This window comes from Streptomyces sp. NBC_01454 (assembly GCF_036227565.1).
Taxonomy (GTDB): Bacteria; Actinomycetota; Actinomycetes; order Streptomycetales; family Streptomycetaceae; genus Streptomyces.
In genome coordinates this window covers 3,364,374-3,476,958 of sequence record NZ_CP109460.1, presented here as the reverse complement: position 1 = coordinate 3,476,958, position 112,585 = coordinate 3,364,374, and the positions used below count along the sequence as shown (strand labels likewise).

Annotated in this window: 105 protein-coding genes, 3 rRNA genes and 2 pseudogenes (1 of these 110 running past the window's edge); 58 read left to right on the top strand and 52 right to left on the bottom strand. The window is 70.8% G+C overall.

The window, feature by feature from the left end; genetic code table 11:
• Both OIU81_RS15180 and sigJ read left to right on the top strand, forming a co-directional pair.
• Positions 1–33, top strand: the 3' end of a protein-coding gene (locus OIU81_RS15180; protein ID WP_329147994.1) for a class I SAM-dependent methyltransferase. Its footprint begins 828 nt before the window's first position; the window shows 33 of its 861 coding nt (coding positions 829–861); its start codon lies off the left edge, out of view; it ends in the stop codon at positions 31–33.
• Positions 34–203: 170 nt separating this feature from the next.
• Positions 204–1,163, top strand: coding sequence for an RNA polymerase sigma factor SigJ (gene sigJ / locus OIU81_RS15175; protein WP_329147992.1), 960 nt, complete (start codon positions 204–206; stop codon positions 1,161–1,163).
• Between the two features lie 100 nt (positions 1,164–1,263).
• Here the strand turns inward: sigJ and OIU81_RS15170 are convergent, their stop codons facing one another.
• The 4 genes from OIU81_RS15170 to OIU81_RS15155 all read right to left on the bottom strand — a co-directional run bounded on the left by OIU81_RS15170 (position 1,264) and on the right by OIU81_RS15155 (position 6,021).
• Positions 1,264–2,130 carry an AraC family transcriptional regulator gene (locus OIU81_RS15170; protein ID WP_329147990.1) on the bottom strand — a complete coding sequence of 289 codons (867 nt, stop codon included), beginning with the start codon at positions 2,128–2,130 and terminating at the stop codon, positions 1,264–1,266.
• Between the two features lie 83 nt (positions 2,131–2,213).
• Positions 2,214–3,647 (bottom strand): M1 family metallopeptidase, encoded by a 1,434-nt coding sequence (locus tag OIU81_RS15165; RefSeq protein WP_329147988.1) that lies wholly within the window; start codon positions 3,645–3,647, stop codon positions 2,214–2,216.
• 51 nt (positions 3,648–3,698) lie between these two features.
• Positions 3,699–5,390 (bottom strand): SulP family inorganic anion transporter, encoded by a 1,692-nt coding sequence (locus tag OIU81_RS15160; RefSeq protein WP_329147986.1) that lies wholly within the window; start codon positions 5,388–5,390, stop codon positions 3,699–3,701.
• A 235-nt stretch (positions 5,391–5,625) separates the two neighbouring features.
• Complete coding sequence (locus OIU81_RS15155; protein ID WP_329147984.1) at positions 5,626–6,021, bottom strand: hypothetical protein; 396 nt, start codon at positions 6,019–6,021, stop codon at positions 5,626–5,628.
• Positions 6,022–6,401: 380 nt separating this feature from the next.
• Here OIU81_RS15155 and OIU81_RS15150 point away from each other — a divergent pair, with 380 nt between their 5' ends.
• The 3 genes from OIU81_RS15150 (at position 6,402) to proC (ending at position 8,930) form a co-directional block, all read left to right on the top strand.
• Positions 6,402–7,205 (top strand): ABC transporter ATP-binding protein, encoded by an 804-nt coding sequence (locus tag OIU81_RS15150; RefSeq protein ID WP_329147982.1) that lies wholly within the window; start codon positions 6,402–6,404, stop codon positions 7,203–7,205.
• On the top strand, positions 7,202–7,990 hold the full coding sequence (locus tag OIU81_RS15145) for an ABC transporter permease (RefSeq protein WP_329147979.1): 789 nt from the start codon (positions 7,202–7,204) through the stop codon (positions 7,988–7,990). The genes OIU81_RS15150 and OIU81_RS15145 overlap by 4 nt, the downstream gene beginning before the upstream one ends.
• A 130-nt stretch (positions 7,991–8,120) precedes the next feature.
• Positions 8,121–8,930, top strand: a complete 810-nt coding sequence (gene proC / locus OIU81_RS15140) for a pyrroline-5-carboxylate reductase (RefSeq protein WP_329147976.1) — start codon at positions 8,121–8,123, stop codon at positions 8,928–8,930.
• 77 nt (positions 8,931–9,007) lie between these two features.
• On the opposite strand, the gene trpS is transcribed toward proC, so the two are convergent.
• Positions 9,008–10,015: a tryptophan--tRNA ligase gene (gene trpS / locus OIU81_RS15135; RefSeq protein ID WP_329147974.1), complete on the bottom strand. Its 1,008-nt coding sequence runs from the start codon at positions 10,013–10,015 to the stop codon at positions 9,008–9,010.
• A 938-nt stretch (positions 10,016–10,953) separates the two neighbouring features.
• Between trpS and OIU81_RS15130 the strand changes: the two genes are divergently transcribed.
• The 4 genes from OIU81_RS15130 (at position 10,954) to OIU81_RS15115 (ending at position 16,740) form a co-directional block, all read left to right on the top strand.
• Positions 10,954–12,482, top strand: a 16S ribosomal RNA gene (locus tag OIU81_RS15130).
• Between the two features lie 303 nt (positions 12,483–12,785).
• Positions 12,786–15,904 (top strand): 23S ribosomal RNA (locus OIU81_RS15125).
• Between the two features lie 74 nt (positions 15,905–15,978).
• Positions 15,979–16,095, top strand: a 5S ribosomal RNA gene (gene rrf / locus OIU81_RS15120).
• The 16S, 23S and 5S rRNA genes sit together here, the layout of an rRNA operon.
• A gap of 120 nt (positions 16,096–16,215) precedes the next feature.
• Entirely contained in the window at positions 16,216–16,740 is a 525-nt protein-coding gene (locus tag OIU81_RS15115; protein ID WP_329147973.1) for a GNAT family N-acetyltransferase, read from the top strand.
• A gap of 31 nt (positions 16,741–16,771) precedes the next feature.
• On the opposite strand, the gene OIU81_RS15110 is transcribed toward OIU81_RS15115, so the two are convergent.
• The 6 genes from OIU81_RS15110 to OIU81_RS15085 form a co-directional block, all read right to left on the bottom strand.
• Positions 16,772–18,388 (bottom strand): type VI secretion protein, encoded by a 1,617-nt coding sequence (locus OIU81_RS15110; protein WP_329147971.1) that lies wholly within the window; start codon positions 18,386–18,388, stop codon positions 16,772–16,774.
• The gene (locus OIU81_RS15105; RefSeq protein ID WP_329155166.1) at positions 18,385–19,809 is read right to left on the bottom strand and encodes an ATP-binding protein; all 1,425 of its coding nucleotides are present in this window, start codon (positions 19,807–19,809) and stop codon (positions 18,385–18,387) included. Before OIU81_RS15105 ends, OIU81_RS15110 begins: the two co-directional genes overlap by 4 nt.
• Before the next feature lie 29 nt (positions 19,810–19,838).
• Positions 19,839–21,401 (bottom strand): SCO6880 family protein, encoded by a 1,563-nt coding sequence (locus tag OIU81_RS15100; RefSeq protein ID WP_329147969.1) that lies wholly within the window; start codon positions 21,399–21,401, stop codon positions 19,839–19,841.
• Entirely contained in the window at positions 21,398–22,726 is a 1,329-nt protein-coding gene (locus OIU81_RS15095; RefSeq protein WP_329147968.1) for a hypothetical protein, read from the bottom strand. Before OIU81_RS15095 ends, OIU81_RS15100 begins: the two co-directional genes overlap by 4 nt.
• Positions 22,716–23,570, bottom strand: a complete 855-nt coding sequence (locus OIU81_RS15090; RefSeq protein ID WP_329147967.1) for a hypothetical protein — start codon at positions 23,568–23,570, stop codon at positions 22,716–22,718. Before OIU81_RS15090 ends, OIU81_RS15095 begins: the two co-directional genes overlap by 11 nt.
• A 478-nt stretch (positions 23,571–24,048) precedes the next feature.
• Positions 24,049–24,357, bottom strand: coding sequence for a hypothetical protein (locus OIU81_RS15085; RefSeq protein WP_189104173.1), 309 nt, complete (start codon positions 24,355–24,357; stop codon positions 24,049–24,051).
• Positions 24,358–24,905: 548 nt separating this feature from the next.
• On the opposite strand from OIU81_RS15085, the gene OIU81_RS15080 reads away from it, so the two are divergent.
• Both OIU81_RS15080 and OIU81_RS15075 read left to right on the top strand, forming a co-directional pair.
• Positions 24,906–25,910 (top strand): C40 family peptidase, encoded by a 1,005-nt coding sequence (locus OIU81_RS15080; RefSeq protein ID WP_329147965.1) that lies wholly within the window; start codon positions 24,906–24,908, stop codon positions 25,908–25,910.
• A gap of 205 nt (positions 25,911–26,115) precedes the next feature.
• Positions 26,116–26,841, top strand: a complete 726-nt coding sequence (locus tag OIU81_RS15075) for a phosphatase PAP2 family protein (protein WP_329147963.1) — start codon at positions 26,116–26,118, stop codon at positions 26,839–26,841.
• Positions 26,842–26,959: 118 nt separating this feature from the next.
• On the opposite strand, the gene OIU81_RS15070 is transcribed toward OIU81_RS15075, so the two are convergent.
• Together OIU81_RS15070 and OIU81_RS15065 are read right to left on the bottom strand one after the other, a co-directional pair.
• Positions 26,960–28,564, bottom strand: coding sequence for an FAD-binding oxidoreductase (locus OIU81_RS15070; RefSeq protein WP_329147961.1), 1,605 nt, complete (start codon positions 28,562–28,564; stop codon positions 26,960–26,962).
• Positions 28,565–28,812: 248 nt separating this feature from the next.
• Positions 28,813–28,992 carry a hypothetical protein gene (locus OIU81_RS15065; RefSeq protein ID WP_329147959.1) on the bottom strand — a complete coding sequence of 60 codons (180 nt, stop codon included), beginning with the start codon at positions 28,990–28,992 and terminating at the stop codon, positions 28,813–28,815.
• 171 nt (positions 28,993–29,163) lie between these two features.
• Between OIU81_RS15065 and OIU81_RS15060 the strand changes: the two genes are divergently transcribed.
• Together OIU81_RS15060 and OIU81_RS15055 are read left to right on the top strand one after the other, a co-directional pair.
• On the top strand, positions 29,164–30,030 hold the full coding sequence (locus OIU81_RS15060; protein ID WP_329147957.1) for a hypothetical protein: 867 nt from the start codon (positions 29,164–29,166) through the stop codon (positions 30,028–30,030).
• A 140-nt stretch (positions 30,031–30,170) separates the two neighbouring features.
• Positions 30,171–30,392: a hypothetical protein gene (locus tag OIU81_RS15055; RefSeq protein WP_329155164.1), complete on the top strand. Its 222-nt coding sequence runs from the start codon at positions 30,171–30,173 to the stop codon at positions 30,390–30,392.
• 66 nt (positions 30,393–30,458) lie between these two features.
• Here the strand turns inward: OIU81_RS15055 and OIU81_RS15050 are convergent, their stop codons facing one another.
• Positions 30,459–30,875 (bottom strand): metal-sensitive transcriptional regulator, encoded by a 417-nt coding sequence (locus tag OIU81_RS15050; RefSeq protein ID WP_329147955.1) that lies wholly within the window; start codon positions 30,873–30,875, stop codon positions 30,459–30,461.
• A gap of 193 nt (positions 30,876–31,068) precedes the next feature.
• On the opposite strand from OIU81_RS15050, the gene OIU81_RS15045 reads away from it, so the two are divergent.
• Both OIU81_RS15045 and OIU81_RS15040 read left to right on the top strand, forming a co-directional pair.
• Positions 31,069–31,689: a DUF47 domain-containing protein gene (locus tag OIU81_RS15045; RefSeq protein ID WP_006603963.1), complete on the top strand. Its 621-nt coding sequence runs from the start codon at positions 31,069–31,071 to the stop codon at positions 31,687–31,689.
• 9 nt (positions 31,690–31,698) lie between these two features.
• The gene (locus OIU81_RS15040; RefSeq protein ID WP_329147953.1) at positions 31,699–32,697 is read left to right on the top strand and encodes an inorganic phosphate transporter; all 999 of its coding nucleotides are present in this window, start codon (positions 31,699–31,701) and stop codon (positions 32,695–32,697) included.
• Positions 32,698–32,836: 139 nt separating this feature from the next.
• Here OIU81_RS15040 and pstB read toward each other — a convergent pair whose 3' ends face one another.
• From pstB to pstS, 4 genes are all read right to left on the bottom strand, one after another.
• The gene (gene pstB, locus OIU81_RS15035; RefSeq protein ID WP_329147951.1) at positions 32,837–33,613 is read right to left on the bottom strand and encodes a phosphate ABC transporter ATP-binding protein PstB; all 777 of its coding nucleotides are present in this window, start codon (positions 33,611–33,613) and stop codon (positions 32,837–32,839) included.
• Positions 33,614–33,749: 136 nt separating this feature from the next.
• Complete coding sequence (pstA, locus tag OIU81_RS15030) at positions 33,750–34,829, bottom strand: phosphate ABC transporter permease PstA (RefSeq protein WP_443073994.1); 1,080 nt, start codon at positions 34,827–34,829, stop codon at positions 33,750–33,752.
• The gene (gene pstC, locus OIU81_RS15025) at positions 34,826–35,824 is read right to left on the bottom strand and encodes a phosphate ABC transporter permease subunit PstC (RefSeq protein WP_329147949.1); all 999 of its coding nucleotides are present in this window, start codon (positions 35,822–35,824) and stop codon (positions 34,826–34,828) included. The genes pstA and pstC overlap by 4 nt, the downstream gene beginning before the upstream one ends.
• Positions 35,825–35,956: 132 nt before the next feature.
• Positions 35,957–37,075: a phosphate ABC transporter substrate-binding protein PstS gene (gene pstS, locus OIU81_RS15020; RefSeq protein ID WP_329147947.1), complete on the bottom strand. Its 1,119-nt coding sequence runs from the start codon at positions 37,073–37,075 to the stop codon at positions 35,957–35,959.
• A 408-nt stretch (positions 37,076–37,483) separates the two neighbouring features.
• On the opposite strand from pstS, the gene OIU81_RS15015 reads away from it, so the two are divergent.
• Positions 37,484–38,575, top strand: coding sequence for a C40 family peptidase (locus OIU81_RS15015; RefSeq protein WP_329147945.1), 1,092 nt, complete (start codon positions 37,484–37,486; stop codon positions 38,573–38,575).
• 298 nt (positions 38,576–38,873) lie between these two features.
• Positions 38,874–40,307 (top strand): PP2C family protein-serine/threonine phosphatase, encoded by a 1,434-nt coding sequence (locus tag OIU81_RS15010; protein ID WP_329147943.1) that lies wholly within the window; start codon positions 38,874–38,876, stop codon positions 40,305–40,307.
• A gap of 75 nt (positions 40,308–40,382) precedes the next feature.
• Here the strand turns inward: OIU81_RS15010 and OIU81_RS15005 are convergent, their stop codons facing one another.
• The 3 genes from OIU81_RS15005 to OIU81_RS14995 all read right to left on the bottom strand — a co-directional run bounded on the left by OIU81_RS15005 (position 40,383) and on the right by OIU81_RS14995 (position 41,994).
• Positions 40,383–40,727 (bottom strand): DUF2516 family protein, encoded by a 345-nt coding sequence (locus tag OIU81_RS15005; RefSeq protein ID WP_329155162.1) that lies wholly within the window; start codon positions 40,725–40,727, stop codon positions 40,383–40,385.
• Between the two features lie 166 nt (positions 40,728–40,893).
• A complete protein-coding gene (locus OIU81_RS15000; RefSeq protein ID WP_329147941.1) occupies positions 40,894–41,514 on the bottom strand; it encodes a hypothetical protein in 621 nt (206 codons plus the stop codon).
• 33 nt (positions 41,515–41,547) lie between these two features.
• Positions 41,548–41,994, bottom strand: coding sequence for a helix-turn-helix domain-containing protein (locus tag OIU81_RS14995; protein ID WP_329147939.1), 447 nt, complete (start codon positions 41,992–41,994; stop codon positions 41,548–41,550).
• A 213-nt stretch (positions 41,995–42,207) separates the two neighbouring features.
• On the opposite strand from OIU81_RS14995, the gene OIU81_RS14990 reads away from it, so the two are divergent.
• Positions 42,208–42,936: an SDR family oxidoreductase gene (locus OIU81_RS14990; RefSeq protein WP_329147935.1), complete on the top strand. Its 729-nt coding sequence runs from the start codon at positions 42,208–42,210 to the stop codon at positions 42,934–42,936.
• Between the two features lie 84 nt (positions 42,937–43,020).
• Here OIU81_RS14990 and OIU81_RS14985 read toward each other — a convergent pair whose 3' ends face one another.
• Together OIU81_RS14985 and OIU81_RS14980 are read right to left on the bottom strand one after the other, a co-directional pair.
• Positions 43,021–43,578, bottom strand: coding sequence for a pyridoxamine 5'-phosphate oxidase family protein (locus OIU81_RS14985; RefSeq protein WP_329147933.1), 558 nt, complete (start codon positions 43,576–43,578; stop codon positions 43,021–43,023).
• Positions 43,579–43,679: 101 nt separating this feature from the next.
• The gene (locus OIU81_RS14980) at positions 43,680–44,564 is read right to left on the bottom strand and encodes a putative protein N(5)-glutamine methyltransferase (protein WP_443073993.1); all 885 of its coding nucleotides are present in this window, start codon (positions 44,562–44,564) and stop codon (positions 43,680–43,682) included.
• A gap of 591 nt (positions 44,565–45,155) precedes the next feature.
• Here OIU81_RS14980 and OIU81_RS14975 point away from each other — a divergent pair.
• The 3 genes from OIU81_RS14975 to OIU81_RS14965 all read left to right on the top strand — a co-directional run bounded on the left by OIU81_RS14975 (position 45,156) and on the right by OIU81_RS14965 (position 47,099).
• Entirely contained in the window at positions 45,156–45,575 is a 420-nt protein-coding gene (locus OIU81_RS14975) for a hypothetical protein (protein WP_329147931.1), read from the top strand.
• Entirely contained in the window at positions 45,572–45,895 is a 324-nt protein-coding gene (locus OIU81_RS14970) for a winged helix-turn-helix domain-containing protein (protein ID WP_329147929.1), read from the top strand. Before OIU81_RS14975 ends, OIU81_RS14970 begins: the two co-directional genes overlap by 4 nt.
• A gap of 211 nt (positions 45,896–46,106) precedes the next feature.
• A complete protein-coding gene (locus OIU81_RS14965; protein WP_329147927.1) occupies positions 46,107–47,099 on the top strand; it encodes an aldo/keto reductase in 993 nt (330 codons plus the stop codon).
• Positions 47,100–47,134: 35 nt separating this feature from the next.
• Here the strand turns inward: OIU81_RS14965 and OIU81_RS14960 are convergent.
• Positions 47,135–47,411, bottom strand: a pseudogene (locus OIU81_RS14960) (TetR family transcriptional regulator); the annotation flags it as partial.
• A gap of 197 nt (positions 47,412–47,608) precedes the next feature.
• Here OIU81_RS14960 and OIU81_RS14955 point away from each other — a divergent pair.
• Both OIU81_RS14955 and OIU81_RS14950 read left to right on the top strand, forming a co-directional pair.
• On the top strand, positions 47,609–48,019 hold the full coding sequence (locus OIU81_RS14955; RefSeq protein ID WP_329147925.1) for a VOC family protein: 411 nt from the start codon (positions 47,609–47,611) through the stop codon (positions 48,017–48,019).
• 79 nt (positions 48,020–48,098) lie between these two features.
• A complete protein-coding gene (locus OIU81_RS14950) occupies positions 48,099–48,920 on the top strand; it encodes a class I SAM-dependent methyltransferase (protein ID WP_329147923.1) in 822 nt (273 codons plus the stop codon).
• A 152-nt stretch (positions 48,921–49,072) separates the two neighbouring features.
• On the opposite strand, the gene OIU81_RS14945 is transcribed toward OIU81_RS14950, so the two are convergent.
• The 4 genes from OIU81_RS14945 to OIU81_RS14930 all read right to left on the bottom strand — a co-directional run bounded on the left by OIU81_RS14945 (position 49,073) and on the right by OIU81_RS14930 (position 52,313).
• A complete protein-coding gene (locus OIU81_RS14945) occupies positions 49,073–49,639 on the bottom strand; it encodes an NADPH-dependent FMN reductase (RefSeq protein ID WP_329147921.1) in 567 nt (188 codons plus the stop codon).
• A gap of 189 nt (positions 49,640–49,828) precedes the next feature.
• On the bottom strand, positions 49,829–50,260 hold the full coding sequence (locus OIU81_RS14940) for an ankyrin repeat domain-containing protein (protein ID WP_189104125.1): 432 nt from the start codon (positions 50,258–50,260) through the stop codon (positions 49,829–49,831).
• Between the two features lie 245 nt (positions 50,261–50,505).
• Positions 50,506–51,525: an asparaginase gene (locus OIU81_RS14935; protein ID WP_329147917.1), complete on the bottom strand. Its 1,020-nt coding sequence runs from the start codon at positions 51,523–51,525 to the stop codon at positions 50,506–50,508.
• A gap of 47 nt (positions 51,526–51,572) precedes the next feature.
• The gene (locus OIU81_RS14930; RefSeq protein ID WP_443073992.1) at positions 51,573–52,313 is read right to left on the bottom strand and encodes an RsiG family protein; all 741 of its coding nucleotides are present in this window, start codon (positions 52,311–52,313) and stop codon (positions 51,573–51,575) included.
• Between the two features lie 175 nt (positions 52,314–52,488).
• Here OIU81_RS14930 and dtd point away from each other — a divergent pair, with 175 nt between their 5' ends.
• A complete protein-coding gene (gene dtd, locus OIU81_RS14925; protein ID WP_329147915.1) occupies positions 52,489–52,914 on the top strand; it encodes a D-aminoacyl-tRNA deacylase in 426 nt (141 codons plus the stop codon).
• Positions 52,915–52,954: 40 nt separating this feature from the next.
• Here the strand turns inward: dtd and ygfZ are convergent, their stop codons facing one another.
• The 3 genes from ygfZ to OIU81_RS14910 are packed head-to-tail and all read right to left on the bottom strand — an operon-like array spanning position 52,955 to position 55,046.
• Positions 52,955–53,935, bottom strand: coding sequence for a CAF17-like 4Fe-4S cluster assembly/insertion protein YgfZ (ygfZ, locus tag OIU81_RS14920; protein ID WP_329147913.1), 981 nt, complete (start codon positions 53,933–53,935; stop codon positions 52,955–52,957).
• Between the two features lie 31 nt (positions 53,936–53,966).
• Entirely contained in the window at positions 53,967–54,404 is a 438-nt protein-coding gene (locus OIU81_RS14915; protein ID WP_329147911.1) for a Fur family transcriptional regulator, read from the bottom strand.
• Between the two features lie 54 nt (positions 54,405–54,458).
• Entirely contained in the window at positions 54,459–55,046 is a 588-nt protein-coding gene (locus OIU81_RS14910) for an FABP family protein (RefSeq protein ID WP_329147909.1), read from the bottom strand.
• Positions 55,047–55,337: 291 nt separating this feature from the next.
• Between OIU81_RS14910 and OIU81_RS14905 the strand changes: the two genes are divergently transcribed.
• Positions 55,338–55,703, top strand: coding sequence for a DsrE family protein (locus OIU81_RS14905; RefSeq protein WP_329147907.1), 366 nt, complete (start codon positions 55,338–55,340; stop codon positions 55,701–55,703).
• A 21-nt stretch (positions 55,704–55,724) separates the two neighbouring features.
• Here the strand turns inward: OIU81_RS14905 and OIU81_RS14900 are convergent, their stop codons facing one another.
• The 7 genes from OIU81_RS14900 to OIU81_RS14875 form a co-directional block, all read right to left on the bottom strand.
• On the bottom strand, positions 55,725–56,012 hold the full coding sequence (locus tag OIU81_RS14900; RefSeq protein WP_249638077.1) for a DUF3099 domain-containing protein: 288 nt from the start codon (positions 56,010–56,012) through the stop codon (positions 55,725–55,727).
• Positions 56,013–56,192: 180 nt separating this feature from the next.
• Positions 56,193–56,480 carry a DUF1416 domain-containing protein gene (locus OIU81_RS14895; RefSeq protein WP_189101324.1) on the bottom strand — a complete coding sequence of 96 codons (288 nt, stop codon included), beginning with the start codon at positions 56,478–56,480 and terminating at the stop codon, positions 56,193–56,195.
• 40 nt (positions 56,481–56,520) lie between these two features.
• Positions 56,521–57,366, bottom strand: a complete 846-nt coding sequence (locus tag OIU81_RS14890) for a sulfurtransferase (protein ID WP_329147904.1) — start codon at positions 57,364–57,366, stop codon at positions 56,521–56,523.
• Between the two features lie 166 nt (positions 57,367–57,532).
• Entirely contained in the window at positions 57,533–57,640 is a 108-nt protein-coding gene (locus tag OIU81_RS42345) for a putative leader peptide (RefSeq protein WP_350252853.1), read from the bottom strand.
• Positions 57,641–57,926: 286 nt separating this feature from the next.
• Complete coding sequence (locus OIU81_RS14885) at positions 57,927–58,628, bottom strand: LmeA family phospholipid-binding protein (protein WP_329147903.1); 702 nt, start codon at positions 58,626–58,628, stop codon at positions 57,927–57,929.
• A gap of 206 nt (positions 58,629–58,834) precedes the next feature.
• Positions 58,835–60,187, bottom strand: coding sequence for a hypothetical protein (locus OIU81_RS14880; RefSeq protein WP_329147901.1), 1,353 nt, complete (start codon positions 60,185–60,187; stop codon positions 58,835–58,837).
• Positions 60,188–60,197: 10 nt separating this feature from the next.
• Positions 60,198–60,443 (bottom strand): MoaD/ThiS family protein, encoded by a 246-nt coding sequence (locus OIU81_RS14875; RefSeq protein ID WP_443074142.1) that lies wholly within the window; start codon positions 60,441–60,443, stop codon positions 60,198–60,200.
• A 241-nt stretch (positions 60,444–60,684) separates the two neighbouring features.
• Between OIU81_RS14875 and OIU81_RS14870 the strand changes: the two genes are divergently transcribed.
• Together OIU81_RS14870 and OIU81_RS14865 are read left to right on the top strand one after the other, a co-directional pair.
• The gene (locus OIU81_RS14870) at positions 60,685–62,418 is read left to right on the top strand and encodes an ABC transporter ATP-binding protein (protein ID WP_329147899.1); all 1,734 of its coding nucleotides are present in this window, start codon (positions 60,685–60,687) and stop codon (positions 62,416–62,418) included.
• 107 nt (positions 62,419–62,525) lie between these two features.
• On the top strand, positions 62,526–64,427 hold the full coding sequence (locus tag OIU81_RS14865) for an ABC transporter ATP-binding protein (RefSeq protein WP_329155159.1): 1,902 nt from the start codon (positions 62,526–62,528) through the stop codon (positions 64,425–64,427).
• Between the two features lie 25 nt (positions 64,428–64,452).
• Here OIU81_RS14865 and OIU81_RS14860 read toward each other — a convergent pair whose 3' ends face one another.
• A complete protein-coding gene (locus OIU81_RS14860; protein WP_329147897.1) occupies positions 64,453–65,316 on the bottom strand; it encodes an alpha/beta hydrolase family protein in 864 nt (287 codons plus the stop codon).
• Positions 65,317–65,562: 246 nt separating this feature from the next.
• Here OIU81_RS14860 and OIU81_RS14855 point away from each other — a divergent pair, with 246 nt between their 5' ends.
• The 5 genes from OIU81_RS14855 to OIU81_RS14835 all read left to right on the top strand — a co-directional run bounded on the left by OIU81_RS14855 (position 65,563) and on the right by OIU81_RS14835 (position 71,024).
• Positions 65,563–66,408 carry a response regulator transcription factor gene (locus OIU81_RS14855; protein ID WP_329147895.1) on the top strand — a complete coding sequence of 282 codons (846 nt, stop codon included), beginning with the start codon at positions 65,563–65,565 and terminating at the stop codon, positions 66,406–66,408.
• A gap of 24 nt (positions 66,409–66,432) precedes the next feature.
• Positions 66,433–67,458 carry a LacI family DNA-binding transcriptional regulator gene (locus OIU81_RS14850; protein WP_329147893.1) on the top strand — a complete coding sequence of 342 codons (1,026 nt, stop codon included), beginning with the start codon at positions 66,433–66,435 and terminating at the stop codon, positions 67,456–67,458.
• A gap of 108 nt (positions 67,459–67,566) precedes the next feature.
• Positions 67,567–68,658 (top strand): S1C family serine protease, encoded by a 1,092-nt coding sequence (locus OIU81_RS14845; protein ID WP_329147891.1) that lies wholly within the window; start codon positions 67,567–67,569, stop codon positions 68,656–68,658.
• A gap of 138 nt (positions 68,659–68,796) precedes the next feature.
• Entirely contained in the window at positions 68,797–69,531 is a 735-nt protein-coding gene (locus OIU81_RS14840; protein WP_329147889.1) for a response regulator transcription factor, read from the top strand.
• The gene (locus OIU81_RS14835; RefSeq protein WP_329147887.1) at positions 69,528–71,024 is read left to right on the top strand and encodes a sensor histidine kinase; all 1,497 of its coding nucleotides are present in this window, start codon (positions 69,528–69,530) and stop codon (positions 71,022–71,024) included. The genes OIU81_RS14840 and OIU81_RS14835 overlap by 4 nt, the downstream gene beginning before the upstream one ends.
• Before the next feature lie 51 nt (positions 71,025–71,075).
• Here OIU81_RS14835 and OIU81_RS14830 read toward each other — a convergent pair whose 3' ends face one another.
• On the bottom strand, positions 71,076–72,467 hold the full coding sequence (locus tag OIU81_RS14830; RefSeq protein ID WP_329147885.1) for an LmeA family phospholipid-binding protein: 1,392 nt from the start codon (positions 72,465–72,467) through the stop codon (positions 71,076–71,078).
• 327 nt (positions 72,468–72,794) lie between these two features.
• On the opposite strand from OIU81_RS14830, the gene OIU81_RS14825 reads away from it, so the two are divergent.
• A complete protein-coding gene (locus OIU81_RS14825) occupies positions 72,795–73,676 on the top strand; it encodes an SDR family oxidoreductase (RefSeq protein WP_329147883.1) in 882 nt (293 codons plus the stop codon).
• 78 nt (positions 73,677–73,754) lie between these two features.
• On the opposite strand, the gene OIU81_RS14820 is transcribed toward OIU81_RS14825, so the two are convergent.
• The 4 genes from OIU81_RS14820 to OIU81_RS14805 all read right to left on the bottom strand — a co-directional run bounded on the left by OIU81_RS14820 (position 73,755) and on the right by OIU81_RS14805 (position 75,923).
• The gene (locus tag OIU81_RS14820; protein ID WP_329147881.1) at positions 73,755–74,549 is read right to left on the bottom strand and encodes a protein kinase domain-containing protein; all 795 of its coding nucleotides are present in this window, start codon (positions 74,547–74,549) and stop codon (positions 73,755–73,757) included.
• Positions 74,550–74,664: 115 nt separating this feature from the next.
• The gene (locus tag OIU81_RS14815; protein WP_329147879.1) at positions 74,665–74,787 is read right to left on the bottom strand and encodes a hypothetical protein; all 123 of its coding nucleotides are present in this window, start codon (positions 74,785–74,787) and stop codon (positions 74,665–74,667) included.
• Between the two features lie 156 nt (positions 74,788–74,943).
• Positions 74,944–75,438 (bottom strand): hypothetical protein, encoded by a 495-nt coding sequence (locus OIU81_RS14810; RefSeq protein ID WP_329147878.1) that lies wholly within the window; start codon positions 75,436–75,438, stop codon positions 74,944–74,946.
• Positions 75,439–75,542: 104 nt separating this feature from the next.
• Positions 75,543–75,923, bottom strand: coding sequence for a DUF6415 family natural product biosynthesis protein (locus OIU81_RS14805; protein WP_329147876.1), 381 nt, complete (start codon positions 75,921–75,923; stop codon positions 75,543–75,545).
• Between the two features lie 259 nt (positions 75,924–76,182).
• Between OIU81_RS14805 and OIU81_RS14800 the strand changes: the two genes are divergently transcribed.
• Positions 76,183–77,535, top strand: coding sequence for a helix-turn-helix domain-containing protein (locus OIU81_RS14800; RefSeq protein ID WP_329147874.1), 1,353 nt, complete (start codon positions 76,183–76,185; stop codon positions 77,533–77,535).
• Between the two features lies 1 nt (position 77,536).
• The gene (locus tag OIU81_RS14795; protein ID WP_329147872.1) at positions 77,537–78,355 is read left to right on the top strand and encodes a class I SAM-dependent methyltransferase; all 819 of its coding nucleotides are present in this window, start codon (positions 77,537–77,539) and stop codon (positions 78,353–78,355) included.
• Between the two features lie 74 nt (positions 78,356–78,429).
• Here the strand turns inward: OIU81_RS14795 and OIU81_RS14790 are convergent, their stop codons facing one another.
• Positions 78,430–80,241, bottom strand: a complete 1,812-nt coding sequence (locus OIU81_RS14790; RefSeq protein ID WP_329147870.1) for a bifunctional metallophosphatase/5'-nucleotidase — start codon at positions 80,239–80,241, stop codon at positions 78,430–78,432.
• Positions 80,242–80,395: 154 nt separating this feature from the next.
• Here OIU81_RS14790 and mshD point away from each other — a divergent pair, with 154 nt between their 5' ends.
• On the top strand, positions 80,396–81,340 hold the full coding sequence (gene mshD / locus OIU81_RS14785; protein WP_329147868.1) for a mycothiol synthase: 945 nt from the start codon (positions 80,396–80,398) through the stop codon (positions 81,338–81,340).
• 73 nt (positions 81,341–81,413) lie between these two features.
• On the opposite strand, the gene OIU81_RS14780 is transcribed toward mshD, so the two are convergent.
• Positions 81,414–82,028 (bottom strand): GNAT family N-acetyltransferase, encoded by a 615-nt coding sequence (locus tag OIU81_RS14780; RefSeq protein ID WP_329147866.1) that lies wholly within the window; start codon positions 82,026–82,028, stop codon positions 81,414–81,416.
• Between the two features lie 73 nt (positions 82,029–82,101).
• On the opposite strand from OIU81_RS14780, the pseudogene OIU81_RS42340 reads away from it, so the two are divergent.
• The 6 genes and pseudogenes from OIU81_RS42340 to OIU81_RS14750 all read left to right on the top strand — a co-directional run.
• Positions 82,102–82,651, top strand: a pseudogene (locus OIU81_RS42340) (ATP-binding cassette domain-containing protein); the annotation flags it as partial.
• A 568-nt stretch (positions 82,652–83,219) separates the two neighbouring features.
• Complete coding sequence (locus OIU81_RS14770; protein ID WP_329147862.1) at positions 83,220–84,266, top strand: ABC transporter permease; 1,047 nt, start codon at positions 83,220–83,222, stop codon at positions 84,264–84,266.
• Between the two features lie 920 nt (positions 84,267–85,186).
• A complete protein-coding gene (locus OIU81_RS14765; RefSeq protein ID WP_329147860.1) occupies positions 85,187–87,469 on the top strand; it encodes an RNA degradosome polyphosphate kinase in 2,283 nt (760 codons plus the stop codon).
• Complete coding sequence (locus tag OIU81_RS14760; RefSeq protein ID WP_329147858.1) at positions 87,432–88,751, top strand: CHAD domain-containing protein; 1,320 nt, start codon at positions 87,432–87,434, stop codon at positions 88,749–88,751. The genes OIU81_RS14765 and OIU81_RS14760 overlap by 38 nt, the downstream gene beginning before the upstream one ends.
• Before the next feature lie 55 nt (positions 88,752–88,806).
• Positions 88,807–89,226, top strand: a complete 420-nt coding sequence (locus tag OIU81_RS14755; protein ID WP_329147857.1) for an NUDIX hydrolase — start codon at positions 88,807–88,809, stop codon at positions 89,224–89,226.
• 148 nt (positions 89,227–89,374) lie between these two features.
• A complete protein-coding gene (locus tag OIU81_RS14750; protein ID WP_329147855.1) occupies positions 89,375–89,701 on the top strand; it encodes a histone-like nucleoid-structuring protein Lsr2 in 327 nt (108 codons plus the stop codon).
• A 300-nt stretch (positions 89,702–90,001) separates the two neighbouring features.
• Here the strand turns inward: OIU81_RS14750 and OIU81_RS14745 are convergent, their stop codons facing one another.
• Entirely contained in the window at positions 90,002–91,009 is a 1,008-nt protein-coding gene (locus tag OIU81_RS14745) for an aldo/keto reductase (RefSeq protein ID WP_329147853.1), read from the bottom strand.
• Between the two features lie 207 nt (positions 91,010–91,216).
• Between OIU81_RS14745 and OIU81_RS14740 the strand changes: the two genes are divergently transcribed.
• A complete protein-coding gene (locus tag OIU81_RS14740) occupies positions 91,217–92,113 on the top strand; it encodes a helix-turn-helix domain-containing protein (RefSeq protein WP_329147851.1) in 897 nt (298 codons plus the stop codon).
• Positions 92,114–92,137: 24 nt separating this feature from the next.
• Here OIU81_RS14740 and OIU81_RS14735 read toward each other — a convergent pair whose 3' ends face one another.
• Positions 92,138–92,971, bottom strand: coding sequence for a class I SAM-dependent methyltransferase (locus OIU81_RS14735; RefSeq protein WP_329147849.1), 834 nt, complete (start codon positions 92,969–92,971; stop codon positions 92,138–92,140).
• A gap of 211 nt (positions 92,972–93,182) precedes the next feature.
• Between OIU81_RS14735 and mshA the strand changes: the two genes are divergently transcribed.
• The 6 genes from mshA to OIU81_RS14705 all read left to right on the top strand — a co-directional run bounded on the left by mshA (position 93,183) and on the right by OIU81_RS14705 (position 98,625).
• Complete coding sequence (gene mshA, locus OIU81_RS14730; protein ID WP_329147847.1) at positions 93,183–94,553, top strand: D-inositol-3-phosphate glycosyltransferase; 1,371 nt, start codon at positions 93,183–93,185, stop codon at positions 94,551–94,553.
• Entirely contained in the window at positions 94,546–95,049 is a 504-nt protein-coding gene (locus tag OIU81_RS14725; protein ID WP_329147845.1) for a YbjN domain-containing protein, read from the top strand. Before mshA ends, OIU81_RS14725 begins: the two co-directional genes overlap by 8 nt.
• An 898-nt stretch (positions 95,050–95,947) precedes the next feature.
• Positions 95,948–96,235 carry a hypothetical protein gene (locus OIU81_RS14720; protein WP_329147843.1) on the top strand — a complete coding sequence of 96 codons (288 nt, stop codon included), beginning with the start codon at positions 95,948–95,950 and terminating at the stop codon, positions 96,233–96,235.
• Between the two features lie 284 nt (positions 96,236–96,519).
• Positions 96,520–97,281, top strand: a complete 762-nt coding sequence (locus OIU81_RS14715) for a phosphoglyceromutase (RefSeq protein WP_329147842.1) — start codon at positions 96,520–96,522, stop codon at positions 97,279–97,281.
• A 349-nt stretch (positions 97,282–97,630) separates the two neighbouring features.
• Complete coding sequence (locus tag OIU81_RS14710) at positions 97,631–97,852, top strand: hypothetical protein (RefSeq protein ID WP_329147839.1); 222 nt, start codon at positions 97,631–97,633, stop codon at positions 97,850–97,852.
• 524 nt (positions 97,853–98,376) lie between these two features.
• Positions 98,377–98,625: an SCO4226 family nickel-binding protein gene (locus tag OIU81_RS14705; RefSeq protein ID WP_329147838.1), complete on the top strand. Its 249-nt coding sequence runs from the start codon at positions 98,377–98,379 to the stop codon at positions 98,623–98,625.
• A 447-nt stretch (positions 98,626–99,072) separates the two neighbouring features.
• On the opposite strand, the gene phoU is transcribed toward OIU81_RS14705, so the two are convergent.
• A complete protein-coding gene (gene phoU / locus OIU81_RS14700; RefSeq protein WP_329147836.1) occupies positions 99,073–99,753 on the bottom strand; it encodes a phosphate signaling complex protein PhoU in 681 nt (226 codons plus the stop codon).
• Between the two features lie 528 nt (positions 99,754–100,281).
• On the opposite strand from phoU, the gene OIU81_RS14695 reads away from it, so the two are divergent.
• Positions 100,282–101,604, top strand: a complete 1,323-nt coding sequence (locus tag OIU81_RS14695; protein WP_329147833.1) for a sensor histidine kinase — start codon at positions 100,282–100,284, stop codon at positions 101,602–101,604.
• On the top strand, positions 101,601–102,281 hold the full coding sequence (locus OIU81_RS14690) for a response regulator transcription factor (RefSeq protein ID WP_006603892.1): 681 nt from the start codon (positions 101,601–101,603) through the stop codon (positions 102,279–102,281). The genes OIU81_RS14695 and OIU81_RS14690 overlap by 4 nt, the downstream gene beginning before the upstream one ends.
• A 114-nt stretch (positions 102,282–102,395) precedes the next feature.
• Here the strand turns inward: OIU81_RS14690 and OIU81_RS14685 are convergent, their stop codons facing one another.
• Positions 102,396–103,040: a DUF461 domain-containing protein gene (locus OIU81_RS14685; RefSeq protein WP_329147830.1), complete on the bottom strand. Its 645-nt coding sequence runs from the start codon at positions 103,038–103,040 to the stop codon at positions 102,396–102,398.
• An 830-nt stretch (positions 103,041–103,870) separates the two neighbouring features.
• Between OIU81_RS14685 and OIU81_RS14680 the strand changes: the two genes are divergently transcribed.
• The 7 genes from OIU81_RS14680 (at position 103,871) to OIU81_RS14650 (ending at position 110,969) form a co-directional block, all read left to right on the top strand.
• Positions 103,871–104,353, top strand: coding sequence for a CarD family transcriptional regulator (locus OIU81_RS14680; RefSeq protein ID WP_003953493.1), 483 nt, complete (start codon positions 103,871–103,873; stop codon positions 104,351–104,353).
• A 419-nt stretch (positions 104,354–104,772) separates the two neighbouring features.
• Positions 104,773–105,519 carry a 2-C-methyl-D-erythritol 4-phosphate cytidylyltransferase gene (ispD, locus tag OIU81_RS14675; protein WP_329147828.1) on the top strand — a complete coding sequence of 249 codons (747 nt, stop codon included), beginning with the start codon at positions 104,773–104,775 and terminating at the stop codon, positions 105,517–105,519.
• Positions 105,506–106,039: a 2-C-methyl-D-erythritol 2,4-cyclodiphosphate synthase gene (gene ispF / locus OIU81_RS14670; protein ID WP_329147826.1), complete on the top strand. Its 534-nt coding sequence runs from the start codon at positions 105,506–105,508 to the stop codon at positions 106,037–106,039. Before ispD ends, ispF begins: the two co-directional genes overlap by 14 nt.
• 137 nt (positions 106,040–106,176) lie before the next feature.
• Positions 106,177–106,581: a PPOX class F420-dependent oxidoreductase gene (locus tag OIU81_RS14665; protein WP_329147824.1), complete on the top strand. Its 405-nt coding sequence runs from the start codon at positions 106,177–106,179 to the stop codon at positions 106,579–106,581.
• Between the two features lie 124 nt (positions 106,582–106,705).
• The gene (gene cysS, locus OIU81_RS14660) at positions 106,706–108,100 is read left to right on the top strand and encodes a cysteine--tRNA ligase (protein ID WP_329147822.1); all 1,395 of its coding nucleotides are present in this window, start codon (positions 106,706–106,708) and stop codon (positions 108,098–108,100) included.
• Positions 108,101–108,228: 128 nt separating this feature from the next.
• Complete coding sequence (gene rlmB / locus OIU81_RS14655; RefSeq protein ID WP_329147821.1) at positions 108,229–109,185, top strand: 23S rRNA (guanosine(2251)-2'-O)-methyltransferase RlmB; 957 nt, start codon at positions 108,229–108,231, stop codon at positions 109,183–109,185.
• 158 nt (positions 109,186–109,343) lie between these two features.
• Complete coding sequence (locus OIU81_RS14650) at positions 109,344–110,969, top strand: DoxX family protein (RefSeq protein ID WP_329147819.1); 1,626 nt, start codon at positions 109,344–109,346, stop codon at positions 110,967–110,969.
• Between the two features lie 381 nt (positions 110,970–111,350).
• On the opposite strand, the gene OIU81_RS14645 is transcribed toward OIU81_RS14650, so the two are convergent.
• Together OIU81_RS14645 and OIU81_RS14640 are read right to left on the bottom strand one after the other, a co-directional pair.
• Positions 111,351–112,079 (bottom strand): nucleotidyltransferase family protein, encoded by a 729-nt coding sequence (locus tag OIU81_RS14645; protein WP_329147817.1) that lies wholly within the window; start codon positions 112,077–112,079, stop codon positions 111,351–111,353.
• A gap of 30 nt (positions 112,080–112,109) precedes the next feature.
• Complete coding sequence (locus tag OIU81_RS14640; protein ID WP_329147815.1) at positions 112,110–112,523, bottom strand: hypothetical protein; 414 nt, start codon at positions 112,521–112,523, stop codon at positions 112,110–112,112.
• Between the last annotated feature and the right edge of the window lie 62 nt (positions 112,524–112,585).

Sequence of the window (112,585 nt, the reverse complement as noted above, 5' to 3'; positions counted from 1 at the left end):
ACTGTCACACTCCGGCCGCCCGTCCCGTCCTGAAGGGCAGGCACCGCGGTAGGCGACCGCGTGCGGCAGCGGAGGAGCGGGTGCGGGTGAGGGCGCGGACGGAGACCGTGACAGCGGCCGACAGGGAGACAGGGACGGGAACGGAGACGGATACGGAGACGGAGACGACGAGGGAGACGGCGAGGGAGACGGCGAGGGAGACGGTGAGGGAGACGACCGAAGGTACCGGCGCGCCGGGCGGGGACCGGCTCGCGCAGTTCGAGGAGGAGCGCGGGCGGCTGTGGGCCATCGCCTACCGGATCATGGGCACGGTCTCCGACGCCGACGACGCCGTTCAGGAGGCCTGGCTGCGCTGGCAGGCCGTGCCCGCCGAGCCGCCCGTCGCCAGCCCGCGGGGCTACCTCACCACGGTCGTGAGCCGGATCTGTTACGACCTGCTGGGCTCGGCCCGCGCCCGCCGCGAGACCTATGTCGGGCCCTGGCTGCCGGAGCCGCTGCTCGACGGCGCCGGCGCTCCGCTGACCGTCGGGGTGGCGGGCGCCGGCCGGACCGAGGGTCCCGAGGACCGGGTCACCCTCGACGAATCGGTGGGGATGGCGCTGCTCACCGTCCTGGAACGGCTCACTCCGGCCGAGCGGACCGCCTTCATCCTCCACGACGTCTTCGCGGTCCCCTTCCCGGAGATCGCCCGGACGGTCGGCCGCACCCCCGATTCCGTACGGCAGTTGGCCTCCCGCGCCCGCAAGCGGGTACGGGCCGAGGCGCCGCGCCGCACCGTCGACCGCGCGGAGCACCGCCGTACCGTCGAGGCGTTCCTGTCCGCAGTGATGGGCGGCGATCTCGACGCACTGCTGACCGTGCTCGACCCCGAGGTCGTCTGGCGCTCGGACGGCGGCGGCAAGGTGAGCACCGCCCGCCGGCCGGTGCTCGGCCGGGACAAGGTCGCCCGCTATGTGCGGGGGGTCGTCACCCGCGGCGTCGAGCGCGGCGGGCTGCGGGTCGCGAGGGCGGACGTCAACGGTGCCGCCGGGCTGCTCTTCGCCGACCCGGCGAGCGGGCAGGCCGCGGTCCTCGCCTTCACCGTCCACGACGGGCGGATCACGGAGGTGGACGCCGTCGTCAACCCCGACAAGCTGGGTCACCTGGACTTCGACCGGCTGTGAACGGCCGCGGCCGGCCCCGGTCACCGCCGGACCGGGGCCGGCCGCCTCTTCCGCACGCCACGGCGGCCCGGGCAGGCGCCCGGGCCGCCGTATTGCCCGCTCAGGCGGCGGACCGCTCCACGGGAATCCACAGCTCCGCGTCCGCCTGCGCCCGGTCCTGCGACGGGCGGACGCGCAGGATCTCGGGACCCTGCCTGGTCTGGTACGGATTCGACGGGAACCACTGCGTGAACACGTCCCGCCACAGGTACTGCAACGCCTGTGGGTACGGGCCGGAGCTCTCGAAAACGGCCCACGTGCCCGCCGGAACGGGCAGGACGTCCATGTCCTCGGGCGCCTCGGCCCGGGTCACCACACCGTGGTAGTAGTCGAGTTCGGTCCCCTCCGCCCGGCTCGGATCGAGCTGGTCGCACACCGCGACGATCCCCTCCGGCCGCTGGTCGGACAGCTCCGTCATACGCCGTAGCGTCTCGGGGCCGATACCCCCGACGAACTCGGCGATGGCCGGGTTGACCCCCGCATGGACGAGCGGGACGCGGGCCATCCTGCCCACCACCCGGAACTCCTCCTTCTCCACTATCCGGTATCGCATACTGCTGCTCCCTTCGACGATGAGCCGGAAGGACATCCGTGGCTGGGAGCTCAGCGCCGCACCGGTCCGCCGGGCCTCGCCCGGACCCACGCCGTGCATCCCGCGGAACGCACGCGCGAAGGCTTCCCCCGAGCCGTAGCCGTAGCGCATCGCGACGTCCAGCAGCGTCCGTTCACCGGCCAGCACCTCCGCGCCCGCCACGGTCAGCCGCCTGCGCCGGATGTACTCCGACAGCGGGATGCCCGCCAGCGCGGAGAACAGCCGGCGGAAGTGGTACTCCGACGTCACGGCGATCTGCGCGAGCCGGGCCACCTCGACCGGCTCGTCGAGATGCGACTCGATGTGGTCCATGGCCTGGTTCAGCCGCTCCAGCACCCCGGTCTCCTTCCCCTTCGACCCCTCACGTTAGGAAGCGGCCGGCCTGCCGGACCCGACATCCTGTGCCCGGCGCGATCGGGTCAGTACAGCAGCTTCGGCTTGCCCTTCCCGTACAGCCAGGCCTGGAACAGCGGCTTCAGGTCCACGTCCGTGCGCTCCTGGCAGAAGGCGATGAAGTCCGCCGAATCGGCCGTGCCGTAGCGGTACTTGGCGGGCCACTCCCTGAGGATCCGGAAGAACGTCTTGTCGCCGACGGCGTTCCGCAGCTGCTGGAGCACCATCGCGCCCCGCTCGTAGACGGCCGGGCCGGTCACGTTCTTCGCCGCGCCCGGACGGCCCGGCGGGAAGTCCCAGCGCTCGTTGTGCGGGTCGTCCTTGTAGAGCGCGTCGAACTGCTGCTGCGGGGTCTTGCCGCCCTTGTGCTCCGCCCACAGCCACTCGGTGTAGGTCGCGAAGCCCTCGTTGAGCCAGGCGTCCGCCCAGGTCTTCGGCGTCACCGAGTCCCCGAACCACTGGTGGGCCATCTCGTGCACCACGGTCACGGTGTCCGGCGCCCCGGCGTAGACCGGCTTGGTCTGGGTCTCCAGCGCCATCCAGGTGATCCGGGCAGGGGTGTTGTCGACAATGGCGCCCGCCGAGGCGAAGGGGTACGGGCCGAACAGCCCGCTCTCCCACTTCAGGATCTCCGGCAGCTTCGCCAGCGGCCCCCGGCTCGCCTTGACCTCCGCCGGGTCCACCGCGACGTACAGCGGCAGTCCCTGGGGCGTGCGCGAGGTGCGGACGTCGAATCTGCCGATGGTGGCGGTGGCGAGATAGCTGGCCATCGGTCTGCCGCTGTGCCACTGGAAGGTCGTCCGGCCCCCGGCGGTCTTCTGCGACCGCAACTCCCCGTTGGCGACGGCGGTGTAGCCCTTGGGCACGGTGATCCTGAAGTCGTACGTCGCCTTGTCCTCGGGGTGGTTGTTGCCGGGGAACCACGTCATGGACCCGGCCGGCTCACCCGAGACGAACGCCCCGTCGGGGGTCTTGACCCACCCCTCCGTCGTACCGTCCGGATCCGTCAGCTCCTGCGGGCTCCCGGCGTACCTGACGGTCGTACGGAACGAGGCGCCCTTACGGAGCCCGTCGGGCGGCCGGACGATCAGCTTGTGCCCCTTGCGGGAGAACGCGGCGTCCTCGCCGTCGACCCGCACGCCGGACACCCGCAGCCCCTGGAGGTCGAGCTGGAAGGAACGCAGGTCCTTGGTGGCCTCGGCGCTGAGGTCGGCGGTCGCGTCCAGCCGCTTCTGCTGCACGTCGTAGTCGAGATCCAGCCCGTAATGGCGCACCTGGTAGCCGCCGTTGCCCAGTGCCGGGAAGAGCGGATCACCCACTCCGCCGCCGCCCGCCGCCCCCCGCGGGCCGCAGCCGGCGCACGAGGAGAGCAGCAGGGCGACGGAGAGGGCGGCGGTCGCACCACGGGAGCGAAGGGGCCGGCGGTTCACGGCACTCCAAGGGTCGGCGGTCATCAGCATGCCGACACTACGGTCATTTCCGCCCTGCCGTCGGTCCCTCATGCGCCCGTGTCACGGGGTGCTGGACGGTGCTTTCCGCCGGGTGGACCCGTCCGGTCCGCGCCGGTGCTCCGCCCAGCTGCCGAGGGCGGCCGCACAGGCACGGTCGAGGTGCCGCAGCCCGGACAGGTCCAGCTCGATCTCCCGGTCCTCGGGCAGCGCCGCCAGCTGGTCGAGCAGCTTCGGCAGCCGCAGGAAGGTGGCGTTGCCGACGGCCCGGACGAGGAGCGGACGCCGGGGGAGCGGGGTGGCCGTGGTGCCGCGGCCGGGTGCCCCAAGGGCGGGCGCGCCGGAGCCGGTTGGGCGGTGGCCCGCGGCGTCCCGGCCCGCGGCGTCCCGGCCTATGGCGTCCTGGCCCTTCGTTGCGCGGCCCGGCCCGCCGTCGCCCACCGCGGGCTCGCTCCGCTCCACGATCTCCAGGTGGACGTGCGAGGTCTCCCACGCCGACTTGGCCACCGCCATCAGCAGCCCCAGCAGCACCCCCTCGAACATGTTCGTGGCCACGATCGCCACCGCCGTCGCGGCCAGCACCACGGCCTCGCCCCGGTGCTCGCGCCACAGCGGATGCCACTGCTTCACCGGGATCAACTTGCCGCCCGCATGGACCAGTACGCCCGCCAGCGCCGCGATCGGCACCACGCCCAGCGCCGCCGGAAACGCCGCCGCGAAGACCAGCAGCCACACCCCGTGCAGCACCCGCGAGGCCTTCGTCCGCGCCCCGGCGTGCACATTCGCGGCGCTGCGGACGATCACCGCGGTCATCGGCAGCGCACCGAGCAGCCCGCACACCGTGTTGCCGGCGCCCTGCGCCATCAGCTCCTTGTCGTAATCGGTCCGCGGCCCGTCGTGCAGCCGGTCCACCGCGGCCGCGCTGAACAGCGACTCCGCCGACGCGATCAGGGCGAACGCCAGCACGGTGCCCAGCGCCCCGGCCAGCGCCCCCGCCTCCGCCAGCCGGGCGAAATCCGCACCGCCCGGCGGCTGGACGACATCCAGCAGGCCCGCCACCTCGACCCGGGCCACCGGCAGATCCAGCACGACCACCACGGCCGTCGCCAGCGCCACCGCCACCAGCGGCGCCGGCAGCACCCGCGCCGCCGGCCGCCACTTGGGCCACAGCACCAGCAGCACGACGGTGCCCGCGCCCACGGCCAGCGCCGTCAGCGCCGGACCGGAGGAGAGGGTGTCCTCCGCGAGATTCGGCAGCCCGCCCAGATTCGCCGGCCCGTTGCCCGGCGCCTTGGCATCCGCCAGGGCGTACAACTGCCCGGCGATCAGCACCAGTCCGATGCCCGCGAGCATCCCCTGGACCACCGCCACGGAAATGGCCCGGAACCAGCGGCCCAGCCGCAGCGCCCCCATGACCAGCTGCAACACCCCGGCGAGCAGCACCAGCGCGCCCAGCGCGCCGAGCCCGTACTCCCGCACGGCCTCGTAGACCAGCACGGTCAGCCCGGCGGCCGGGCCGCTGACCTGCAGACTGCTGCCGGGCAGCAGCCCGGTCAGCAGCCCGCCGACGATCCCGGTGACCAGCCCCAGTTCGGCGGGCACCCCGGACGCGACGGCCACCCCGACACACAGCGGGACGGCGACGAGAAAGACGACGAGCGAGGCGGTGACATCGGCGCGCCCGCGCGCCAGCGTCCGGCGCGACGGTATGGAGGGCAGGGACGGGCGGAGCCGGGCAACACGGAACCTACGCATGAGCATGCCTCCAGTGAGTGCGGGATACGGCGGCGCGCGCGGGCACCGGGTACGCACGAGAACGCACCGGGACACACGAGCGGAACGCGACGCGGCAGCGGGCCGGCGACCACCGGCCCGAAGGCCGCGGTCACTCGCCGCAACGCCGTGTCATGCGGCGCACGCCAGGAAAGGGATGACGGCTGGATCCGTCGGGTGCGCGGGCCGGGGGAGGCCCTGGGGCGGCTCTCGGCTCTCAGCAGCGGAAGACGAGGTGCCGGACCGGCAGTTCGCCCGATCTCGAGACGGGAACGGCCCGCCGGCCGGTGAGCGGGACGGTCCGGCTCAGCCCGCCCTCGGCGTGTACCGGACCGGCACTCGACACGGTCGTGCGCGGGGGGACCGGCGCGGAGACGGTGGCCGTGGAGCGTCCGCCATGGCGCGTCCGGCAGCGGTCACCACCGGACTCCTGGTGCTCGGAGGTGTCCGACGCCCACTGCGCGTCATCCGGGGAATCACCGCGGGCGGCGCTCTTCGCGGTCACCGGCCCGCTCGCCCCGTACGCGCCACCGGCGACCGCCGGCAGGGCCAGCACAAGGGCGACGACGAGCAACAGGAGCCGGCCGAGACGGCCGGCCCGGGTCTTCGCCATGTCGCCCCTTTCGGCGCGGCGGGACAGGTCACCCCATTGTGTCCAAGCGAACACGCAGCGCCGCACCTCGGTATGTAACCACCCTGTGAACGCGGAGTTATCGGACAGGAATGGCTGGTTCCGTTCGCTCCGGCGCCCACACATGCCCACGCCGCCCCGCAATGCGCTGCCCCCGCGCTCCCATCCGCCCGCCCCGCGGCCCCGCACGGCCCAGCCGCCACCCGAGCCCCTTCCGGAGCCCCGTCGCGCCGCCCGGCCTCCCCCTCGCCCTCCCCCTCTCTCCGAGCATCTCCCCGGGTCTCTCCCCGGGTCTCTCCCCGGCCGCATTTCCCCTGCCCACCCGCTTGACGCCCCACCCCGCCGGGAGCACTATTCATCACATGATGAATTATGGCCGCGACCCCGCCGTCCACGCCCAGGACCTCACCGCCGTCCGAGGCGGCCGCACCGTCCTCGACGCCCTCCGCTTCGACGTGCCCCGCGGCCGCATCACCGGCCTCCTCGGCCCCTCCGGCTGCGGCAAATCCACCCTGATGCGCGCCATCGTCGGCACCCAGGCCAAGGTCACCGGCACCCTCGACGTCCTCGGCCGGCCCGCGGGCGACCCCCGGCTGCGCCCCCGCATCGGCTACGTCATCCAGGACCCGTCCGTCTACGACGACCTCACCGTCCGGCAGAACCTCGACTACTTCGCCGCCGTCCTCCACCCCGGCCGGGCCGCCCGCACCCTGCGCCGCGAGAGCGTCACGCGCGCCATCGAGGACGTCGATCTCACCCGCCACGCCGATGCCCTCGCCGGCAACCTCTCCGGCGGCCAGCGCAGCCGGGTCTCCCTCGCGGTCGCCCTGCTCGGCGCCCCCGAACTCCTGGTCCTCGACGAGCCCACCGTCGGGCTCGACCCCGTCCTCCGCCGCGACCTGTGGAACCTCTTCCACACCCTCGCCGCCGACCGCGGCACCACGCTCCTGGTCTCCTCCCATGTCATGGACGAGGCCGAGCGCTGCCACCGGCTGCTCCTGATGCGCGAGGGCCGCATCCTGGCCGAGGGCGCACCCGACGCCCTCCGGGAGCGCACCGGCTCCGCCACCGTCGAGGCCGCCTTCCTCCACCTGGTCGACGAGGCCGGAGCCACCGGCCGGCCCCCGGAAGCGGCCCGCACCACCCTCGAGGAGTCCGCGCGATGACCACCGCACCCTTCCCCGCCGGCGCACCGCACCCCGCCCCCGCGCCCTGGTCCCCGTCCCGCACCCTGGCCACCGCCGCCCGGGTCCTGCGCCAGCTGCGCCACGACCCGCGCACCATCGCGCTGATGCTGGTCGTCCCCTGCGTGATGATCGCCCTGCTGCGCTACGTCTTCGACGCCCGCCCGCAGACCTTCGACGGCATCGGCGCCTCGCTCCTCGGCATCTTCCCGATGATCACGATGTTCCTGGTGACCTCCATCGCCACCCTGCGCGAACGCACCTCCGGCACCCTGGAACGCCTGCTCGCCATGCCCCTCGGCAAGGCCGACCTGATCAGCGGCTACGCCCTCGCCTTCGGCCTGCTCGCCGTCCTGCAGTCCGCCCTCGCCACCGGCCTGTCCGTCTGGGTGCTGGGCCTGGACGTCATCGGCTCTCCCTGGCTGCTGCTCCTGGTGGCCGTCCTCGACGCCCTGCTCGGCACCGCCCTCGGCCTGTTCGTCTCCGCCTTCGCCGCCTCCGAATTCCAGGCCGTCCAGTTCATGCCCGCCGTCCTGATGCCCCAGCTGCTGCTCTGCGGCCTGTTCACCCCGCGCGACACCATGCAGCCCGCACTCAGAGCCCTCTCCGACGTCCTCCCGATGTCCTACGCCGTCGATGGGATGAACGAGGTCCTCCGGCACCCCGACATCACCGGCGACTTCGTCCGCGACGCCGTCATCGTCACCGGCTGCGCCCTCCTCGTCCTCGCCCTCGGCGCCGCCACCCTGCGCCGTCGCACGGCCTGACGCCGTCCCGGCCCTCGGAACGCGGCCGCGCCGCACACCCGCCAGGTGCGAGGATGACGACGTAACCGACCGCGCAACGGGCCGGCCCTCGGGCCACCGCCCGGGCACCACCGGCGAGGTGAACCGCAGCATGACCCAGAAGGTCGCCGTACTCGGCACCGGAAAAATCGGCGAAGCCCTGCTCAGCGGCATGATCCGGGGCGGCTGGGCGCCGTCCGACCTGCTGGTCACGGCCCGCCGCCCGGAGCGCGCCGAACAGCTGCGCGCCCGCTACGGCGTCGAAGCGGTCAGCAACCCCGAGGCCGCCAAGGCCGCCGACACCCTCATCCTCACCGTCAAGCCCCAGGACATGGGCACCCTCGTGGCGGAGCTGACCCCGCACCTCCCCGCCGACCGCCTGGTCATCAGCGGCGCCGCCGGCGTTCCCACCGCCTACTTCGAGGAACGCCTGGCCGCCGGCACCCCGGTCGTACGGGTCATGACGAACACCCCCGCTCTCGTCGACGAGGCGATGTCCGTCATCTCCGCCGGCACCCACGCCACCGGCGCCCACCTCACCCGCGCCGAGGAAATCTTCTCCGGCGTCGGCAAGACCCTGCGCGTCCCGGAGTCCCAGCAGGACGCCTGCACCGCGCTCTCCGGCTCCGGCCCGGCGTACTTCTACTTCCTCGTCGAGGCCATGACCGACGCGGGCATCCTCCTCGGCCTGCCCCGCGACAAGGCCCACGACCTCATCGTCCAGGCCGCCATCGGCGCCGCGGTGATGCTCCGCGACAGCGGCGAACACCCCGTCACCCTCCGCGAGAACGTCACCTCCCCGGCGGGCACCACCATCAACGCCATCCGCGAACTGGAGAACCACGGCGTCCGCGCCGCCCTCATCGCCGCTTTGGAAGCCGCCCGCGACCGCAGCCGCGAACTGGCCTCCGGCAACGGCTGACCCACGGCGGGAGCCGCGAATACGGCTCCCGCCCGGACGTTCTCTCCCACAGAGGGTTCTCTCCCCTCATACGGTCCCTAGGCCGACAGCCCGACCGCCCGGTAGGCCGCGTCCACCCGCGGCCGGGCCAGTCCCCGCGCCCGTTCCGCGCCGGCCCGCAACACCTCATCGACATACGCGGGGTCGGCGGCCAGCTCCGCATGCCGCTTGCGCACCGGCCGCAGCACCTCCACCACGGCCTCCGCCACATCCTTCTTCAACGCGCCGTACGAGGTGTACCCCTCGGCCAGCCGCGCCGGCTCCCCACCCCCGCACGCGGCCAGCACATCCAGCAGGTTCGCCACTCCCGGCCGCTCGTCCCGCGCGTAGACGACCTCGCTCGCCGTATCCGTCACGGCCCGCAGCACCTTCTTGCGCACCGCCTCCGGCTCGTCCAGCAGATAGACGGTCCCGGCCGTCCTGGCGTGCGACTTCCCCATCTTCGACGTCGGGTCCTGCAGATCCATCACCCGCGCCGCCACCGCCGGATACGTCGCCTTCGGCACCACGAACGTCGCCCCGTACCGCTGGTTGAACCGCACCGCCAGATCCCGCGTCAGCTCCAGATGCTGTGCCTGATCCGCGCCGACCGGCACCTCATGCGTCCCGTACGCCAGGATGTCCGCCGCCATCAGCGCCGGATACGTCAGCAGCGACAGCCGCACGCTCCCGCCCCGCGCCTCCTCCCGCGCCGCCTTCTCCTTGTACTGGACCATGCGCCGCATCTCACCGTCGGTGGCCGTGCACTCCATCAGATACGACAGCCGCACATGCTCGTGCACCTGGCTCTGCACGAACAGGGTGCACCGCGCCGGATCCAGCCCCGCCGCCAACAGCAGCGTCGCCGCCTGCCGGGTGAGCCGCCGCACCCGCGCCGGATCGTGCTCCACGGTCAGCGCGTGCAGATCCACCACACAGAAGAGGGCATCCGCCCGGTGCTGGTCCTCCTCGACCCACCGCCACATCGCCCCGAGGTAGTTCCCCAGCGTCAGATGCCCCGTCGGCTGCACTCCACTGAAGATCCGTGCTCGCTCCGCCATCGCCATCGCGTCCGTCCTTGTCTTTCGCACCCTTGCCGGGTGCTTCGGGACCGCCTGCCTCACCGGCCGGCTGCGAGAGGGAGAAACGCGAACGGCCGCCGAAGCGGCGGCCGTGGTCATGCATGCGCTGTGGTCCGGCCGCCGTCAGGCGAGCCACCACTGCTGTACGAGCGCATGCGGAGTCATGGGCCCAAAGTACCCCGCCAACCCGGCCCTGGCACGGGTTTGAAGCACCTGACCCCCTCGTGTAGTGTTCTCCGAGTTGCCACGGAGCCGACAGGTACCAGCAGCCATCCCGCCGCCTCGCGGCACACCACTACTGCACGGCCCCTCAACGGGACTTATTTCGGCATGCCGAAATTCGAACCGTGACGTGATTATGCGTCAGCGAGGAATTCCGCTAAAGTAGTGAACACGCCGAAAGGCGCGGCAGCTCAAATAGCCGCTCCACGGCAACCCTCCTCCGACGGGGAATCGGAAACGAATTCGGACCGGCAACGGAACGAAAACGGATCTGATAGAGTCGGAAAGGCCGAAAAGCGAAAGCCAAACGGCCGAGCCCGCTCCAACAGGGCGCCGGACACGGAAACGGATCTGGTAAGGTTGGAAACGCGAAGAAGCCGAAAGGCGGAAACGCACCGGCGAAAATCGGGCCCGCAAGGATCTGATAGAGTCGGAAACGCAAGACCGAAGGGAAGCGCCCGGAGAGCCTGGTGAAACAGGCACAAAGGAAGCGTCCGTTCCTTGAGAACTCAACAGCGTGCCAAAAGTCAACGCCAGATATGTTGATACCCCGTCCACCTCGGTGGATGAGGTTCCTTTGAAAGTCCATCGGCGCCCATGTGGTGCGGATGGCACACACAGCGAGGACGCTGTGAACGACCGGACCTATTCCGTCTAGTCGTTCCGCTCTCGTGTGTGTTTCACTCGATTACGAGTAAACATTCACGGAGAGTTTGATCCTGGCTCAGGACGAACGCTGGCGGCGTGCTTAACACATGCAAGTCGAACGATGAACCTCCTTCGGGAGGGGATTAGTGGCGAACGGGTGAGTAACACGTGGGCAATCTGCCCTTCACTCTGGGACAAGCCCTGGAAACGGGGTCTAATACCGGATATGACACACGACCGCATGGTCTGTGTGTGGAAAGCTCCGGCGGTGAAGGATGAGCCCGCGGCCTATCAGCTTGTTGGTGGGGTGATGGCCTACCAAGGCGACGACGGGTAGCCGGCCTGAGAGGGCGACCGGCCACACTGGGACTGAGACACGGCCCAGACTCCTACGGGAGGCAGCAGTGGGGAATATTGCACAATGGGCGAAAGCCTGATGCAGCGACGCCGCGTGAGGGATGACGGCCTTCGGGTTGTAAACCTCTTTCAGCAGGGAAGAAGCGAGAGTGACGGTACCTGCAGAAGAAGCGCCGGCTAACTACGTGCCAGCAGCCGCGGTAATACGTAGGGCGCAAGCGTTGTCCGGAATTATTGGGCGTAAAGAGCTCGTAGGCGGCTTGTCACGTCGGATGTGAAAGCCCGGGGCTTAACCCCGGGTCTGCATTCGATACGGGCAGGCTAGAGTTCGGTAGGGGAGATCGGAATTCCTGGTGTAGCGGTGAAATGCGCAGATATCAGGAGGAACACCGGTGGCGAAGGCGGATCTCTGGGCCGATACTGACGCTGAGGAGCGAAAGCGTGGGGAGCGAACAGGATTAGATACCCTGGTAGTCCACGCCGTAAACGTTGGGAACTAGGTGTGGGCGACATTCCACGTCGTCCGTGCCGCAGCTAACGCATTAAGTTCCCCGCCTGGGGAGTACGGCCGCAAGGCTAAAACTCAAAGGAATTGACGGGGGCCCGCACAAGCAGCGGAGCATGTGGCTTAATTCGACGCAACGCGAAGAACCTTACCAAGGCTTGACATACACCGGAAACGTCTGGAGACAGGCGCCCCCTTGTGGTCGGTGTACAGGTGGTGCATGGCTGTCGTCAGCTCGTGTCGTGAGATGTTGGGTTAAGTCCCGCAACGAGCGCAACCCTTGTTCTGTGTTGCCAGCATGCCCTTCGGGGTGATGGGGACTCACAGGAGACTGCCGGGGTCAACTCGGAGGAAGGTGGGGACGACGTCAAGTCATCATGCCCCTTATGTCTTGGGCTGCACACGTGCTACAATGGCCGGTACAATGAGCTGCGATACCGCGAGGTGGAGCGAATCTCAAAAAGCCGGTCTCAGTTCGGATTGGGGTCTGCAACTCGACCCCATGAAGTCGGAGTTGCTAGTAATCGCAGATCAGCATTGCTGCGGTGAATACGTTCCCGGGCCTTGTACACACCGCCCGTCACGTCACGAAAGTCGGTAACACCCGAAGCCGGTGGCCCAACCCCTTGTGGGAGGGAATCGTCGAAGGTGGGACTGGCGATTGGGACGAAGTCGTAACAAGGTAGCCGTACCGGAAGGTGCGGCTGGATCACCTCCTTTCTAAGGAGCACTTCTTACTCGGACTTGTCCGGGTCAGAGGCCAGTACATCAGCGAATGTCTGATGCTGGTTGCTCATGGGTGGAACGTTGACTATTCGGCACACTTGATGGGTTGTCACTAGTACTGCTTCGGCGTGGAACGTGGGGACTGATCGGGTGGGCCGGGCGCGCTGTTGGGTATCTGAGGGTACGGACTGTTGTCTGGACCTTCGCGATGCCGGCCCCAGTGAACTCAGCCTTCGGGTTGGGGTGGTGGGTGGCTGGTCGTTGCTTGAGAACTGCACAGTGGACGCGAGCATCTGTGGCCAAGTTTTTAAGGGCGCACGGTGGATGCCTTGGCACCAGGAACCGATGAAGGACGTGGGAGGCCACGATAGGCCCCGGGGAGCTGTCAACCAAGCTTTGATCCGGGGGTGTCCGAATGGGGAAACCCGGCAGTCGTCATGGGCTGTCACCCGCTGCTGAACACATAGGCAGTGTGGAGGGAACGCGGGGAAGTGAAACATCTCAGTACCCGCAGGAAGAGAAAACAACCGTGATTCCGGGAGTAGTGGCGAGCGAAACCGGATGAGGCCAAACCAGTCACGTGTGATACCCGGCAGGGGTTGCGTGGTTGGGGTTGTGGGAGTTCTCTTTTGCAGTCTGCCGGCTGTGAGACGAGTCAGAAACCGTTGATGTAGGCGAAGGACATGCGAAAGGTCCGGCGTAGAGGGTAAGACCCCCGTAGCTGAAACATTAACGGCTCGTTTGAGAACCACCCAAGTAGCACGGGGCCCGAGAAATCCCGTGTGAATCTGGCGGGACCACCCGTTAAGCCTAAATATTCCCTGGTGACCGATAGCGGATAGTACCGTGAGGGAATGGTGAAAAGTACCGCGGGAGCGGAGTGAAATAGTACCTGAAACCGTGTGCCTACAAGCCGTGGGAGCGTCGCACAGAGACTTGTCTCTGTGTCGTGACTGCGTGCCTTTTGAAGAATGAGCCTGCGAGTTTGCGGTATGTTGCGAGGTTAACCCGTGTGGGGAAGCCGTAGCGAAAGCGAGTCCGAATAGGGCGTTGAGTAGCGTGCCCAAGACCCGAAGCGGAGTGATCTAGCCATGGGCAGGTTGAAGCGGAGGTAAGACTTCGTGGAGGACCGAACCCACCAGGGTTGAAAACCTGGGGGATGACCTGTGGTTAGGGGTGAAAGGCCAATCAAACTCCGTGATAGCTGGTTCTCCCCGAAATGCATTTAGGTGCAGCGTCGTGTGTTTCTTGCCGGAGGTAGAGCACTGGATAGGCGATGGGCCCTACCGGGTTACTGACCTTAGCCAAACTCCGAATGCCGGTAAGTGAGAGCGCGGCAGTGAGACTGTGGGGGATAAGCTCCATGGTCGAGAGGGAAACAGCCCAGAGCATCGACTAAGGCCCCTAAGCGTGTGCTAAGTGGGAAAGGATGTGGAGTCGCAGAGACAACCAGGAGGTTGGCTTAGAAGCAGCCACCCTTGAAAGAGTGCGTAATAGCTCACTGGTCAAGTGATTCCGCGCCGACAATGTAGCGGGGCTCAAGCACACCGCCGAAGTCGTGTCATTGCAACATGTGGACCAACGTCCGTTGTGATGGGTAGGGGAGCGTCGTGTGCCGGGTGAAGCAGCCGTGGAAACGAGTTGTGGACGGTTCACGAGTGAGAATGCAGGCATGAGTAGCGATACACACGTGGGAAACGTGTGCGCCGATTGACTAAGGGTTCCTGGGTCAAGCTGATCTGCCCAGGGTAAGTCGGGACCTAAGGCGAGGCCGACAGGCGTAGTCGATGGACAACCGGTTGATATTCCGGTACCCGCTTTGAAACGCCCAGTATCGAATCCATTAATGCTAAGGCCGTGAAGCCGGCCTGGAGTCTTCGGACAAAGGGACGTGGTGGAGCCGCCGATCCAAGGTGGTAGTAGGTAAGCGATGGGGTGACGCAGGAAGGTAGTCCAGCCCGGGCGGTGGTTGTCCCGGGGTAAGGGTGTAGGGCGCTGTCTAGGCAAATCCGGACAGCATGTGCCTGAGACCTGATGCCGAGCCGATTGTGGTGAAGTGGATGATCCTATGCTGTCGAGAAAAGCCTCTAGCGAGTTTCATGGCGGCCCGTACCCTAAACCGACTCAGGTGGTCAGGTAGAGAATACCGAGGCGTTCGGGTGAACTATGGTTAAGGAACTCGGCAAAATGCCCCCGTAACTTCGGGAGAAGGGGGGCCATTGCTGGTGATCACTTTTGCAGTGTGAGCTGGTGGTGGCCGCAGAGACCAGCGAGAAGCGACTGTTTACTAAAAACACAGGTCCGTGCGAAGCCGTAAGGCGATGTATACGGACTGACGCCTGCCCGGTGCTGGAACGTTAAGGGGACCGGTTAGTCATGATTCGTCATGGCGAAGCTGAGAACTTAAGCGCCAGTAAACGGCGGTGGTAACTATAACCATCCTAAGGTAGCGAAATTCCTTGTCGGGTAAGTTCCGACCTGCACGAATGGCGTAACGACTTCTCGACTGTCTCAACCATAGGCCCGGTGAAATTGCATTACGAGTAAAGATGCTCGTTTCGCGCAGCAGGACGGAAAGACCCCGGGACCTTTACTATAGCTTGATATTGGTGTTCGGTTCGGCTTGTGTAGGATAGGTGGGAGACTTTGAAGCGGCCACGCCAGTGGTTGTGGAGTCATTGTTGAAATACCACTCTGGTCGTGCTGGATGTCTAACCTGGGTCCGTGATCCGGATCAGGGACAGTGTCTGGTGGGTAGTTTAACTGGGGCGGTTGCCTCCTAAAGAGTAACGGAGGCGCCCAAAGGTTCCCTCAGCCTGGTTGGTAATCAGGTGTTGAGTGTAAGTGCACAAGGGAGCTTGACTGTGAGACTGACGGGTCGAGCAGGTACGAAAGTAGGGACTAGTGATCCGGCGGTGGCTTGTGGAAGCGCCGTCGCTCAACGGATAAAAGGTACCCCGGGGATAACAGGCTGATCTTCCCCAAGAGTCCATATCGACGGGATGGTTTGGCACCTCGATGTCGGCTCGTCGCATCCTGGGGCTGGAGTCGGTCCCAAGGGTTGGGCTGTTCGCCCATTAAAGCGGTACGCGAGCTGGGTTTAGAACGTCGTGAGACAGTTCGGTCCCTATCCGCTGTGCGCGTAGGAGTCTTGAGAAGGGCTGTCCCTAGTACGAGAGGACCGGGACGGACGAACCTCTGGTGTGCCAGTTGTCCTGCCAAGGGCATGGCTGGTTGGCTACGTTCGGAAAGGATAACCGCTGAAAGCATCTAAGCGGGAAGCCTGCTTCGAGATGAGGGCTCCCACCCCCTTGAGGGGTTAAGGCTCCCAGTAGACGACTGGGTTGATAGGCCAGATATGGAAGCACCGTAAGGTGTGGAGTTGACTGGTACTAATAGGCCGAGGGCTTGTCCTCAGTTGCTCGCGTCCACTGTGTAGGTTCTGAAGTAATGACCTGTGTCCATGCCGGGTTGGTTAACTTCATAGTGTTTCGGTGGTCATAGCGTTAGGGAAACGCCCGGTTACATTTCGAACCCGGAAGCTAAGCCTTTCAGCGCCGATGGTACTGCAGGGGGGACCCTGTGGGAGAGTAGGACGCCGCCGAACAATCATTGTGGGAAAGCCCCGCACCTTATGGTGCGGGGCTTTTCTGCGTTCCGGGACACCCCTCCTTCCCGGGGCTGAATTCTCTGGCCTGGGGGGCGGGGTGCTGGGATCCTGTGCGTCATGGCGTATGTGATCAGGCCTGTGAAGGCGGCGGAGTGGCAGCGGCTCAGGGAACTGCGGCTGGCGGCCCTGGCGGATCCGGTGGCCCGGGTGGCGTTCAACGAGACTCTGGAGGAGGCCGCCGGCCGGCCCGACGAGCTCTGGCAACGCCGGGCGGCGTACAGCGAAAAGGGCGTCGCGCCGCTGACGTTCATCGGGGAAGCCGCGGACGGCCGGTGGGGCGGCATGGTGGTGGTCCTGGTCGAAACGGACCAGGAGGTGCCGCAGACGCATCTCGTGGGGGTGTATGTGCGGCCCGAGCACCGGGGGACCGGGCTGGCGCGGGAGTTGTTCCGGGCGGCGCTCGGATGGTCGTGGGAACTCACCGAGCCGGTGGTCGAACGGGTACGGCTGTGGGTGCACGAGGAGAACGGGCGGGCCGAGGCGTTCTACCGGGCGCTGGGGTTCGTGGAGACGGGGCGGACCGACGCCGATCCGAAGGATCCTGCCGCACGGGAGCGGGAGATGGTGCTGAAGAGGGAGTAGCGCGGTGCGGCCGTCACCGTGGCGGCGGGTGTCAGGCCGTCAGGGAGTGGTGGGGCCAGCGGGCGCGGGCCTGTTCCTGGGAGCGCATCGTCGCCAGCGTCAGCAGGCCGCTCTTGGGGCCCGTGGAGAGGAGACCGGGCAGCGCGGGCAACGGGGCGAGGGCCGCGATGTCGTCCAGGACGAGGGTGAGTGGTGGGTCGAGCCGACCGTCAGATGACCGTTCGGCCATGCGGCGGCCGTGCTCGACCACGCTCGAGAGGAGTGCGGTGAGCAGTGGCATCGCACCCGGGTCGGTACGCGGATCCTCGATGGGATCGCCTACCACGTAAAGCGTTCCCCCCTCGTCGATAAATGATTCGAGAAGCGCCGAATCTGCTCGAAGTGGATTGCAGGCGTCCCGGATGTGGATCGATGAGAGCGCGGTCAGGGCGCGGCCGGCCAACTGCTGGGCGGCTTCACGGCGTTCGGCGTATGCGGTGAGCACGGACTCCAGCTCGCCGGCCTGGCCGCCGGAGGCCTTCGGGCTGGTCCGCAGGATGCGTACGGGCTCCTGTGCGGCGCCGGCGGCATGGGCCCAGCGGTGCAGCTGGCGGAACGGGCGGCCATCGATCGCGGCGGCGTGCAGCCAGCAGCGCAGCAGGGTCTGGGCGGCGTCCGCGACGGCCGAGTCCGAGGCGGCGGAGGGACGTACGGGAGCCAGCAGGGCGGCGGCACGGGCGGTGGCGGTGGCGAGGTCCGTACAGCCGGAGGTCGGCGACCAGCGCAGCCGGGCCGGGGTGTCGAGGCGGTGCGTCGGATCGTAGGTCAGCAGGGGGCCGAGTTTGGCGCGGGCGTCCTTGGTCTCGGACCAGAGGGCGGGATCCGTGGTGGCGACGATCAGCGGGCCCGGGGCGGCGGTGGCGGCGGCGAGGGTGGTGGCGAGGGAGGCGCCGCGGGCGGCGGAGAACTGGAGGCGGGGGAGGGCGGGTTCGTCCGTGTCGCCGGGGTGCGGGGCCGCGGTGGCCGGGGCCGGGGGTGAGGTGCGCTGTTCCGGGAGCGGGCCGGTGGGCGTGGCCCCGGCGGGCGGGGGAGGCGGTGTGACCGGGACGGCCGGTGCGGGCCGCGGGTCCTCGCCGGGCGCCGTGGGGGCGGTGCGGGCCGTCTCCTGGAGGGCTTCCCGGGCCTGCCACGCCTCCCGTTCCGCCTGGTGGGCCGGCGGCCGCGGTGCGTACGCCGCGTGGTCCGGTGCCGTGAGCGGCCGGGGCGTCGCCCGGCGGGCCGTCCGTACGGCGCGATAGCGGGTGACCGTCCCCAGCGTGAAGATCGTCAGGACCAGCAGCACCATCAGCTCGCCGATGAGGATGCCCCAGAACAGGCCGTAGCCGGAGAGCTGGCCCTTCGGGGTGTCGGGCCAGGCGGCGGCCATGTCGTGCGGTGCGGAGACGAGATGACGCAGCGCCATCGGGGTGCCGGGGTAGGTGACGCCCGTGGGCCAGGCGCCGTGGGCGAACACGCCGGCCAGGCCCGTCGCGCTCCACACCAGCACGGTCAGACCCAGCAGGAACACGAGCAGCCCGACCAGCAGGGAGTCGGGGATGCCGCGCCCCCGGGGGCCGGGCGCGTCGCGGTAGCCGGCGGCGCCCCGTTCGTCGTCGTATCCGCGCCTCACGCCACCGTCTCGCTCGACTCGTCTCTCCACTGCCGCTCCATCGCCATGGCCTCGGCGCGTGCCTCGGCCTCGGCGTCCGCGGCCGCCTGGAGGGCGCGCGCCTCGTCCGTCGGCATCGCGGAGGACTCGGTCATCGCCCGGTCGGTGTAGACCAGCGGGCGTTCGGCCTCGGTGATGAGGTGTTTGACGACCTGGACGTTGCCGTTGACGTCCCAGACGGCGATGCCGGGGGTGAGGGTCGGGATGATCTCGACGGCCCAGCGCGGCAGGCCGAGCACCCGCCCCGTGGCCCGTGCCTCGTCGGCCTTCTGGGCGTAGATCGTGCGGGTGGAGGCCATCTTGAGGATCGCCGCGGCCTCGCGCGCGGCGGCGCCGTCGACCACATCGCTGAGGTGGTGGACGACGGCCACGAATGACAGGCCGAGCCGCCGGCCGAACTTCAGCAGCCGCTGGAAGAGCTGGGCCACGAACGGGGAGTTGATGATGTGCCAGGCCTCTTCCACGAGGAAGATGCGCTTCTTGCGGTCGGGGCGGATCCAGGTGTGCTCCAGCCAAACGCCGACGATCGCCATCAGGATCGGCATCGCGATGGAGTTGCGGTCGATGTGCGAGAGGTCGAAGACGATGAGGGGGGCGTCGAGGTCGATGCCTGCCGACGTCGGCCCGTCGAACATGCCGCGCAGGTCACCGTCGACAAGCCGGTCGAGGACCAGCGCGACGTCCAGACCCCAGGCCCGGACATCGTCTATGTCGACATTCATCGCCTCCGCCGACTCCGGTTCAGGATGCCGCAGTTGCTCGACGATGTCGGTCAGGACGGGCTGCCGGTCGGTGATGGTTTCGATCACGTAGGCGTGCGCGACCTTGAGGGCGAAGCCGGAGCGTTCGTCCAAGCCATGGCCCATCGCGACCTCGATGATCGTGCGCAGCAGGGCCAGCTGGCCGGTGGTGGTGATCGACGGGTCGAGGGGGTTGAGTCGGATGCCGCCGTTGAGGGCGGCGGTCGGGTCCAGGCGGATGGGGGTTATGCCCAGCTCCTGGGCGATGAGGTTCCACTCGCCGACGCCGTCTTCGCCCTGCGCGTCCAGCACGACGACCTGCCGGTCGCGGAACCGCAGCTGCCGCAGGACGTAGGTCTTCTCCAGCGCGGACTTGCCGTTGCCGGATTCGCCGAGGACCAGCCAGTGCGGGGCGGGCAGCTGCTGCCCGTACAGCTGGAAGGGGTCGTAGATGTATCCCTTGCCGCTGTAGACCTCACGGCCGATGATCACGCCGGAGTCACCGAGACCGGGGGCCGCGGTGGGCAGATAGACCGCCTGGGCCTGGCCGGTGGAGGTGCGTACGGGCAGCCGGGTCGTCTCCACCTTCCCGAACAGGAAACTGGTGAACGCGTCGGTGAGCGCTCCGAGCGGATCGAGCATGGCCATGACGTACGCGCCTCCCAGCGGCTTTAGCGGCGGATCCCGGTCGCGAACGGCAGGGTGTTGACGAACGCCCGGTGGTGCTCGCGGTCGCACCACTCCAGCTTGAGGTAGGACTTGCCGGCCGAGGCGCGGATGGTGCGCTTGTCGCGGGCGAGCGCCTCGGGTGAGCGGGAGGAGACCGTGATGTAGCCGACGAGGTTGACGCCGGCGGCGCCGGAGGCCAGGTCCTCGCCGCGCTGGTCCACGCGGCCGTGGTGGGCGACGTCCCGCGGGTCGACGACGCGGTTCATCTTGGCGGCGCGGCTGGCCTCGGCGTCGTCGTTGGTCTTCTCCGTCAGCATCCGCTCGATGGCGACCTCGGTGGGCTCCAGGTCCATGCAGACCGCGACCGTACGGATCACGTCCGGGGTGTGCACCAGGAGGGGCGCGAGGAAGTTGACGCCCACCGGGGTCAGCGGCCACTCCTTGACCCAGGCGGTGGCGTGGCACCACGGCGCGCGGGTCGTCGACTCCCGCGTCTTGGCCTGCAGATAGGTCGGTTCCATCGCGTCGAGCTCGGCCGGCCAGGTGTTGCGCTTGCTCATCGCCTGGATGTGGTCGATGGGGTGGTCCGGGTCGTACATGGAGTGCACGAGGGAGGCGAGCCGGGCCTGGCCCAGCGGCTGGCGCACCCGGATGTCGGCCTCGGCGAGCCGGGCGCAGATGTCGGTCAGCTCACGGGCCATCACGACCGCGAGGCCGGCGTCCCGGTCCAGCTTCTTGCGCAGCAGCCCGCCCTGGTGCATCCGGGCGGCGCGCGCCATGGTCTGCGCCTCGGCGGCCAGCTCACGGGTGTAGTGCATACAGGCGACGAGGTAGGCGCGGTGCTGCTCGGAGGAGGTGGAGACCATCGACTGGAGCTGGTCGTAGGACTCCTGCAGCCAGGCCGGGGAGGAGCGGTCGCCGCGCTGGGAGACGTCCTTGGCGTGTGCGTCCGGGTCGGCGGGCAGGGTGCGGGCGAGCATCTGCAGTCGGGTCACATACCCGTCGCCGTTGGCCACGTGCTTCAGCAGCGTCCCGAAGCGGTCGACCAGGGCCTCCTGGTCCTCGCTGTCCCGCAGGCCGACGCCCGGGCCCTCGATCTCGATGGCGGCGGTGACCGTACGGCGGTCGGCGTGCAGCAGGACGGCGATCTCGTCCGGCCCGAAGGGGGCGGACAGCCAGTTGATCCGGCCGATGCCGGGCGGCGGGCCGATCTCGATCTCCCGGCCGTCCAGCCGGATGCCGGCCTCGGCGACGCCGGAGCGGTACGTGGCGCCGCGGCGGACCGTACGGCGGAAGCTGCGCCGGATCTCGAACCACTTGTAGAACGTCCGGCCCTTGTACGGCACATAGACGAGGGCGAGCCCCAGCATCGGGAAGCCGGTGAGGGACACGATCCGCAGCGGCAGCACGGGCACCAGCAGACCGCACATCATGCCGAGGAACGCACCCACGATGATCAGCGCGATCTCACCGGTCTCGCGGTTCTTGCCGACGATCGCGTTGGGCCGGGCGCGGCCGATCAGATAGGTGCGACGTGGCGTGATCGGGTGGGACTGTGTGCTCAACGCCCCTCACCTCCTGCTGTCCTGCCGGTGCGGGAGCTGCTGCTCGGGCCGGAGTGCGGGTTCGTACGGGGCGCGGGGGTGGCGGGTGCGGAGCCGCGGCCGCCGCCGGTGCGGGAGCTGTGCGCGGCGACGCCGCCGGCCACCGCGTCGGCCGGACGGGACTGGCCGCCCTGCGCGCCCTGCGAGGCTCCGCCGCCCTCCCCGCCGGACCGGCGGGAGCTGTGGGTCTTGATGCCCTGGGAGACCAGCGCGGCCGGCGAGGAGATCATCGCGGCGGCCTGGCTGCCGTCGGTGGCCCGGCCCTTGTGCGTACGGGCCGAGATCATCTCGTCGCCGAAGCCGGGGACGAAGCGGTAGATCACGGCGCTGGCGAAGATGGCGAGGATGATGATCGCGAGGCCGGAGACGACGGCGGAGAAGGCGTTCGGGCCCTTGTCGTGGGAGAGCGCACCGGCGATACCGAGGACGATCACGATGACCGGCTTCACCATGATCACCGCGATCATGATGCCGGCCCAGCGGCGCACATGGCCCCACATGTTCTTGTCGACCAGGCCCGCGTAGACGACCGTGCCGAGCAGCGCCCCGACGTACAGCAGCGCGGCCCGGATCACCAGCTCCAGCCACAGCACACCGGCGGCGAGGACGGACACCAGCGACACCACGATCAGCATGATCGGTCCGCCGCCGATGTCGGTGCCCTTGGTGAGCGCCTGCGAGAACGCGCCGAAGAAGGTGTCGGTCTGTGCCCCTGTCCCCTTCGCGATGATCTCGGTGACGCCGTCGGTCGCCGACACGATCGTGTAGAGGATGAGCGGGGTGAAGGCGGAGGCGAGCACCGTGAGCCAGAGGAATCCGACGGCTTCACCGATCGCCTCGGTCAGCCGCACCCCGCGCACGGCGCGCTTGGCGACGGCCAGCAGCCACAGCACGAGGGTGAGGATGGTGGAGGCGGCGAAGACGACGGCGTACTGCCGCAGGAAGGCCGCATTGGTGAAGTCCACGTGGGAGGTGGACTGCACCGCGTCCGACAGCTTGCTGACGATCCATGAGGCGGCTTTGGCGAACCCCTTGGCGAGGGAGCTGAGGGGGTCGAGGGGGTTGTCGTCGGTGAGGCCGCCGGGCTGCTTGGGGGCACCGGAGCCGGCTTTGTCACCGGATTGGCAGTAGGCCTTGGCGGGGCCGCGGACGAGGTCACAGGGGTCGCTGCTCGGCGTCGGGTCCGGCGCTGCGAAAGCGCGGGAGGCCAGGAGCACAGCGTTCGTCTGGACGACCGTCACCAACGCGGCCAGGGAGAGGGCTCGGCGACGGCTGTTAGCGGGCATAGGTGAACCCTCCGAACCCTTGCACGGCCTTGGTCATATCCCCTGCCGACGCGGCAGCCTGGTCTCTGCCGACCGGAGCGGGACCGTCCTTCTGCGTGAAGTCGGTGACCTTCCAGTCCCCGCCCATCCACTTCAGGTCGAACGTGTTCGTGTACCAGCTCTCCGATACGGGGTTCTTGGACTGTGCGCCGGCCAGGCCGAAGAGGGCGGAATACCAGACCGAGACCTTGGCGGTGTCGCCCTTGAGTGATTCGGTCTTTGTGCCGACCGGGTTCGCGCGCGAAACGAACGTCATGCCGCTGGGGGCGGTGCCGTCCGGCTTGAGACCGATCCGGCCGAGGAAGGCGGGGTCGGAGTACACCTTGTCGAGGGCGCTCCTGCGTGCCGCTGCCACGGATGGCGCATAGACGGCGTCGGCGATCTCGCGCCTTCTGGCGGCCTTGTACATACCGTCGCTGGTGAGCGCCACCGCATAATTCGCCGCCGCCGACTCCGCCCCCTGCTCCGTCTTGGCGAAGCCCTTCGCGATGTCGCCGTTCTTGCCGGTGACCGGCTTGGTGCCGGTGGGGGCGGTGGGCTGGGCGGCGCCGGTGTCCTTGGGGGAGTCGGTCGAGGGGGATTCGCTGTTGCCGCTTCCGCCGCGGTTGGCGAAGGCGATGGCCGCGAGCAGCAGGACGACCACGCCGACGATCGTGATGAGGTTGCGGCTGGACAGGCCGGTGCGGGAGCGCCGTGCCGAGCCGTAGCCGTCACCGTCGTTGTCGGGAAGTCTGGTCCGTGTCTGGCCCGTCTCGGGACCGCGGTGGCTGTCGCCGCCGTAGCCGCCGTCGTCGCTGAGACTCATCGCGCCTGTGCCCCCTCTGCCGCCGTCGCCGTGCGTGCCGTGGTGTTGCCGCCCTCATATGACCGTAGCCGCGCGCGCGGCGACTCGGGTGCTGTGGTTCGAGTACATCTCACCGTGACGGGTCCTCAGATGCGGTACGGCGGAGGCGAATGGGGGACTCTGGGGCATTTGCGCCCCTTGCCCGCCCCACGGTCGCGACCGCCTTCTTGTGCCGTCCCGCTCCCGGATGCACCTGTCCCCGGGCAGCGGCCGGCCCCGTCGGTCCGCTGGTGGCAGGGGCGGCGGAGGGGCGGGGCGGTGGCGTCGGGCCGGCGTGAGTGGGCGTCAGCATGTGGCCTCGGCAGGGAAGGGGGATCCGGTGGGGGTGAGTGGGGGCACGGGGAGGCGGAGAGAGGACGGGCGGGGGCGCATGGGGGGCGGCGCGGGGACGGGCGCGTGTCAGGGTGTGCCGACGGGGGTTGCCCGGGCTTCGGCGTGCCTAGACCGCCATGCCGTAGACGATGGTGAACAGCGTCCCCAGGGAGCCGATGATGAAGACGCCGGTCAGGCCGGCCACGATCAGGCCCTTGCCCTGTTCGGCGCTGAAGGTGTCGCGCAGCGCGGTGGCGCCGATGCGCTGCTTGGCGGCGCCCCAGATCGCGATGCCGAGGCACAGCAGGATCGCTACCGCCATGACCACCTCGATCATCACGCGGGCCTCGTTGCCCAGGGTCCCGAACGGCCCCCAGTCCGGGGCGATTCCGCCGATGATGGTGGTGATGTCGCCTTTGTCGGCCGCAATGAACATGTGTGAACTCACCGCCCCTTGATGGGTAGTTGTGCGCCTGGCCGGCGCGGTACAGGTCAGCCTCTATCTTCGCCGACAAACGAGCCGTCAGCTGTCGACTTGGCGCCTTTCTTTGACGGATCCCGTGGGAGTGGCGTGTATGTGCGGGCGCACGCCATCCATTGAACCGACTAGTCTCACTGTGTGTATCACGGTGGATAACCCTGAGCAATGATCATCGGAAGCGTCGGTGGCCGGTCCGGCGCGCCGTGCGGGGCTGGTCCGTTCGTGTGGCGGCCGCGGACGGGGCAGGCCGTCTCGGGGCTCGGTCGCAGTGTCCCCCATCCGGCGGTGTTCCGGGTGCGTCAGCGCGCGCACTCGCCCTTCCGGCGGTGTGCCCCCGTGCCGCCCCGTGCCGCCCCGTGCCGCCCCCGTGTCGTCCCCGTGCCGCCCTTGTGCCGCCCCCTGCGCCGCGTCGTGCGCTGTCGTGCGGCACCTCACGGCGCGGGGCGCGCGGGTGCGGCCGGAAAAAGGCAGTGAACCGCGGCTGGATGAGGGAGGGTTGGGGGGTGCGGAAATTCTGGGTGGCCGGTGGGCTCGGGGCAGGGCTGATGCTCTGTCTGCTCGGGCTGCTCGTGATTGCCACGTTCACGGTGGCGGCCGGGCTCGGCGGGGCCGCCGGACGGGCCCTGGGGCTGGCGAAGGGCGCGGTGCCGGCCGCGTACCAGCCGCAGGTGCAGAGGTGGGGCACGCTCTGTTCGGCGATAACCCCCGCGCTGCTGGCGGCGCAGCTCTACCAGGAGAGCGGATGGAACCCCAAGGCGCAGAGCGCGGCCGCCGCGCAGGGGCTGGCGCAGTTCATCCCGGGGACGTGGCAGACGCACGGCGTCGACGGGAACGGCGACGGCCGCAAGGACGTGTGGGACCCGCAGGACGCGATCGCGTCGGCGGCCTCGTACGACTGCGAGCTGGCGCGCTATGTGAAGGATGCCTCGGGCGATCCCACGCACAACATGCTCGCGGCGTACAACGCCGGTGCCTACCGGGTGATCCAGTACAACGGGGTGCCGCCGTACCGCGAGACCCAGAACTATGTGAAGACGATCACGACCCTGGCGAAGAGCTTCGAGGCGCGGACCGGGCCGGTGGCGCCGTCGCGGCAGGCCGCCGGAGCCATCTACTTCGCCCAGGAGAAGCTCGGTACGCGCTATCTGTGGGGCGGTACGGGGACCGCGGCGCAGGGCGGCCGGTTCGACTGCTCCGGGCTGACCCAGGCCGCGTACCACTCGGTGGGCATCGAGCTGCCGCGGGTGGCGAACGACCAGTGGAACGCCGGGCCGCATCCGAAGCGGGACGAGCTGCTCCCGGGCGACCTGGTGTTCTTCGCCTACAACCTGAACGACCCGCGCTCGATCCACCATGTGGGGATGTACGTCGGCGGCGGCTACATGATCAACGCGCCGTACACGGGGGCCGTGATCCGGTTCGACAAGATCGACTCGCCGGACTACATCGGCGCGACCCGCGTCACCTCGGATGGCGCAAAAGCACTGCCAGGCACGAACCCTGCGTGAACATAAGGCCCTGAACTGCAGTGATGAATCAAGCTTCGATAACGTCCTGGTGATCTTCCGGTAGAGAAGGGAACGCCAGGGTCGGACATCGCGTTTCCTTGGCGTGGGGACGTAGCAGAAATCGCAGCAGCACCCGCTCGACGACCACGGGGGCAGGCAGCACACGAAGGCGCTCGCGCGCGCGAAAGATAAGGGGCCGCGGCAGATGGCTGGACTCGCACTCGAGGGGCCGAATCCCGACGTCGACGTGCTCGACGGCGTCAACGGCCTCGCGAAGGACGCCCCCCACTGGGTCAACAAGGCGATGGAGTACATCGGCGAGTACGGCCTCATCGCCGCGCTCGCGGTGCTGTGTCTGGTCGCCTGGTGGTCCGCGCGCCGCCGGCCCGGTGCGCCGTCCGCTGTCGCGGGGCTGGTCTGGGCGCCGCTGGCCGCGGGTATCGCGCTGCTGGCCAATATCCCGATCCGGGCGTTCGTCGAGCGGCCGCGGCCGTTCAAGGACCACCCCGGCCTGGAAGTGCTGATCCCCGGCAAGAGCGACTTCTCGTTCGTCAGCGACCACGCGACGCTCACCATGGCGGTCGGTGTCGGCCTGTTCGTCGCGCACCGCAAGTACGGCCTGATCGGGATCGGGCTGGCGCTCGCCGAGGGCTTCTGCCGCGTCTACATGGGCGTCCATTACCCGACCGATGTGATCGGCGGCTTCGCCCTGGGCACCGCCGTCGCGCTGCTGCTCGCGCCGCTCGCGCAGGCGCTCCTGGTGCCGCTGATGACGGCGATCGGCAGGTCGAAGCTGGCGTGGCTGGTGCGGGCGCCGGGCGTCGAGGGCGCGGACGGGGACGGCTCGCCCCCCGAGGGCAGCCGGGTGGTGGCCGCGGGCTCGGGGATGCAGCCCGGTCACAAGGAGCGGGACAAGGATCTGGCGGCCTGACGGTCGCGGCCGGCGGGCGCTGCCGCCTGACGGCCCGTCGGCAGGGACAACGACCTGGCGGATGCGGACGGCCCGGACCCCTCGCGGGGCCGGGCCGTCCGTGTGTCCGCCGGCGGTCTCAGAGCGCCTGCGGGAAGGTGCTGAACAGTCGCTGCGGGTCATAGGTGTGCTTGACCTGCGCGAGCCGGGTGGCGGCGGAGCCGTAGTAGGCGGACTTCCAGTCGGTCAGGCCCGGGTCGGTGTAGTTCTGGTAGGCGGCGCCCGAGGAGTAGCGGCGCATCGCGTCATGGAACGAATTCAGCCACGCTGTCTGCTTGGTGGACGAGCCACCGGCTCCCCAGGACGTCAAGTACTGGGCGAGGAAGCGCGAGCCGCGGTGGACGAACGCGGTGTCGGCGCTGCCGACGCGGTTGATGGCGCCGCCCAGCGCCGTCAGGGCCACATTGCCGCCGACGCCGTTGCGGCCGCCGCGCTCGATCTGGTCCATCAGGGTGCGGATGCCGGCCGTCGACAGCGAGCGGTCGAAGAAGTGCGAGCGGGCGGCATAGGTCTCCCGGCCCAGCTTGCCCGCGGCGGTGTGCCCGGGCAGCGAACCCGGCATGTGGCACTGCGCGGTGGACTTCGAGGAGCAGCCCGCGTACGACTCCATCGCGTCCAGGTAGCCGATCGGCGTGAGGTGGATGCCGGCGGCGGGGCCGGGACCGCCCGCCTGGTCGGCGAGCTTGTCGAGGGCGTTCTTCAGGTCGCCGTAGCTGCCGAGCGAGAAGGCCGCGACGGAGACGCCCGGGGTGGAGCCGGGGCGGGCGTCGAGATGGCAGGCGGACCATATCTCGTCGGCCTGCGTGGGGCCCCACTTCTGCCAGGACGCCACGACCTTCGCCGCCTTCGACCACGGCCAGGTCATGTAGGCCATCACCGAGCGGGGCGCCGGATGCGTACGGAAGCGGAGTTCGGTGACCACGCCGAAGTTGCCGTTGCCGGCGCCGCGCAGCGCCCAGAAGAGGTCGGCGTGCTGGTTCTTGTCGCAGTCGATGGTCTTGCCGTCGGCCGTCACGAGGGTGGCGCCGACGAGGCTGTCGCAGGTCAGGCCGTAGGCGCGGGAGGACACGCCATGGCCGCCGCCGAGCGTGAGCCCGGATATGCCGACGGTGGGGCATGAGCCCCCGGGTATGGTCACGCCGTGCGCGCCCAGGCCCTCGTAGACGTCGATGAGCTTGGCGCCGGCGCCGATGCGGGTGATGCCACCGGACGGTGCGCCGACCTTGGACAGGGCGGAGACGTCGATGATGAGCTTGTTGTTGCCGCTGGACCAGCCCGCGTAGGAGTGGCCGCCGCTGCGGATGACGACCGGGGTGTCGTGCCGCCGGGCGAAGGACAGGCACTCGGCGATGTCCGCCGGGTGCTTGACGTAGGCGATGGCCGACGGCTTCAGCGTGTCGTAGCGGGTGTTGTAGAGACGGCGGGCGGTCGCGTAGGCAGCGTCCGACGCCCGTATCAGCTTCCCGTCCAGGCTCTTGCCGAGCGCGGTCCAGGAGGACTGGGAGGCCCCGCCGCGGGCGACGGCCGCGGTGTTCTGCGCCGCGCCGGCGCTGTTGGCGGCCCCCGTGACGGAAGCGGAGGACTCCGCACCCGCCTTGCCGGTCTTGGTGTCGCAGCCGGTGGCCCAGGCGGCCGACGTGGCCGCCAGTCCGCCGCCGACCTGCAGGAGTGTGCGCCGCTTCACTGGGATGGATCCCCCTCGTTGTCGTCCGGTCTGCCCCGCCCGCCGAGGGACCGGCAGAGGATACGGGGCGTGCACGGAGGAGGCGGATGCGGGCGGATGCGGCGGCGCGCTGCCCCGCGTACCGCTGTGCCCGGTCCTGTCCTGCGCCGTCCGGTAGCAGACCTGAAGTCCGTTACCGGTGGCGGGCTTTGCCTCCCCCTACTAGGGGGATGCCGTACGGACGCGGGGGGTTCCCGGAACGGAGTTCCTCATTCCCTCCGGCGGTGCGGAGCGGCGCCCGCCCCGGCGTCCACCAGATGGCGCTCGGCGTCCGTACGCGCCTGCGAGCGGGCGCGGCGGGCCGGCCCCCGCCAGCCGCAGTCACAGCGGGCGCTGCAGAAGGACCCGCGCTCGGTGGTGGAGGTGGCATGGGGCGTTCGGTCGGGCACGCCGCCACGCTACGCCCCGTCCGCCGGTGCGTGACGAGCCCCCTTGACACTCGTTGAACGGATCGGTCGGCGGAACGCCAGATGCGGCGGTGGCGCAACGTCCGGCCCACCCGAGCGGACCGGCCGGCCCAGGCCGTTCCCGAAGACGGCGGCCGAGGGGGCTCGTACGCGATGGTGGTGCAGGACAGACGAGGCGGCGGCGCGGCCGCCGTGGCCATGGCGTGCGGGACGGGGCTGGCGGTCGGGCTGCTGACGACGGGCTGTTCCCCGGACGGTGCCGCGGCCGACGACCAGGAGCCGCCCGGCCGGGGCCCCGCCGCTGCCGCCATGGACGTCCGGGACAGCGCCGACGCCCTGCTGCGGGCCCGCTCCGCCCAGCTCCGTACGTCCATGGAGACCGTGAGCGGCGGCACCCGCGTGGCCATCCGTGGCACCGGCGGCTACGACTTCGCCACCAGCACCGGGCGGCTGCGCGTCGTCCTGCCCGATCCGGCGGGCCGGGCCGGCAGCGGCCATCAGCCGGTCACCGAGATCCTCGCGCCCGGTGCGCTGTTCATGAAGAACCGCGGCGCCGGGGTGCCCGCCGACAAATGGGTACGGGTCGCCACCGCCTCGCTCGCCGACGGGAACCTGGTCACCGGCGGTGCGACCGATCCGCTGGCCGCCGCCGAACTCCTGCGTGGCGCACGGAATGTGACATATCAGGGCGAAGAGCGGGTGGACGGGGTCATGGTGCGGCACTATCGGGGAGTGACGGACATCCAGACGGCCGCCCAGGTGGCGTCGCCGCGCACCCGGTCCGCGCTGGTCGCCGCGGAGGAAGGATTCACCACCGACGAGGTGCCGTTCGAGGTGTATCTGGACGGGGCCGGGCGGCTGCGCAAGGTGCGCCAGTGGTTCCGCTTCGCCAACGGCGCGCCGCAGGGCGCGGCGGTGGTCTCCACCACGGAGCTGTCCGGCTTCGGCACCCGGATCACGGTGCAGCTGCCGGATGAGCGCGACATCTATGCGGGAAAGGTCGCCTCGGCCACGCCGTAGAGCGGTCGCGGCGGCCGGTCACATGACGGGGGCGCGTGCGGGATGGCGGAAATGGTCCATCCGTGCCATGCGCGGAGTGTGCGCCGCTCTTTACGCTGACGGTAACCACCGGAGGCGTGGGAAGGCGCTCGAAGGAGGAGGTGTTGTACGTGGCCGGACAGCGCCCTACGACGGTCCAGGACCACGTCGCCCTCGTCGAGATCGACCTGACTGGTGAGTTGATGATCGCGGCCGCGGCCGCGAGTGAGGATCGGCTCAGCCCGGACCGTATCGACGAGGTGCTCGAAGTCGAGGGGGAGGACGGCGGGCGCGCGCAGCCCGTGCCCCCGCCGCCCGGGCCGGCGGGACGGCCGCCCGGCTAGCCGCGGCCCGTGCGAGGAAGCGAGGGAGCGCCGTCGGGCCCGGAGCGCCCCGGAAGGCCGGCCGGCTCAGGTGCGCAGCATCCGCTCGATCGCCTTGGTCGCTTCCTGGACCTTGGCGTCGATGGCCTCGGGGCCCTTGACGGCCGCGTCGGCGACGCAGTGCCGCAGATGCTCCTCCAGGAGCTGGAGGCCGAAGGACTGCAGGCCCTTGGTGCTCGCCGAGACCTGGGTGAGTATGTCGATGCAGTACACATCCTCTTCGAGCATCCGCTGCAGTCCGCGGATCTGTCCCTCGATCCTGCGCAGTCGCTTGATGTGTGCGTCTTTCTGCTGTGCGTAGCCGTGGGGGCCGACTGCGGGAGGAGTCTCTGCGTTATCGGTCACGGTTTGGGCGTCGCCTCGGTGGTCGGAGTCCGGCTGCGGGGTGGCGCGGGCGGCGGGTGCTGCGGTGCCGCCGTTGGTGTCGGCGTCCATGGTCGTCATGGCCGTCTCCCCTGGTATCTAGGCGTCCATATACCCCTGGTGGGTATATGGTACCGAACTTTACGGGCACCTGTGGTACCCCGTGCAGAGCATGCTGCCCGATGGGCGACACTGAAGGAATGCCGGTTAGCAGTGGCTGGATGATGCGCCTAGCATCAACCCGACCGAATCCGATGTACCCCGAGGATTTCACGTGCGCTTTCGTCTGACCCCCAGGGAGACGAGCTTCTACGACATGTTCGCCGCCTCCGCGGACAACATCGTCACCGGCTCGAAGCTCCTGATGGAACTGCTCGGGGCCGACGCCTCGGCCCGGGCAGAGATCGCTGAGCGGATGCGGGCGGCGGAGCACGCGGGGGACGACGCGACCCACGCGATCTTCCACCAGCTGAACTCCTCGTTCATCACGCCGTTCGACCGCGAGGACATCTACAACCTCGCCTCGTCGCTCGACGACATCATGGACTTCATGGAAGAGGCGGTCGACCTGGTCGTCCTCTACAAGGTCGAGGAGCTCCCCAAGGGCGTCGACCAGCAGATCGAGGTGCTGGCGCGGGCGGCCGAGCTGACCGCCGAGGCGATGCCGAATCTGCGCACCATGTCGAACCTCACCGAGTACTGGATCGAGGTCAACCGGCTGGAGAACCAGGCCGACCAGATCCACCGCAAGCTGCTGGCGCACCTCTTCAACGGCAAGTACGACGCCATCGAGGTCCTCAAGCTCAAGCAGATCGTGGACATCCTGGAAGAGGCGGCGGACGCGTTCGAGCATGTCGCCAACACGGTCGAGACCATCGCGGTCAAGGAGTCCTGAGCGCCTCCCATGGACACCTTCGCGCTCATCGTGACCATTGCGGTCGCGCTCGGATTCACGTACACCAACGGCTTCCATGACTCCGCCAACGCCATCGCGACCTCGGTCTCGACCCGGGCGCTGACCCCGCGGGCGGCGCTGGCGATGGCCGCCGTGATGAACCTCGCCGGTGCCTTCCTCGGCAGCGGGGTCGCCAAGACGGTCAGCGAGGGGCTGATCGCCACTCCCCACGGCAGCAAGGGGATGGGCATTCTGTTCGCCGCGCTGCTGGGCGCGGTGGTCTGGAACCTGGTCACCTGGTACTTCGGCCTGCCCTCGTCGTCCTCGCACGCGCTCTTCGGCGGCATGGTCGGCGCCGCGCTGGCCGGTGGCACCACCGTGATCTGGTCCGGGGTGGTCGAGAAGGTCGTCCTGCCGATGTTCATCTCGCCGGTGGTCGGCCTGGTGCTCGGCTATCTGGTGATGGTCCTGATCCTGTGGCTCTTCAGGAAGTCGAACCCGCACAAGGCCAAGCGCGGATTCCGCATAGCCCAGACGGTGTCCGCGGCCGGCATGGCGCTCGGCCACGGCCTGCAGGACGCCCAGAAGACCATGGGTGTGGTCGTGATGGCCCTGGTCATCGCCGACGCCGAGGAGCCCAACGCCGCGATCCCGATCTGGGTCAAGCTGGCGTGTGCGCTCACCCTCTCGCTCGGCACGTACGCCGGCGGCTGGCGCATCATGCGCACCCTGGGCCGCCGGATCATCGAGCTGGACCCCCCGCAGGGCTTCGCCGCGGAGACCACGGCCGCCTCGGTCATGTACACCGCGTCGTTCATGTTCCAGGCCCCGATCTCCACGACCCATGTCATCACCTCCGCGATCATGGGTGTGGGCTCGACCAAGCGCCCGCGCGCGGTGCGCTGGGGCGTCGCCAAGAACATCGTGATGGGCTGGTTCATCACCATGCCGGCCGCGGCGCTGGTCGCGGCGTTCGCGTACTGGATCGTCGAGCTGGCCTTCGGCTGACGGATCTCCCCGACACAGCAATGGGCCCGCCCCCGGGAAGAGGGGCGGGCCCTTCGTCGTGCGGTGGCACCGCCATGCAGCACCGCAGGACGTGGAGGGGGCGGCCCCGGCCGGTTGCCGGCCGGGGCGCGCTCGCGACTCAGCCGAAGCGACCGGAGATGTAGTCCTCCGTGGCCTGGACCGAGGGGTTGGAGAAGATCCGCTCGGTCTCGTCGATCTCGACCAGCTTGCCGGGCTGACCGACCGCGGCGAGGTTGAAGAACGCCGTACGGTCCGAGACGCGCGCGGCCTGCTGCATGTTGTGCGTCACGATGACGATCGTGAAGCGCTCCTTCAGCTCGCCGATCAGGTCCTCGATGGCGAGGGTGGAGATCGGGTCGAGGGCGGAGCACGGCTCGTCCATCAGCAGGACCTGCGGCTCGACCGCGATGGCGCGGGCGATGCACAGCCGCTGCTGCTGGCCGCCGGACAGCCCCGAACCGGGCTTGTTCAGCCGGTCCTTGACCTCGTTCCACAGGTTGGCGCCCTTGAGGGACCGCTCGACGACGTCCTTGAGCTCGCTCTTCTTGTACGAGCCGTTCAGCCGCAGACCGGCCGCGACATTGTCGAAGATCGACATCGTGGGGAACGGGTTGGGGCGCTGGAAGACCATGCCGACGGTGCGGCGGACGGCCACCGGGTCGACCCCGGAGCCGTAGAGGTTCTCGTCGTCGAGCATCACCTTGCCCTCGACGCGGCCGCCGAGGGTGACCTCGTGCATCCGGTTCAGGGTCCGCAGGAAGGTCGACTTGCCGCAGCCGGACGGGCCGATGAAGGCCGTCACGGAGCGCGGCTCGACCGTCATCGAGATGTCGTCGATGGCCTTGTGGCTGCCGTAGTACGCGCTGAGGCCGCTGACGTCGATTCGCTTGGCCATGGAAATCACTGCTTCTTTCTGTCGCCGGGCTGGGTCAGCGGCCGGGCTGCGTCAAAGGGTGGGACTGTTTCGCTCGTGCGCCGTCCGGGCGCCGCGCCCTCGTTCCCCCGATGCGGCTCCCGGCCTCCGACGCGGCTCAACTCCGTCCTCCGCGAGGGGCCTTCCAGCGGGCGATGCCGCGGGCCAGCAGGTTGAGGATCATGACGAGGGCGATGAGGACCAGAGCCGCGGCCCAGGCGCGGTCGTAGGAGGCCTCGGAACCCTGCTGCCACTGCTGGAAAACGTAGAGCGGAAGCGACTGCTGGGCATCCTGGAAGGGGTTGTTGTTGATCGTCTTCGCGCCCCACACCAGGAGCAGCACGGGCGCCGTCTCACCGGTGATACGGGCGATGGCGAGCATCACGCCGGTGGTGATGCCGCCGATCGACGTCGGCAGCACGACCTTGAGGATGGTGCGCCACTTCGGTACGCCCAGGGCCAGGGACGCCTCGCGCAGCTCGTTCGGGACGAGCTTGAGCATCTCCTCGGTGGAGCGGACGACGACCGGCATCATCAGGATCGCCAGCGCCATCGCACCGGCGAAGCCGGACGGGCCGAAGCCGAGGATCAGGATCCACACCGAGAGGATGAACAGGCCGGCCACGATCGAGGGGATGCCCGTCATGACGTCCACGAAGAAGGTCACGGCCCGGGCGAGCGCGCCGCGTCCGTATTCGACGAGGTAGATCGCGGTGAGCAGGCCGAGCGGCGCGGCGATCAGGGTGGCCAGGCCGACCTGCTCCAGGGTGCCGATGATCGCGTGGTAGATGCCGCCGCCGGGCAGGGCGTCCGGGGTGGTGCCCATCGAGTGGGAGAGGAAGTAGCCGTCCAGCACCTTGGTGCCGCGGGTGACGGTCTCCCACAGCAGGGAGGCCAGCGGGACGACGGCGACCAGGAAGGAGAGCCAGACCAGGCTGGTGGCCAGCCGGTCCTTGGCCTGCCGGACGCCCTCGACGCCCACGGCCAGCGCGAACGTTCCCAGGACGAAGAGCAGGCCGGCGATCAGGCCCCACTGGACCGTGCTGCCCAGGCCGGCGGCCAGACCGATGCCGCAGCCCGCGCCGGCCGCGGCCAGGGCGAGCACCGGCGGGGTCCAGCGCGGCAGCCGGGCCTGCTTGAGGGAGACGGGCAGCGGGCTGCCGTCGGAGACCGCGTGGCGGCCGGTCATGACGCTCATGCTGCGGCTCCCGAGTACTCCTTGCGGCGGGCGATGATCAGACGGGCCGCGCCGTTGACGAGCAGCGTGATCACGAAGAGGACGAGGCCGGAGGCGATCAGCGCGTCCTGGCCGAACTGGTCGGCCTCGCTGAACTTGCTGGCGATGTTCTGGGCGAAGGTGCCGCCGCCCGGGTCCAGCAGGCTGGTGTTGATGAGGAAGCTGGGCGAGAGGACCGTGGCGACGGCCATCGTCTCGCCGAGCGCGCGGCCCAGGCCGAGCATGGAGGCGCTGATGATCCCGGAGCGGCCGAAGGGGAGCACCGACATCCGGATGACTTCCCAGCGGGTGGCGCCGAGGGCCAGCGCGGCCTCCTCGTGCATCTTGGGGACCTGCAGGAAGACCTCACGGCTGACGCTGGTGACGATCGGCAGGATCATGATCGCGAGCAGGATGCCGACGGTGAACAGCGAGCGGGCCGCCCCGCCGCTGTAGCTGAAGATGCCGGTCCAGCCGAGGTAGTCGTCCAGCCAGCTGTAGAGGCCGCTCAGATGCGGGACGAGGAACAGCGCGCCCCACAGGCCGTAGATGATGCTGGGCACCGCGGCGAGCAGGTCGATGACGTAGCCGAGCAGGGAGGACACCTTGCGCGGCGCGTAGTGCGAGATGAACAGCGCGATGCCGACCGCGACCGGCACGGCTATCAGCATCGCGATCAGCGAGCTGACGACGGTGCCGAAGGCGAGGACCGCGATGCCGAACTTCGGATCGGTCCCGCTGGCGTTCCAGTCCAGCGTGGTGAAGAAGTTGGCCTTGTCGCCGGAGATGGCGAGCACCGAACGGTAGGTCAGGAAGACCGCGATGGCGGCCATGATCGCCAGCAGGGCGATCCCGGAGCCCCGGGAGAGCCCGAGGAAGATCCGGTCGCCGGGGCGGACCGCCTTGCCGGAGACGGCGGAGCCGTCGTGCTGCGGTGGCAGGGGCGGGGTATCGGTCGTGGAGGAGGGTGTCTTCATGGATTCTCCGGTCTGCGGAGCCGGTGAGGGCTCCTGGCGCGGCGGTGCACCGGAAGGGCGGCGGCCCGAAAGGGGCCCTTGTGAGGGGGCCCCTTCGGTCGTACGACGGCCTGTGGGCCGCCGCCCGGTGGGTCAGGAGAGCTTGGCGACGCTCGCGCGGACCTTGTCGGCGATCTCGGTGGGCAGCGGGGCGTAGCCGAGCGGCTTGAGGGCGCTCTGGCCGTCCTTGCTGGCGATGTAGGTCAGGAAGGACTTGGCGGCGGGCAGCGTCTCGGCCTTGTTGCCCTTGTCGCAGGCGATCTCGTACGTCACCAGGGTGATCGGGTAGGCGCCCTCGGCCTTGGTGGTGTAGTTGAGCTGCAGGGCCAGGTCATCGCCCTTGCCGACCTGCTTGGCCTCGGAGATGGCCTTCGAGGCGTTGTCGACGGTGGCGTCGACCGGCGTCTTGGCGCCGGTGTCCAGCTTGACCGTGGGGATCTTGCCGGCCGTCGCGTACGACAGCTCGAAGTAGGAGATCGCGCCGCTGGTCTGCTTGACCTGCGAGGAGACGCCGGCCGAGCCGGAGGCCGCCTGGCCGCCGGTGCCTTCCCACTTCTTCGCCGGCTCGTGCTTCCAGTCACCCGGGGCGGCGCCCTTGAGGTACTTGGTGAAGTTGTCGGTGGTGCCCGAGTCGTCGGAGCGGTGGAACGCCTGGATCTTGAGGTCCGGGAGCTTGGCGCTCGGGTTCAGCTTCTTGATCGCGGCGTCGTTCCACTTGGTGATCTTCGAGTCGAAGATCTTCGCCAGGGTCGGGGCGTCCAGCACGAGGTTGTCCGCGCCGGGGACGTTGTAGCCGACCGCGATCGGGCCGCCGACCATCGGCAGGTCGACGGCCTGGCCGCCCTTGCAGACCTGCTTGGACTTGGTGACCTCGTCGGGCTTGAGGGCCGAGTCGGAGCCCGCGAAGGCGGTCTGGCCCTGCAGGAAGGTCGTGACGCCGGCGCCGGAGCCCGTCGGCTGGTAGTTGATCTCGGTGCTCTTGCAGGCGCCCGAGTAGTTCTGCACCCAGACGTCCATGGCGTTCTTCTGCGCGGACGAGCCGGACGCGAGCAGCTTGCCCTTGCCGTCACACTTGATGTTCGACTTCTTGGCGGCGGCGGCGCCACCACCGGAGGTGTCGTCGGAGCCGCACGCCGTCAGGGCCAGGGCACCGGTGACGGCGAGAGCGCCAACGGCGAGGGCGCGAACCCGGTTCTTGCGCTGAAGCTTCACTGTCGAGAGTTCCTTCCTGGGGCGCGCCGCTTCGTCGGCGAGCATGTGGGTGTGTGATGACTACCGCGTTCACGGCGGAAGCCGGCCGTGCTGCGCTTGTGCCGTGGGGGACGCGCACTCGGTAAGGCTGAAATTAGGTAGATCAGGTGAAGCGGCCGATGGAGCGGAGTGAACGCAGGGTGAACCTCGGCCATCGGCTGGGTGCGGGCCGATAAGTGCCGTTCGAGGGGTGGGAAACGGCACGTCGCCCTGTTGAATTACCGGCCGGTATGGCAGCATCCGCGCCTGAGACGTCGCGAATGGGTGCGGAACGACCGGAGGTGGCTGGTGGGGAGCCAGGGGGCGCGGCAGGACGTTCGGGATGTTCCGGGATTTCCGGGCGGATGGGGCGGGCGGGGCGGCCGGCTGATGGCGTGCACCGCCGTCGTCCTGTGCGCGACGGGGCTGCTCGGCGGCACGGCGGCGGCCGCCCACGCCGAGGCCCGCAGAAGCCCGTCCGCGGACCCGGTGAAGCCCACGGGCGCCGATGCCCGCCACCTCGACGAGGTACGCAAGAAGATCGACGCCCTGTACCGCAAGGCCGAGCAGGCCACCGACGCCTATAACGCCGCCGAGGAACAGGTCGACGTCCAGCAGAAGGAAATCGTCCAGCTGGCGCGCACCATCAACACCACCCAGGACAAACTGTCCGCCCTCAAGCGGCAGGCGGGCGCGCTGGCCAGCGCCCAGTACCGCGGCGGCGGGCTGCCCGCCGAGGCGAAACTGATGCTCACCGCCGACCCGGCAGGCTTTCTCGACAACGCCACCCTGGCCCGTAAGGGACAGCTCGCCGCAAAGCGAGTGGTCAGCCAACTGGCGCATCTCAAAGGCGACTTGCAGCGGTATTCGGACTCCGCAACGGATCGCTGGGAGAAGCTGGAGGCGAACCGCAAGAAGAAGGAAAGCGCCCAGCGGGACATCAAGAAACAGATCGACGCGGCAAAGCAGCTGGAATCCCGGCTGGCCGCCAAGGAAAAGGACCGGCTGAAGAAGCTGGAGGACGCGCAGGCGTTCCAGCAGCAGCAGAAGTGGCTCGACTCCGGCATCCTCAAAGACATCAGCAACAAGGCCTCGGCCGACGGCAAGAAGGCGATTTCGTACGCCACCGCGCAGATCGGCAAGGACTATGTGTGGGGCGCGGAAGGACCGGACACCTTCGACTGCTCCGGGCTGACCCTGCGGTCCTGGCAGGCCGCCGGCCGGACGATTCCGCGGACCTCACAGGAACAGTGGCGGCAACTGCCCCGGGTCGCCCTGAAGGACATGCGGCCGGGCGATCTGATTATTTATTTCTCCGATGCCAGTCATGTCGGGATGTATCTCGGTGACGGCGCGATTGTGCATGCGCCGCGTCCCGGCCGGCAGGTGACGATCACCGGTGCCGGTTCGATGCCGATCCTCGGCGTCGTCCGCCCCGATGGTGATGCCGGAGGAGATGACGCGGCTCACACCCCGCGATAAATGACCTGTTTGTTTGCTCTCTGAGGGTTGCCGTCGCGTTGCTGAATGCACTCGAGCGGGGTGATGTTCGTCATTCCGCATTCCACCCTCTCCAGGTCAAATGGCTTATCGGTCTCGGCATATGACGATGGCCGATTGCCGCCGGGCATTCCATCCCACTCCGTACTGACGCTATGGTCGCCTGTCAGTGCTCGGCGCCACCCCGTTCCATTCGACCGATGGACGACGGGACCCGGGCACGGTGGTGCACCGTCGGTGCCCCACCGCACCCCTCGGGGGGAGGGAAGGAAGCAGACCGATGCCCGTACCCGTACCGCACCAGCGGACGGTCGTGCTGCCGCACCAGGCAGGACCGGTGGACGACGCCTGCGCGAAGACCGCGCGGGTCGCCGACGTGCCGGGCGCGCGGGACGCGACGGCCCAGGGCGTCCGCGCCCCGGCCCCCGCCGCGGGCCAGGAGGCCCAGCCGGCGGTGCAGGGCTTCCGTGAGCCCACCCTCCCGCAGTCGGCCGAACAGCGACTTTCGGCCGACCATGGAACGACCCACCAGGGCCTGACCCTGCTCCTCATCGGTGAGGACCCCAACAGCCATGTCCCCGAGATGTGGGACTGGGCGGGCCGCAAGGTGCGCCTGCGTACCGCCCGCAACCTCACCGAGGCCGCGCGGCTGCTCACCGACGATGTGCACTGCATCCTGCTCGACCTGTCCCCGCAGGCCCCCGAGGACCGCGCCGAGCGTGACGCCGCGCACGCCGCCGAGGGTGACGAACTGGGCGTCCTGCGCGACGTCCTGCGGCTCGCGCCGTCGCACGCCGTCCTCGTCCTGACCTACGAGACGGACGCCGAGCGCGCCGCCGATGCCGTACGCGTCGGCGCCCAGGACTACCTCTTCCGCGACGAACTGGACGGCGCGGTGCTCAGCCGCGCGGTCCGCTACGCCGTCGAACGCAAACGCGCCGACCTGGCCCAGCGCCAGCTCACCGAGTCGCGGATGCTCGCCCAGGAGAACGCCCGGCTGGAGCGGGGCCTGCTGCCCACGCCCCTGCTCGACGGCTCCGATCTGCGCTTCGCCGCCTGCTACCGCCCCGGCCGCAGCCGCGCGCTGCTCGGCGGCGACTTCTACGACACCGTCCGCACCCCGGACGGCACCGTCCACGCGATGATCGGCGATGTCTGCGGCCACGGCCCCGACGAGGCCGCCCTCGGCGTCGAGCTGCGGATCGCCTGGCGCGCGCTGACCTTCGCCGGCCTGTCCGGTGACGAACTGCTCGCCACCCTCCAGAAGGTGCTGGAGCACGAGCGCGCGGATGACGAGATCTTCGCGACGCTGTGCACCGTCGACATCTCCGCGGACGGCCGCCGCGCCGGGCTGTGCCTGGCCGGCCACCCCGCACCGCTGCTGGCCCGGGCCGGCGAGAGCCCGCAGCTGCTGCCCTACGAATTCGGCGGCCCGGCGCTCGGCCTGCTGCCGCACGCCCGCTGGCCGCGCCGGCAGATCGAACTGGGCGGCTCCTGGAGCCTGATGATGTACACCGACGGGCTGATCGAGGGCCGCATCGGGGTGGGCAACCAGCGCCTCGGCCAGGACGGCATGACCGAGCTGGTCAGCCGCAAGATGGCGGCCGGCCTCAGCGGCGAGGAGCTGCTGGATGCCTCGGTCAGGGAAGTACGCGATCTCAACGGCGGCGAGCTGACGGACGATGTGGCCGTGCTGCTGCTGGACCGGAGCTGACACCGCCGCGAGAGACCGGCGCCGACGCGGCTGCGGGGGAAGCGGCCGAGCCCTCCGGGGCCCGGCCGGGCGGGCTCAGCGCCCGCCGTTGAAGGGCCCGTACGGCCCGTCCGAGCTGGAGCCCCCGCGGCGCGGGCCGCTGCTGCCGCCGGAGACCTCCCGGAGCGCGGGCCGCACGTCAACGGTGTAGACGATCACCGCGATCACGCCGATGACCGGCAGGAACGACATGATCGGGAGAATGAACAGCAGCGCCGTGGCAAGGGCGAGAAAGATCAGCCACATGCCCTTGGTCTGCTTGCTCGCGGCGCGATAGGCATCCTCGCGGCGCACGGCGGCATCGATCAGCATCACGGCGGCATAGACGCCCAGGGCGAGCTGCACCCAGCTCAGAATGCTCTGGAACCCGTAAATCAGCACGCCGTCCACCGCCCGTTCGCCAGTCGTGTTCGTCCCGGTTCGCCACGGCCGTCTGCCGCCCGTGCGGCCCCACCGTACCCGGACAACGGGCCGGGCACCTGAAGTGTGCCCGGCCCGGCCTCGGAAACGACGTCCTCAGCGAAGGGTGAGTGACGTCACATCATGCTCACTTCGCGGACGGCGGAGTGCTCTTCTTCGTCGGTGCCGGCGCCGGCTTGCGCTGCGCGACCGGCTTCTTCGGTGCGGCGGGCTTGGGCTGGGTCGCCGGGGTGGCCTTGGTCTGCGCCTTGGCCCCGTTGGCGGTCTGCGGCTTCGCGGTGCTCTTGGGCGCGGACTTCGGCGCCGGCTCCGGCTCGATCGCCACCGCGAGGTCCTCGACCTGGTCGGCGGCCTCGCCGCGCCAGGTCGCCACCGCGTCACGGCCGCGCTCGGCCAGCTCCTCGTAGCCCTCACGGGCCCGCACGACGGCCTCGGCGGCCCGGCCCACGCCCTGCAGCGCCAGTTCCTGCGCCTGGTCGCGGACCTTCTTGATGTCGCCGTCCAGCGAGCCCAGCAGCTCGGACAGCTTCTCCTGGGCGTCCTTGGCCTGCTTGCTGACCAGGGCCTGGACGTCCTTGGGCTCGGTGCCGCGCACGGAGTCGAAGCGCTTGGGCGCCTCGGCCCGGATCTTCTCGACGAGCTGCGGCACCTCGCCGAGCTTCTCGGCCGCGAGATCGACGGTGCCGGCCAGCGCGTACAGCGGGGTGGCGTCGGTCAGGGTTTTGCGGAGGTCATCGGAGATGGCCATGACGTATTTCCTCCTGGAAACGGAATCGGTTGCTCAGGTGGCGTGCGGGCCGCCGTCGACCTCTGTGCCGGGGGTGTCCGTACCGCGCCCGACCTCGGACCCGCTCGCAGCGGTGTCCTTGTCTGCGGTGCCGAGCCCGTTCTCCTTGCGGAAGGACTCGTAGATCTGCAGCAGGACCTGCTTCTGTCTCTCGTTCAGCGCCGGGTCGGTGAGTATCGCGGTCTGCACCTCGACCCCGTCCAGACCGTGCCGCTCGTCCAGGATCCCGGCCTGGACGTACAGCGTCTCCGCGGATATCCGCAGTGCCTTGGCGAGCTGCTGCAGAATCTCCGCGCTCGGCTTGCGCAAGCCGCGCTCGATCTGGCTGAGGTACGGGTTGGACACCCCGGCGGCATCCGCGAGCTGCCGCAGGCTCAGCCGCGCCGTGCGCCGCTGCTCCCGCAGGAACTCGCCGAGGTTGCCGACGTTGAGTGATGCCATACCCCGATGGTGCCTCCCAGTGCTAACTTTTGCAAGCAAGCGCTAGCAGGAGTGCTCTGGTGGGGTGAGGACGGCGGCTTCGGAGCGCCACTGAGCGCACGGGCCGACCGGTCGGGCGCCCGTCGCCCGGATGCGCGCCCCAGACCTCATGTCAGGCGCCCGTACGGGGATCATGTGCCTTATTGCGGATGAATCCCCGACGAAAGGCATGGCATGAAGCTCGCGGTCATCGGCGGCACCGGGCTGATCGGGTCGCAGGTCGTCAAGAAGCTGAACGCCGCGGGGCACGAGGCGGTGCCGTACGCGCAGTCCACCGGAACCGATGTCCTCAGCGGCCAGGGGCTGGACGAGGCGGTGGCGGGGGCCGACGTCCTCGTCAATCTGACGAATTCCCCGACCTTCGACGAAGCCTCCCTGGCCTTCTTCCGGACCTCGATGGACAACCTGCTGGCCGCGGCCCGGAAGGGGGGCGTGGGCCACTTCGTCATTCTCTCGATCGTCGGCGTGGACCAGGTGCCCGAGCTGGACTACTACCGGGCCAAAGCGCTCCAGGAGGAGATCCTCGCGGCCGGACCGGTCCCCTACTCGATCGTCCGCGCGACGCAGTTCATGGAGTTCATGGACGCGGTCCTGTCCTGGACCGCCGACGGGGACACCGTCCGGCTGCCCGCCACGCCGATCCAGCCGATCGCCTCCAAGGACGTGGCCGCCGCGGTGGCGGACGTCGCCACGGGTGCCCCGCTCGGAGGCATTCGCAAGATCGCCGGCCCCGAGGTCTTCTCCCTCGACGACCTGGGCCGTCTCACCTTGGCCCACAAGGCCGACGACCGCACCGTCGTCACCGACCCCACCGCCGGCATGTTCGCCGCCGTCCAGGGCGACGTCCTCACCGACATGGACGCCCACCTCGCCCCCACCCGCTACGCCGACTGGCTCGCCTGAACCGCTCGCGCCGCCCGGCCCGCCCTGCGGACCCACCGCCTCGTGGGGCGCGGCTGTTCCGAACGCCCACCGTGTAACGGCTGTTCAGAACGCCCACCGTGTGTGCGTGAAGACGCCGTCGTTCCGGCCGAAGCCGTACGCCGTGGCCGGGGTGACGGCGAACACCACCACGCCCCCCGTGCGGAACGCCTCCCCGATCCCGTGGAAGGGGCCCTCGGGCGAGGTGATGTGCGGCCCGTACTTCGCCTCGTACGCCGCGATCACCTCGTCCAGCACCGCCGGATCGGCCACCGGCTCCGCCCTGCCCTCGACCACGAGGTCGAGCCCTTCGGTGAGCGAGTTCCTCCCCGTGGTCAGCGCGCAGTGCCCGTCACCAGCGAGGTTCCTCGCCTTCTGCTCGTCCGCTCCGGTGGAGAAGTACAGCACCCCGTCGTGCCAGGCGGCGAGCACGGGAGTGACGTGCAGCCGGCCGTCCGGCCGCACCGTGGACACCCAGAAGATCTCGGCGGATTCCAGCTGCCGCCGGGCCTCGGCCCACTCGGTGGCAGTGACGTCCGCGGCACCCGGGCGGGGGTTGAGCGCGGAGCTGTAGCGGCCGTCGAGCTCGGTCGTGGGGTGCTGTGCGGGTCCGTGTGTCGGCATGGCGGATCTCCCTTCCTCTTCCGCCGGTAACGACCGGCCGGCGGCGTGGTAGTCATCGGCCGGGCCCGTTCGGGTCGCGGCCCGCCCGAAGAGGGAGGCGACTACGGGGTGCCCCCGCCCTCCCCGGTGGCGGGCCGGGTCCCGATGATGACCGTGGCGTGGAGCTCGTCGGAGCCGGCCACCCGGGGCAGCAGCCCGTGGCGGGTGAAGTGCTCGACGGCCCGTGGCGCCTGCCGTTCGCTCGTCTCGACCAGCAGATGCCCCTCCGGCGCCAGCCACTCGGCCGCGGCCGCGGTCACCCGCCGCAGGACGTCGAGCCCGTCCGCGCCGCCGTCCAGCGCGACCAGCGGCTCGTGCTCACGGGCTTCGGGCGGCAGCAGTCCGACCTCTTCGGTCGGTACGTAGGGAACGTTCGCCACCAGGACATCGATACGGCCCCGGAGACCGGCGGGCAGCGCGTCGAAGAGGTCGCCCGCGAAGACCTCGCCCCCGGCGGCCGTGATGTTGCGGTGGGCGCAGCGCACCGCGGCGGGCTCGATGTCCGCCGCGTACAGCTCGACCCGGTCCAGGGCGGCGGCCAGTACGGTGCCCACCGCACCGGATCCGCAGCACAGGTCGACGACGACCGTGGGCCGACCGGTGCGGGCGACGGCCCCGCGCCCGAGGCCGATGGCTTGGTCCACCAGGAATTCGGTGCGGCGCCGCGGCACGAAGACGCCGGGATCCACGGCGACCCGCAGCCCGTGGAACTCCGCCCAGCCGACGACGTGTTCCAGGGGAATGCCGCGGACGCGGCGCTCCACCATGGCGGCGAGTGCGTCCGCCGTAGGCGCGGTGGAGAGCAGCAACTCCGCCTCGTCCTCGGCGAATACACAGCCGGCGGCGCGCAGCCTGGTGACGACGGTGGCGCGGGAGAGGGGTGGGGCAGGGGGCGGCGAGGGGGGCGCTGCGCCGTCCGCTCGACGCGGTGCCGGCTCGGGCCGCACGGGGGAGCGCGATATACGGGGTGAAGACAGGTGGGACGACGAGATATGAGGTGACGACATGTGGGCCTTTCGGGGCGCCGAGGGCGCGTCCCGGGTCACGTGTGTCGGGCGGTCACCTGCGTCGGGTGAACCTGCGGGGCGTGAGCCGGGAGCGCCTGCCTGGTCTGGCGGGGAATCGGTCTCACCTCCTGGGTCGGTCCACTACTGAGAGCGCAACATTACCCGACCTGGGGCGCGGCGGCACGGGCGGAGGGCGTGCGGCGGGTGCCGTCCCTGCCGTCGTTTCCAGGCCGCCGGGCACGCCGGGGACACCGGGCACGCCGGCCCAGGGGGCAGCGCGGAGCCGTTCCGTCGAAGGAGCAACGTCCCTTTCAGCGCTGAGGAGTCCGACGGCTCATGGCTGTGGGGCTGGGCCAACCCGGGGTTCCGTGAGATGCCTTCATGCATTCCGAGGGCTTGGCGGCGGGTCTGTCGCCCTCCGTTGCGAGATGGTGAAGCCAACGACTCGAAAGTACTTGTCATTTTGGAAAGTACTTGTGACGATGGAGTCGGAAGTCGGGTTCACGGAAGCAGCGATCAGGGGGGACTGGCATGGCGGAGTACGCCTCACAGGACGCGGTGGCGGCGCTGGCCCGCGCGCAGGAGCTGCGCTCGACCGTGCGGGACGGCACGAAGTGGTACGCCTGGTACCAGGTGATCTACGGCATCGCGGCGGCGGCCATGGTGCTCAGCATCGGGCTGATCAGCGGGCCGTATGGGGTGGCTATCGGCTGCGGCATCTGGACCGCCGTCCTCATCGGACTGTCCGTGTACGCCGCCCGGCAGCGCGTTGCCCGATGGGGCTTCCAGCGACGGCATACGAGTCTGCTCGCGGCATGGGGGCTGCTGTACGGAGGGGTGCTGAGCGGCGGCCTCATCTGGTTCCCCGGCGTCGTGGCGTGGTGGGTGCCCGGGGCGCTGCTGGTCGCCCTTCCCGGGCTGATAGGCGGCTACTTGGAGGCCCGGCGGTGAGCACCTCGCAACCCGGCATACATCCGCGCCACGGGCTCGACGAGGTGATCCATGCGCCCGTTCGCTTCTCCGTAATGGCGACCCTCGCGGCCGCGGACAAAGCCGAGTTCGGCTTCGTCCGCGACACCGTCGAGGTGAGTGACTCGGTCCTGTCGCGGCAGGTCACCACCCTGGAGAAGGCCGGATATGTCGCCGTCACCAAGGGGTACGTCGGCAAGCGCCCGCGGACCTGGCTCGCTCTCACGGCTGAGGGCCGTGCCGCCTTCGCCGCGCACTGCCAGGCCCTGCGGGCGATAGCGGAGACGGCTGCCGACCAGTGACTCGCTGACAGACGCCCGGGTGCCGCCTTGTTGACTTGGAGTGCGCTTCAACTCGTAGCGTCCGGGACGGGATCCGGGGCGACAGCCGGAACGGGGGCGACGGTCGGGGGTTTCACGGCCGGCAGTCGACCGTGACGGGGGCTGTCGACCGCCGAATGCCGGCCGGTCCGGATCCGTTCGTCGTACGCCATGTCCAGGAGGCAACAGCATCATGACCAGCACCAGCATTCCGACGCGTCACCTTGGTGAGCTGGCGGTTTCCGCGCAGGGGCTCGGCTGTATGGGGATGAGCCACGGTTACGGCGAGTCGGACGACGCGCAGTCGATCGCGACCATCCACCGGGCGCTCGACCTCGGGGTCAGCCTGCTGGACACCTCCGACTTCTACGGGGCGGGCCACAACGAGGAGTTGATCGGCCGGGCCATAGCCGGGCGGCGGGACGAGGTGGTGCTGGCGACGAAGTTCGGGTTCGCCAACCGGCTCGGTGAGCCGACGATGATCCGGGGCGACGCCGCCCATGTACGGGCGGCCTGTGACGCGTCGCTGCGCCGGCTCGGGGTCGACCACATCGATCTCTACTACCAGCACCGCGTCGACCCGGACGTGCCGATCGAGGAGACCGTCGGTGCGATGGCCGAGCTCGTCGCGGCCGGCAAGGTGCGGCATCTCGGACTGTCCGAGGCGAGCGCCGCGACCATCCGGCGGGCGCATGCGGTGCACTCGATCGCCGCGCTGCAGAGCGAATGGTCGCTGTGGACCCGCGATCTGGAGCAGGAGATCGCTCCGGTGTGCCGTGAACTCGGCATCGGCCTGGTGCCGTTCTCCCCGCTCGGCCGCGGTTTTCTGACCGGGCGCTACACCTCCGTGAAGGAGCTGCCGGAGTCCGACTTGCGCCGCAGCCAGCCGCGCTTCGCCGACGGCAACCTGGAGCAGAACCTGGCCATCGTCGAGAAGCTCGACGAGATCGCCGCCGAGAAGGGCGTCAGCGCCGGGCAGCTGGCGCTGGCCTGGGTGCAGCACCGCGGTGACGACGTGGTGCCGATCCCCGGCACCCGTCGGCAGCAGTATCTGGAGGAGAACCTCGGCGCCCTGGCCTTGGAGCTGACCGCCGAAGAACTCACCGCGATCGATGCCGCGGCACCCGCCGGCCGGATCGCCGGGACGCGGTACGACGAGGTCAGCATCGCGTTTGTCGAGGGGTGAGGCAACGGGCGGGAGCGCGGTGCGCAGCGCGGCGCCGTGGCCATCCGCTCCATGTGGGCGCGCAGCGCCTCGTCGGCTTCGGTCAGCCGGGTGGCGAGCGGCTCGGCCCGGGAGATCGAGGCCAGTGCGCGCAGCACATGGTCGGGGTCGACGGCCTCGGTGACACAGGCGTCCGGCACCTCGTCCTTGTCCCTGTCCTTGAACGCCCGGAAGATCGTCGCCTCCCCCGATACCGGCGGCGCGGGCGATCCGGCTGGTGGTGACGGCCGCGCCGTACTCCGCCACCAGCGGTAGCGCGGCGACCACGATCACGGCTCGGCGCTGCTCGACGCGCACGCCGGAGTGCGTCGGCGTGCGGCGGGGGCACACCTCCACGCTACGGAGTGCGTGCTCACTCCGCCACGCCTGGGCGCGTCCGCGTCCCGCTGCCTAGACTTTTTGCAGCGCGGCAAGCCGGTGCCCACGGCCGTCGTTCCTGGGCCGCCGGCCGAACGGAAGGACGGCGCGCCATGGACTGGAAGCTGGAACTGGTGCCGATTCCGGTCGCCGACGTGGAACGGGCGAAGCGCTTCTACAGCGAGCAGATGGGCTTCGCCGTCGATCACGACATGTGCGTCGGCGGCGATGTCCGCATCGTGCAGCTGACGCCGCCGGGGTCGGGCTGCTCGATCGTCATCGGCGCGGGTACCGAGGACCCGGAAGTGCAGCCGGGTTCGGTGCACGGGCTGCAGCTGGTGGTGCCCGATATCGCCTCGGCCCGTGCGGAGCTGGCCGAACGGGGTGTGGCGGTCGGCCCCGTACAGCATGTGGAGAACGGGACGATGGTCGACGGTCCCGGCGGCGCGTGGAACTCGTTCGTCTACTTCAGCGACCCGGACGGCAACGGCTGGGCGCTCCAGGAGCGCCCCTCCCTGGGGTGAGAACTCGGCGCGGGAAGTGGGGAGTTGTGTTCCGGACTCGGCGCGGCCGAGGAGGGGGCGGGGCTCCTAGGATCGGTGGATGACGACGGATCAGGAAGAGTTTCTGCGGACCTTTCATGCCGCACACCCCGCGGTGACGACGCAGGCCATGGCGCACGGGCGGGCCGAGGACGGCCGTTCCGGCTACCAGATCCTGCGGGACCGGGTCTCGGGGTGCGGCCGGGTGCTGGATCTCGGGTGCGGCGACGGGCTGCTGCTCGAACTCCTCGCCGAGCGGGAAGGGGGCGCCCCGCGGGAGCTCGCCGGGCTCGACCTGTCCGCCGAGGAGCTGGCGCTGGCGCGCCGCCGGCCGGGTGTCGGCCGGGCCGACCTCCGTGTGGGGCGGGCGCAACAACTGCCCTTCCAGGACGGCTGGTTCGACGGCTGTGTGTCCCATATGGCGCTGATGCTGATGGGGGAGGCGGAACGGGTTGCGACGGAGCTGGCGCGGGTGCTGGAGCCGGGCGGCACGCTGGCCGCCGTCCTGGGCGGTGGGGCGGCCGGCGGCGAGGCCTGCGAGCTGTTTCTGCGGCTGGCGAAGCCGCTGTTCCTCGCGGCGCCCGAGGAACAGCGGATCCCGCGCCTCGGGGACCGGCGGCTGCGGACCTGCGAAGGCTTCGACGCGGTGTTCCGTCCGGCCGGATTCGGGCCGGTGGAATGGGAGACGGTACGGATCGATCTGACCGGCCCGCCCGAGCAGGTCTGGCGCACCGTGGCCGCGTACTACGACGTCGGGCCGCTCGATGCCTCCGTCATGGCGGATCTGCGGGCCCGCTTCGAGGCGGAGTCGGCGGCGCTGGCCCTGCCGGACGGGCGCATTCCGTGCGGGATGCGCATGCATGTCGCGACGGCGGTGCGCTGACCTCGGGCCCGGGCGGCCGAGGTGGCGCGGCCTCGCAAGGCGAACGCAACGGGCCGGTGGGAGCCGCCGGTTGTGGGCGCCCGCAGTGGCCCGTGGTGGCCCGTGGTGGTGACCGCGGCGGACGCCCGGAGCAGTGCTCCGTCCTGGTGGTCCTAGCCCCCGTACGGCCGTGTGGCGCGTGCCTCGCGGAGGGTTACGGCCCACCAGGTCAGCTGGTGGAGCAGGGCGTCGGCGGCCTGTGTGGCGGCGGCCGGGTCGCGCAGCTCGCCCGCGTCGTCGAAGAGGTTGCCGGCGAGCGGGAAGCTCACCGTGTCGCGCACCGTGGTGGCGTGCAACTCGGCGAAGACCAGCCGCAGTTGTTCGACGGCGCGCAGGCCGCCGGAGATCCCGCCGTACGAGACGAAGCCGACCGGCTTGGCCTGCCACGGGGTGTGCAGCAGGTCGATGGCGTGCTTCAGCGGGGCGGGGAAGGAGTGGTTGTACTCCGGGGTGATCACGACGAACGCGTCCGCCTCGTCCACGCGCTTGGCGAAGGACTCGTACTCCTCGCTGCCGTGGCGGAGGGTGTACGGGCGGACCGCGTCCAGGTCGATGACGTCCACGTCGATGTGCGGGTGGCGTGCGGCGTGCCGGGTGAACCAGTGCGCGATGACGGGCGCGAACCGGCCCTCCCGGGTGCTGCCGACGATCACTGTGAGGCGGTAGGGATGCTCGGACATGCGGGGCCCTTCATGGATGGCGCGGCGTGACGACGCGTGAGTCGGTGACGGCCGGGGTGCCGTCGGGACCCGACGCTAGGACCTCAAGCGAACTTGAGGTCAAACACGGACGGGCGGGGCCGGCCGGGCAATCGCCCGGACGGCCCCGCCCGCCTGGTTTACGTCCGCCGGCCCGTCCGCCGGGTCGGATCACTCCGCCCCGAACAGCTTCAGCAGCTCCGTCTTCTCGAACATCCGGGCCGTGTCGATCGCCGAGGGGGTGCCCGCCGACGGGTCCGCGCCGTGTGCCACCAGGACCTTGACGACCTCGTCCTCGGCCTTGAAGACCGCGCCGGCGAGCGGGGTCTGGCCGCGGTCGTTGGGGCGGTCGGCGTCGGCGCCGCGCTGCAACAGCGCCTCCACGGTGGCCGGGTGGCCGTGGTACGCCGCCAGCATCACGAGCGAGTCGCCCTTGTCGTTGGTCAGGTTGGCGGGAACGCCCGCGTCCACATAGGCGGCGACGGTGTCGGTGTCACCGTGCCGCGCCAGGTCGAACACCTTGGCCGCGAGCTGCAGTACCTCGGGGTCGTGCGCGTGCTCGATCGCCTCGGGCCCCTGCGGCTCGGAATTCGCGTCGCTCATGGTCGCCGGCCTCCTGCTGTGGTGGGTGCTTCGTGCGTGCCCTGTCATCGCCACCTTATGCAGGCCGTCGCCGTTGCGGCAGCGGCACATGCCTGTCGCGGTGGCGGTCGGTGGGGCCGGCCGGCCGGGCCGGGCGCCGGTCGCCCGCCGCCCGGCCCCCGAGCCGTGCCGCTCAGCACATGCCGCTCAGAACATGCCGCTCAGGACACGCCCCTCGAAAACCTGCCGCTGTGGAAACCCGCCGCTCAGAAGCTGGCGCGGATCTCGCCCACCCGGGCGCCGCCGCCGAGGAGCGGGGCGTCCTCGAGGCGGGAGAGCACGGGGGCGTCGATGCCCATGAGGCGCAGGGTGCGGGCGAGGACCGGGCCGAGGGTGCGGGTGGCGCCGTCGTCGATCTTGAAGGCCAGGGCGCGGCCGTCGGGCAGGGCCAGCGCCTGGACGGCCTCGGCGCCCATCTTGGCGAGCGTGCCGGGGAGGGCCTGCATCAGCCAGGTGTCGGGGCGGCGGGTGCCGGCGACGTACTCCGGGTGGGCGCGCATCGCGTCGGCGACCCGCCGCTCCGGGGTACCGGGCCCGGCCAGGACGAAGTGCCGGAAGGCGCGCGCCAGGCCCGTCAGGGAGAGCGAGAGCAGGGGCGCGCCGCAGCCGTCCGTGCCGATGTGGGCGACGTCCTCGCCGGCGGCGGTGCGGACCCCGTCGGCCACCAGCTGCTGCAGCGGATGGTCCGGGTCGAGGTACGTGGCGAGCGGCCAGCCGTTCAGTGCGGCGGCGGCCAGCATGGCGGCGTGCTTGCCCGAGCAGTTCATGGTCAGGCGGTCGCGGGCGCTACCCGCGGCGAGGTAGGCCTCCGCCTCCTCCGGGTCCAGCGGCAGGTCCGCCGGCGTCTGCAGCTGGTCGGCGGTCAGCCCGTGCTCGGCCAGCATGGTCCGTACGAGCGCGAGGTGGAACGGCTCGCCGGAGTGGCTCGCGGCGGCCAGTGCCAGCCGCTCACCGGAGAGGTCCAGGCCCGCCCGCAGCACCGCCGCGGCCTGCATCGGCTTGTTCGTCGAACGGGGGAAGACCGGCGTGGTGACCTCGCCCAGCGACCAGTCCACGCTGCCGTCGGCCGCGAGGACCACCAGCGAGCCGCGGTGCCGTCCCTCGACGAAGCCGGAGCGGACGACCTCGGCGAGGACGGGGTGAGCCGTGAGGGGCGCCGCCGCCCCGGAAACCGGGGACGCGGCGGAGCCCGGGGTCGGCTCGGGTATCGGAGTGGGCGAGGTCATCGGTGGCCTTCCGGGAGTGACCTGTGCCCCCGGAGGCTTGTGGCCGGTCAGGACAGCAGGTCGTCTACTTGGGCTTCGCCTTCACGGTACCTGCGGGCGATTTCCGCGCTGCACTCGTCGGTGGTGCGCTGCAGCGCCTGGCGGCGGCGCGAGACCTGCTGTTCGTAGCGGATCAGCCGGCGCATCGCGTCGTGCAGCTCCTGGTCCGTGCGCGCGGTGAGGTCGGACAGCTCCACCTCGCCGAGCATGTCCTCGGCCAGCCTGCGGTACTCCTCGCTGTGCGGGGTCCCGAGCGTCACATGCCGCGCCGAGGAACGGTGCCGCGACGGCAGGTCCGTCAGGATCTCCGGGAGCCGGTCGAGGAGGGGCGAGTGCTGGGTGGTCCGGCGGGCGATCTCGGCCCGCAGGATGTCGATCCGGCCCTGCAACAGCCGCCGCAGATAGCTCAGATCGGCCTCTTTCTGCTGCGAATCACGCCGCACGACCCGCAGCTCGGGCAGCCCCAGCCCGGACAGATCGGGAGTCGTGGCCGGCAGGCAGCGGTCGCGCTGCTCCGGGGTGCGGGGGTGCTGCGCCTTGCCTGCCGGGAGCATGGGGCCGTCCTCCGTGCCGGGGGGCTCGGCGCCGGCCGAGGTCGTGGTCGTCGTCAGGGCGGTGGGGGGTGGTGGGGTGCCGGGGGCCGGACGGGCAGGGTCTGTCGTGGGGGCGGTGGATGCCGTCCGTCCGGTCGGTGTTGTGCGGGCGGTTGGTCCGGGACCGGGTGTCTGTCCGGCGCCGAGAGTGCTCATGAATCGTTCCGTCCCCTCGTCCGGTGCCGCGTCCTGGGCATGTTGTCCATGAAACGCACCACGTGCACGCATCGTGCCACTCTGGGCGGTCCTTCTGCAGGGCCATGGCACCCGAACGGCCCCCGTAGGGGCACTGCTGTCCGAAGGGGGCGGCCCGCCCGGCATCATGGCGGGTATGCGAGCTGTGGTGCAGAGGGTTGACGGCGCACGCGTCGAGGTGGCGGGCGAGACGGTCGGCGAGGTCGTCGGTGAGGGGCTGTGCGTGCTGGTGGGGGTCACGCACGACGACACCCCGCAGAAGGCGGCACAGCTCGCCCGCAAGCTGTGGTCGGTGCGGCTGTTGCAGGGCGAGAAGTCCTGCTCGGACACCTCGGCGCCGCTCCTGGTGATCAGCCAGTTCACTCTCTACGGTGACGCCCGCAAGGGGCGCCGGCCCACCTGGAACGCCGCGGCCCCGGGGCCGGTCGCCGAGCCGCTGGTCGACGAGGTCGTCGCACAGCTCCGGGCGCTGGGCGCCCATGTGGAGACCGGCCGCTTCGGGGCCGACATGAAGGTGTCGCTGACCAACGACGGGCCGTTCACGGTGCTGGTCGAGGTGTAGCCCCGGCAGCGGTTCGCGGTTCGCGCCCGCGGCCCGCGGCTCACGGCTCGACGACGACCTCCTGTGCCGCGGCGGTGCCGCCCGCCATCAGTGGGGCGTCCACCGGAACGTTCCGCTTGACCAGGGCGAGCGCGATCGGGCCGAGCTCGTGATGGCGGGCCGAGGTGGTCAGGAAGCCGAGCTGGCGGCCCTCCTCGCCGTCCGCGGCGAGGCGGATGGGGGTGCCGTGCGGCGGCAGATGGACCTCGCTGCCGTCCAGGTGCAGGAAGACCAGCCGGCGCGGCGGCTTGCCGAGGTTGTGGACCCGGGCGACGGTCTCCTGGCCGCGGTAGCAGCCCTTCTGGAGGTGGACGGCGCTGCCGATCCAGCCCACCTCGTGCGGGATGGTGCGGTGGTCGGTCTCCAGGCCCAGCCGCGGGCGGTGGGCCTCCACGCGCAGCGCCTCCAGCGCCAGCACGCCGATGGCCGGCCCGTGAGCGGCGGCGAAGTCCTCCAGACCGGTGCGCGGCAGGAACAGATCGCGGCCGTACGGGGTCTCGCGGACGACGGTGTGCTCGGGCACCTCGGCGATGGAGCCGGCCGGCAGATGCACGACGGCGATCTCGTCGGTGCGGTCGGTGACCTCGACCCGGTAGAAGAACTTCATGCTCTCCAGGTAGGCGATCAGCGCCTCCTGGGTGCCCGGTTCGGTGTGCATCCAGGTCGTCTCGCCGTCGTCGACGAGGGAGACGGCGTGCTCGATGTGGCCGTGCGCGGAGAGGATCAGCGCCTCGGTGGCATGGCCGGGCGGCAGGTCGCTGACGTGCTGGGTGAGCAGCAGATGCAGCCAGCTCAGCCGCTCGGCGCCGGTGACGGTGACCACGCCGCGGTGGGAGAGGTCGACGAAGCCGGAGCCGCCGGCGAGCGCGCGCTGCTCACGGAAGAGGTCGCCGTAGTGCGCCGCGACGCCTTCGTCGGGGGCCTCGGCCGGGACGGCGCCGGGCAGCGACAGCAGGGGACTGGCGGGTGTTTGTCGCAGCATGTGCCCAGCCTACGACTCGCCGGCAACTACCTCAGCCGTCGCCCTGGGCCGCCTTGCCCCGGCAGGAGGCACAGCGCCCGAAGATCGCGAAATGCTTCATGTCCGTCTCGAAGTCGAACTGTTCGCGCAGCCGCGCCGTGAACGGCTCGGCCACCGACAGGTCCGCCTCGATGACGTCCGTGCAGTCCCGGCACACCAGGTGGATGTGGTGGTGGCGGTCGGCGAGGTGGTAGGTGGGTGCCCCGTGCCCGAGGTGGGCATGGCTGACCAGGCCCAGCTCCTCCAGGAGTTCCAGGGTCCGGTAGACGGTGGAGATGTTCACCCCGCCCGCCGTCTTGCGCACCTCGGTGAGGAGGTCGTCCGGGGTGGCGTGCTCCAGCCTGTCCACGGCCTCCAGCACGAGCTGACGCTGTGGGGTCAGGCGGTATCCGCGCCTGCGGAGGTCGCTCTGCCAGTCTTTGGTCACCACACCGCCAGTATGAGGTGCTCCACCCCGGGACGGCGAAGATTCCACCCGCAGGCTTTACGGGTTGTAGGGCGTGCCGTCCGGCCGGAAGAAGGAGACGCCGTCCGCCGTGTCCTCGGGGAGGTTCTCCGCCCACTCCTGGAGGTCGACGACCTTCTTCAGATGCGCCGACATGTAGGGCCGCAGCGGCACGTCCGGGGTGGACTTCTCGCCGACCCACATCAGGTCGCTGTTGACGTAGCCGTACAGCCGCTTGCCGCCGCTGTACGGGCCGGAGGCCGCGGTGCGGGCGACGGCGTCGGTGGCCAGGTCGATCTGCGGCTTCTGGTCGGCCAGCTCGCCGTACCAGACCTCCACCAGGCCCTGGTCGCGGCACATCACGACCTCGACCTTGCGGTGCGCGTCGATGCGCCAGAAGCCGGTTTCGGTCTCCAGGGGGCGGACCTTCTTGCCCTCGCCGTCGAGCACCCAGCTGTGCGAGGTGTACTCGAGGAAGTCACGGCCATCGTGGGTGAAGGTGACCGACTGCCCGAAGTTGCACTTCTCGGTGCCGGGGAAGTCGGCGACGCCGGCGCCCTCCCACTTGCCGAGGAGGAAGACGAGCGGCACCAGGGCCGGGTTCAGGTCGGACGGGATCTCGATCATGAGAGCTCAGACGATCTATAGAAGGGGGCGGAAGGGGCGCAAAAGGTGCTCGGCCGAAGGCTGCCGGCGGTTGGTCAGCGCTGGCCCTGGTAGAGCTTCTGCCAGGTCAGAGCGGCGAACCCGAGCACGCCGACGGCGACCAGAACGAGCAGGGTGGTGAAGAATGCCTCAAGCACGAGCGCGCTCCTTGAACGGAGTGAGGGGGTAACGGACCGCCTGCGAGTCTAGTCGGCGGCGCCGACAGCGGCGCTGTGAGGTCTGCCGCCCGCCCCTCGCGCCTAGTCTTGCCCCATGGCGAAGAAGCTCGTGATCAAGGTGACGGCGGGCGCGGACGCGCCCGAGCGGTGTTCGCAGGCGTTCACGGTGGCGGCGGTGGCGGTCGCCAGCGGCGTCGAGGTGTCGCTGTGGCTGACCGGGGAGTCGGTGTGGTTCGCGCTGCCGGGACGGGCGGCGGAGTTCGAGCTGCCGCACGCGGCGCCGCTGCCGGAGCTGATCGACGGAATCCGGGCCGGCGGCGGGGCCATCACGGTCTGCACCCAGTGCGCAGCCCGGCGTGACGTCGAGCAGAAGGACCTCATCGAGGGGGCCGGGATCGCCGGTGCCCAGGTGTTCGTCAGCGAGATCATGCCGGACGACGTGCAGGCGTTGGTCTACTGAGCCCCGCGGGCGCGGGCGGGCCTACTGGGGGTGCTTGTCGTCCCCCCGGTCGTCCAGCTCGCGCCACCAGCGGTCGGACTCCGGATCGCCGGACTCGTCCCACCAGCGCTCGCCGGGCTCCCGGCGGTTGCCGATGATCGCCGCGACCGGCGGGATCACCATGGCGACGACGCACATCCCCACCGCCGCTGGCACCGACCACAGCCGCACCACGCCCCAGGCGAGGACGAACAGCACCAGGCACACGCCCATCAGGACGAAGTACCTGAGATGGCGGCGCTGTACGGGCGACCGGCGGTGCGCGTCCATGTCTCCACGGTAAGTCCGCGCGGGGCCGGACAGAAGTCGGGCGCGGACCCCTTGTCCGGGGGCGTCCGGGGGCGTCCGGGGGCGTCCGGGGGCGTGCGGGGCCGGGCACGGCAAAAGGGCCGCACCCCCGATCAAGGCGTCCAAACCTCTGGGGTGCGGCCCTTCCGGCCTTCGATGCCGTCAGACGGCGATGGCAACCTCCGCCAGGCCGCCCTTCTCGGCGACGACGGTGCGGTCCGCGGTGCCGCCCGGGACGAGCGCACGCAGCGTCCAGGTGCCCTCGGCCGCGTAGAAGCGGAACTGTCCGGTCGCGGAGGTGGGGACCTCGGCGGTGAACTCGCCGGTGCTGTCCAGGAGTCGGACGTAACCGGTGACGGGCTCGCCGTCGCGGGTCACGCTGCCCTGGATCGTGGTCTCGCCGGGCTTGAGGGTCGAGGCGTCCGGGCCGCCTGCCTGTGCTCCACACATAGGGGTACTTCCTTGAGGGGTTGAGGAGAAGCTTGCGGGCTTACTTGGCGGCGCCGAGCTCGATCGGCACGCCGACCAGCGAGCCGTACTCGGTCCAGGAGCCGTCGTAGTTCTTGACGTTCGCCTGGTCCAGGAGCTCGTGCAGGACGAACCAGGTGAGCGCGGAGCGCTCACCGATACGGCAGTAGGCGATGGTGTCCTTGGCCAGGTCCACGGACTCCGTCTCGTAGAGGGCCTTGAGCTCCTCGTCCGACTTGAAGGTGCCGTCGTCGTTGGCGTTCTTCGACCACGGGATGTTGCGGGCGCTGGGCACGTGGCCGGGGCGCTGCGACTGCTCCTGCGGGAGGTGCGCCGGGGCCAGCAGCTTGCCGCTGAACTCGTCGGGGGAGCGCACGTCGACCAGGTTGAGGTTGTCGATCGCGGCGACGACATCGTCACGGAAGGCGCGGATGGCGGTGTTCTGGGCCTTGGCCCGGTAGGCGGTGGCCGGGCGCTGGGGAACCTCGGAGCCGTCGACCAGGTCGCGCGAGTCCAGCTCCCACTTCTTGCGGCCGCCGTCGAGCAGCTTCACGCTGCCGTGGCCGTAGAGCTTGAAGTACCAGTAGGCGTAGGAGGCGAACCAGTTGTTGTTGCCGCCGTAGAGGACGACCGTGTCGTCGTTGCCGATGCCCTTGGCGGAGAGCAGCTTCTCGAAGCCCTCCTGGTCGACGAAGTCACGGCGCACCGGGTCCTGGAGGTCCTGCTTCCAGTCGATGCGGACGGCGTTCTTGATGTGGTTCTTGTCGTAGGCCGAGGTGTCCTCGTCGACCTCGACGAGGACGACCTTCGGGTCCTCGAGGTGGGCCTCGACCCAGTCGGCGTCTACAAGGACGTCGCTACGGCTCATGGTGTTCTCCTCCGGGGCAGTTGCGGGGGCGGTTGCAGAGTGGCACGCGGATCCGCCGGGGGCGCGCGGACGATCTCCGGGCGGTGGGTCCGGGCGGGCGCCGTGCGGGGACGAGCGGACGGCGGCCCGAAGGGCCGGCCGGCTGAGGACGGGCGGGGAAGGCCCGTCAGACAGGGCGACAGAGCATGGCGGCGACGCGGCACAGGTCTACTGCCCGCCGCTTCGTCAGTACCGCACGTCCCCGTGGACGGAGACCGCTCAATGAGCTCTGCATGGCTCCGATCGTAGGGAGGCAGAGCGGGGCGTGTCACCGGCGTGTCGAATGATGAGACGTGATTGTCCGCAATGCGGGATGGAGGGGGTCGTCGGGCGCGTGTCCGGCGACCCGCGGGGCCCGTTCGCCGGTGGGGGGTCTGGCGTACGGACCAGGGTGTCTCAGGAATTGGACGGACGGGCGGATCGGGGCGCCGGCGCGGTGTGCGGCGGGCCGCAGGAGCGTCCGCGCGCCGGAGCGGCGGGCCGGGGGCGGGCCGGTGGGGCGGCCCGCCGTGGGCGGCCGGTCAGCCGGGAAGCTTGACGTTCTTGCCGGAGGCGGAGATCGAGATGCCGTCGGGCATCGTCACGACCTTCTCCAGCTTCAGGTTGCCGGGCAGCTGCTCCAGCTTCCAGTCATGGTCGGTCTGGGCGCGGACCTTGGCCTCGCAGCCATGCAGGACCTTGCACATCGAGGGGAGCCCGTCGGCCCGCAGCCGGACGGTGTCGCCGTGGACGATGGTGATGGAGCCGGTCACGTCCAGCTGGCTGAGCACCGGGATGTTCGGCGAGATCTTGACCTGGCTGCGGCCGTTCTTCTGGCCGCCGTAGGTGACCTTGACGTCGGCGCCCGCCGCCCGGGTCAGGTCGGCGTAGTTGATCCGGGCGTTGCCGGTCGCCCAGGCGGCGCTCTCGATGGAGGTGTAGTCGCTGTTCAGCGCGACCTCGTGGAACTGTGCCGACAGCTGGTCGATGCGCAGCGTGCGGCCCTCGGCGCGGGCCTCGATGCCCCCGAGGTCGGCGTCGACCTCCTGGAGGTTGCGGCCGGCGACCTGGGTCAGGAACGGGAATCCCTTGATGGCGACGTTCGGCGTCTTGTCGAGCCCCTGGCTGCTGCGGATCTTGTCCGCGGCCTTGTCCTCGGCGAGATTCACCGCGACCCGGTCGGCCGCCACGAAGAGCCCGCCGAGTATGACCACGACGAACAGCAGCACACGAAGTGCACGCATCGAACCACTTCCCCCACACCTGGGCCGGATACCGGCCGACTCGTCCGGGCAGGCCCCCTGCCTGCATTCCGGGGAGCCTAGACGACGTCGAACGGGAAGCGGGAGCGGCGGCCGCCGGAGGGCGCAGGGTGCGCTGTCCGGTGGCCGCCGCTCCGTTTCGCCGCGTAGTCCTGGGGATTGTGCGGCGTGTGCGCCTCCTGTGGCGGTTATCCCAGCGTGCGTCCCAGGACGTAGACCGCCGGGGCGGCCAGGGCCAGCGGCAGGGCCACCCCGGCCGTCAGATGGACGAAGCGGGAGGGGTAGTCGTAACTGGCCACCCGCAGCCCGATCAGGGCGCAGCCGCCGGCCGCCAGGCCCAGCAGCGCCCCGGACACGCCGAGGCCGGTGAGCTGGCCGGCCGCGATACCGGCGCCGGCGGCGGCCACCAGACAGACGCCGATCGAGGCGGGGCCCGGCAGCGGCAGCGCACGGGCGAGGGTGGCCACCGCGGCGCCGGCGGCGCCGACCACCACCGCATGCGGGCTCGCCGCGAGCTGGCCGCCGGCGAGCACCGCGAGCGCGGTCGAGGTCAGGCCCGCGGTCAGTGCGTACATCCGCTCGTCGGCGCTGCTGCGGTTGCGCAGCTGGAGGACGAGGACGAACAGGCACCACACGCCGAGCGTGCCGATGCCCACCAGCGGCGCGCTCGCGCGGTCGGTGGCCAGCAGCGCGACATCGGTGGTCAGACCGGCGAGGAAGGCGAGCGCGATGCCCTGGCGGGCCGGCCACATGCCGTTCAGCCGGAACCAGCCGGCGGCGGTGACGGCCTGCAGCAGCGCCACCGGGACGGCGAGCACCGGGCGGCTCAGCGGTGCGGTCAGCGCCAGCAGCAGGGCGAGCCCGGCGGTCAGCGCGGCCGGCTGGATGCCGGGCGGGATGATCGGCGAGCGGCCCTCGGCGCGGGCCCGCTGGTTGGCCGCGAGCGGGGCGCTGGAGACCGGCGGGGTGGGCAGCGGCGGCTTGGCCGCGGGCGCGGCGGGCGCCGGCCTGGCCTGCTGGGGGTGTGCGCGGCCGTAGGGGTCCTCGGCCGGCCGCGCGCTCTGGTGCTGGGTGGGCAGCTGCGAGGTCTCCGCGGACGGGATGCGGTAGCCGTCGTGGCCGTAGGGCGGCTGCGGCTGCTGCTGCGGTTGATGTTGCGGGTGCTGCGGCTGCTGGGGCTGCTGCGGGGGCTGCTGTGATTGCGGCTGCTGGGACTGCTGCGGCTGTGGCCGTGCGTGCTGCGGCCGGTGCCCGTACTGCTGCTGCCCGTACGCCTCCCGCCCGTACTGATCGCGTCCGTACGGGTCCCGCCCGTACTGCTGCCCGTACGGGTCGTGCCCCGCCTGCTGCCCGTACGCAGGCTGCCCGTAGGGGTCGTGCCCCTGCTGCTGCGCGGCGTAGGGATCCTGCGGGGCGTACGGGTCCTGCGCGGCGTACGGGTCCTGTGGCGCGTACGGATCCGGCCGGCCGTACGGGTCGTGCCGCGCGGCGGGGTCGTGCGGCGGATACGGATTGCGGTGCTGCGGCTGGTTGTCGCTCATGATCGTGTGCTCACCCTCCCGCGAACGGCGGCAGTACCTCGACGGTCCCGCCCTCGGCCAGCGCCACCGTCCCGTGGTCTCGGGTGCCGACCGGATCGCCGTCCACCAGGAACGAGCAGCGCAGCAGCACGCGGGCGAACTCGGGGTTCGCGGCGTGCACCGCCCGCGCCGCGTCGAGTGCCTCGGCGAGCGTCGCCGCCGCATACGGCTCCTCTGCCGTGCCGGCGGCGGCCTTGGCCGCTGCCCAATAGCGCACGGTGCCAGTTGTTGTCACGGCGGCCTCTTCGTCGTGTTCGTCGTGTGCGTGGTGTGCGTGGTGTGCGTCGTGTCGGTCGGGGGCTGCCGGTGGTGGCGGGCGCCCCGTCGTTGCCGCCTCCATGATGGCGTACGCGGCGGCCGCTCCGGTTCCGGCAACTTCTGGCAAAGGCTGTCTGTCCAAGCGGGGCAGAACGGGGAAATTCGGTTGCCGTGGGCACATGTTCGCTTAGGCTCACTGTGTGTTGGTCCGACTTGTACGGGGACATCTGCGGCCCCACAGACGCGCGATCTCCCTGATCGTGCTGCTCCAGCTGATCCAGACGCTGGCCACCCTCTTTCTGCCCACCCTCAACGCCGACATCATCGACAACGGCGTGGTGAAGGGGGACACGGGCTACATCTTCGGCACCGGCGGCTTCATGATCGCCGTCACTCTGCTGCAGATCGTCTGCGCGATCGGTGCCGTCTACTTCGGTGCCCGGACGGCCATGGCGCTCGGCCGGGACCTCCGCGCCGCGGTCTTCGACCGGGTGCAGTCCTTCTCCTCCCGGGAAGTGGGCGCGTTCGGGGCGCCGTCGCTGATCACCCGCACCACCAATGACGTCCAGCAGGTCCAGATGCTGGTGCTGATGACGTTCACGATGATGGTCACGGCGCCGATCATGTGCATCGGCGGCGTGCTGATGGCGCTCAACCAGGACGTGCCGCTGTCCGGTCTGCTGCTGGTCATCGTCCCGGTCCTGGGGGTGCTGATCTCCCTGATCGTGCGCCGGCTGCGCCCGCTCTTCCGCGGGGTGCAGCAGCGCATCGACACCGTCAACCGCGTACTGCGCGAGCAGATCACCGGCATCCGCGTCATCCGCGCCTTCGTCCGCGACGGCTACGAGCGCGAGCGGTTCGCCGGGGCGAACACCGATCTGTTCGAGGTGTCGCTGCGTTCCGGCCGGCTGATGTCGATGATGTTCCCGCTGGTCATGCTGATCGTGAACCTCTCCAGCGTGGCCGTCGTCTGGTTCGGCGGGCTGCGGATCGACGCCAACGACATGCAGATCGGCGCGCTGACGGCGTTCCTCAGCTACCTCATGTACATCCTGATGTCGATCATGATGGCGACGTTCATGGTGATGATGCTGCCGCGCGCGGAGGTCTGCGCCGAGCGCATCCAGGAGGTGCTGTCGACCGACTCCAGCGTCACCCCGCCGGAAAACCCGGTCACCACGCTGCGCCGGCACGGCGAACTGGAGCTGCGCCACGTCGAGTTCCGCTTCCCCGGTGCCGAGCAGCCGGTCCTCAAGGACATCTCGCTGATCGCCCGCCCGGGTGAGACCACCGCCGTCATCGGTTCGACGGGCTCCGGCAAGTCGACCCTGCTGGGCCTCGTACCGCGGCTGTTCGACGCGACCGGCGGCGCGGTCCTGGTGGACGGCGAGGACGTCCGCACCCTCGACCACGAGACGCTGGCCCGGACCATAGGCCTGGTCCCGCAGAAGCCGTACCTCTTCTCCGGCACCGTCGCCAGCAACCTGCGCTACGGCAACCCGGACGCCACCGACGACGAGCTGTGGCAGGCGCTGGAGACCGCCCAGGCGCGGGAGTTCGTCGAGCGGATGGAGGGCGGGCTGGCGGCCCCCGTCGCGCAGGGCGGCGGCAATGTCTCCGGCGGTCAGCGGCAGCGGCTGGCCATCGCGCGGGCGCTGGTGCGCCGTCCCGAGATCTACCTCTTCGACGACTCCTTCTCCGCGCTGGACTACGCGACGGACGCGGCGCTGCGGGCCGCGCTGTCCCGGGAGACCGACCGCGCGACGGTGGTGATCGTCGCCCAGCGGGTCGCCACGATCCGCGGGGCCGACCGGATCGTCGTCCTGGACGAGGGCCGGGTCGTCGGCACCGGTACCCACACCGAGCTGATGGCCGGCAACGAGACCTACCGGGAGATCGTGCTCTCCCAGCTCACCGAGCAGGAGGCGGCGTGACCACCGCGGACAGGGCGCCGGCCGCCGGGACCCCGGCAGCCGGCGAGCAGAGCGCTCCGGCGGCGCCCCGAAGAGGCCCGGCCCCGGCGGTCGGGCCCGCCCGGATGATGGGCGGCCAGCCCACCGAGAAGTCCATGGACTTCAAGGGCTCCGGCAAGCGGCTGCTGTCCCAGATGCGGCCCGAGCGCGGCGTCATCGGCATCGCGCTGGTGCTGGCCGTCGCCAGCGTGACGCTGACGGTGGTGGGCCCCAAGGTCCTGGGCCGGGCCACCGACCTGATCATGTCCGGCGTGATCGGCCGCCGGCTGCCCGAGGGGCTCAGCAAGGCCCAGGCGATGGACCGGCTGCGCGCCCACGGTCAGGGCGGGCTCGCCGACATGCTCGGCACGATGCCGGTCGTCCCCGGCCGGGGCATCGATTTCGGTGCCGTCGGCGGGGTCCTGCTCTGGGCCACCCTGATCTACCTGGGCGCCGCGGTGTTCGGCTTCGTCCAGGCCCGGATCGCCACCCGCGTCGTCCAGCGGACCGTCTTCCGGCTGCGCGAGCAGGTCGAGGAGAAGCTGGCACGGCTGCCGCTGAGCTACTTCGACCGGCAGCAGCGCGGTGAGGTGCTCTCCCGGGCCACCAACGACATCGACAACATCCAGCAGACGCTGCAGCAGACCCTCAGCCAGATCGTGGCCTCGCTGCTGACCATCGCCGGGGTGCTGGTGATGATGTTCTGGATCTCGTGGCTGCTGGCGCTGGTCGCCCTGGTCACGGTCCCGGTCTCGATCGTCGTCGCCACCCAGGTCGGCAAGCGGGCCCAGCCGCAGTTCGTCCAGCAGTGGAAGACCACCGGCAAGCTCAACGCGCACATCGAGGAGATGTACACCGGCCACAGCCTGGTGAAGGTCTTCGGCCGCCAGCGCGAGTCCGCCGAGCTGTTCCGCGAGCAGAACGACGCGCTGTACGCCGCCGGGTTCCGGGCCCAGTTCATCTCCGGGATCATCCAGCCCGCGATGATGTTCATCGGCAATCTGAACTACGTCATGGTGGCGGTCGTCGGCGGTCTGCGGGTCGCCTCCGGGGCGCTGTCCATCGGTGACGTCCAGGCCTTCGTCCAGTACTCCCGGCAGTTCAGCCAGCCGCTCACCCAGGTCGCCTCGATGGCCAACCTCGTCCAGTCCGGCGTCGCCTCCGCCGAGCGGGTCTTCGAACTCCTCGACGCCGCCGAGCAGGAGCCCGACGCCGCCCGCCCGGCCCGGCCCGAGCGGGTCGAGGGACGCGTCGAGTTCGAGGACGTCACCTTCCACTACGCGGCCGACAAGCCGCTCATCGAGGACCTGTCGCTGGCCGTCCACCCCGGGCAGACGGTGGCGATCGTCGGCCCGACGGGCGCCGGCAAGACCACACTCGTCAATCTGCTGATGCGCTTCTACGAGGTACGCGGCGGCCGGATCACCCTCGACGGCACCGACATCGCCGGCATGGCACGTGAGGAGCTGCGCTCCCACATCGGCATGGTCCTCCAGGACACCTGGCTCTTCGGCGGCACGATCGCGGAGAACATCGCCTACGGAGCGCCCGCGGGCACCTCCATGGACAAGATCGTGGCGGCGGCCAGGGCCACCCATGTCGACCGCTTCGTGCGCACCCTGCCGGACGGCTACGAGACGGTGCTCGACGACGAGGGCGCCAATGTCTCGGTCGGTGAGAAGCAGCTGATCACCATCGCCCGGGCCTTCCTGGCGGAACCGGCCATCCTCGTCCTGGACGAGGCCACCAGCTCGGTCGACACCCGCACCGAGGTGCTCATCCAGCACGCGATGGCCCGGCTCCGCAGCGGCCGCACCAGCTTCGTCATCGCCCACCGGCTCTCCACGATCCGCGACGCCGACGTCATCCTGGTGATGGAGAACGGCGCGATCGTCGAGCAGGGCCCCCATGACGCCCTGCTGGCGGCGGGCGGCGCCTACGCCCGCCTGTACGCGGCGCAGTTCGCCGAGGCGGTGGCCGAGCCGGAGTGAGCGCGGCGGGCCGGCCGCCGCGGCGCTACGCCGGGGTGCGGGCCGCGATCCACTCCCCGATCCGCCCCAGCAGCTCCGGCCCCGCCGCGTTCTCCGCGTGCCCGAAGCCCCGCTCGATCCACAGCTCCGTCGTCGCGGGGTCGGCGGCCGACATCAGCATGTGCGGATGGTCGAGGGGGAAATACGGGTCGCGGTCGCCGTGGACCAGCAGCAGCGGCGTGGGCGCGATCCGCGGCACGGCCTCGGTGGGGGAGAGCGGGACCGGGTCCCAGTCCTCGGGGTGGATCCGGGTGCGCAGCCCGAGCCGGGAGACGAGCCGGCCGGCGGGGCGGGTGATGGCCCAGCGGACGCGGCGCATGGACGCGGTGCCGCGGTAGTACCAGCGGGCCGGGGCGCTCACCGAGACGGCCGTGTCGGGGTGCGCACCGGTGCGCTCTTCGTGCGCCCCCGGGCCGTGGAGGGCCGCATGCCGCAGGACGACCGAGCCGCCCATGGAGAAGCCGACGGTGGCGACCCGGCGGTGGCCCAGGGCGCGGGCCCAGCGGACCGCGGCGGCCAGATCCTCCACCTCGCGGTCGCCGACGGTGGACCGCCCGCCGGAGCCGCCATGTCCACGGAAAGAAAACGTGATCACGTCCGCATGCTGGGAAAATGCGGCGGCCACCCGACGCAGTGCGGGGCGCTCCAGCGCCCCTGTGAAGCCGTGTGCGAGGACGATCGCCGGGGCGTCGGCGCAGGCGCCCGGATCCGCTCCGTACGGGGCCCGGCGGGGGGTGTGGGCGGCCTCGATCCGGACCCCGTCGGAGGTCAACAGACACACCCGCTGACCACTCGAAGTGATCGAGGGAACACAAGAACGCGCAAAATCGGCCTCGGGTCCGGGAGTCATGTGAGCTATTCTGCTGGGCAGGAAGGATCCGGGCAGCGTTGCCCCCGGATCCTTTTGTGCTTTCAGCCACGTGCCGCGCGGCTGTCAGGACCCGTACGAAGCAGTGCCGCAGACACCCCGGCCGAGGCCGGGGGGTGCCCCCGTCGCAGGGACCGAGGAGGAACCAGACGTCATGGGCGAGCGAAGCAGGCAGGACCGCACACAGCAAAGGGCGGACCAACCCGAGAACTGGGCAGGTGGTCGCACGTGAGTTCACTCCTGCTGCTGACCAATGCACTCCAGCCGTCGACGGAGGTGCTCCCGGCGCTCGGCCTGTTGCTGCACAGCGTGCGGGTGGCCCCTGCCGAGGGACCAGCACTCATCGACACCCCCGGGGCCGACGTCATACTGATCGACGGCCGCCGCGACCTGCCCCACGTACGGTCCCTGTGCCAGCTGCTGCGGTCCACCGGGCCCGGCTGTCCGCTGGTGCTGGTCGTCACCGAGGGCGGGCTGGCGGCCGTCACCGCCGACTGGGGCGTGGACGACGTCCTGCTGGACACGGCGGGCCCCGCCGAGGTCGAGGCCCGGCTGCGGCTGGCCATGGGCCGCCAGCAGATCACCACCGACGACGGCCCGATGGAGATCCGCAGCGGCGATCTCTCGGTGGACGAGGCGACGTACAGCGCGAAGCTCAAGGGCCGGGTCCTGGACCTGACCTTCAAGGAGTTCGAGCTGCTGAAGTATCTGGCCCAGCACCCCGGCCGGGTCTTCACCCGCGCCCAGCTCCTCCAGGAGGTGTGGGGCTACGACTACTTCGGCGGCACGCGGACGGTCGACGTCCACGTCCGGCGGCTGCGCGCCAAGCTCGGTCCCGAGCACGAGTCGCTGATCGGCACGGTCCGCAACGTCGGCTACCGCTTCGTGGTGCCGGAGAAGCCGGAGCGCTCGGGCGAGAGCAAGGGCAAGGGCGAGGCCGCGAAGGCGGCTGAACCCCCGGGGACCCCGGGCACGGCGCAGCGGGGCGACCGCGGCGCACCGGGTGGTGACGGCTCCGGGAAGGCGCTCGGCGCCGGCGCGGAATCCCCCGGGGCGCAGCCTGCCCGCCGGTAGCACCACCCGCGTAGACTGCCGCGCGTGGCCAAGGTGACGCGGGATGATGTGGCAAGACTGGCGGGTACGTCCACCGCCGTTGTCAGTTACGTCATCAACAACGGACCACGGCCGGTCGCCCCGGCCACGCGCGAGCGGGTACTCGCCGCCATCAAGGAGCTCGGCTACCGGCCGGACCGGGTGGCGCAGGCGATGGCGTCCCGCCGTACCGACCTCATAGGTCTGATCGTGCCGGACACCCGGCAGCCGTTCTTCGCGGAGATGGCGCACGCCGTCGAACAGGCCGCCGCCGAGCGCGGAAAGATGGTCCTGGTCGGCAACGCCAACTACCTCGACGAGCGCGAGGTGCACTATCTGCGCGCCTTCCTCGGGATGCGGGTGTCCGGGCTGATCCTCATCAGCCAGGGCCCCAGTGAGCACGCGGCCGCCGAGATCGACGCCTGGGACGCCCGGGTGGTGCTGCTGCACCGCCGGCCGGACGCCATCGACGACGTCGCGGTGATGACGGACGACATCTGGGGCGCGCAGCTGGCGACCCGGCATCTGCTGGAGCACGGCCACCCCTACGTCGCCTTCCTCGGCGGCACGGAGGAGACCCCGAAGTCCGGCGACCCGGTCACCGACCATGTCGAGGGCTGGCGGCGGGCCATGCAGGAGTCCCAGAAGTCCACGGAGGGGCGCTACTTCCAGGCCCCGTACAACCGCTACGACGCCTACCAGGTCGCGCTGAAGCTGCTGGCCGGGCCACAGCGGCCGCCGGCCATCATGTGCGCCACCGACGACCAGGCGATCGGGGTGCTGCGGGCCGCCCGCGAGCTGCGCATCGAGGTGCCCGGTGAGCTGGCGGTCGCGGGCTTCGACGACGTGAAGGAGGCGGCGCTGACCGATCCGCCGCTGACCACCGTCGCCTCGGACCGTGAGGCGATGGCGCGGGCGGCGGTCGATCTGGTGCTGGACGACGGGCTGCGGGTGGTCGGCTCCCGCCGCGAGCGGCTGCGGCAGTTCCCGTCGCGGCTGGTGGTGCGGCACTCCTGCGGCTGCGGCGGCTGAGCCGACGGAGCCCGGCCCGGGCGCCTTTATACCGGGCATACCCACTTCTGTCGGGTCTCTCAGGACGCTCTCAGCCGCTTCTCATGGACCGGGCGCAATGTTTTCGACATGACCGAGAACTACCGCCGAAGCGGCGATGAGACGCCCCAGGACCGGCCGTCCTCGTACGGCACCCACGCCGACAATTACGCCTTCGCGTACGGCAGCGCGCACGGCCAGGACGCCCACGGCGGCGTCCCGGGCGGTACGGGGCAGGCGGTGCCACCGCCGCCCCCGTACGAACCCCCCTCACGACGCCGGCCCCGCCGCCCGGTCGCGCTGATCGCGGCGGTGGCCCTCATCTCCGGTCTCATCGGCGGCGGCAGCGCGGCACTGATCGCCGACGCCACCGACCGGGCGACGCAGAACACCTCCTCCACCCCGCTGGTCAATGCGGGCGACAAGCCCAGCGGCAGCGGGGTCTCCGGGGTGGCCAAGGCGGTCAGCCCGGCGATCGTGGAGATCAAGGCCCGGACCGCGGGCGGGGAGTCCACCGGCTCCGGGGTGATCGTCACCAGCAACGGTGAGATCGTCACCAACAACCACGTGGTGTCCGGCGCGCACTCGGTGAGCGTCACCTTCAGCGACGGCAGCCGGAAGACGGCCAAGGTCGTCGGCACCGACCCCGACAAGGACCTGGCGATGGTCAAGGTCAACGGCGCCAAGAACCTGACCGCGGCCTCGCTCGGCGACTCCGACAAGGTCGCGGTGGGTGACGGGGTGGTGGCGATCGGCTCGCCCGAGGGGCTGACCGGCTCGGTGACCAGCGGCATCGTCTCCGCGCTCAACCGGGATGTCACCGTCCCCAAGGAGGAGAGCCAGGGGCAGCAGGGTAACGGGGGCGACGGCGGCGGCTGGCCGTTCGAGTTCGGCGGCCGGCAGTTCAACGGCGACACCGGCTCGTCGAAGACCTCCTACAAGGCGATACAGACCGACGCCTCGCTCAACCCGGGCAACTCCGGCGGCGCCCTGATCAACATGCAGGGGCAGATCATCGGCATCAACTCCGCGATGTATGCGCCGAGTTCGGGTTCGAACAGCTCGGCGGGCGGTTCGGCGGGCAGCATCGGCCTCGGCTTCGCCATCCCGATCAACACCGTCAAGGCCGACCTCGACTCACTGCGCGGCGGCGGGAGCGGGGGCAGCAACGGCGGCGTCTGACCCTCCGCCCTCCCCCTGGGAGGTCCCCCGTCCCGCCCTGCCCCGGTACGAGACGCTTCGCGTCGCCCCAGCGGGAGGCACCCCGTCGTGCAAGGCTGAGGACCGGCCGTTCCCCATCGACCCGAGGTAGCCACGCACATGAGCCCCGCCGAGCACGGTGACCACCCCGCCCGCATCCTGATCGTCGACGACGAGCCCGCGGTCCGGGAGGCCCTGCAGCGTTCCCTGGTCTTCGAGGGCTATGTGACCGAGCAGGCGGTCGACGGTCTGGACGCGGTCGAGAAGGTCGCGGCCTGGGACCCCGAACTGATCGTGCTGGACGTCCTGATGCCCCGGATGGACGGGCTGACCGCCGCCCGCCGGCTGCGGGCGAGCGGGGTGACGGTGCCGATCCTGATGCTGACCGCCCGCGACACGGTCGGCGACCGGGTCACCGGGCTGGACGCCGGCGCCGACGACTACCTCGTCAAGCCCTTCGAGCTGGACGAGCTGCTGGCCCGGATCCGTGCCCTGCTGCGCCGCAGCTCGTACGCGGCCGGCGGGGGCGGCCCCGAGGAGGGCGAGTCGCTGACCTTCGCCGATCTGCGGATGGACCTGGCGACCCGCGAGGTGACCCGGGCCGGCCGGCCGGTCGAGCTGACCCGTACCGAGTTCACCCTGCTGGAGATGTTCCTCGCCCATCCGCGGCAGGTGCTCACCCGGGAACAGATCCTCAAGGCCGTCTGGGGCTTCGACTTCGAGCCCACCTCCAACTCCCTGGACGTCTACGTGATGTATCTGCGCCGCAAGACGGAAGCGGGCGGCGAGCCGCGGCTGGTGCACACGGTGCGGGGGGTCGGCTACGTCCTGCGGGCGGACGGCGGTGCGGAATGAGCCAGGGCACCAGGACACCCGCGACGGGCGGCACGGGCCCGGCGTACAGCAGGCTCGGCGCCCGCTTCGCACGGCTGCCGCTGCGCTCGCGGCTGACCCTGCTCACCGCGGCCGCGGTGGCGGTGGCGGTGGCGGTCTCCGCGCTGGCCTGCTGGCTGCTCACCCGCGCCCAGCTGCGCGACGAGGTGGACAACACGCTGCAGAACGTCAACATCGGCGCGGAGTATCTGCAGGCGACCTACGCCAACTGCCGGGCCAGTGACCCGACCGAGAACAAGAACGCCCCGCCCGGGTTCTACAACGTCCAGATCGTGCAGGTCGACGGTTCGCGGTGCATCGGGCCCAACTCCCAGCCGGTGAAGGTGCAGACCGCGGACGTCGGGGTGGCGCTGGGCGTGCAGCGGGACACCCTGCACGACGCCGTCACCACGAGCGGGGCGGACGTGCGGGTGCTGACCAAGCACATCGGTGTCCAGGGCGTGCAGTTCGCGGTGTCCATCTCGCGCCCGCTGACCGAGGTCGACAGCGCGCTGAACCGCCTCGCGCTGCTGCTGGCGGCCGTCGCGGGGCTGGGCGTCGTCGGCGCGGGCACCGCCGGGCTGGTCATCGCCCGCTCCGGTCTCAAACCCGTGGACCGGCTGACCGACGCCGTCGAGCACGTCGCCCGCACCGAGGACCTGGCCATCCGGATCCCGGCCGACGGCGAGGACGAGATCGCCCGGCTGTCGCGTTCCTTCAACTCCATGACCGCGGCGCTGGCCGCCTCCCGCGATCTGCAACAGCAGTTGATCGCGGACGCGGGCCACGAGCTGCGCACGCCGCTGACCTCCCTGCGCACCAACATCGATCTGCTGGTGCGCAGCGAGCAGTCCGGCCGGCCGATCCCGCCCGCCGACAAGGAGGCGCTGCTGGCCTCGGTGAAGGCCCAGATGGGGGAGCTGGCGGCGCTGATCGGCGATCTGCAGGAGCTGTCGCGGCCCCCGGAGCCGGGGCAGAGCGCCATCGCGGTCGTCGCGCTGCACGAGATCGTCGGCGCGGCGCTGGAGCGGGCCCGGCTGCGCGGCCCGTCGCTGCACTTCGCGGCGGACCTGCACCCCTGGTACGTCCGGGCGGAGCCGGCCGCGCTGGAGCGGGCGGTGGTCAATCTGCTCGACAACGCGGTGAAGTTCAGCCCGCCCGGAGCCACCGTCGAGGTCCGGCTGACCGGCGGCGAGCTGACCGTACGCGATCACGGTCCGGGCATCCCGCAGGACGAACTGCCGCATGTCTTCGAGCGGTTCTGGCGCTCCCCGTCCGCGCGCAGCCTGCCGGGCAGCGGACTGGGCCTGTCGATCGTGGCGCGGACGGCGGAGCAGGCGGGCGGCGCGGTACGGCTGCGGTCCGCGGACCTCGGCGGCACCGAGGCGGTGCTGACGCTGCCGGGCGCCACGACCCCGCCGCCGGGTGCGCCGGATCCGCAACGGCCCCAGGAGCCGCCTCCCACGCCGCGGTAGCGGCGGCGGACTCCGGGGGCTCCTGCGGGGCCCGTTCCGGACGTTTCCCGGCTACTTCCCGCCGTGCTTCTTCGCCGCGTCCCCGAACGGCAGCTCCGTCCCCGAGAGGTCGGCGCGGATGCCGTCCCGTTCGACGGTGATGTGCCGCAGCCGGACGTTCCCGGGCGTCTTGGGGAGCTGGAAGGACAGCGACAGCTGGTCGGCGATCTGCGGCTTGGTCAGGCCGGACAGCGTGCCGAAGATCTTCGGGTCGATGCCGACCTTCTGCAGCAGCCAGGGGTGGTCCGCGACCACATCGACGAGATTGACCTTCATCAGCTGCTGGACGAAGCGCGGCGAGCCGGTCAGCTCGTGCAGCTTCTCCTCGCTGCTCAGGGCGTCCTGGATGTAGGTCTTGGGGATGCCGATCCGGTCGGCGATCGCCGGGATGCTCAGCATCGCCTTGACCTTGGCGGCCTCCCGGCTGAGCTGCGCCGCGGTCTTGCGGGTCAGCCGCAGCCCCTCCTCCTTGCCGGTGCCGGGGCGGTAGACGGCGATGTCGCCGATGTCCAGGCGCATCCGGCTGATCTCGGTGGAGATGCCGCGGTCGCCGGACCGGTGGATGTTCGCCTGGGCGTGGACCCGCAAGTCATGCCCGGCGATGGGCAGTTGGCCGACCGCCCGGACCGCGTTGGGGCCCATCTCGCTGAACTTGACCTGCGAGGCGCCCAGTTCGCGGTTCATGTCGTCGAAGGCGAGCAGCACACTGCCGTTCATCGTGCCGATCGTGGCGCCCTTGATGGAGCTGGGCAGATCGCCGTCGAGACGTACGTCCTTCGCGGTGGCCTCGAATTTGGCCAGCGAAACCCGGTCGGCGGCCAGGTCGGGAATGGTCACCTTGACCTGGTCGACGCGCTTGTCCGCGAGCTGGGTGAGGAACGGGAAACCCTGGATGTCGACTTCCGGGGTCGCGTTCAGATGCAGCGACTCCTTCAGCTTCTTGGCGGCCGCGTTCTGCGCGTACAGCACCGCGAACCGGTCCCCGAGCGCCAGGAACGAGGTGCCGACCAGCACCGCGACCAGCAGCTTCAGGGCGATCGGGATGGCCGCGAAGCGGCTGATGCCGCGCTTCTTGCGGCTCTTGCGGCGGTGGTTCGGCGGCTTCCAGGCCGCGTCCGTCTCGTCGTCCGAGCGCAGCCCCAGGCCCAGCGGGTCGTCGCTGTCGTCGCGCTCGTTGAGATAGCTGCGCCGCCGGGGCGTGCCGTCGGCGTCGTACGAGTCGAATTCCGGCTCGGGCTCCGGCTCGGGGTCGGCGAGGGCCGCCAGATCCGCGTACGGGTTGACCGGGCTGACCGGGGTGAGCTTTCTGGTCTCGCCGGCGGGGTCGTCCGGGCTGCCCGCCGCAAGAGAATCGGTACGCGGCGCGGCGGGCGTGGGCGACGGTATGCGTGTGGGGGTGCGCATCCGTACATCCCACCATGAGCGGGTCCCTCGAACGCAAGTTGCCCCGGGCGTAAGTCGCGTATGCCCGGCTTGTCGTGCCGGTCTTGACAAAAAATTGCCTTGCTTGTGGGCCGCGCTGAACTACCGTCACACCTCTGAGTGACCCGGACGAGGCCCCACCGCGCCCGGGGCCGTTGATCCATGCCGCCCCGCCCCACCCGGCCCGGCGGCCCCGCGCCGCCCCCTCACCCCGTGCCTCGCCGTCCCGACCAACTCCTCGACTTTCCTTGCCCCTTGCCCCTTGCCCCTTGCCCCTTGGCCCGACAACCGGAAGACGGACCTCATCCCATGAACTCTCCTGAACGCGCCCCCGTGATCGTGGTCACCGGGGCCACCGGAAACATCGGCCGCTGCCTTGTCGGCCGGCTCCTCGCGGACGGCGCCGCCGTGCGCGCGCTGACCCGCGATCCGGCGCGCGCCGCTCTGCCGGCCGGCGCCGAGGCGGTCCGCGCCGACCTCACCGGCACACCGGACCTCGCACCGCTGCTGGCCGGCGCCGACGCGCTGTTCCTCAACCTGGCGGCCGGCGGCGACCGGGCCGTGACGGCGCTGGTCGACGCCGCCGTCGCGGCCGGCGTCCGCCGGATCGTCCTCAACTCCTCGATGGCGGTGACCGGCACCCCCGCCGACGACTCGAACCACATCGCCCGCATGCACGCCGCCCTGGAGCGCACGGTGCGCGACTCCGGCCTGGAATGGACCTTCCTCCGCGGCAGCAACTACTCCACCAACACCCTCGCCTGGGCCCCGTCGATCCGTACGTCCGGCGTGGTGCGCGAGGCACACCCCGGCGCCCAGGGCACGCCCGTGCACGAGGCCGACCTCGCCGACGTCGCCGCGGTCGCCCTGCTGGACCGCAGCGGCACGCATCAGGGTCAGGCGTACCTCGTCACCGGCCCGGAGGTGCTGACCGTGGCGCAGCAGGTCGCCGAGATCGGCCGGGCGACCGGGCGCGAGACGCGGGTCGAGCAGATCTCCGAGGAGGCGGCGGCCGAGGCGATGGCCGGGCCGCATCTGCCGCTGGAGGCCGCACGGGAACTGGTCGGGCTGTTCGGCAAGATGGTCGACGCGCCGTCGTTCCCCGTCTCGGACGCCGTGGAACGCGTCACCGGGCATCCGGGCCGGACGTACGCCGAGTGGGCCCGGGACCACGTGGCGGACTTTTCCTGAGGGGCGGGGCGCCGTGTGCTCCGGGAGGGGCGGCGGTGCCCCCTGCTCGCGGAGCGTGGATGGCCGGCGTATAGGGGCTCAGGGTGCCCCGCGCAGTTCCCGGCAGACCTCTGCACTGCTCGGCCGGTCGGCCGGATTGCGGCTCATCATCTGCTCCATGAGTGTGCCCAGCGGGCCCGGCACGTTGACCGGCCGGTGCGGCTTGTCCACGATGGCTTGCCGCTGGTCTCCCCGGCTGGCGTCGTCCGGGTAGGAGACGTGCCTGAAGCCGGTGGCGGAGAGGAACAGGGAAGCGCCCAGTGCGTAGACGTCAGCCTCCTTCGTCGGCACGGCGGTGCCGCTCTCCAAGATGCTCCGCGAGATCTCCGGCGCTTCGTAGTGGACCAGACATCCCCGGTATCGGAAGTCGTGGCTTTCGGGGACCTCGCCGCCATGTGCCAGAGCCAGATCGATGAGGAAGGTTCCGGTGGGTCCGAGGACGAAGTGGTTGGGCTGGACGTCGCCGTGCGCCCATCCGCCCTGATGCAGCTTGGCCAGTGCGGCCGCACATGAAAGCGCGTCCCCGTGCGAAGGGGCCGCGGGTTCCTTCGCCCGTCGATGGGGCTCCCACAGGTCGTGGAGCGATTGGCCCTCGCGCCACGGCTGCGCGCTCCACGTGCCTTCCTCCCATTCTCCGGACCACACTTCCTCGGGGATGAGCTGGCGAAGGATGGCGGCTTCCCGGGCGGGGGCCCACGCCGTCCATGCATGTGTCCGGCTGGGATAGCCCAGCTTGACGGCGAATCGGCCGTCGGGAGCGCGTACGTCCCAGACGGTCGAGCCGCGCCGGTTGATGACGAGTCGCTTGCTCAGGGGAGTGACAACTCGTTGCACGTGGCCAGGGAGATCGAATGGTCCTTGGCTGGGCATGGTGAAGTCCTCTCGGCGGCAGGGGCCGACCACCTGTGTCAGACGGTCGGCCCCACAGGTCAGGGGAGACTACTGCCGGTCAGCACAGGTAGTCGCGCCCGTCGTCGGAGTCGCCCGTCGGCGGGTTGCCGCCCCCGCCGTCGTCGTCCTCGTCACCGCCGCGAACGGTTCCTGCGCGTTTCAGTGCTTCCTTGAGTGTCATGACTCTTACCTCCTCACGTTGTGCGGTTCGGGGACTCTCCCCGCCCCGTCGTGCAGTCGCCGGCCCGCACCGGTGGGGCACGGGCCGTCTCAGGGACGTGATCCATCGCGGCGGGTTTCGCCCCGCCCCCTCCAGGTCCTCCGGGCTCGGCGACGGTCACGTGAAGCCCTGTGCCCGGGCGCAATGTGCGTGGACGCGGACGGTGGCACGGGGGAGTGTCCGCGAGGGAGAGCGGGGGAGAACGACACGAACGCCGTCCTCGGGCCACAGGGGTTCGGGGCACAGTTCGCAGCGCTGCGCCGGCTGTCCGAGGTGGTCGAGGGTGCAAACGGCGAGGTCTTCCACGAGCCACTCATCAGCGAGGTGGCTGCCGACCCAGCCATCCGGATACGCCCAGTGCGGGCCGGGCCCGCCGGTGAGGCAGCTTCCGGGTATGCCGAACTCCTCAAGACCCGTGAGGACCCTGACATATCGGGAGATGCGAGCCCACGGCCAGGGACGATGGCGGGCGGCGCGATGCGGCAGCAGCCAGTGAACCGTGCCGTCATCAGGGGTGACGATGTGCGGGACAGGAGTGGTCCCCAGGGCGAGCATTGCCTTGCCGATGATGTCGGGGGCTTCGACCACGTCCAGGATCGGACCGATCCGCACGGGGATCACCTGGGCCCCCGAGGGCGGGAGCCACGACTTGTGTGGCGGTCGCTGCCTCCGATCGGGGGCGACCTTCGGCAGGTGCGGCCCTGACCGGTCAGCCATTACTGCTGCCTCTGGTGGTCGATGAGCCATTGGCAGTCCTTCGCGAGCTGCTGCACTTGCACGTGTGCGGAGAGCACACCTGTGCCCAGCCCCTGTCCGACCTGGCGCTCGATGCCGTCCAGACGGGAAATCTGCTGATGCCATACAGTCCCGCCGTGCCACAGCCTGTCGACAGCCTCGCGGGTGGTCGGCAGCAACCTTTCGATGTGGCCACGGAGTTCGGACTCCAGCTCGGTCAGCTCGTCATAGCGGAGCGGCACGCTGCTCTGACCTCGTGCGCGGCTGATCGTGTACCGCATGGCGTCGAGGTCGAGGGGAGCCCTTCGGTCGCGGCTCGTTGTGGGTGCCTCACCCGCCGACTTCAGTTGTTGCGGTTTCACCGCGGAGCCTTCCGTCGCCGACCGCCTGTCCGAGCGGGAATTCGCGGGCAGGCGGCGGCTGTCCGGACCAGGTTCGGGAGGGCCAGGCAGCGAGGGGCTTGGTGTACCGACGCTCAGGGTCGGCCGCGTAGGTGCAGTACTGACGTTTCGTGACGGCATGACTTCAGTGAACTGCCATCGCTCATTCGGGTCGGGAGCCTGCAAGGGAGCCAATTGGGGGGCCAATATGGGGGCCGGTACAGATGTGCTGGGGGGTGGGATGAACGAGTCAGGTATCGGGGAGCTGCTCGTTCGGCTGCGCAACGCTCGCGGATCGGTGACGCAGGCGAAGGTCGCAGCGGAATTCAACGAGGTCGAGGGCAGTGCTGTGCCCACGATGACAGGCAAGGAAATCGGCAGATACGAGCGCGAGGTGCGTCTGCCCTCCGAGAGAACGCGCAGCATCCTGGCGCGGGTGTTCGGTGTCGACCCGGCGCTGTTGGATCAGGCCCATGCGTCCAGTCGGCGGCGCAAGGCAGAGGAATGCGGGAAGACGGCCCGGTCAGCTCCGACGGCTGCAATGGCCGCTGCCGGGCGGGCAGCCGTGCCTCCGTCTGCCTGTGTGCTCGCCGCGGACGCAGCGCGGTCGGCGAGGTTCGCGCGGTTCATCGCGTCGACGAACTCGAATGAGACCACGGTCGAACAGCTCGACGCGGATATTGCCCGGCTCGCTCGGCACTTCGTCAGCCGCCCGCTGAAGGAGCTGTACGCAGAGATTCGCGAGCTTCGTGACGAGACGTTCGATCTGCTGCGGGGGCGGCAACGGCCACAGCAGACGTCCGACCTGTTGGTCGCCGCGAGCAGGCTGTGCGGTCTGTCGGCCCACGTCTGCCTCGATGCCGGCGACTACGACTCAGCGGGCAGTCATGCGCGCGCTGCCTGGTCCTGCGCGGAGGCTGCCGGGCACCACGAGATGCAAGCCTGGGTCAGGTCGGTTGAGTCGCTCATTGCCTTTTGGAATGGCAACCCGCAGCGAGCGGCGGACCTCGCCAAGCACGGTCAGCGCTACGTGGCCCACGGGAGCGTGGGTGTTCGGCTCGCGAGTCTTGAGGCAAGGGCTCTCGCCGTCGCCGGTGACGCACAAGGCGCCGTCGCGGCGCTGATGACAGCCGAGAAGGTCAGAGACGCGATGAAGGGGCCGGACATGATGCCCGGCGTTTTCGGCTTCCCCACCGCCAAGCAATTCACGTACGCCGGAACCATGCACTTGGCAATTGGCGGCCCAAAACATGTGCGGCAGGCGATCGATTGCGCTGAGACGGCAGTCAACCTGTACCACGCAGCCGCACCCGACGACCGCTCGACGTTCGACCTGCTCGCCGCAAACCTCGACCTCGCTCGGGGGCGCATGCTCGCGGGGGAGACCGAGGCGGCTGAGGTGCTGCTGGGCGCGGTTCTGGACTCCGGGCCGGGGCAGCTTTCCGCCAGCATCCTCAACCGGCTTGGAGCATTGGCCGACGAGCTGGGAGCCGCGCAGTACCGTGGCTCACCGCAGATTGCTCATCTGCGTGCTCGCATTGTGCACGCTGCTGTGCCCGCGGCAGCGTCTGCCGCTACTCCCCGGAGCCGCTGACGTGACCGACCATTCGACTGAGCACGACGCCGCCGTGACCGATCGCGCGATCCTTGCCGGGAGTGCCTACAACACCGGGCGGCACCTCTCCGCCCGGCAGTCGATCTATCAGTGGCAAACGCCGCGTTACGACCTGCCGGGCATCGTCGTCGAGCGGTTGCGGCGGACGCGAGGCACGGTCGTCGATGTGGGATGCGGCAACGGGAGGTTCATCGAGCGTCTGCGGCGGGACCGGCCCGACCTGCGGCTGCTCGGTCTGGATGTCTCGCTCGGCATCCTTGCCGGAGTGCCGCGTCCCGTCGCTGTTGCGGATGCCGCGCACCTGCCGTTGGCGTCGGCGGGTGTCGACGGTGCGCTGGCCCTGCACATGCTGTACCACGTCGAGGACATTCCGGCGGCGATCAAGGAACTCGCCCGAGTCGTCACACCGGGCGGAGTGGTGGTGGCGTCCACCAACAGTGCCCGGGACAAAGCGGAACTCGACCGTCTGTGGGAGCGTTCCGCGGGCGATGTGCTCGGTGTGGAGAAGGGACCGGCCAGGATTTCGCTGAGTGCCCGCTTCCCACTGGAGCGGGCATCGGACCTGCTCGGCGCGGCGTTCGGCACGGTCGAGACGATTGAGCTGCCGGGAACCATCGCCGTGCGCAGTCCCGAGCCGGTCATCGCGCACATGAAGTCGTATCGCGCGTGGGCCGATCAGCATGCGGTCCCGTTCGAGGAGACGGTGGAGCGGGCCCGGGAGATCGTGACGGAGCACATCGAGAGGAACGGCGCGTTCGAGATCGGGTGTCTTGGCGGAATGCTCGTCTGTACCGCGTGAGGCCCACTCACGACCCGCGCCCCCGCCCCAGCACACGGCCGGAGCGGGGGCGCGGTGAAGGGGCGGAGCCGGGGCTACTTCACCACCGTGATCCGGTCCGCCTTCGGCGGGGTCAGGGGGGTGGATGCCGAGGAGTGTGCGGTCAGGTAGGTGGTGAGGGCGTCCAGGTCGGAGGGGCCGACGTACTTGTTCTTGGCGTCCTTGAAGACGGGGAAGCCGTCGCCGCCGCCGGCCAGGAACTCGTTCATCGCGACGCGGTAGGTCCTGTCCGGGGCGAGGGCGGTGCCGTCCAGCTTCACCGAGTCCTTGACGAGGCGGTCCGCGCCGGACTTCTTCATGTCCAGGGTGTAGGTCAGGCCCCTGGAGACCTGGAGGATCTTCGGGGAGGCCTCGTTGGGGCCGCTGACCTGCTGCTGGAGTGCGGTCAGGAGCTGGGCGCCGGTGAGGTCGACGACGTTCATCATGTTGGTGAAGGGCTGGACGGTGAACGCCTCGCCGTAGGTGACCACGCCGTCGCCCTCCGGGCCGGAGGCCTTGAAGGCGAGGTCGGAGCGGATGCCGCCGGGGTTCATCAGGGCGAGCTGGGCGCCGCCCTTGTCGGCGGCCTTGGTGGCCTCCAGCTGGGCGTCGGAGATGACGTCGCCGAGCGGTGACTCGGGGGCCTCGGCGCCGCGGCCCGCGATGTCGGCGGAGATGTGGCCGACGGGGCGGTTCGCGACCGGGGCGGCCAGCTTGTTCCAGCGGGCGATCAGCGACGTCATGTCCGCGGCCTTGGGCTGGGTGCGGTCGACGACGTGGTTGACCGCGCCGGGCGCCTTGACGCGGGTGCGCACGATGTCCTGGGTGCGGCGGTCATAGGTCAGCGTGGTGTCGGTGTAGAGCTTGCCGTAGGACGCCGCGGAGGTGACGGTGCGGGGCCGGCCGGAGGGGTCCGGGATGGTGCAGGCGTAGGCCTGGTGGGTGTGGCCGGTGACCAGCGCGTCGACCTTCGGGGTGACGTGCTTGGCGATGTCGGTGATCGGGCCGGAGATGCCGTCACCGGGGCCGGGGCTGTCGCAGTGGTAGTTGTACGAGGTGGAGGCGGGCAGGCCGCCTTCGTGGATGAGGGCGACGATCGCCTTCACGCCCTGGTGGTTGAGGACCTTGGCGTACTTGTTGATCGTCTCGACCTCGTCGTGGAACTTCAGGCCCTTGACGCCGTTGGCGCTGACGACGTTCGGGGTGCCCTCCAGCGTCACGCCGATGAAGCCGATTTTGACGCCCTTGTGCTTCCAGACGGTGTACGGCTTGAGCAGCGGCTTTCCGCTCTTCTCGTCCGTGACGTTGGCGGCGAGGTACGGGAAGCCGGCGCCCCGGAACTTCTTGCCCTTCTCGTAGCAGCCGTCCTTGGGGTGGCAGCCGCCGTTCTGCAGGCGCGTCAGTTCCGCCCGGCCCTCGTCGAATTCGTGGTTGCCGACGGAGGTGACGTCGAGGCCCAGCTTGTTCATCGCCTCGATGGTCGGCTCGTCGTGGAACAGCCCCGACAGCAGCGGGCTGGCGCCGACCAGGTCGCCGGCCGCCGCGGTGACGGAGTAGGGGTGACCCTTACGGGCCGTGCGCAGCGACTGGGCGAGGTACTCGACGCCGCCCGCCGTGATGTTCTTCTTGCTGCCGTCCGGCTGGAGCTCCTCGACGGTGCCGGAGGAGCCCTGCGGCGGTTCGAGGTTGCCGTGGAAGTCGTTGAAGGAGAGCAGCTGCACCTCGACGGTGCGGCCGGCGTGTGCGCCGTGGCCGGTGTCGGCGCCGGCCGGCAGGGCGGCGGCGGTGACCGTGGCGGCCGCGGCCAGTACGGCGGCGCCGATCGTCAATCTGCTGATGGTGCGGCGCCGTTGCGGTCTCGCTGGCATGTGTTCCCCTCCTGGATGGTCCTGAGCGGACGGCAGCTTATTGTCGACGCGCGTAGCGCAACAGGGGGAACAGGTGACGACCTGGTTGCGGGTCAGGGGCGGGGTGCGCGGGTGGTACCCCTCGGGGAACCCGGCAGGGTCGTACGCTTCACACATGACTGACGCTGCACAGGAGATGGGCCGGGTCGGCCGCAGGATCCAGGTGGTCGACGAGGTCGCGCCGGAGACGTCCGCGGCCGTCGTCGATCTGATCGAGCGGGCCGCACGGACGGACGGACAGCCCGCCGTGTCCGAGCAGGGGCGGCTGCAGCTGCGCGGGGGCCGGCGCCCCGGCGTGCGCCATGTGCTGGTGTACGTACCCGGCGACGAGGCCGAGGGCGAGGAACTGGTCGCCTACGGGCAGCTGGAGGACACCGACCCGGTGGAGGCGCCGGCCGCCGAGCTGGTGGTGCACCCCGGGCACCGCGGCCGCGGGCACGGCCGGGCGCTGGGCGGCGAGCTGCTGGAGCAGTCCGGGCGCCGGCTGCGGGTCTGGGCGCACGGCGGGCATCCGGCCGCCCGGCACCTCGCCCAGACCCTGGGGCTGACGATGTTCCGGGAGCTGCGGCAGATGCGGCGCCCGCTGACGGATCTGGAGCTGCCGGAGCCGGTGCTCCCCGAGGGGGTGACCGTACGGACCTTCCAGCCGGGTACCGATGACGCGGCCTGGCTGGAGGTGAACGCGGAGGCGTTCGCGCACCACCCGGAGCAGGGCTCACTGGTCCAGCGCGACCTGGACGACCGCAAGGCCGCGGCGTGGTTCGACCCCAAGGGGTTCTTCCTGGCGGAGAAGGCGGGGCGGCTGGTCGGCTTCCACTGGACCAAGGTGCACGTCGACGAGGGGCTCGGTGAGGTCTATGTCCTCGGGGTCCGTCCGGGCGCGCAGGGCGGTGGCCTGGGCAAGGCGCTGACCTCGGTCGGGCTGCGTCATCTGGCCGCCGAGGGGCTGCCGACGGCGATGCTCTACGTGGACGCGGACAATGCCGCGGCGGTCAGTGTGTACGAGCGGATGGGGTTCGCCACCCATGAGACGGATCTGATGTACCGCTCGGAGACGTGAGCGCGCCGGGCCCGCGGGAGCGGGCCGCTGAGGACACCTCACGGGGCGGGCCCACGGCGGCCCGCCCCGCTCCTCACCGCCCGGGTCCGGGCTGCTGCCGCGCCCGCCACTCGCGCGCCAGCATCGCGTAGACGACCTCGTCGGCCCACTCCCCGTCGAGGAACTCGTTCTCCCGCAGATGGCCCTCGCGGCGCATCCCCAGCCGTTCGAGGAGCCGCGCCGAGGCGGTGTTGCGCCCGTCCAGCTCCGCCTGGATGCGGTGCAGCCCCAGCTCCTCGAAGCCGAGCCGCAGCAGCGCCCGGCTCGCCTCGGTCGCGTAGCCGTGGCCGGCGTGGCCGGGGTGGAAGACGTAGCCGATACCGCCCTGGCGGTGCTCACGGCTCTTCCAGACGAAGGTGACATCGCCGGCCAGGACGCCGCTCGCCCGGACCACGACGGCGAGCTGGAGGACGTCGCCGGACTCGCGCAGCGTGGTGCGGGTGGTCTTGGCGGCGACGGAGGCCCGGGAACCGGCCTCGTCGAGCGGTCCCCAGTAGAGGTAGCGGCAGACCTCGGGGAGGCGCTGGTAGGCGTGGATCGCCGCGAGGTCGTCGTGGGTGACGGGGCGCAGATCCAGGCGTTCGGTGCGTATCGGGTAGTCGGGCGTGTACGGCAGCGGTGGCCTCACGGGCACGGATGGCAGGGGCACGCGGGCAGCGTACGCAGTGGAGGTTGACAGGTGCAGCCCACTTCCCTCACCCTTTCACTACTTAATTAGTGGAATGCATCAGAGGGGGGCGGCGATGCGGCCGATGACCAGGGGCGAAGGGGCCGGCCGGGCCTCGGGGCGCACCGCCATCGAGGCGATCGGCCTCGGCAAGCGCTACCGCCGCCGCTGGGCACTGCGCGACTGCACCTTCCGGCTGCCGGCCGGCCGCATCTGCGCACTGGTCGGACCGAACGGCGCCGGCAAGAGCACCCTGCTCTCGCTGGCCGCCGGGCTGACCCGCCCCAGCGAGGGCTCGATACGGGTCTGCGGCGGGACCCCCGCCACCGCCCCGGCCCGCCCCGTGATCGCCCATCTCGCCCAGGACAAGCCGCTCTACCGCCGGCTGACCGTCGCCGAGACGCTGGAGCTGGGCCGCGCGCTCAACCCCGGCCGCTGGAGCGGGCGGTACGCCGAGCGGCTCGTCCACGACGGCGAGATCCCCCTCGGTGCCCGTGTCGGCACCCTCTCCGGCGGGCAGCGCACCCGCCTCGCGCTCGCCCTCGCCTTCGCCAAGCGCCCCGAACTCCTGTTGCTCGACGAGCCGTTGGCCGACCTCGACCCGCTCGTACGGCACCGGATCGCGGCGCTGCTGCTGGCCGAGGCGGCCGAGCACGGCACCACCGTCGTGCTGTCGTCGGACCTGCTCGCCGAGCTGGACGGGGTCTGTGACTATCTGCTGGTGCTGGGCGGCGGCCGGGTCCGGCTCGCGGGCGAGGTCGATGACGTCATCGGGGCGCACGCCCTGGTGATGGGGCGGCGCCGGGGGCCGGGGCTGCCGCCGGAGGTCGCCGCGCACCCGGTCGTCGAGGCGCAGCTGTCCGGGCCGGGCTTCACCGCGCTCGTACGGCGGGACGGGCGGGTCGCCCCCGGGCCCTGGGAGACCGCGGAACCGTCCCTGGAGGAACTTCTGCTCGCCTATCTCCGCGCGCCCGGCGCACCCGAGCTGATCGCGCCGAGCGCGGAGCCGGTCTCCGCGCCGCCGCGCCGCCGGCCCGGCCACAAGCCCGGCATCCCCGGCATGCCGCGCAACGGACCGCCCCGCCCGGCGGGGCTGCCGGGTGGCCGGGAGAGCCCGCCGCGCAGCACGGAACGCACACGGCACGACCATCACAGCGGCAAGGGAGCGGCGGCATGACCAGCACGGCACACCTCGGGGCGAGCGGGCACGGGCGCACCGCGGACACACCGGAGCACCCCCGCGCCACGGGCGGCCGCGGACCGCTGGGCGGCCTCGTCTGGCTGGTGTGGCGCCAGCACCGGCTGGTCTTCGGCGTGCTGCTCGCCGCGGCGGTCGGCGGCGCGGTCTGGTGCGCGGTGCTGCGCGGCCGGATGGCCGGGTTCATCGACGCGCACCACATCGCCGGCTGTTCGCAGATCTCGCTCGTCGCGCGCTGCTCGGGCACCCAGGACGCGGTCACCGCCTTCCGCGGCGCCTACGGCTCGTCGCTGAAACTGGCCGAGGCGGGCCTGGTGCTGCTGCCCGCGCTGGTAGGTCTGTTCCTCGGCGCCCCGCTGATCGCCCGGGAGCTGGAGGCCGGCACCCACAAGCCTGTGCTGTCCCAGTCGGTCGGTCCGCTGCGCTGGCTGACGGCGAAGATGGCGCTGCCGGCCGCGGTCGTGCTCGCCGTCGGCACGCTGCTGTCGGCGGCCTACACCTGGCTCTGGCAGGTCGGCGGCGACGAGGTGTCCGGTGCGTACTGGTATTCCACCCTCGGCTTCAACTCGCTCGGCCCGGTGCCCGTCGCCTACTCCCTGCTGGGCCTGGCGATCGGCACGCTGACCGGTCTGCTGCTGCGCCGCACGGTCGTGGCGATGGGTGTCACGCTGACCGCCACGGTCCTGGTGCAGGCGGCGTTCATACAGCTCAGGCCCTATCTGATGCCGCTCACCACGACCAAGTTCGGGACCGATGAGCCCACCCAGGTGCCGGACAGCTCCTGGCTGGTGGGGCAGGGGTACTACACCACCTCGGGCGAGCGGCTGCCCGAGCTGCCGTGCCGCCCCGACCAGGACTTCACCGGCTGTCTGCGCCGGCACCACGTGGCCGGCCAGTACATGGACCACCACCCGGTGTCGCACCACTGGCCCCTGGCGTGGACCGAGGCCGGGATCGTGCTGGTGGCGGCGGTGGTACTGACCGTGCTCGCCTTCCGGGTGATGCGGCGCCGGCACGGGTGAGGGGGCGCGGGCGGGGTCCCCGGCCTTTTACGGCGCTTTCCGGCTTTTCCCGGTCCGCGGCCGCTCGGTGAATTACCCCCTCCTCCCCCTCCACCCCCTCCGCGCTCTCCCGTATTTCCTTCTCCGGTGCATTGCGCTCCGTCTCTCCTTTCCCCGGGAGGATTTCCTTCCCGGGGGAGGGTGGCGGAGCGTTCCGGTGACCAAATGCCTTGAGGCCGGGCCCCGTTCGCTGTTCGCCGTTCGCCGTTCGCCGTTCGCCGTACGCCGCGGCGGACGGGGCGGCCGGCGACCACGCCCGCCCGCAAGGCATCGCGCGCAGTCCCCGCCCGGCCGGTCGGGCTTCCGGCCTCCCGCCACGCCTTCCCCGCCGCCCCGAACGCATACGAGCGGCCAACAAAGTGGGAAGTCGCATCCTTGATAAACGGGGAAACGGAAACAGGCGGCCCCCTTCGGCCCCCTTTCCGTACCCTGCCGCTTGATCAAATGTGATCCAAAAGGGCCGGGCATTTCCCGTCTATAATCGGGCGTGTGACTACGGCCGCGTCGGGGCAGGCACCAGGGGCGCGCCGCACCGCGGAGCCCGGCGCCGGAACGGACTCCGGGAGGCGCCGCCCCCGGCGTCCCGCGCCGCCCGACGGCACCGGACCGGACGTCCCCGCACAGCGTCACGCGCCGGGCCGCGGACCCGGACACGGGCCCGGACACCCCCGGCGGCCCGGGCCCGGCACCCCCGGAATACCCCGGGGAGTAGCACCCCGCTTGCCTGGCCGCCATATCCGCGTTACCGGCGATTCAACGTCGCTTGCGAGCATCGCTGAATGCAGCCCGCTGTGCCGAACGTCCCGACTCCCAGGCTCCATGTCGCGCCGCCGCCTCTTCCTGACGCGCCTGGAACCCCGGGTACGCGGAAGAATAAGGACATGAACCAGCAGCCCAGCGCTCAGGCACAGGTCCAGCCCGAGACGTCGACCCCGAAGCCCCCCAAGGCCGCGGCCCCCTCGGCCCAGCCGTCCGTGGGCTCCATCGCCGCGCACCGCCCGCAGGCGGTCCGGGGGACGGTGCCCGGGCTGGAACCCGACCTCGACGCCGATCCCGATGCGTACGAGGACAGCGGCGTGGTGGGCGTGGACGGCGAGGAACTGCCCGGTGACCGGTTCCTGGACCGCGAGCGCAGCTGGCTGGCCTTCAACGAGCGGGTGCTGGAACTGGCCGAGGACCCGGCCACCCCGCTCCTCGAACGGGCGAACTTCCTTGCGATTTTCGCCAGCAACCTGGACGAGTTCTTCATGGTCCGGGTCGCCGGACTCAAGCGACGGATAGCCACCGGCGTCGCCACCCGCTCCGCCTCCGGACTCCAGCCCCGTGAGGTGCTGGATCTGATCTGGACCCGCTCGCGTGAGCTCATGGCCCGGCACGCCGCCTGTTTCCAGCAGGACGTCGCCCCCGAGCTGGCCGACCAGGGCATCCATCTGATCCGCTGGCCCGAGCTGACCGAGAAGGAGCAGGCCCGCCTGTTCACGCTCTTCCGCCAGCAGATCTTCCCGGTGCTCACGCCCCTGGCCGTGGACCCCGCGCACCCCTTCCCGTACATCTCCGGCCTCTCGCTGAATCTGGCCGTCGTCGTACGCAACCCGGTCAGCGGCCACGACCACTTCGCGCGGGTCAAGGTGCCGCCGCTGCTCTCCCGCTTCCTGGAGGCCTCCCCGCAGCGCTACGTCCCCATCGAGGACGTCATCGCCGCCCACCTGGAGGAGCTGTTCCCGGGGATGGAGGTGCGCGCCCACCACATGTTCCGGGTCACCCGCAACGAAGACCTGGAGGTCGAGGAGGACGACGCGGAGAACCTCCTCCAGGCCCTGGAGAAGGAGCTGATGCGGCGGCGCTTCGGCCCGCCGGTGCGCCTGGAGGTCGAGGAGTCCATCGACCCGGCCGTGCTCGATCTGCTCGTCCAGGAGCTGAAGATCTCCGACGCCGAGGTCTACCCGCTGCCCGGCCCGCTGGACCTCACCGGCCTCTTCGGGATCGGGGCCCTGGACCGGCCCGAGCTGAAGTACCCCAAATTCGTGGCCGGCACCCACCGCGACCTCGCCGAGGTGGAGTCCGCCTCCGCCCCGGACATCTTCGCCGCCCTGCGCGCCCGCGACGTCCTCCTGCACCACCCCTACGACTCCTTCTCCACCTCCGTCCAGGCGTTCCTGGAGCAGGCCGCCGCCGACCCGGACGTCCTCGCGATCAAGCAGACGCTCTACCGCACCTCCGGCGACTCCCCGATCGTCGACGCCCTGATAGACGCCGCGGAGTCCGGCAAGCAGGTCCTCGTCCTGGTCGAGATCAAGGCCCGCTTCGACGAGCAGGCCAACATCAAGTGGGCCCGGAAGCTGGAGGAGTCCGGCTGTCACGTCGTCTACGGGCTGGTCGGCCTCAAGACGCACTGCAAGCTCTCGCTGGTCGTCCGCCAGGAAGGCGAGATGCTGCGCCGCTACTCCCATGTGGGGACCGGCAATTACCACCCCAAGACGGCCCGGCTCTACGAGGACCTGGGGCTGCTGACCGCCGACCCGCAGGTCGGCGCCGACCTCTCGGACCTGTTCAACCGGCTCTCCGGCTACTCGCGGCGGGAGACCTACCGCCGCCTGCTGGTCGCGCCCAAGTCCCTGCGGGACGGCCTGATACAGCGCATCACCACGGAGATCGCCCACCAGCGCGCGGGCCGGGCGGCCTACGTCCGCATCAAGGTCAACTCGATGGTCGACGAGGCCGTCATCGACGCGCTCTACCGCGCCTCGCAGGCCGGCGTGCCGGTCGACATCCTGGTACGCGGCATCTGCGCGCTGCGCCCCGGAGTCCCCGGTCTGAGCGAGAACATCCGTGTCCGCAGCATCCTCGGCCGCTTCCTGGAACACTCCCGGGTCTTCGCCTTCGGCAACGGCGGCGAGCCCGAGGTGTGGCTCGGCAGCGCGGACATGATGCACCGGAATCTGGACCGGCGGATCGAGGCACTGGTGCGGGTCGCCGACCCGGCCCACCGCGTCGCCCTCAACCGGCTGCTGGAGACCGGGACATCGGACGCCACGTCCTCCTGGCACCTGGGCCCGGACGGCGACTGGACCCGGCACGCGGCCGACGCGGACGGCGCGCCGCTGCGCAACATACAGGAAATGCTCATTGACGCCCGGAGGCGCCGGCGTGGCCCAGCGACATGACCAGCAGACCGGAGGGCCGGCGGGTCTTATCGGCATCGGATACGAGCCCGGCGGGGCGCCCGGAGCCCGTTCCGCCGTGGTGGACGCACCCTGCGCGGACGACGGCAGCCCCCGCGGCACCTCACCCGGACCGCTGATGACCCACGGCTCGGGGGACGCCGACGGCACCGGCGCCGACCCCGGCACCGGCCTCACCGCCCGCACCGCCGAGGAGGTCCTCGCCGGCTATCTGCACCAGCAGGCCGCGGACTTCCTGCGCAGTCTGCGGCTGCACCGCGAGAGCGGCGCGGACGCGGAGGGCGCCGGCGACGCGGCCCGGCAGCTGCGCCGCGCCGCCCGCCGGATCAGCGCCACCCTGCACACCTACCGGCCGCTGACCGAGGAGGCCTGGGCCGACCAGCTCCGCGCCGAACTCGGCTGGCTGTCCGGCACCCTGGCCCGCGAACAGGCCTGCGCGGCCCGCCGGGACCGGCTGATGGCGGCCCTGCAACGGCTCACGGGCCGGGGGGAGCGGCCCGACCGCGGCGGCCCCGACGACCGGGACCAGGCGAAGCGCGACCAGCGGAACCGGCGGGACCGTACGCCACCGGGGCGCGCCGCCACGGCGGCCGCCGCCCCGCCCGCCGTCTCTGACACCGCCTCCGACGCCGCCACCGAGCCGGACCCCGACGGCGCCCTGGCGGCCGGTGCCGCGCGGGCCGGGGCGCTGCTCGACCGCCAGCTCACCCTCGCCCGCACCCGCGCCCACTCCGCCGCACTCCAGGCCCTGGGCTCCTCCCGCTTCCACGCCGTCGCCGACTCCGTGGCGGTGCTCGCCTCCGAGGCCCCGCCGGCCGGCAAGAACGCCGAACTGCCCGCCGCCGAGGCGCTGCCGCCGCTCGCCGACCAGGCGTACCGGCGGCTGGTGGAGGCGGTGGCCACGCTGCCGCTGTCCCGCGCCGGCTACCCGTACAACGCCGCCGCGCTCGCTGCCGACCAGCGCCAGGACGCGCCTTGGCACCAGGTACGGATGCTGGTGCGGCTGAGCCGTTACGCCCGGGAGGTCATCGCTCCGGAGTACGCCGAGCAACGACTGGCGGAGGCGGGCCGGGCCCTGGAGTGGCACCGCGACGCCGCGGAGGCGGCCGCCGCGGCCACCGCCGCGGCCCGCACCCCCCGCATCGCCCCGGCCACCGCCTACGCCCTCGGCGTGCTCCACGCCGACCAGCGGCACGAGGTGGAGGCGGCCCGCTACGCCTTCGGCCGGGTATGGCTGCCGCGCACGCCCGAGCGGACCGGCTGAGGAACGCCCCACAACACCGGAGGGATGCCATGACCGGGCAGCAGGGGATGAGGACGTGACGGTGATCCAGCGGCCGGTACGGGCGGCGGGCTGTGTGCTGTGGCGCCGCGCCGCCTCCGAGGACGGCCTGGAGATCGCGCTGGTGCACCGCCCCAAGTACGACGACTGGTCGCACCCCAAAGGCAAGTTGAAGCGCGGCGAGAGCGCCCTGGCCGGGGCGGTGCGCGAGGTGGCGGAGGAGACCGGCATGGACTGCCGGCCCGGCGCGCCGCTGCCCACCTCCTGCTATGTGGCCAACGGCCACCCCAAGCAGGTCCGTTACTGGGCGGCCGAGGCCCTCGCGGGCGCCTTCACGCCGAACAGTGAGGTCGACCGCCTGGTGTGGCTCTCCCCGGCCGACGCCCGCCGCCGCCTCACGCAGGAGCGGGACCGGCCCCTGGTGGACGCCTTGCTCGCGGCGCTGCATCTGGCGTGAGAGCCGGGCATGGGCGGGGCGCGGCATCCATGTGCGCGACGCCGAAAACGCTCATGCGCGGAGCCCGTACTATTCTCCGCACGGATCCATAACTGGCCTGCCGGATCCGTGATGCGGTGATTTCGCCGGGGGGACGTAAAATCGCGTCATGGCACAGAAAGTAATCACCATCTACGCGGATGATCTCACGGGTGAAGAAACCGCAGAGGTCACCACTCACACCTTGTCTCTTGACGGCGTCACTTACGAGATCGATCTGGGCCCGGACAGCTACGACAAGCTGCTGGAGGCCGTCGCGCCGTTCACGCGGGTGGGCCGCCGGACGCGTAAGTCCAGAAAGCCGCGGCAACCGGCGACGGGCGGCGAGGACACCGCCGCCATCAGGGCATGGGCGAAGTCGAAGGGGTACGAGGTCAGCGAGCGAGGCCGGGTGCCCGCCTCCCTTCGTGAGGCCTACGGGAAGGCCAAGAAATAGCCGGTAAAGCCGGAAAAGCTGCCGGGGACCCCCGTGGGCGGGGGCCTCGGCGGGCGTCCGCATGAGGGAGTCGGCCGCTTCCCGGAAAAGGGGGTGGTTCGGCGGCGCCCCAAGGCGGGGCGCGCCGGTCCGTGGGTTCACCGGATTCGGCCGGTATTCGAGCGGCATATCGCCGGGTCACGGCTCCGCGAGGACCGCGGAATTCAATGGGACAATCGAGAAGCCATCTTTCTCCGGGGAAGGGTCCGGAAATCCGGTGGCCTGCTCCCGGTGCAGGGGCCCCGCCCTGGGCCCGGCCCCTCACCGCCTCCGCAGCGACGCGTCCTCGATGGCCGGCGGGGTGTAGTAGTTGTCGGCCCGGTTGAGGTCGGTGCCGGGCGGGACGATGGCGTCGATCCGGTCGAGGAGGTCCGCGTCGAGGGTGACGTCCGAGCCCTCCAGCATGCTGTCGAGCTGGTCGAGGGTGCGCGGGCCGATGATCACGGACGTCACCGCGGGGTGGCTGCGGACGAACGCGGTCGCCAGGTGCGGCAGTGGCAGGCCCGCCTCGGCCGCGACCGCCGACAGCGCGCGCACCGCCTCCGCCTTCCGGGCGTTCTCCGGAACCGAGAGGTCGAACTTCCGGGTCTCCATCCCGGCCCGTGAACTGGCCGACAGCTCCCGGCCGGACAGCCAGCCGGCGCTGAGCGGACCCCAGGTCAGCACGCCCATGCCATAGCGCTGCGCGGTCGGCAGCACCGCGTTCTCCACACCGCGCGCCAGCATCGAGTACGGCGGCTGCTCGGTGCGGAAGCGCTGGTGGCCGCGGCGCTCGGCGGTCCACTGGGCCTCGACGAGCTGCTCGGCGGGGAACGTCGAGGTGCCGATCGCCCGCACTTTGCCGGACCGGACGAGGTCGGAGAGGGCGGACAGGGTCTCGTCGATGTCGGTGGCCGGGTCGGGCCGGTGCACCTGGTAGAGGTCGAGGTGGTCGGTGCCCAGCCGGCGCAGGCTGTCCTCCACCGCGCGGACGATCCAGCGCCGGGAGCTGCCGCCGTGGTGGGCGTCCGGGCCCATCGGGTGGAAGAACTTGGTGGCCAGGACGACCTCGTCGCGGCGGCCCTGGAGCGCCTTGCCGACGATCTCCTCGGACTCGCCCGCGGCGTACACGTCCGCGGTGTCGACGAAGTTGATCCCGGCGTCCAGCGCACGGTGCACCAGCCGTACGCACTCGTCGTGGTCGGTGTTGCCCCAGGCGCCGAGCATCATCGCGCCGAGCGCGTACTCGCTGACCGAGATGCCGGTGCCGCCGAGGATCCTGCGCTGCATGAACCGCTCCTTGTGCCAGGTCTGAGGGGTCGCTCGGGGGCGTGCGCCGGGCGGGCCGTCCCGCGGCGAGTGCGGACCGGTTCGTCTCCGGGGCGCCCCTGAGGCGTGTTCGCACCACCTTGCGGTGCGTGCACGGAGCGGACCAGGCCCGTCACAGCCCGGGTCCGGCGGAACCACCCGACCGGCTGCGCGACGCATACTGGACCGATGCTGTACGCGGAAATCGAGATCGGCTCGTTCCTCAAGGCGCGCCGCGCGGCGCTCGACCCGGCCGAGCTCGGCCTGCCCGGCGGGGTGAACCGGCGCCGGGTGCGCGGGCTGCGGCGCGAGGAGGTCGCGCAGGTCGCCGGCATCAGCGTCGACTACTACACCCGGATCGAGCAGGGCCGGGCGCACGCCATCTCGGACTCCGTGCTGGACGCGATCGCCCGGGCGCTGCGGCTGACCGGCGGCGAGGTGACGTATCTGCGCAATGTCGCCCTGCCGCGGCGCCCGGGCGCCGACGACTCGGGCCTCGCCGGGGCCGGCGCCGGGCAGCGCGTCCGCCCGGAGGTCCAGCAGCTGCTGGACGCGATGGACACCACCGTCCCGGCCATGGTCGTCGGCCGCGGCCTGGACATCCTGGCCTGGAACACGCTCGGCGGCCGCTTCGCCTTCGACCTGGAGGCGCTCGCCCCGGACCGGCGGAACACCGCGCTGCTGGTCTTCCTCGACCCGGTGGCGCGCGCCCTGCACCCGGACTGGGAGGCGAAGGCCCTGGAGGTGGTCGGCAATCTGCGTGCCGACAGTGGCCGGCACCCCGACGACCCGCGGATCTGTGCCGTGGTCAACGAACTCCTCGACCGCAGCGCGGACTTCCGGCGGCTGTGGGAGACCCAGGCGGTGTACGAGTGCCTGCGCGGCACCAAGCGCATCCTGCATCCGCACGTCGGCGAGCTCCTGATCACCTTCGAGAGCTTCCGGCTGAGCACCGACCCCGACCAGGCGCTGGTGACGTACACGGCCCCACGCGGGTCGCAGACGGAGCGCCGGCTGCGGGAGCTCGGGGCGCGGGTGGCGGGGGAGCGGCGGTCCGTGGCCGCCGCGGGGGCGGACACACCCTAGGCGTGTCCCAGGGGAACGACCGGCTCAGCCCCTGGGGGCCAGGGCCTCCCACCGCACCGTGACCTCCCCCTGGCGGCGGCGCCGGGGATCCCCGGCCAGCGGCCAGTCCGTGGCCAGGGCCTGGACGGCGGCGCGCCAGCGCTGGCGTGCGCCCAGCGTGCCCAGCGGGGCCGCCGCGGCCCAGGCGCGGTCGAAGTCCCGGAGGAAGGCATGGACCGCCTCGCCCGGGACATTGCGGTGGATCAGCGCCTTCGGCAGGCGTTCGGCCAGGTCGGAGGGCGCCCGCAGGGAGCCGAGCCGGGCGGCGAAGGTGACCGTGCGCGGTCCCTCGGGTCCCAGCGCCACCCATACGTGCCGCCGTCCGATCTCGTCACAGGTGCCCTCGACCAGCAGTCCGCCGGGCGCCAGCCGGGCGCACAACCGCTGCCACACGGCGGCCACCTCGTCCTCGTCGTACTGCCGCAGCACGTTCGCCGCCCGGATGAGGACCGGTGCCCCGCCGCGCCGGCCGGGCAGCGGCACCTCGAAGCCGCCGTGGACGAAGTCCAGCCCGGGCCGCTCGTAGGACCGGGCGGCCTCGACCCGCGCCGGGTCGATCTCGATGCCGACGACCCGGGCGTCCGGCCTGACCGTCCGCAGCCGGCCGAGCAGCTCGACCGCGGTCCAGGGCGCCGCGCCGTAGCCCAGGTCGACCGCCACGGGGTCGGCGGCGCGGCGCAGCACCGCACCGTGTTCGGCCGCTATCCAGCGGTCCATGCGGCGCAGTCGGTTGGGGTTGGTGGTCCCGCGGGTGGCGGTTCCGACCGGTCGGGACGGTGCGAGAGCCGGGGCGGCGGAGACGGAGGGGCGGCGGGCCATGCCGTCGAGAGTATGGGGTGACAGGGCGCGGGCCCTCCGCCGAGGCCCCTCGGCCCGTCGGCGGGCGGCTCCCCGGCGTACTCCCGCTGCACACTTGGTCACGCTTTGGCAAAGTGCGGGCGGAGCGCCCGGGACGGAAATGGATGGCCGGGGTCTGTTGTTGGACGGGGTCGGAGGCGTGCCGCCCGCCCCGCCTAGGAGGTAGCTCGACGTGAGCCCATACGTGTCCCGGCTCCGTGGCCGTCCCCATGGCCAGTTCGCGGGCCAGCCGCGGCTGCGCCTGCCGGGCAGCCCCCGCCGCCCGCGCCGGGTGGCGATGCTCAGCGTCCACACCTCCCCGCTGCACCAGCCCGGGACCGGCGACGCCGGCGGCATGAACGTCTACATCGTCGAGCTGGCCAGGAAGCTCGCCTCGATCAACATCGAGGTGGAGATCTTCACCCGCGCCACCACCGGCACCCTCCCGCCCGCCGTCGAACTCGCCCCCGGCGTCCTCGTACGGCATGTCGACGCGGGTCCCTACGAGGGTCTGGCCAAGGAGGAGCTGCCCGCGCAGCTGTGTGCCTTCACCCATGGCGTGATGCAGGCCTGGGCCGGCCACCGCCCCGGCCATTACGACCTGGTCCACTCCCACTACTGGCTGTCCGGCCATGTCGGCTGGCTGGCCGCGGAGCGCTGGGGCGCCCCGCTGGTGCACGCCATGCACACCATGGCCAAGGTCAAGAACGCCGCACTCGCCGCCGGTGACACCCCCGAGCCGGCCGCCCGGGTCATCGGCGAAACGCAGATCGTGCGCGCCGCGGACCGGCTGATAGCCAACACCGCCGAGGAGTCCGACGAGCTGGTGCGGCATTACGAGGCCGAGCCCGGCAAGGTCGCGGTGGTGCACCCCGGCGTCAATCTCGACCGCTTCCGGCCCACCGGCGGCGAGGTCGCCGAGAGCCGGGCCGCGGCCCGCGCCCGCCTCGGCCTGCCACAGGACGCGGTCATCCCGCTCTTCGCCGGCCGCATACAGCCGCTGAAGGCCCCCGACATCCTGTTGCGGGCGGTCGCCGCCCTGGTCGACGAGGATCCCTCGCTGCGCTCCCGCCTGGTGGTGCCCGTCGTCGGCGGCCCCAGCGGCAGCGGGCTGGCCAAGCCCGAGGGCCTGCAGAAGCTGGCCGCCCGGCTCGGTGTCGCCGATCTGGTGCAGTTCCGCCCGCCGGTCGGCCAGGAGCAGCTCGCCGACTGGTACCGCGCCGCGTCCGTGCTGGTCATGCCCTCGTACAGCGAGTCCTTCGGGCTGGTGGCCATCGAGGCCCAGGCGTGTGGCACCCCGGTGGTCGCGGCCGCGGTCGGCGGCCTGCCGGTGGCCGTGCGCGACGGCGTCAGCGGCTTCCTCGTCGCCGGTCACGACCCCGCCGACTACGCCCGCACCCTGAGCCGTTTCCTCGCGGACCCGGCACTGCCCGCCCGCATGGGCACCGACGCCGCCCGCCACGCCCAGTCCTTCGGCTGGGACACGGCCGCCGCGGCGACCGCAGAGGTGTACACCGCCGCGATGCAGGAGCGGCGCCGTCACCTACGATCACCCCATGGGTGACGACGCGCGCGTGGTGATCGAGGCGGCTCTGGACGGCGCCGGCCTGGAATGGGAGAGCCCCACCGACGGGACCTATGTCGTCAAACTCCCCGGCACCCGCAAGCTGTCCACGACCTGCTCGCTCATCGTCGGCAAGCACTCCCTCTCCCTCAACGCCTTCGTCGTCCGCCACCCCGACGAGAACCACGCGGCCGTGCACCGCTGGCTGCTGGAGCGCAACACCCGCCTGTACGGCGTCAGTTACGCCATCGACAAGCTCGGCGACATCTATCTCGTCGGCAAACTCCCGCTCGCCTCGGTCACCCCCGACGAACTCGACCGCCTCCTCGGCACCGTCCTGGAAAACGCCGACGGCAGCTTCAACACCCTGCTCGAAATGGGCTTCGCCACCGCCATCCGCAAGGAATACGACTGGCGCGTCTCCCGCGGCGAATCCACCCGCAATCTGGACGCCTTCACGCATCTGACCCGGGGACGCACGCAGCCGGAGGGCTGAAAAACGAGAAGTATGGGGCGGGATATTCCACGCCCCATACTCCCGCTACCGAGAAACCTTCACGGCTCCCGGTCTAAAGGTCCTAGCCCAGGAAGTGCGTCACCAGGTTGGAAATGATCGGGCCGATGGCGGAGATGAGGGAGCTAACCCAGTCCATGTCTGTGTCCTTTCCGTTCCGTGCAGGGAACGAGCCGTGTGCTCAATCCCCGGAAAACCCCTGTTCTCCATTCAGGCACCGCAATACACGCCAGGGCGCCTCCGGGGTACGCAATACCTGAACGGCCGATGTGCACCTCGGCCAGGAGTTGCCAGAACCGTAACACCCGAATGTCTCCCGTTTGAAGCAAGATCCGCCGATTATCTCCAAGTGTTTCTTTCGGTAACACCCTGAATGCGGCGCGTCATTTTCCCGCCCCCTTCCCGGTGAATCCAGACCCTCAAAGCCCACCTATCTGAAGGATTCCTGAATTCCTGAAGAGGTCCTGAATTCCTGAAGGAATTCTGAAGCAGGCGCGACGGCGAGGAAGGGCCTGAAGCGGGATCGGCAGGGGAATTCGCGCACAAGGGCCGCTCGGGAACGGCAGCTGATTGTCCGTGCCCCTCAGCGTGACGGGCGCACGTGAGGAGCCGTCAGCTGCGCACAGCCGGCGGCGGACACGTCAGGCACCGGCCGCCCTGGGCGGACATCACCCGGCCCAAACCCCACCCCGGCGCGCCGTTCGGCCTGATGGGTCAAAAACGCGCGCAGTCCACCCGGAAAGCTCAACTCTCCGCTCGTGGGGGCCGTGTTCACGGGAGGAAACGTGGCATAAAGGCTGACTGTGGGTCATATCACTACTGTGATGCAGATGGCCGACGATGTGTCTCCCTTCGCAGTAGGCAGAAAGGAACATCTCCTATGCGCACTGCCCGTACGTTGTTCGCCTCAGCCGTGATCACCGCGGTGTTCGCGGTCACCGCTCCCACCGCGCTTGCCTCGTCCGCGGACGAGGGCCGTGACACGGACAGTGGATACTCGGCGTCGAGCTACCGCCACGACGAGCACCGGAGAGGCGATGACGACCACCGCTGGGGTCGCCACCACCACAAGTGCAGGCACCACCACCGTCGTCACCACCACCGTCACTACCGGCCGATCGGTGGCATCCACACCGGCGGCGGAGCGATGGCGCACTCCTTCCGCTGAGCCGACTCCCTCCGCCTCGTGACCGACTGAGGCGGTAAGCCGTGCGGTACGCCGCCGGGGCCCGTGAAAAGGGCCCCGGCGGCGTCCTCATGGGCGGCGAAGGCGCCGAGCCGGTCGATCGGGGTGCCGGCCCGCGGCCACCGGGGCGCAGGGGCGGAGCGGAACCCGTATTCGGCCAAGGTCACCCCCGCCGTCCCACCGCCCGGAAGCGTCATACCCGGCCACAAAGCCCAGGTCCTGGACCCCCACAGGGCTCCGACCGGGATTCGATTACGCTCGACGCCATGGCCGACGCACCGTACAAGCTGATCCTCCTCCGCCACGGCGAGAGCGAGTGGAATGCGAAGAACCTGTTCACCGGCTGGGTGGACGTCAATCTCAACGAGAAGGGCGAGAAGGAGGCAGTCCGCGGCGGAGAGCTGCTCAAGGACGCCGGCCTGCTCCCCGACGTGGTGCACACCTCGCTCCAGAAGCGCGCCATCCGCACCGCGCAGCTGGCCCTGGAGTCCGCCGACCGCCACTGGATCCCGGTCCGCCGCAGCTGGCGGCTGAACGAGCGCCACTACGGTGCGCTCCAGGGCAAGGACAAGGCGCAGACACTGGCCGAGTTCGGCGAGGAGCAGTTCATGCTCTGGCGCCGCTCGTACGACACCCCGCCGCCCCCGCTGGAGGACGGCGCCGAGTTCTCCCAGAGCGCTGACCCGCGCTACGCCGACATCCCCGGCGAGCTGCGCCCGCGCACGGAGTGCCTCAAGGACGTCGTCACGCGCATGCTGCCGTACTGGTACGACGGCATCGTCCCGGACCTCCTCACCGGCCGCACGGTCCTGGTCGCCGCCCACGGCAACAGCCTGCGCGCCCTGGTCAAGCACCTCGACGGCGTCTCCGACGAGGACATCGCCGGCCTGAACATCCCCACCGGCATCCCGCTCGCCTACGAGCTCGACGCCGACTTCCGCCCGGTCAAGCCCGGCGGCACCTACCTCGACCCGGAGGCCGCCAAGGCAGCCATCGAGGCAGTGAAGAACCAGGGGAAGAAGAAGTAGGAGTGGTGATCACGCCCTCGACCTGCGCTTATGGTGCAGATCGGGGGCGTTTTCGCGGCCCGGACCCACGCTGGGCCCGCAGCGCCTCGGCTCTTGCGGCCGGAGCGCCGGGCCGGGCCGCCGTACCGGCCGTACCGGTGGAGGCGGTGCCCTCGGTGCTCGATCGGACGGGAATCAGCGGGAAACTCGGGGCAGTATCCGGTGGGGCACAGCGCGTCGAAGTCCCAGGCCAGCGGCCGGATTCCGCAGCCCTTCCGGGCCAGGCACTCCTCGCCGCCCGGCCCATGTGACGAACAATTGGACGCGGACAGCTGCACCGAGGGGCACCCGCAGGCCCATACTGGTGCCAATGACAAAGTCAGCTGCACCGAAGCGCTATCTGTCGACCAGCCCCTTCAAGGCCCCTGTCGCACCGTCCCCCAAGCGGTTCGCCGTGGGCGATCAGGTCACACACGACATGTACGGCCTCGGCCGTGTGATCGGTATCGAGGACGGAATCGCGGCACTCGTGGATTTCGGTTCGGCTCAAGAGCGGATCTTGAGCCCGTACGCCAAGATGAGCAAGCTGTAGCAGCACTTGCCCGTCACGGCATGCCGGACACCTTCGTGGCCCTGTAACCAATGGGAGACCCCTCATCGACCTGACCTCGCTGTTCTCCGCTCCGGAACGGGCGCCCCGCCATGCCGGTGCGGCATCGCCACCTCCGGCGACGAATCCCTTCCAGGCCCCGGACCTCGGGGAGAACGAGACCTCTCCGCTCGACGAAACACCGGCCTCCCTCTCACGCGTCGAAGCAGCTCAGCGCAGGGCGAGCTAGCTCCGAAAAGTGACCGCGGCCTCGACAGCCGGCCACGGACCGTTTCACTTCAGCATCGGGCCGCAGACCGGATCGGCTCGCCTTCCGGGCCGTCCCTGCGCCGTCGAAGGCCGCTCGACAAAGCCCCCTGCCTGCGGATTTCCCGCCGGTGGGGGGCTTTGTGCGGTGCGGGGCCGGTGACTGCCGGGCATGGTCCGCCCCTGCGGCCCGGCGTGCCGCGGCGTGCGGGGGCAGCATGGAAGAGGGGCACATGTCCGCAATCTGGAGGATGAGACAGATGCCCAAGTTCATGGACATCCACCGCGGTATGGAGGGCCTCACGGCCGACCAGCTGAAGGCGGCGCACCAGGCCGACCTCGCCATCGAGTCCCAGGAAGGTGTGCACTTCGAGCACACCTGGGCCGACCCCGACTCCGGCGACGTCTTCTGTCTGTCGGACGGCCCCTCGGCGGACGCCGTCCAGCGCATCCACGAGCGCGCCGGCCACAAGGCCGACGAGATCCACCCGGTGCCGCTCAGCCTGTGACGCGGACGTACCGCTGCGACCGGTGCGCCCCGGCCATCCCGGGGCGACGGAAGCACGGCGACGGCAACAGCGACGGCAACGCGGCGGCAACAGCGACGGCCCCGACCGGAGGATCATCCGGTCGGGGCCGCCGTCGCGCTGTGCCGTCGGGGTCGCTAGCAGCTGCCGCCGCACTGGCACGGCCCGCCCGATTGGCAGCCGCAGCTGCAGCCGGGGCCGCAGCCGCAGGCGCCGAGCAGCGGGAGCCGCGGGCGCTCGACGGCCGTCGGGGCGCCGTGGGGTACGGGGGTGGGGGAGTCCGCCATGGGTGCCATGCATTGCCTCCTAGGGGTCACCTGGTGCCCATTGCATGCCCGGGTGACCAGGCGCGTCAACGGCGCGTGGAGGCACACGTCCACCGCGCACGCCGGTGCGGGAAGCGGACTCGTTCCCTTCGCTCCCCTCCGGTCAGGCGCCCTCCACCGCCGCCGCCGACGAGGCGATCTCGTCGGCGTGCTCACCCGTCACGAGGTAGACGACCCGCTTGGCGACCGAGACCGCATGGTCCGCGAAGCGCTCGTAGTAGCGGCCCAGCAGGGTCACGTCCACGGCCGTCTCGATGCCGTGCTTCCAGCGGTCGTCCATCAGGTGCTGGAAGAGGGTGCGGTGCAGCATGTCCATCGCGTCGTCGTCCTGCTCCAGCTGCAGCGCGAGGTCGACGTCCTTGGTGATGATGACCTCGGCGGCCTTGGCCATCAGGCGCTGCGCCAGCTGCCCCATCTCCAGGATGGTGGCGTGCAGATCTTGCGGTACGGCCGTCTCCGGGAAGCGCAGCCGGGCCAGCTTGGCCACGTGCTGGGCCAGGTCGCCCGAGCGCTCCAGGTCGGCGCTCATCCGCAGTGAGGTGACGACGATCCGCAGGTCGGTGGCGACCGGCTGCTGCCGCGCCAGCAGGGCGATCGCCCGGGCCTCCAGATCGCGCTGGAGGCCGTCGACCTTCTCGTCGGCGGCGATGACGTTCTCGGCCAGCTTGAGGTCCGCGTCGAGAATCGCCGTGGTGGCGCGCCCGATCGCGGAGCCGACGAGCCGGGCCATCTCGACCAGGCCCTCGCCGATCGAATCAAGCTCCTCGTGGTACGCGTCCCGCATCTGTGACCTTCTCTCGCATCGAGTGGTGGTGTGGGAGGTGGACGGGTACAGGTGACCTCTGCCCACGCTCTCACGGTCGGTGCCCGCACGAGCCGCATCCCCGAAAGGGCGATGGTCCGCGGAGCAACCACTCCGCGGCACCGGTGTGCCGGCGGGCCGTCGCCCCGCGGTCACTCCGGGTGTCCGGGCGCGCGGCGGTGCGGAAGGGATCCGGCCCCCGCACCCTCACCCTGCGGGCACCGCGCGACCTGCGGTGCCACCGGGAGTGAACCGGCACCGACGTGAAGGTGAATTCTGGGCGACGCATCCACTGCCGGGGGGCCGGCCGCGCGGTTCACCTGGCCACACTCCGGCGGGGTGGGGCTCGCGTGCCGTATCCCCAAGGGACACCCGGCCGGCAGCCGCCCGCCCGCAACCGGCCCCCGGAGTGAACCAGCGCGGACGCCACGGTGAACTCTGGGCGACGGGTGTTCGGGCAGCGCCCCGCAACCCTGGGGAAGTGTCCGACCCGGCGCATAACCTGGAGTCATGAACGTGGACGCGGCCGTCGCCGCAGTGGCAGCGATCGCCGGCCTGTGCACCGGCGTCTTCGCCATGCTGGCGTTCCGCTGGAGCGAACGCGACCAGGCCAAACCCACCCGCACCTCCCTGCACACGGACGCCGTGCTGCCGCCCGGGGTCGACACCGTGCTGTCCGTGCTCCGCTCCTCCGCCGTGGTGCTGGACGAGGCCGACGCCGTCGTCAAGGCCAGCTCCGCCGCCTACGCCCTCGGGCTGGTCCGCGGCGGCAAGCTCGCCGTCGAACCGATGATGCAGATGGCCCGCGACACCCGCAGGGACGGCGAGATACGCCAGGTCGAGCTGGATCTGCCGCGCCGCGGCACCGGCCGTGGCGAGGCGCTCGCGGTCTCCGCCAGAGTCGCCCCGCTCGGCTCCCGGCTGGTCCTGCTGCTGGTCGAGGACCTCACGGAGGCCCGCCGCATAGAAGCGGTCCGCCGCGACTTCGTCGCCAACGTCAGCCATGAGCTCAAGACGCCCGTCGGCGCGCTCTCGCTGCTCTCCGAGGCCGTGATGGACGCCAGCGACGACCCCGAGGCCGTCGAGCGCTTCGCCGGCCGGATGCAGAACGAGGCCACCCGCCTGACCAACCTCGTCCAGGAGCTCATCGACCTCTCCCGGGTGCAGAACGACGACCCGCTGGAGGACGCCGAGCCGGTCCGGGTCGACGAACTCGTCGCCGAGGCGATCGACCGCTGCCGCCAGCAGGCCGGCGCGAAGCAGATCACCATGGCCACGTCGATCGGCGGGCCCGACGGCTCCGCCGCCCGCGGCGGCGGCGCACGGCCCGGGGGCGCCGGCGCCGAGCTGAGCATCTGGGGCAACCGCGGCCAGCTCGCGGCGGCCCTCGGCAACCTCGTCGAGAACGCCGTCAACTACTCCCCGGCGCGCACCCGCGTCGGGATCGCCGGGCGGCGGGTCTCCGCCCCCGGCGGCGACCTGATCGAGATCGCGGTGACCGACCAGGGCATCGGGATATCCGAGAGGGACCGGGACCGCATCTTCGAGCGGTTCTACCGCGTGGACCCGGCGCGCTCGCGCGCCACCGGCGGAACCGGCCTCGGTCTCGCCATCGTCAAGCATGTGGCCGCCTCGCACGGCGGGGAGGTCACGGTGTGGAGCGCTGAGGGACAAGGCTCGACCTTCACCCTGCGTCTCCCGGAAGCCGGGGCCGGCCGCGACCGCGACCGCCCTGCCGACCTCTCCGCGGAGGGCCTCGACGACGAGGACCGCCCGTACGAGACCTTCAACGATCCACTCCCTGCTCACCCAGCCCCGGAGGTCCTTCCGTGACCCGAGTGCTTGTCGTCGAGGACGAGGAATCGTTCAGCGACGCGCTGTCCTACATGCTCCGCAAGGAGGGCTTCGAGGTCGCCATCGCGGCCACGGGCCCCGACGGACTGGACGAATTCGAGCGCAACGGCGCCGACCTCGTCCTGCTCGACCTGATGCTGCCGGGCCTGCCCGGCACCGAGGTGTGCCGCCAGCTGCGCGGCCGCTCCAACGTCCCGGTCATCATGGTGACCGCCAAGGACAGCGAGATCGACAAGGTCGTCGGTCTGGAGATAGGGGCCGATGACTATGTCACCAAGCCCTTCTCCTCCCGCGAACTCGTCGCCCGTATCCGTGCCGTGCTGCGCCGTCGCGGGGAGCCGGAGGAGGTCACCCCGCAGGCCCTGGAGGCCGGGCCGGTCCGGATGGACGTGGACCGCCATGTCGTCACGGTCTCCGGCGGCAAGGTCGATCTGCCCCTCAAGGAGTTCGACCTCCTGGAGATGCTGCTGCGCAACGCCGGCCGGGTGCTGACCCGTATGCAGCTCATCGACCGGGTCTGGGGCGCCGACTACGTGGGCGACACCAAGACCCTGGACGTGCACGTCAAGCGGCTGCGCGCCAAGATCGAGCCCGACCCGGGCGCACCGCGCTACCTCGTCACGGTCCGCGGCCTGGGCTACAAGTTCGAGCCGTAAACGCGGCCTGAGCGGCTCAGCCGCCGGCCCGCCCGGCTGGGGGCCGCCGTACGCGCAGGGGCGCCCCTCCGGACCGGAGAGGCGCCCCTGAACGTCGTGCTGTGCCGGCCGGTGTCAGTGGCCGCTGCCCGCCGACGCGGAGGGCTTGCCGGAACCGGACGCACTGGGCGCACCCGACGGCTTGCCCGACGCGGAGGGCTTGCCGGAACCCGACGGGGACGGCGAACCGGACGGCTGCGGCACCTGGGAGGGCCCGTACTCCGCGAAGTAGCTCTTCGCCGGGACGACATAGGCGTTGATCTTGACCGTGCCGGTGGAGCTCAGGGTGAACGTCAGCGGCTGGGCGTTCCCGTCCTTGACGGCCTCCCGGCCGCTGGCCAGGACGGCCGAGGCGGCGCCCTTGCCGCCGATCACGAGGGACCCGCCGGCGGGCACGGTGACCTGGCCCTTGCCGGAACCGCCCGGCGAGAGCTTGGCCGACTGGCCGGTGCCGTCGACGGAGATCGCGGTCAGCTTCTGGTCCTTGGCGCCGGTGTTGAACACCGTCGCGGAAATCGCGGCCGGGCCCTTGGCGTTCACGTCCGGCTGGGTGATGACGGACGCGTTCTGGATCTTGATATCGCCGACGGAGGTCGCGGCGTTGTCCGGCTTGACCCCCAGCGTCTGGGCGTCGTTCCCGGCCCCGCACGCGGACAGCGTGGCGATCGAGAGCGAAAGGACGGTGGCGGCGAGGACGCCGCGTCGAAGGCTGCGGCTCACGGCGGCGGCATCTCCTTGACGAGCTACGGCGGCCGAACTTCGTGCCCGGTCGCGGATGGACGGCTGGGGCGGCACTGCGTACGCGTCACGACGACGGGTGCGTAAAGCCGCCCTAAGGGTGTGTCAGCGCCGCTAGGTTACCGAGCCGTCCTCACGCCGCCGCACCCGACCCGCCCCCAGCGCGATCAGGGGCCCGCCACCGCCGCTCGCAGCCGGTTTCCGGCCCCGGACCTCGGGCGCGGCCCCCGGAGGCCGGAGGGGCGCCGGCCACCGCGCAGGCGGGCACGGAACGGAAGAAAGGAGAGCGGGCGCCACGGAAGGGACGCGGAGCGGCACACCGAGGGCGCACACCTCGGCGCACAGATCCGGCCGCATCACGAGAACACACACCGAGAACGTGGCCGAAATTTCGACAAGCGGCCGTTCGGGTGACGGCCGGCAGGTTCCCCCGGCGAAAAGCAGTATTCGCAGGGAATGTGAAGGCCTCGCGGAATTGATCACACTCTTCGGCCCGCGCGTGGTGATCAATTCGAGAATCGCTCGGGAGAGGTCCCCGAGCAGCCGAACGGAGTAGCGGAACTCGCTCATGTGGATCTGCGCAAAACGGGACGTTCAGCCCCTCGAACGGCGCTCTCCCGGTGTGTGGCGGGCGTGTTTCGACTCACCCGTGCAGCCCCTCCGACCTGCGAATACCCGCCTTCCGAGGCCCCTCGCAGCACGTTCCGGTTACTGTTGTCAAGCCCCGAGATATGCCCTGACCTGCGAAAACGCCATTCAGAACGGCCCGTTCCCGTGTTAGCATGGATAGCCACGGAAGGGGTACCTGTCACATGACGTTCAAGGTTGGCGACACCGTGGTCTATCCCCATCACGGGGCCGCGCTGATCGAGGCCATCGAAACTCGCCAGATCAAAGGCGTGGACAAGACCTACTTGGTGCTGAAGGTCGCCCAGGGCGACTTGACTGTTCGTGTGCCAGCGGACAATGCGGAGTTCGTCGGCGTACGCGACGTGGTTGGTCAGGACGGGCTGGACCGGGTCTTCGAGGTGCTTCGCGCACCGTATGCCGAAGAGCCGACGAACTGGTCCCGTCGCTACAAGGCAAATCTCGAGAAGCTCGCTTCCGGTGATGTGATCAAGGTTGCCGAAGTGGTGCGCGACCTGTGGCGGCGTGAGCGCGAGCGCGGGCTTTCCGCCGGTGAGAAGCGCATGCTCGCGAAGGCACGCCAGATTCTGGTGAGCGAACTCGCTCTCGCGGAAAACACCAATGAGGACAAGGCCGAGGCCCTGCTCGACGAGGTGCTCGCGTCCTGACGACGCTGTGTGTGGGTCAAGCGTGTGAGGGTCATGCATGCGTGGGTCACGCGTCCGCCGGCGAAGTGGCCGACGCAGCGACGACATAGCAATGCCGACGTAGTAATGCCGCGGTGCCCGAGTGACGACCGCTTCCCAAGCGGAGTGGTCTGTTGCCGGGCGCTGCGGCATATCTGCTGGCGAATCGGCGATTCATGACACGACTCATGAACCTCGCCGAGGACCGCCGACTCACTGTGGCGTGCCGGGCCCGGGCAGCTGTCTCGAACCGTGTCACGGAAGGGTCCGGTCGAGGCGTCGCGCCCGGCACTCCCCCAGACTCCAGGAGCAGGGGGCACCCCCAGGCCATACCCACCCCGCCCGAGGAAACAAACCTGTCTGCGCCAATTCCGGGCTCGCCCCGGACTTCGGAGTCATCGATGTCAGATCCCTCCCGCCCGGTCCGCACCGCCGCGGTGATTCCCGCCGCCGGCCGCGGTGTCCGGCTCGGTCCCGGCACTCCCAAGGCACTGCGCACACTGGGCGGCACTCCCATGCTGGTGCACGCCGTCCGCGCGATGGCCGCCTCCCGTGCCGTCTCGCTCATCGTGGTGGTCGCCCCACCCGACGGCGCCACCGAGGTCAGCCGCCTCCTGCACGAGCATCCGCTCGCCGAGCGCACCGACCTCGTGGTCGTCCCCGGCGGACAGACCCGCCAGGAGTCCGTACAGCTCGGTCTGGCGGCGCTCCCGGACACCATCGAGGTCGTGCTGGTGCATGACGCCGCGCGCCCGCTGGTGCCGGCCGACACGGTCGATGCGGTGGTCGCCGCCGTCCGGGCCGGTGCGCCCGCCGTCGTCCCCGCGCTGCCGCTGGCGGACACCGTCAAGCAGGTCGACCCACAGCCGCCGGGCACGCCCGAGCCGGTGGTCGGCACCCCGGAGCGGTCCCTGCTGCGGGCCGTGCAGACCCCGCAGGGCTTCGATCTGGCGACGCTGCGCAAGGCGCACGACACCGTCGTCGAGGGCGAGGGCGCCACGGACGACGCCGGGCTGGTCGAACGGCTCGGCTCGCCGGTCGTGGTCGTCCCTGGCCACGAGGAGGCGTTCAAGGTGACCCGGCCGCTGGACCTGGTCCTGGCCGAGGCCGTACTCGCCCGCAGGAGGGCCACCGATGGCTATGTCTGAGCAGAGCGCGCCCCGCCCGGCCGCCGAGCCCCCCGTGCTGCCCCTCGTCGGCATCGGCACGGACGTGCACGCCTTCGAGCAGGGGCGTGAGCTCTGGTGCGCCGGGCTGCTGTGGGACGCCGCGGAGAGTGACGGATACGGCCTGGCCGGCCACAGCGACGGCGATGTGGTCGCACACGCCGCCTGTGACGCGCTGTTCTCGGCGGCCGGCGTCGGCGATCTGGGTGCCCACTTCGGCACCGGCCGCCCCGAGTGGTCCGGCGCCTCCGGCGTGACCCTGCTGGCCGAGGCCGCGCGGATCGTCCGGGCCGAGGGCTTCACCATCGGCAATGTCGCGGTGCAGGTCATCGGCGTACGCCCGAAGGTCGGCAAGCGGCGGGACGAGGCGCAGAAGGCGCTGTCGGCGGCCGTCGGGGCGCCGGTCTCGGTCTCCGGGACGACCTCGGACGGGCTGGGGCTGACCGGCCGCGCCGAGGGCCTGGCCGCGGTGGCCACCGCGCTCGTCTTCCGTACGGCCTGACGTCCCGGCCCGGCGCGAGGCGCGTGGCGGCGCCCGGCATTCCCCCGGATGGCGCGGGAATTCCGGGTGCCGCACGGCTGTTGGGGGAGGATCGGAGTGTTCGTGTCCACCGGCTCGGCCCGCAGGAAGGACCCCTCGTGACCGCCACCCTGTCCGACGACCTCAAGCAGCTCCTGGACTCCCCGGTCTTCGTGACCGTGGCCACGATCCAGCCCGACGGCAGTCCGCAGGTCTCCCCGGTCTGGGTGAAGCGGGACGGCGACGATCTGCTGTTCTCGACCACCCTCGGCCGCCGCAAGGAGGCCAACATCCGGCGCGACCCCCGCGTCTCGGTCGTCATCCAGCCCTTCGACGCGCCGTACACCTACGCCGAGGTGCGCGGCGCCGCCTCGCTCAGCACCGAGGGCGGTCAGCAGCTGATCGACGAGCTGTCGCAGAAGTACACCGGCAAGCCGTACGCCGACTTCAACCCCGCCGCGGGCGGCGACGCCCCGCGGGTCGTCGTCCGGATCACCCCGCGCAAGGTGGTCGGCAGCATCTGACGGCGGCGCCGGCCCCGCCGCGCTCCGTCGGACACTTCCGGCGAATCGGGCGGTTGGCGCCGATCCCTTCCCCCGTGGCCCTGTGGGTCGCGGGGCACTGCCTCGTTCCGACTACCCTGGTTCCGTGACGATTCGCCTGTACGACACCAGCGCCCGGCAGATTCGCGACTTCACCCCGCTCGTGCCGGGCTGTGTCTCGATCTACCTCTGTGGTGCCACCGTGCAGGCCGCCCCGCACATCGGGCACATCAGGTCGGGCCTGAACTTCGACATCATGCGCCGCTGGTTCGCCTACCGCGGCTACGACGTGACGTTCGTGCGCAACATCACGGACATCGACGACAAGATCATCAAGAAGTCGGCCGAGCAGGGCCGCCCGTGGTGGGCGGTCGGCTACGAGAACGAGGTCGCCTTCAACGCGGCCTACGACGCCCTCGGCTGCCTGCGCCCGGCCTATGAGCCGCGCGCCACCGGCCACATCCCCGAGATGATCGAGATGATGCGCGGCCTGATCGAGCGCGGGCACGCCTACGCCGCCGACGGCAACGTCTACTTCGACGTGAAGTCCTTCCCGGGCTATCTCCAGTTGTCCAACCAGGAGTTGGACAACCTCCTCCAGCCCTCCGGCGAGGGGGAGACCGGCAAGCGGGACCCGCGCGACTTCGCGATGTGGAAGGCGGCCAAGGAGGGCGAGCCCAGCTGGGAGACCCCCTGGGGCCGCGGCCGCCCCGGCTGGCACCTGGAGTGCTCGGCGATGGCGCACAAGTACCTGGGCGCCGCGTTCGACATCCACGGCGGCGGCATCGACCTGATCTTCCCGCACCACGAGAACGAGATCGCGCAGGCCAAGGCCTTCGGCGACGAGTTCGCCGCGTACTGGACCCACAACGCCTGGGTGACCATGAGCGGCGAGAAGATGTCCAAGTCGCTGGGCAACTCCCTGCTGGTCTCGGAGATGGTCAAGCGCTGGCGCCCGATCGTGCTGCGCTACTACCTGGGCACCCCGCACTACCGCTCGATGATCGAGTACAGCGAGGACGCGCTGCGCGAGGCCGAGTCCGCGTTCGCGCGGATCGAGGGATTCATCCAGCGAGTCGTGGAAAAAGCAGGGAAGGCCGTCGAGCCGGCGGCCGAGGTGCCGCAGGCGTTCGCCGAGGCGATGGACGACGATCTGGGCGTCCCGCAGGCGCTCGCGATCGTGCACACCACCGTCCGCCAGGGCAATTCCGCACTGACCGCCGACGACAAGGAGTCAGCGGTGGCCCGGCTGGCCGAGCTGCGGGCGATGCTCGGTGTGCTCGGTCTGGACCCGCTCGACGAGAGCTGGGCCGGCGGCACGGACCGCGGTGCGGACCTCCACGGCGTCGTCGACTCCCTGGTCCGCCTCGTCCTCGAACAGCGCCAGGCCGCCCGCTCCCGCAAGGACTACGCCACCGCCGACGCCATCCGCGACCAGCTCCAGCAGTCCGGACTCGCCATCGAGGACACCCCCTCCGGCCCCCGGTGGTCGCTGTCCTGACCCCCCTCCCGCCCTTCGCAGGCCACCCGGATTCGACCGTCCCGGTGGCCTCGGGCGACACTCATTCCATACGTTCGTACCCACTCCACGTCGCGAGACGTCGAGAGCAGTGAAGAAACAGGTGACCCATGGCCGGCAACAGCCAGCGCAGGAACCGCCGCACGTCCAACAAGAAGGGCGCGCAGGTCGGCAGCGGCGGCAAGCGGCGCCGGAGCCTGGAGGGCAAGGGCCCGACCCCGCCCGCCTCCGCTCGTAAGGGACACGTCAAGAACCGCGTCGCCAACGCCCAGGCGAAGCAGGCCGCGGCGCGCCGCCCGGCGCCGCGCCGCGGTGGCGCCAAGGGCACCGCGGAGCTGGTCGTCGGCCGTAACCCGGTCTTCGAGGCGCTGCGCGACGGCGTGCCCGCGACCACTCTCTATGTCCAGCAGTTCATCGACAGCGACGAGCGGGTGCGCGCCGCACTCCAGCTCGCCTCCGAGCGCGGCGACATCAACCTGATGGAGGCGCCGCGTCCCGAGCTGGACCGGATGACCAACGGCCTCAACCACCAGGGCCTGGTCCTCCAGGTCCCGCCGTACGACTACGCGCACCCCGAGGACCTGGCCGCGGCCGCCTTCGACAACGGCGACGACCCGCTGATCGTCGCGCTCGACGGCGTCACCGACCCGCGCAACCTCGGCGCGGTCGTCCGCTCCGTGTGCGCCTTCGGCGGCCACGGCGTGGTCGTGCCGGAGCGCCGCGCGGCCGGTATGACGGCCGGTGCGTGGAAGACCTCGGCGGGCACCGCGGCCCGGACGCCGGTCGCCCGCGCCACCAACCTGACCCGGACCCTGGAGTCGTACCAGAAGGCCGGTCTGACGGTCGTCGGTCTGGCCGCGGACGGCGAGCTGGAGCTCCAGGACGTCGCGGCGCTGGACGGCCCGGTCGTCATCGTGGTCGGCAGCGAGGGCAAGGGCCTGTCGCGGCTGGTCGGCGAGACCTGTGACGTCCGGGTGCGGATCCCGATGCCGGGCGGCGCGGAGTCGTTGAACGCCGGTGTCGCGGCCGGTGTCGTCCTGTGGGAAGCGGCGCGCCGCCGCGGCTGAGTCCTGGTGCCCCGGGGTGGTCGGTACGTACCGGTGCCCCACCCTGGGGCAAGGCCTGACCCACGGTAGGTCTTTGCGCTATCCCGTGATCTTTTTGACGGGTCTCGGACAGATCGACCCGGTCAAGGCAGTGTCTTAAGCGCGGGTCACTCGGTTAGATGAGCGTGGACACCAGAACACCCCGCACGCCTACGGGGGGACGCTCGCCGGGCTTCGATGACGAGCCGGGCCTGAGCTCGGTCAAGGTGCCGTGCGATCCCGCGCAGGTCATCGTCAACCACGCCAGCTTCCGCGTACAGCTCGCCGAGCCCGTGGCGCGCCACGCCGTGGACACCGCGCGCATCCCCGCCCTCCGCAGCCCGGCCGCCGGTGCCAGACGCCGGGCACCCGTGGTGTGGAGCGGCCGCACCGCACCGGGCGGCACGGCAGGCGCCACCAGCCAGCTTCTGCACGCGGTGCGCGACGCGGGCATCGGCCTCGACGGCGGCCAGGCCGAGGACGTCGGCACGACCCAGGTCCTGCCCCGGATCCGTCTCGGCGACGGCGCCCCCGCCCAGACCGTGATCGGACAGCGCGGCCCCGCCGACGCCGACTCCCTGCTGCGCGGCGTACGCCCCGTGGGCGGCGCATACGACAGCGATCCCTACCGGAACCCTCCCTACCGCGACCGCGGCCGGTTCGACGACGGCTACGACGACGACCGCTTCGAGGCACCGGACGGCTACGACCCCGGCGCCAAGCGGCGTGGCGCCGAGTCCGTGCGGCATGCGTACTACCCGGGCCGCCGGATGAACCTCGGCGTCGTCCTCCTCCCGCTGCGGATCTTCCTCGGCCTGATCTCCGTCTACGCCGGTATGGGCAAGCTCTGCGACCCCGTCTACTTCGACGGCGGCGAGCGGGGCTCGATGGTCAAGTGGCTGCAGGCGCTCGACCCCTGGGCACTGGCCGTGCCGTTGCGGGACTTCGCCGTCTCGCACCCGGTCGGCGCCGGTCTGACCGTCGCCTTCCTCCAGGTCGTCGTCGGCGTCCTGACCATCTGCGGGCTGTGGCAGCGCGTCGCCGCGTCGATCGGCGCCCTGCTGTCCGCGGCGCTGCTGATGACCGTCAGCTGGCGCACCATCCCCGCCTACGACGCCCCCCACATCATCTACCTCGCCGCCTGGAGCCCGTTGATCATCGCGGGCGCCCCGGTCTACTCCATGGACGGCCGGCTGGCCGGCGAGGCCTGGCGGCGGCTCGGTCCCCGCGTCGAGGTCGCCGACCTGCGGCGCCGGGTGCTGCGCCGCGGCGCCATGATGACCACGATGGTGGCCGGACTGACCCTGCTCATCGGCTCGCTGCTGGGCGGCGCCGTGCGGTCCGCCACGGTGGCGACCGTCCCGCGGCCCGGCGAGCCCGCGATCAACAACCTGCCCGGCTCCCCGCTGCCCCGCCCCAAGCACACCGCCCGGCCCGGCAAGCGGCACCCCGGCAGCGCTGCCCCGCGCCCCGGCACGCCCTCCGCGGACGCCTCGCGCAAGGCCCACAAGCCCGGCACCCCGTCCGCCTCGGCGCCCGGCACCGGCCGGTCGGCGGGCAGCACCAGTGGCCTCTCCCAGCAGCCGGGGGCGACCACCAGCGCGCCGCAGCAGACCGTCCCGACCCGCCGCGCCCCGGTACCGAGCCGGGTGCCGACCAGCGCGGGCGGCACCGGCGGCGGCACCACCGGCACCGGAAGCTCCGGGAACGGCGGCTCCGGAGGCGACTCCAGCCGCGGCGACACCCTCGGCGGCCTCCTGGGCTGACCGGCTTCCCGCCGCCCGCACCTGTCCCCGATCGCCCCGCTCGCTCCGTACGGCCGTATCCACCGGCGGGTACGGGGAGGGCGGGGTGGTCGGGGACTGGCCTGTGTGGGAGCGGATCCGTACGGGACAGGCGGGTACGGGAGCGTGGTGGCGGGGGAGCGGTGAGGGCGGGGAGCCCGGCGACGAGGAGGGCGTGGCGGGCGAGGGAGGCGGAGAGCGCGGCCACGGACGGGTGTGAGAGCCGACCGCTTCAGGGCGGGGCCCGCGCGGGCGGCGGCTGCGGTCAACGGCCTCAAGGGCCTGCTGCGGCCTTCACGGCCTCAGTGGGCTCCGTGGCCTCGTCTCAACGGGTCCCACGGCCCCTCCACGCCCTCCGCTGCCTCAACGCCCGTGCGCGCTCAGCTCCTTGGCGGCCTCGGTGAGGTCCTTGGCGGTGTCGATCGCGCGCCAGTAGGCACCCTGCGGGAGCGGGAAACCGGCCAGCCGGCGTTCGCGGGCGAGGCGCGGGAAGGTGGTGCGCTCGTGGTCGCCGCGGGTGGGGAGCAGGTCCGTGAAGGCGGCGGAGAACACGTACACGCCGGCGTTGATGAGATACGGCGACGGCGGCGACTCGATGAAGTCCAGGACATGCCCGAACGCGTCGGTCTCCACGGCACCCCAGGGGATGTGGGGGCGGGCCAGCGCGAGGGTGGCCTCGGCGTCACGCTCGTGGTGGAAGGCGGCCATCTCACGGAGCGGGAAGCGGGTCCAGATGTCGCCGTTGGTGGCGTACCAGGGCTCGTCCGGGCGGGGCAGCGAGCCGGCCGCGTATTTGAGCCCGCCGCCGCGGCCCAGGGGCTCGGTCTCGACAACGGTCGTCACGCGCAAGGGGAGTGGGGCGTCGGCCAGCCAGTCCTGGAGGACGCCGGCGAGGTGCCCGCAGGAGACGACCACGTCCGTGACGCCTTCCTCGGCCAGCCAGTTCAGCTGATGGCCGATGATCGGGGTCCCGGTTCCGGGGATCTCGACCATCGGCTTGGGGCGGTCGTCGGTGTACGGGCGGAGACGTGAGCCCTGGCCGCCGGCCAGGACCACGGCCTGCGTGGGATGAGGATGCTGGGCACCTGTCATGGTGCGCACCCTATGCGGTGCGCGCGGGGGTCACTGGGCGGCGGCGACGCCGGTGGCGAAGGAGGTGTCGCAGACCGGGCGGGAGAAGGCCTGGGCGCGGTGTGCGGCGCCGTACTTGGCGACCGCGGCACGGCCGAGGTCACGGGCGATGGACGCGCAGTGCTTGGCCAGCGAGGGCCGCTTGGTGGTCGCCTCCTGGAGGTGGGTCAGGGCGGTGCCCGGATCCTTCTCCTGGAGCTCGACCAGGAGGCGCTGGCGCAGGGCCTCCTCCGGGGCGAGGTGCGCGGCCTTGGCGGCGCTTCCGGTGGACGCGGTCAGCACCTGTGAGTCGGTGGCCGTCGATGCCCAGGGGACGCGGGTGACCGCGAGGGTCCCGGACAGCACGAGGACGACGGGAAGGACCAGGGCGAGAGTTCTGCCGATGCGGCGGGCTGCGGAGTTCACGGTCGAGATGGTAGCGAGGAGTGATGATTTGGCGACATTTGGTCACCTTATCGAGGGACGCA

Bases quoted from the DNA above. Each gene is read 5' to 3' on its own strand.
- OIU81_RS14965 (WP_329147927.1), top strand. From the start codon at position 46,107: ATGACCAGCACCAGCATTCCGACGCGTCACCTTGGTGAGCTGGCGGTT.
- OIU81_RS15090 (WP_329147967.1), bottom strand. From the start codon at position 23,570: ATGAGTCTCAGCGACGACGGCGGCTACGGCGGCGACAGCCACCGCGGT.
- OIU81_RS14740 (WP_329147851.1), top strand. From the start codon at position 91,217: ATGCTGTACGCGGAAATCGAGATCGGCTCGTTCCTCAAGGCGCGCCGC.
- OIU81_RS14990 (WP_329147935.1), top strand. From the start codon at position 42,208: ATGAAGCTCGCGGTCATCGGCGGCACCGGGCTGATCGGGTCGCAGGTC.
- OIU81_RS14890 (WP_329147904.1), bottom strand. From the start codon at position 57,366: ATGAGCCGTAGCGACGTCCTTGTAGACGCCGACTGGGTCGAGGCCCAC.
- pstC (WP_329147949.1), bottom strand. From the start codon at position 35,824: ATGAAGACACCCTCCTCCACGACCGATACCCCGCCCCTGCCACCGCAG.
- OIU81_RS14995 (WP_329147939.1), bottom strand. From the start codon at position 41,994: ATGGCATCACTCAACGTCGGCAACCTCGGCGAGTTCCTGCGGGAGCAG.
- OIU81_RS14815 (WP_329147879.1), bottom strand. From the start codon at position 74,787: ATGACACTCAAGGAAGCACTGAAACGCGCAGGAACCGTTCGCGGCGGT.
- OIU81_RS15165 (WP_329147988.1), bottom strand. From the start codon at position 3,647: ATGCTGATGACCGCCGACCCTTGGAGTGCCGTGAACCGCCGGCCCCTT.
- OIU81_RS14770 (WP_329147862.1), top strand. From the start codon at position 83,220: ATGACCAGCACGGCACACCTCGGGGCGAGCGGGCACGGGCGCACCGCG.
- OIU81_RS14940 (WP_189104125.1), bottom strand. From the start codon at position 50,260: ATGAGCGACGCGAATTCCGAGCCGCAGGGGCCCGAGGCGATCGAGCAC.
- OIU81_RS14705 (WP_329147838.1), top strand. From the start codon at position 98,377: ATGCCCAAGTTCATGGACATCCACCGCGGTATGGAGGGCCTCACGGCC.
- OIU81_RS14735 (WP_329147849.1), bottom strand. From the start codon at position 92,971: ATGGCCCGCCGCCCCTCCGTCTCCGCCGCCCCGGCTCTCGCACCGTCC.
- OIU81_RS14880 (WP_329147901.1), bottom strand. From the start codon at position 60,187: ATGAGCGACAACCAGCCGCAGCACCGCAATCCGTATCCGCCGCACGAC.
- phoU (WP_329147836.1), bottom strand. From the start codon at position 99,753: ATGCGGGACGCGTACCACGAGGAGCTTGATTCGATCGGCGAGGGCCTG.
- pstB (WP_329147951.1), bottom strand. From the start codon at position 33,613: ATGGCCAAGCGAATCGACGTCAGCGGCCTCAGCGCGTACTACGGCAGC.
- OIU81_RS15060 (WP_329147957.1), top strand. From the start codon at position 29,164: ATGGTGGTGCAGGACAGACGAGGCGGCGGCGCGGCCGCCGTGGCCATG.
- OIU81_RS14830 (WP_329147885.1), bottom strand. From the start codon at position 72,467: ATGCGCACCCCCACACGCATACCGTCGCCCACGCCCGCCGCGCCGCGT.
- mshD (WP_329147868.1), top strand. From the start codon at position 80,396: ATGACTGACGCTGCACAGGAGATGGGCCGGGTCGGCCGCAGGATCCAG.
- OIU81_RS14975 (WP_329147931.1), top strand. From the start codon at position 45,156: ATGGCGGAGTACGCCTCACAGGACGCGGTGGCGGCGCTGGCCCGCGCG.
- rlmB (WP_329147821.1), top strand. From the start codon at position 108,229: ATGGCCGGCAACAGCCAGCGCAGGAACCGCCGCACGTCCAACAAGAAG.
- trpS (WP_329147974.1), bottom strand. From the start codon at position 10,015: ATGGCGATGGCGGAGCGAGCACGGATCTTCAGTGGAGTGCAGCCGACG.
- OIU81_RS15000 (WP_329147941.1), bottom strand. From the start codon at position 41,514: ATGGCCATCTCCGATGACCTCCGCAAAACCCTGACCGACGCCACCCCG.
- OIU81_RS15105 (WP_329155166.1), bottom strand. From the start codon at position 19,809: ATGCTCGATCCGCTCGGAGCGCTCACCGACGCGTTCACCAGTTTCCTG.
- OIU81_RS14800 (WP_329147874.1), top strand. From the start codon at position 76,183: ATGAACGAGTCAGGTATCGGGGAGCTGCTCGTTCGGCTGCGCAACGCT.
- dtd (WP_329147915.1), top strand. From the start codon at position 52,489: ATGCGAGCTGTGGTGCAGAGGGTTGACGGCGCACGCGTCGAGGTGGCG.
- OIU81_RS15085 (WP_189104173.1), bottom strand. From the start codon at position 24,357: ATGTTCATTGCGGCCGACAAAGGCGACATCACCACCATCATCGGCGGA.
- OIU81_RS15050 (WP_329147955.1), bottom strand. From the start codon at position 30,875: ATGACGACCATGGACGCCGACACCAACGGCGGCACCGCAGCACCCGCC.
- OIU81_RS14840 (WP_329147889.1), top strand. From the start codon at position 68,797: ATGAGCCCCGCCGAGCACGGTGACCACCCCGCCCGCATCCTGATCGTC.
- proC (WP_329147976.1), top strand. From the start codon at position 8,121: ATGACCCAGAAGGTCGCCGTACTCGGCACCGGAAAAATCGGCGAAGCC.
- OIU81_RS14950 (WP_329147923.1), top strand. From the start codon at position 48,099: ATGACGACGGATCAGGAAGAGTTTCTGCGGACCTTTCATGCCGCACAC.
- OIU81_RS14720 (WP_329147843.1), top strand. From the start codon at position 95,948: ATGCGCACTGCCCGTACGTTGTTCGCCTCAGCCGTGATCACCGCGGTG.
- OIU81_RS14985 (WP_329147933.1), bottom strand. From the start codon at position 43,578: ATGCCGACACACGGACCCGCACAGCACCCCACGACCGAGCTCGACGGC.
- OIU81_RS14865 (WP_329155159.1), top strand. From the start codon at position 62,526: ATGGGCGGCCAGCCCACCGAGAAGTCCATGGACTTCAAGGGCTCCGGC.
- OIU81_RS14885 (WP_329147903.1), bottom strand. From the start codon at position 58,628: ATGCGTGCACTTCGTGTGCTGCTGTTCGTCGTGGTCATACTCGGCGGG.
- OIU81_RS14910 (WP_329147909.1), bottom strand. From the start codon at position 55,046: ATGATCGAGATCCCGTCCGACCTGAACCCGGCCCTGGTGCCGCTCGTC.
- OIU81_RS15115 (WP_329147973.1), top strand. From the start codon at position 16,216: ATGGCGTATGTGATCAGGCCTGTGAAGGCGGCGGAGTGGCAGCGGCTC.
- OIU81_RS14845 (WP_329147891.1), top strand. From the start codon at position 67,567: ATGACCGAGAACTACCGCCGAAGCGGCGATGAGACGCCCCAGGACCGG.
- OIU81_RS14790 (WP_329147870.1), bottom strand. From the start codon at position 80,241: ATGCCAGCGAGACCGCAACGGCGCCGCACCATCAGCAGATTGACGATC.
- OIU81_RS15155 (WP_329147984.1), bottom strand. From the start codon at position 6,021: ATGGCGAAGACCCGGGCCGGCCGTCTCGGCCGGCTCCTGTTGCTCGTC.
- OIU81_RS15040 (WP_329147953.1), top strand. From the start codon at position 31,699: ATGGACACCTTCGCGCTCATCGTGACCATTGCGGTCGCGCTCGGATTC.
- OIU81_RS15010 (WP_329147943.1), top strand. From the start codon at position 38,874: ATGCCCGTACCCGTACCGCACCAGCGGACGGTCGTGCTGCCGCACCAG.
- OIU81_RS14930 (WP_443073992.1), bottom strand. From the start codon at position 52,313: ATGAGCACTCTCGGCGCCGGACAGACACCCGGTCCCGGACCAACCGCC.
- OIU81_RS14935 (WP_329147917.1), bottom strand. From the start codon at position 51,525: ATGACCTCGCCCACTCCGATACCCGAGCCGACCCCGGGCTCCGCCGCG.
- OIU81_RS14835 (WP_329147887.1), top strand. From the start codon at position 69,528: ATGAGCCAGGGCACCAGGACACCCGCGACGGGCGGCACGGGCCCGGCG.
- OIU81_RS15015 (WP_329147945.1), top strand. From the start codon at position 37,484: ATGGCGTGCACCGCCGTCGTCCTGTGCGCGACGGGGCTGCTCGGCGGC.
- OIU81_RS14745 (WP_329147853.1), bottom strand. From the start codon at position 91,009: ATGCAGCGCAGGATCCTCGGCGGCACCGGCATCTCGGTCAGCGAGTAC.
- OIU81_RS14860 (WP_329147897.1), bottom strand. From the start codon at position 65,316: ATGACTCCCGGACCCGAGGCCGATTTTGCGCGTTCTTGTGTTCCCTCG.
- OIU81_RS14900 (WP_249638077.1), bottom strand. From the start codon at position 56,012: ATGGACGCGCACCGCCGGTCGCCCGTACAGCGCCGCCATCTCAGGTAC.
- OIU81_RS14825 (WP_329147883.1), top strand. From the start codon at position 72,795: ATGAACTCTCCTGAACGCGCCCCCGTGATCGTGGTCACCGGGGCCACC.
- OIU81_RS15075 (WP_329147963.1), top strand. From the start codon at position 26,116: ATGGCTGGACTCGCACTCGAGGGGCCGAATCCCGACGTCGACGTGCTC.
- OIU81_RS15145 (WP_329147979.1), top strand. From the start codon at position 7,202: ATGACCACCGCACCCTTCCCCGCCGGCGCACCGCACCCCGCCCCCGCG.
- OIU81_RS14650 (WP_329147819.1), top strand. From the start codon at position 109,344: ATGAGCGTGGACACCAGAACACCCCGCACGCCTACGGGGGGACGCTCG.
- OIU81_RS14695 (WP_329147833.1), top strand. From the start codon at position 100,282: ATGAACGTGGACGCGGCCGTCGCCGCAGTGGCAGCGATCGCCGGCCTG.
- OIU81_RS42345 (WP_350252853.1), bottom strand. From the start codon at position 57,640: ATGCAGAGCTCATTGAGCGGTCTCCGTCCACGGGGACGTGCGGTACTG.
- OIU81_RS15160 (WP_329147986.1), bottom strand. From the start codon at position 5,390: ATGCGTAGGTTCCGTGTTGCCCGGCTCCGCCCGTCCCTGCCCTCCATA.
- ispF (WP_329147826.1), top strand. From the start codon at position 105,506: ATGGCTATGTCTGAGCAGAGCGCGCCCCGCCCGGCCGCCGAGCCCCCC.
- OIU81_RS14750 (WP_329147855.1), top strand. From the start codon at position 89,375: ATGGCACAGAAAGTAATCACCATCTACGCGGATGATCTCACGGGTGAA.
- OIU81_RS14715 (WP_329147842.1), top strand. From the start codon at position 96,520: ATGGCCGACGCACCGTACAAGCTGATCCTCCTCCGCCACGGCGAGAGC.
- pstA (WP_443073994.1), bottom strand. From the start codon at position 34,829: ATGAGCGTCATGACCGGCCGCCACGCGGTCTCCGACGGCAGCCCGCTG.
- OIU81_RS14945 (WP_329147921.1), bottom strand. From the start codon at position 49,639: ATGTCCGAGCATCCCTACCGCCTCACAGTGATCGTCGGCAGCACCCGG.
- OIU81_RS15150 (WP_329147982.1), top strand. From the start codon at position 6,402: ATGATGAATTATGGCCGCGACCCCGCCGTCCACGCCCAGGACCTCACC.
- OIU81_RS14725 (WP_329147845.1), top strand. From the start codon at position 94,546: ATGGGTGACGACGCGCGCGTGGTGATCGAGGCGGCTCTGGACGGCGCC.
- OIU81_RS14905 (WP_329147907.1), top strand. From the start codon at position 55,338: ATGGCGAAGAAGCTCGTGATCAAGGTGACGGCGGGCGCGGACGCGCCC.
- OIU81_RS14710 (WP_329147839.1), top strand. From the start codon at position 97,631: ATGACAAAGTCAGCTGCACCGAAGCGCTATCTGTCGACCAGCCCCTTC.
- OIU81_RS14680 (WP_003953493.1), top strand. From the start codon at position 103,871: ATGACGTTCAAGGTTGGCGACACCGTGGTCTATCCCCATCACGGGGCC.
- ispD (WP_329147828.1), top strand. From the start codon at position 104,773: ATGTCAGATCCCTCCCGCCCGGTCCGCACCGCCGCGGTGATTCCCGCC.
- OIU81_RS14645 (WP_329147817.1), bottom strand. From the start codon at position 112,079: ATGACAGGTGCCCAGCATCCTCATCCCACGCAGGCCGTGGTCCTGGCC.
- OIU81_RS14895 (WP_189101324.1), bottom strand. From the start codon at position 56,480: ATGTGTGGAGCACAGGCAGGCGGCCCGGACGCCTCGACCCTCAAGCCC.
- OIU81_RS15095 (WP_329147968.1), bottom strand. From the start codon at position 22,726: ATGCCCGCTAACAGCCGTCGCCGAGCCCTCTCCCTGGCCGCGTTGGTG.
- OIU81_RS14955 (WP_329147925.1), top strand. From the start codon at position 47,609: ATGGACTGGAAGCTGGAACTGGTGCCGATTCCGGTCGCCGACGTGGAA.
- OIU81_RS14765 (WP_329147860.1), top strand. From the start codon at position 85,187: ATGAACCAGCAGCCCAGCGCTCAGGCACAGGTCCAGCCCGAGACGTCG.
- ygfZ (WP_329147913.1), bottom strand. From the start codon at position 53,935: ATGCTGCGACAAACACCCGCCAGTCCCCTGCTGTCGCTGCCCGGCGCC.